This is a genomic window from Aliiglaciecola sp. SL4 (genome assembly GCF_041538045.1).
Taxonomy (GTDB): Bacteria; Pseudomonadota; Gammaproteobacteria; order Enterobacterales; family Alteromonadaceae; genus Aliiglaciecola.
Map to the genome: position 1 here is coordinate 57672 of NZ_JBGOSE010000007.1, position 115343 is coordinate 173014.

Sequence of the window (115343 nt, forward strand, 5' to 3'; positions counted from 1 at the left end):
TCTCGAAGATCTTATCCGCTGATGCGGCCACAAAACCTTGATATAGCTCACCATTGGGCAATTCGTATCTTTGCGCGAATTCATAGAAACAGCTAGGAATGACCTTACTGGTATCTGCAAACTTCACTGCAATATGATCCGCCATTGTCGAGGATTGCGCGAGGTAAACCTCGGGACCACCTTTAATTTCGCCACCAGAGGTGTTAAGTGTAAAACCAGTTTGTTTTAATAACTCGTTCACTTCACTTAATGTAGCTAAGTCTTGTAGGTGATTCACAGAGACAGTGAAATGGTTAGCTCGATAGCCCCATGCTGCCATCCAAGCAGCATATTCTGAAACTTCTAACAGTGTTTCATAGTCTGCGCTGGAAACTTGCCAATGGGGACCTGAATACAAAAAGTTGTCTTGTGTTACAGCATCTTCTGCAACCTGATTCACCATGTTACGAATGATGGTTTGTACCGGTTTGTCGAATTCGTTGACCAGTAGTTCACTGATGAATACTTTGGGTTGAGTACTTTCTGGGTGTTCAAAATGTTTTGCTTTGAGCTTTTTTTGCACAAAGTCATATTGGCCTTTTTCCACATAACCTAGGGCTAAAAAATGCGCTGCCAGCTTGTCTAAATTGACCCTGTCTATGTCGAAAGTACGAAATGCCACATGGTCATTTACTAACTCTGATTGTCCATTGTATTGGCCGAGCAATTCATGCACTTTTTGCGCAGAAGGTGTAATGTTTAAATAGTCTTGCCACAGATTTGCAAACAAAGTGTCAATGTCAGTATGCATAGTTGCCGCTTACCTCAATTAAGTAAAAGAGCCTGCAAAATTAACGTTTACAGGCGATGAATAATATTAAAGGGTTAAGCCGGGGCTTAAGGTTGCTGGCAAGGTAACTTGCTCTAATTCCACAGATGCAACTGGGAATGCACAATAATCGGCAGCGTAATAAGCACTGGCTCGATGGTTACCACTTTCACCAATACCGCCGAAGGGAGCGGCACTGCTTGCTCCGGTTATAGGTCGATTCCAATTGACTATTCCAGCACGAATGCGCTTGAAAAAGTGTTGGTAATCTTCTTCACTATCACCAATAAACCCGGCACTTAAACCAAACTTAGTGTTATTCGCAGCTTTAATTGCGTTGTCGAAATCGTCATATCGAATGACCTTCAACAGCGGTCCAAAATGCTCTTCATCGGGCATGTCGTTGTGAATTGTGGTTACATCGAGAATACCCGGTGTGACGAAACCTGTGGCAGTATCCGTGTGAGTTAGCCTAACCAACTCAGAGGCACCTAAATCAAGCAGTTGTTGCTGTGCATTCACCATAGCCGCTGCTGCATTAGCAGAGATCATCGCGCCCATGAAAGGTTGTACTTCAGCATCGTAATGGTCGACTTTGATGTTTTTCGTAACGGCTATGAGTTTTGCTAAAATAGCATCACCTTGTTCACCTGTTTGAATAAACAAACGACGAGCACAGGTGCAACGTTGCCCAGAGGTAACAAATGCCGATTGCACAATATCGTGGACAACCGCATCAATATCTTGGGCATCTTTTACGATAAGAGGGTTGTTACCACCCATTTCCAAAGCTAATATTTTGCCTGGATGCCCTGCAAATTGTTCATGTAAAATTTTGCCAGTTCGAGAACTACCGGTGAAAAACAGTCCATCAATTTCAGCGTGACTGGCAAGGGCTTTACCGGTTTCCACTTCACCTTGGACTAAATTCAACACCCCAGACGGTAACCCTGCTTGCTGCCAAAGTTTGACCATTTTCTGAGCCACTAATGGCGTCAAGTCACTGGGTTTGAATACGATGGTGTTACCGGCAATAAGTGCAGGAACAATATGACCATTGGGTAGGTGACCTGGGAAATTATAGGGGCCAAAAACAGCTACCACACCATGGGGTTTATGGCGAATAAAGGCTTTACCTACCGGCATTGAGTTTTCAACTGTACCGGTGCGGTCATGATAGGCTCGCTCCGATATTGCTATTTTGCCTACCATGGCGCCCACTTCTGTGGCCGTTTCCCATAAGGGTTTTCCGGTTTCTTGGGCGATGGTTAACGCTAAGTCTTGCTTGTTTTCAGTAAGAAGTTCTGCATAGCGTTTAACTATGTCTAAGCGCTTCTCAAGTGGTAAATCACTCCAACTTAAAAACGCCTTTCTAGCAGCTTTTATAGCTGTATCTATTTGTTTGGATGAAGCCGATTTGGCTTGCCAAATAATGGTGTTTTTAGCGGGATCAATTGATTGAATATCGTGACCTTCACCTAGGTGCCACTCACCTGCAATATAGTGGGCTTGTGTCGTCATACTTAATTCCTATGGCTGGGTTATTAAATTATTTTGGTTGGTGCAAAGCGAATTGGATCGTTCTCGCTGACCAAAAGTGCTGCCGCGCTTTGCGCAGAGATATAGGCAACGTTTTGCTCTTTATCCACATAGACTTCGGTGGATACGGCTCTGAAGTTTTTTACTTGGGTATTAATCACATAACACAACACACCTTCGGCCCCTTTTTGCTGATCAATCTTAATTGGCAGCTTACGACTGGCTTGGGCTGTTCGTATGTGTTGAAGATTCGCTTCTACAGTTGGGCCACCGTCAAAAATATCTACATATCCACGACTGATAAACCCTTCTTGTTGTAAAAGCTGTAGCGCTGGTCGCGTTTTTTCATGTACTTGACCAATAACAGCTTGGGCCGCTTTACTTAGTAAACTGACGTAAATGGGGTATTTAGGCATCAATTCTGCAATAAACACTTTATCGCCTATGCCGGTTAAATAGTCCGCTGTAGGAAAGTCCATTGAAAAGAAATGCTCTTCAAGCCACTGCCAAAAGGGAGAGGTCCCGTTTTCGTCACTCACGCCACGCATTTCAGCAATCACAGTTTCCGAAAATCGTGTCTGATGTTCCAACATAAACAAAAATCGAAACTTAGAAAGTAAACGACCATTGCTACCTTGTCGCGCATTTTCTTTAAGGAACAACGTACATATTTCAGACACGCCCGTGTAATCGTTACATAAGGTCAAAATGTCCACAGTATTATGAATTTTAAGCTCGCGAGAGGCATGTACCACTTTGCCACAATGGTAGTGATAGAAAGAGTCTTCTAACCCCACTGTTGCTGCAATACCACTAGTACCAACAACCTCATGACTGTCAGTATCTTCCATAACAAATAAATAGCTTTGATTGGCTGGCTTATCAACCTGCTCCTTAAAAGCAATTTCAGATTGTTCTATTTTACGTCGTAATAAAGCTTCGTTAACAGGCAATGATGTAAAACCAATGCCTGATTCAACTGCAATATTGTACAACTCATCATAATCACTTAACGCAATAGGACGGATCACTTTCATAATGGTGTACTCACTTTACTGTTTGCGTCTTAGCTTAGCTATTTACAACATGCTCAATGGCGCGCTCAAACCGAGCTAGACCCTCTGCAATATCTTCATCAGGTATCACCAAAGAAGGAGCAAAACGCACAACATTAGCACCGGCAACTAAACACATCATATTGTTTGCAGCAGAAGCAACTAGGAAGTCTCTTGCTTTGCCCTGATATTGTTCAGTCAAAGCGCAACCTATCAATAAGCCCTCGCCACGTATTTCGCTAAACACGTTGAATTTTTGATTAATTTTTTCTAGACCATTACGGAATAATTGTTCTTTACGCTTAACGTCCTGCAAAACCGCTGGCGTATTAACAATATCCAACACTTTTTCGGCAACGGCACATGCCAATGGGTTACCACCATAAGTACTACCGTGGGTTCCTACTTTTAAACTCGCAGCTATTTCGCTGGTTGTTAACATGGCTCCGATTGGGAAACCACCGCCTAGGGCTTTTGCTGTGGTAAGGATGTCAGGAATGACATTAAGACCCATATAAGCGTATAAATTGCCTGTGCGTCCTACTCCTGACTGTACTTCATCAAAAATAAGTAATGCATTGTGTTCAGAACATAATGCTCGTACACCTTTTGCAAACTCTTGGCTTGAGCTGATTACGCCACCTTCGCCTTGAAGAGGTTCCATAATTACTGCACAAGTTTTGTCTGAAATAATGTCTTTAAGGGCATCAAGATTATTGAAGTCTACGTGCTGAACGGCGCCAGGCTTCGGACCAAAACCATCGGAATAGGCTGATTGGCCACCCACAGTTACGGTGAAAAATGTCCGTCCGTGAAAACCTTGGTTAAATGCGATGATTTGATTTTTTTCTTCGCCGAAATGCTCTAGTGCATACCGTCGAGCTAATTTAAGTGCTGCTTCATTGGCTTCTGCGCCTGAGTTTGCAAAGTAAACTTTATCTGCGAAGGTCGCATGAGTTAACTTTTTACCTAAACGCAGAGCTGGCTCATTGGTAAATACGTTGCTTAGGTGCCACAACTTCTCACCTTGTTCTTTCAAGGTTGCTACCAAATCAGGATGGCAATGACCTAATACGTTCACAGCGATACCACCGGCAAAGTCTATGTACTCTTTTCCTTCCTGATCCCATACTCGTGATCCCTGGCCTTTAACAGGAACTATTGCTGCTGGGTTGTAATTAGGAACCATAACTTCGTCAAACGTTGCGCGTGTTACTTGCATTCTTTACCTCACTTAAAATTCTGGACGTATATTTTCACTCGTGATTTATACTGTATTGGCAATCAAATAATCTTGCCTAACGACCAATTTGGACTGCGCATTGTGTCAGATTTAAATCAATCTGTCTCTAGGTGAAACGCCGAAAACCCTTAAATTTAAAGGCGTGCGGCTAATTTTGCAGGAATAGTGAATAACTATTTATGCTAAGGAAACCTCTCTAGCTTGTTGAAAGTGTGCTACGCCTTGCAGGGCTGTTAATGTGGCAAAAAGTCTATGGATGGCTGCTTTTGAGGCTTAGCAATTTAATTAAATTATGCTAACAATGAAATTAGGTTTGCTTATCTTTACAGAGTGACACTATCAAGGACGTTTATTCTAGAAATAAAATCGTGTGCATGATTATGTAAAAAAAAATTTAACAATTTCGGGTAGAATTAAATTAGGAACCCAAAGTTGCTTATTTATCATCCAAAATGATGTCAAAATCTCGTAAGTTGGTCAGCTTCAATTCAGCCAATGCCCCTTTAGGAAGATAAAATTGGCGTAAATACACTTTTGCTTCCTCTAACGAAATCAATTTATTCGCTTTAAGTGTCCGGTATCGATTGTAAGCTTCACCCTGAACCAGTACTTTCCCCATAGGTGACATGTCAGCTATTTCTTTGTTACTCGCAAATTCTTGCATTGCTTCCACAAAAGCGAGTCGTTTGAAGGGCATTTGCGATAGCAGCTCAGTACTTAAAATGTACCCATACTTCTTTATCGCCTCTAACAGAAACGTTTCAGAAAGTACTACTTCTCCTAACGCAAAATGTTCATCAGGTTTACCTTCATTCTGGGCTTCGACTAGGGCTTCTCTGTGCACTTGATCAAAAAATTTGAAAAATAAACGCACTATTACAATCTTTCCAAAATCATGAAATAGCCCTAATAAAAAAGCATTATAACTATCTAATTTATTGACTTGAGCTAACTTTTTACATGACATCGCAGTGCCTATGGAGGCATCCATGAGTTGTACTTTGATTTTAGGGAATGGGTCGGTAATTTGCGGCAAACAACGTCTATATGCAATAGAGGGAATCAGCATTTTGATGTTTTCCACACCTAAATAACTTAATGCCGTTTTTAAACTTTCAACCACTACTACTTTACCATTTGAGTCGACTCTACGATATTTGGGGCTGTTGATGAGCCTTATCAGTTCATCATAAAGCCATGGCATACCTGCAGCTATAGGTTCAATTTTACTAATTGAGGTCGCTCTAGTGGCCAGAGCATCAAGTAAAGTCGGGAGGTTTTGGTCGAAGCCTAAAGCTTCGTTAAAAAGCTTTTGTGTGTCTTCAAGTTGAGCCTCTATGCGCTTAATCACCTCATTGTGGATCTTGTTTTGGATATGTTGTACATAGTTTGAATGAGTGAGTCTATTTAGTTCTTTGTCATACCTAGCCTGTTTTTCAACTTCTAACAAAGTGCGTTTAGTCTCTTTTTTAGCGACTAATTCAACAGCATTTGATTCACTAATTAACCCCATGTGCTGTTGAGCTAACTGTAGACTTATGGTTAAGTAATCAAAGCGTAAATTGATTTCGTTTTTCAGTGCTAAAAGTTCGCTCATTGATTTTTCTTAGTGCCTTTGAATATTATTTATGGGGAGTATTATTAGCTTGTGGCTCTCATTGAGCTAAAAAGCACCTTGGTTTTTGTTTAACCACCACTTATCGGCAATACTAACAAAATTCCATAGTAATTTATGCCCTACAATAGTTAAAAGTGATTCTGGATGGAATTGCACTCCCATCAACGGCCAGCTAGTATGTTCAATCGCCATGGGTTCAAAATTGCTAAACTCTTCACACCAAGCTGTTATGCGCAATTCTTTAGGTAAAGAATCAGAGTTAAGTATCAGCGAATGATAACGAGTTGCAATAAATGGGTCCTCGATACTCTCAAACAGTGGACTTTGATTATGGCGGATGCTTGAAGTTTTACCATGCATAATGTGTTCAGCCACTTCCACTTTTGCACCAAATACTTGCCCGATTGCTTGATGACCTAAACACACACCGAAGATAGGGATCTTGCCCGCAAACCTCTGGATTGCTGTTAAGGTCACGCCCGCTTCATTAGGGGTACAAGGACCAGGAGAAAAAACCAAATATTTTGGCGCTAGCTGTGCAATCTGCGCGCAGTTTATTTGGTCATTTCTCACTACCTGTACTTCTACGTTCAATTCTCGAAAGTAACGTGCAAGATTGTGAGTAAATGAGTCATAATTATCGATCAACAATAGCATGACAATTTACTTTCCTAAAACGGTTATCCGCCACTACATTACTTTCAACAAATGACTTTTTGAAAAGCTCTGTGCTTATGGTTTTGGAATAAACCCAACTGACTTATACACTTTTTCAATCATTACCGAGGCGCGAGAACTGGCTTTTTCAGCTCCCTCTTTCATGACGCTATTCAAATAAGTTTGGTCTGCACGAATTTCGTGAAACCTAGCTTGAATTGGGTCTAATAAAGCGACAACCGCATCAGCCACGTCACCTTTCAAATGACCATACATTTTGTCTTCGTATTCAGGCACTAAGCTATCGACACTTTTACCAGTAGCACAAGATAACAATGATAATAAATTCGAAACCCCAGGCTTTTCCTGTTTGTCAAAGTAAATACGAGCCTGCTCATCTGAATCAGTTACAGCACGCTTTATCTTCTTACTAATCTTTTTAGTGTCTTCTAGTAAACCAACGAAGTTGTTTGGATTCGAGTCTGATTTTGACATCTTGCTAGTCGGATCCTGAAGGCTCATTATGCGTGCACCAAATTCCGGAATAAAGGGTTCTGGAATAGTAAACACGTCGCCATATAAATTATTGAAGCGAGTGGCAACATCACGAGTTAATTCGAGGTGTTGTTTTTGATCATCGCCTACAGGCACTTTATTGGGTTGGTACAACAAGATATCGGCAGCCATGAGGGCAGGGTACGTTAATAGACCAGCATTCACGTTAGCGACATTTTTTGCTGATTTATCTTTGAATTGAGTCATTCGGTTCAATTCACCCATTTGTGTATAACAGTTAAGCACCCATGCTAACTGAGCATGCTCGGGAACATGAGACTGCATGAAAATAGTGCTTTGACTAGGATCAATACCACAAGCTAAATACAAGGATAAACCATCTAAGCATGCGTCGTAGAGGGCGGTAGGGTCTTGACGAACGGTAATAGCATGCATGTCTACGATCATGTAAAGACAATCATTGTCCTGTTGCATGCCCACCCATTGGCGCAATGCGCCCATATAATTACCTATAGTCAGCTGCCCTGATGGCTGACAGCCACTTAATACAATTGGTTTACTCATAGTATAAATTAATCTTCTTAAAAATTAGAAACAGGCTTAAGCCATGTTTACTTTACTTAATTCTGCACGCATTTGGTCTATAACCTGTTTGTAATCTGGCTGGTTAAATATAGCTGACCCAGCTACAAAGGTATCAGCCCCTGCTTCAGCAATGCTGCGAATATTATCGACTTTTACGCCACCGTCAATTTGAATTCTAATTTGTTTACCCGATGCCTGTACCCTCTGCTTAACAGCTCTGATTTTTTCTAAGGTTTGAGGGATAAATTTTTGTCCTCCAAATCCAGGGTTTACAGACATCATCAAGATAAAGTCGAGTTTATCGATAATGTGGTCGAGACAATTAAGTGGTGTGGCAGGGTTGAGCACTAAACCAACTTCACAGCCACTTTCTATGACTAACTGCACACTTCTATCTAAATGTTTGGTTGCCTCAGGATGGAAGCTGATGCGATGCGCCCCTGCTTTAGCAAAATCTTCAATCATTTGATCTACCGGCTCTACCATTAGATGCACATCAATGGGTTTGGTTACGCCGTGCTTTACCAATGACTCGCAAACTAACGGGCCTACCGTTAGGTTTGGAACGTAATGGTTATCCATTACGTCGAAATGCACTAAATCTGCACCTGCTTCTATCACTTTGTCCACTTCATTTCCTAAACAAGCAAAATTAGCGGAAAGGATAGATGGAGCAATTAAAAAAGGGCTCATGAACTTCTCCAAAATAATTTGCCGATAGTGTAAAGAAAAACGGTTAATGAAAAAAGCGCTAGCCACTTTTAAACCAAGCACCAGATTGGTGCTTGAGAACCAATCTGGTGCTTCATTATCCCTAAATAGAGGAGCTCTACATAAGATTTATTTATCCCTTATTAAATTTTATTAATAAGAAACAAAGAGTTACGTTCTTGTAGAGATAATGTAAATAAGCGGCATTAGAATTGCCTTATCTATGCCAGCAACAAAATAAAATAATAATAATAATACAAATTAAAACATTGAAAATAATATAAATTTCGGAGAACACATATGAAAACGTTGAAATTGACCGCATTGGCTGTCGCTGTACTTTCTGCAAGCAGTTTTAGTTCCATAGCCCAAGCTGAAATATCAGCTAATTTTGGCGCTACCAGTAACTATTTATGGCGTGGTGTAACACAAAGCGCTAATGACGTATCCGTTTCTGGTGGTATTGACTACTCAAACGATAGCGGTTTTTACGCAGGTACTTGGGTAGGGTCAATTGACTGGGGTGTAGATGGTACAGAAAACGATTTCTACCTAGGTTACGGCGGCGAGTCTGGTGATTTTGGTTATGATGTTGGTTACATATACTATATGTACCCAGCTACAGGTTATGAAGACTCAGATTTCGGCGAAATCTATTTCAACGGTACATTTAAAGCCTTTTCTTTTGGTGTCGCTTACACAATCAACAGCCAAGCTGATGATGATGCACCTTTTGGTACGGGCGATCTTTACTACAGCGTAGGTTACGGTGTGGACCTTCCTAATGAGTTTGGTCTTGGCCTAACTTACGGATATTATGACTTTGATAGTGATGATGCTGTTTATGGTGACGTTGACTACGGCCACTTCCAAATTGATCTGTCTAAAGGTGATTTCACCTTGAGCGTATCTAAAGCGGATGATGAATCAGGTGATGACGATACTAAATTCGTTGTTAGCTGGGGTACATCGTTCTAATAATACGATAATTTGAAACGCCTAAAAAGCCAACTTTTCAGTTGGCTTTTTTGCTTTCTTGGGGAGATAAAAGGGGGGCTAAAACCTAATCTTGTGTGGCTAAAACCTGCTTAATATTCGACAAATGACAGAATATTAAGATAAAAGTTAGTTGTTCATTTTATCAACACACGTATAATAGGCTAATTGGATTCAATACTGAGGTGGTCAGATGAACAGAAAGCTGAAAGTCTTTTCGTCAGTTGGGGCAGTTATGTTCAGCATGGTTTTTGTGCTGCAAACACAATCTTCTGGTGTCGATGATTTCTGTCAAAACATTGATGTTGTTGAATTTAATTCAAACTTACCAATTACACACCCAATTAATCGATGCGCTTCAAATCATCAGAACAGTGTTAGCTGGACTGATTGGTTTTCTGGGCGTTCTGGCTATAAATTTCATTATTTAGATTTGCTAGAATTACTATCTAGAGCCGCCGATAACCGCTCTAACGTTCAGTCGGACTCTCAGTAATTGTCAGATTCAAAGCAAAATAATAGTTTGTGGGGCGTCTTTAAAAGCGTTGCTGCTAGTGTGTTTGGTGTGCAATCTCATCAAAATTATGAGAGTGACTTTCAGCAGAAATCATTTGTGCCTTTTTTACTCGTTGGTATTGTCTTTGTTATTGCGTTAATACTTGGCTTGGTTGCTGTGGTCAATATTGCATTAAACTAGCAAAACTATCTCACTTCTCCCCCGTCTGAGCTTAGGTATATAAGGCCAGAAGTTCGCCCACTTTTACTCGTTTATCACCTTTTTGACTGATGGTCCGTTTTACCATCAAGCTGGTAATATCTGCCTGTGAATAAATATCACGGGTGAAAGGGGTATCGTGATTACTGATTAACACACTCACCGATTTTTTCGTTGCATTATGATTGGCTAATTTGGCGAGCATGAGTTGTTCGTCTAATGAAAAGCCATTCTTAGAATATTGAGTGAAATTAGCGGTTAAACTGATAGGTGCGTAAGGCGGATCACTATATATAACGTTACCTGCTCTAGCCCGCGCAAAACTATGTTGGAATGGTTCACAGGTAAAAGTCGCTTTCTGTGATTTTTCTGCAAAATAAAGCAGCTCTTTTTTAGGAAAGTAAGGGGCCTTATATCGACCAAAAGGCACATTAAACCCACCCGACAGGTTATATCGACAAAGTCCGTTGTAACCATGTCTATTCAAATACAAAAATAAAATAGATTTGAAGAAAAGGTCATCTGATTGATTAAATTCTTTGCGAAGCTCGTAGAATCTTTTCTCCTGATTATTCGAGGGACTAAAAAGCTTCTCTGATTCCTGAATAAAATAGTCTGCTTGGGTTTTAACAATAGAGTAAAGATTGATGAGATCTGGGTTGATATCATTCAATACATATTGAGGGTATTCGGTGTTCAAGAAAACAGAGCCGGCACCCACAAATGGTTCGATCAATTTGTTACCTTCAGGTAAGCGTTGGCAAATTTCTTCGATCAGTCCGTATTTACCGCCTGCCCATTTCAGAAATGCCCGATTTTTGTTTTTCTTCATGTCCGCATTTTGGCGTAACTACAACGAGGTTATTGCTGAGGTACTGCCAATTCTACCTTAATTTGTTTAACTGATTTAGCAAATGGAACTGTTTTGTCAATGCTATCGGGTAAGGAGGTCGTATACTGCCGCGCTTGTTGCACATTGGCAAAGGTTTTTTTGAAAATTACCACATGCCAATCTCCACCAAAACGTTGAGTAGTGTATACCCAACTTGTTTCTTGTAAACCATGTTCTTCTACGAATCTCGTTGCTACATCTAAGTAGCTCATGGAAGCCAGTTGTAAAACGTAAAGGTTGTCACTTAAATCAAGAATTGGATGGGTAAGCTGTTGCACATTGGGATCAATGACTTGGTCTATTAATGGTGTGTCTTGCTCAGGTGTCGATTCTAGGTCTGCGTTCTGACTTGTATCCTGAGTTTCTATACTTTGCTTTTCGATTTCTTGTTTTTCAATTTCCTGTTGCCAGCTAGTTACTAATGCTTGTGAGTCGTCTGGGAGCAAAACATTGTTTTGTTCCTCTGCTGATAGTAACTCGTTTGTTGATAACGGTTTATCCTGTTGTGTTTCGAGCTGGAGGTTTTCTTCAGACAACATATCTTGTTGTAATTCGCTTATTTCCTCTGATTCAGGCAGAGCGGTTAGTTGAGGTTCGTCAACTTGGTCGTCAATTTTGTCAACAACCGCTTGATCAACAGTAGCCTGGTCAGCAACTGTATAGTGAGGATTAACAAACTGTTTAATCTCATCAGGATACTGCCAAAATACCAACATAGAAAAAATACCTAGAAAGGCGATGCCAACTAAAATTTTAAACAGCGGTTTATTTATCGTGGAGTCGGTGTCAGCATTAGCCTTATTTGCAAACTGCTGTGCGATTGCCGCTCTTTTCTGAGTAATACTTTGGCTATAACTTTCAGTAAATTGATTTGTGGTGACAATCTCTGAACTCAACAAAATGGGTAAGTGTTGATTATCTTTTGCTAAGTTTGATTTAGCTGATTCGGTCCATTCTGGGCTTCCGAATAATAATACATTGAGATGATGACCCTTTTCTAAATCCTTGTTTTTGAGAACTAAGCTCCAAAGCTCATTGAGCAAATTTGCTGAAATGTGTTGGGCTGCACAAATACACAGTAAAATGGGACCTGTTTCTTTTGAAAGCTGTTGGATTAATTGTTTATCAAGCGGAACGTTAGGCGATAGAGGGTGGCTAACTAATTGGCGATATATTTCGTTTCTGTAATCTGAATCTCTAAGGGTGTTATCACCATTGATAAAAGCTACTTCGGTATTTTCATGCTGTTTGGCTATAAATTGCTGCAAAGAGGATTGTTGCTGAGACAAACTTTCGCAGCTAATAAATATGAGCTGAGACGAATATGAAACTAAATATTCCAGCCGACTATGCAACTCGTTAATGGCCACAATCCATTCTCTTAGCTATTCAATATATTTTGCAAAATATGATGTTCAACATCTTTGGTTACAACAGCTTCACCAATGGCAGTCGGTATAATGAACCTAATCGCACCAGATAACACTTTTTTGTCGTGTTGCATGTGTTGCATGAAAATGTCGTAATTCATGTGTTCAGGAGCGTCTACGGGCAAATCGAATAGCTTTATAAGGGCAATCATGCGGTCTAAGTCAGATTTTGAAATCCACTCTTTTTCATACGCCGCTTTTGCCGCTAACACCATGCCGCAGCCTACAGCCTCACCGTGCAACCAATTACCATAACCTTGCTCTGCTTCTATAGCGTGACCAAAAGTATGTCCAAGGTTAAGAAGGGCTCTAATTCCATGTTCTTTTTCATCTTTAGAGACAATTTCAGCTTTAATTTCGCAACAGCGTTGCACAACGTATTTCAGATGTTCAGGGGATAGGTCTTTTAACTCTTGGACGTTGTCTTCTAGCCATGCAAAAAATTCAGCGTCATAAATTATTCCGTATTTGATAACTTCAGCCATACCTGCTGCAAATTCGCGTGGGGGTAAGGTTTTCAAAGTATCAATATCGATGATAACGGATTGAGGTTGATAAAAAGCGCCAATCATATTTTTACCCAGTGGGTGATTAACGGCTGTTTTACCGCCAACTGATGAATCAACTTGGGAAAGTAAGGTTGTTGGCACCTGAATAAAGGGAATGCCTCGTTGGAAACAGGCTGCGACAAATCCGGTTAGGTCACCAATAACACCTCCACCTAAAGCTATTAGGGTTGTGTCTCGTGCTGCGTGCTGTTCAAGAAGTTGGGTTGTAACCGCATCGAATTGGGTGAGATTTTTATGCTGTTCACCGTCTGGTAAACATACGACGTTAACCTCAACACCGTCTAAAGCGGCTAATAACGTATCCAAATAAAGGGGTTTAACCACTTCATTTGTCACTACGATAGCTTTGCCACTTTTAATTTGAGCTTTGAAGGAATCTTGAGAAGAAAGTAAGCCTGTATCTATATTGATTGGGTAACTACGCTCACCCAACTCTACTCTAATTGTTGACATGAGCGTATACCTCTTATGTAGAACGACCTAATTAAAGTCCGATTTTGTTTATGATTTGACTCGCGACAGCTCTTGCACTCTGATCATCAGTATCTACGATGTAGTCAGCTACTTCCTCATAAAGAGGGTTTCGAGTGTCTGCAAGCTCACGTAAAACCATTTCCGGATCATCTTTTTGCAATAAAGGACGACGTTTGTCTCGTTGAGTACGCGCTACTTGCTTGTCTATGGTCGTTTGTAAATAAACGACAATGCCACGGGCGGACAAACGATTACGAACATTCTTGCTGACAATAGAACCGCCACCAGTCGCTAAAACAATACCTTGTTTATCAGTTAGGTCGTTAATGACGGTTTCTTCTCTAAGTCTAAAACCGTCTTCACCTTCTAAATCAAATATCCACGCGATATCCGCGCCAGTGCGACGTTCAATTTCCTGATCGGAATCAAAAAACTCAAGATGAAGTTCGTCGGCAAGATGCCTTCCTATCGTGCTTTTGCCAGCCCCCATAGGACCAACAAGAAAAATATTACGCTTTTCTGCCATTTTTGCTTTTATCACAACTTTAGTTAACTGGGGTTTTGCAGCCCAATTTGAATTATTCCAATCACCTAAAAGTCCCATCAAATCAAATAGATAATTAAATCCAGTTGACTCGATTCGTTTAAGTAATTGGTCTGAACATGACCTCGTCGAAATTTCGAGAGCGCGATTATCTCAGTTATATGCTGAAATTTGCAAGTTTTGTTGCTTTTAATTTGCCCCATCGCCAAATGTCGAGGTGTAAAGATCTTTTAATCAGCACCTTTATAACGGCTAGTTTAATTAAAATAGAGGCTATATGTAATAGATAAAAGAACCATAACGCCGACATCCATAAATGTAACATGAAAAAGCGTATGTGACTTAATTCGTTATAGGTGCAAATTTAAAGTTTAATCTGTTTGGAAACAACATAAGTCAAAATAAAGGGTAAACTAGGTTATTTAGACAACAAAAAAGGGCAATAAAATTGCCCTTCAGTGGATACCTGAAAATCTGTCTAAATCATTATAGCGAATCTACTAGAATTTTGGGGGTGACAAAAATTAATAGTTCACGTTTCTCATTTACTTTCTGAGTATTTCTGAAAAGTGTACCAACAACAGGTAAATCGCCTAATAAAGGAATTTTGGATACATCATCCGCGGATGTTTGTTGGAAAATTCCACCGAGTACTATAGTCTCGCCATTTTCCACCAGTACTTGAGTGCTAATTTCTTGAGTGTCGATAGCCACCGCTGGTCCAGTAGAGGTAGATACGGTTTCACCACGCGTGTCTTGGGTCACCACAAGATCCAAAATTACTCGATTGTCTGGCGTAATATGAGGAGTCACTTTTAAACTTAATACTGCTTTTTTAAATTCTACTGAAGTCGCACCACTTGAGGTCGCTTGCACGTATGGGATTTCTGTACCTTGCTCAATATACGCTTCTTGTTGATTGGCTACAGTAATACGCGGGCTAGCGATAATTTCACCTTTGTTTTCTGTCTCCAGAGCACTGAGTTCTAAGTCTATGATAGTGCCATCTACTAATCTCGCTATCTGAATACCAATACTTCCGGCTGGGTTTGATACAGGAAGATTCACGTTCAGCCTGTCCGCCAAATCTGGAAATACTCCGGCTGCAATGTCATTAGCGCCTTCTAATGAGCCTGAAATACCGCCATCGGAAGTACTATCACTTACGCCCCATCTTACGCCTAATTGCTCATCAACATTGTCGCGAACGGTAACCATTCTTGATTCAATTAATACTTGCTTAATGGGAATATCTAGCGCTTTTATCAATGCGCGCGCTTCTTCCACTGAGGCTTCAGTATCTCTCAACAGCACAGTATTAGTGCGCTCATCAATAGTGACTGAACCTCTTGGACTAAGAATACTGGCGTCAGTTGATTTTAGAATAGCAGCCATCTCTTGTGCTTTTGCATAGTTAATTTGAATATTGACTGCGCTTAGAGGAGCTAAATCGGCTACTTGTTGTTTAGATTGTAATTGCTGGGTTTCACGTGCCGTTAATTCTTCAGAAGGGGCTATCAACAGAATATTGCCCTCTAATCGTTTGTCTAAGCCTTTAATTTTTAGAATCATCTCAAGGGCTTGATCCCAAGGAACACCAGACAAACTAATGGTTACGTTACCACTTACCGTATCCGTGGTAACTAAATTGAAGCCGTTTACTTGAGCAATTATCTGTAATACTTGCCGCACGGGGACATCTTGAAAGTCTAATGAAATAGGTTCTCCAGTGAAAGCTGAGGCAGCTTTCGTTGCTTCAGGCGTATCGTCTTTTTCAATTTCTATGACTAATTGACCATCACTCTTCGTATGACTAAAGGTGGCTTTGTTCAATAACGAAAATTCGACTTTACTGCCTTTGGTTTCTTGAAAGGTTTCGATACTCGTTACTTCAGTGGCAAAGTCTGCAACGTCTAAGGTAAATAATTGATCTTCAGATAGTTTTACAGCGGGTAAGGTTAGAATTAATTTACTATTTCGCTGTGATAACTGCATTTGGAAGTCAGCATTATTGAAATCTATGGTGATACGAGCACCGCCAGTTGAATTCCGTTTAAAGTTTAAGTCCGTCAATTCAGAACGAAAAACACTCGCCACTGTATTTTCGGTATTGACTAAAACAGGCTGAGCTTGTTGGGCCATTGAATTGAAGGAAACAGATGATATTCCGGCAAAGACTAACGCTAGCCACATCCCAACATGGTTGGCTTTGTTTAGTTTATGATTAAAGATAAAACGATCAGACATTATTATTTTCTCCTGCCTGTGAAGACATGCTTAGTGTTGCTTTATTTTTTTGCCAGCAGCCGGCACCATCGGGCAGCATTTCTTCAATTGAAATATCGCCATTGTTGATAGACGTAATTTTTCCAAAAAACAAACCTAGGTAGTCTCCTGTAGTGACCTTATGTAAGGAACCATCATTCGCTGTTACTAGCGCCCATTTTCGCCCTTGACTGGTAAAAGTACCAGAAATAGTCAGTGCATCTAAACCAAACGCTTCCAGCGGACCTTTGACTCTGCTGAAGTCTGGTTGCAAACAGTTTTCTCTTTTTACCTCAACGGTTTGCACTGCAACGTTTCGAGGTCGTTTAAATGGGCTGCGTAGTCCGCTTGCTTTATATTCAAAAGCGGGTTGGGTTTTGAACTCCGGGTAGGGTTCAATACTTATAGAGGTACTTTGTTTCACTTCAACAACATAGGTAACTAAATCGTCAGTTTGCGCTTCACAGCCGGCTAATGTGACAATGGCTAACATAAAAAATATTATTTTCATTGTCCTTGCTCCGATACTGCAGTGCGATAGGTCTTGGCTTGGAGTTGTAAGCGCAATTCAGAACCTTGTTGAGTAATATCAAAATTATGTAACGTCACAATGCGTGGCAAGGCCGCGATATTAGACACAAATTGCCCAAACTCGTGATAGTTACCTGTAACTTCCATTTGAATCGGCAGCTCTGTATAAAACTCTTTGGGTATTTCTTGTTGCCAATTTATCAGTTTAAAATTTAAACCTGCAGTCGTACCTACGAAGGTAATGTCGTCTATCAGCCCCGGCGTTTCGTTACTGGTAGGCAATGATTTTAACATTGATGAAAAATCAGCTTCTATACGATCGAGTTGTTCTTCATAAGCTTTCAAATTGACTGCAATGTGATATTTAGCCGCAAAGGTTTGTTTTAATTCAACTTCTTCAGCTTGAACGCGATCTAAGACAGGTAATTTAGAGGATATTAATCCGTAGTATCCACCGACAGCGACTAATATTGCGACAAATAATGCGACTACTGTTTTCACTTCGAAAGGCCAATTGGCGACTTGTTCGAAATCCAGTTCGTTCATTTCTTTGAGTTTATTTACATCAAATTTCATTGTTGTTCCTCTGTGGGTGTTGCAGAGAAATCCGGCGCCACTGAAGAATTTATGGTAAAGGTTAATTTAAACTCACTGACTGCATCGGGCGCCGAGGTATCGGCCACAATGGATGATAATTCACCTTGACCAAATATTTTTGACTCTTCTATTTTACGCATAAACGATGATAAACGGTTGTTGGATTCGCTTACACCAGACAATTCGATAGTATTGGCTTGACGCGAGAAGGAACGAAACGAAACACCTGGAGGTACTAAGCGTGCAAGTTCATCGAATATGATTGGCGCTACATTACGGCTGGTTTGTAATTGTTCAATCAACGCCATTCGTTGTTCGATGGCCTTTTTACTGTCTTTAATATCTTTTATTTTTGCAATTTCGGCATCCAATACTGCTATTTGACCTTGTAGAAAGGCATTCCGTTGATTTTGCCCAGCAATTTTACTATCGATGAGCATACCCACTAAATAAACAATAATCATCACAAATAGGGCGACAGCAAAGAGTAAGGTTAAGAAGTCTTTTTTCTGTCTCTGTCGCAGCTCTTCTCGCCATGGTAATAGATTTACATGTGACATGGCTTGAAACTCCTAGATGCTAAACCGGCTGCAATCACCAGTTGTGGAGCAACGTCTTGAAAACCTTGTTGTTGGGCTTTATCAGAAATTTGCATTGCCTGAAATGGATTAAAAACCGTTACCTCTACGGCTAATTCTGCTTCTAAATCGGCTGCAATTTCTTGTATATTTGCACCACCACCGCAGACCATCATAGCTTCAGGTCGTTCGGAGCCTGTTGAGCTTATATACATTTGAACTGCTCGACTAATGTGTTGATTTAGGTTGGCTAAAAATATCGGGAAGGTATCTTTACGCCAAGTAGCAGGTAATTCTCCATTTACCAACTGTTGCTCGGTTTCCGATTTGTCTAGGGTGTGAATAATACTGAGGTCTTGGATTAAACTGTTCATACCGAAACTATGTTCTTTGCTGTAAACCACCCTGTCATTTTCGACAACACAAAGTTGTAATTGAGAGGCGCCAATATTGAAACACAGTACTGGTTTGTCTGCGGGGTATTCGGCAAACTCGATGATGGCATTACCTAATGCATAATTTTCAATATCAACAATTTTGGGTACAAATTCGAGCTCTCGTAGCAATGTGATACGACTATCGACGACATCTTTGTGAGCCGCACTTAACAATACATCTACTTTACCTACATGTGTTTTGCTTTCACCCAGTTCTTCAAAATCTAAATAAACTTCTTCTAACGGATAGGGGATAAGGCTGTCAGATTCGATTTCTATTTGTGTTTCTAGCTCAAAATCCTGCTGATCTGGATCCATATAAACAATTTTACTTAATACTGAACTACCGGAAATCGCTACCACAACATTTTTGTTTTTGCTTTTCAGGGACAGTTTCACTTTTTTGAGCACATTGCTAATAGCATCAAAATCTTTTATTTCTCTGTCAGCAAAGGCATTGCCGTTTATCTGCTCACATGCGAAACTCTGCACCTTAGTTTGCTTGCCATCTTGTTCAAACAAAACGGCTTTAACGTACCTAGTACCGATATCGAGACCTATCATTTGAGAGGCTTTTTTCTTGAAAAGTTCTTTCAACACAGTTAGTTCCGAACCATATTAATTGCTTTAGTTTTACCATTATTACTCATTTTTTTGCTTTTAATGGTTCTAATAACGGTACATAGGTATAAAATATAAGTCATTTAGTTAATTTTGCTCTGGTAGTTTTATTTTTGTGAAGTACATCAAACTGTTATTAATAATGAGTATAGCCGCATTTTTGCTTGGAACGATAGCGATTGTAGGTATGTACTATTATATCAAACCCGATCTTCCAAGTGTCGACGTGTTAAAAGACGTTCGCTTACAAACACCAATGAAGATTTATACACAGGACGGTAAACTGATTTCTCAGTTTGGCGTCAAGCGTCGCATACCATTAAAGTTAGATGAGGTTCCTCAATCTCTCATAAATGCCGTACTTGCAATAGAGGATAGTCGATTCTACGAACACCCTGGTATAGATCCTATCGGCCTCGCCCGGGCTTTTGTTAATTTAGTATTAACGGGGGAGCGTGGGCAAGGTGGTAGTACCCTTACAATGCAGCTTGCCAGAGGTTTTTTCTTAACCCGTGATAAAACTTATATACGTAAAATAAAAGAGATCTTTATTGCCTGGCATATGGAAGGTTTGCTCACGAAAGATGAAATTTTGGCACTGTATTTAAACAAAATTGAGTTGGGGCATCGTGCTTTCGGGTTTGGTGCTGCGGCACAAGTTTATTACGGTAAGGCCGTCAATGAGCTAAGTTTAGCTGAGGTTGCCACTATTGCCGGTTTGCCGAAAGCGCCTTCTACATTGAACCCCATTGCCAGCCCAGAAAGATCTAAAGCTCGTCGTCGAGTCGTGTTGTTGCGAATGCTGGATGAAGAATATATCACCCGGGCTGAGTTTGATCAGGCCAACAATGAACCTGTAATTTCAAAGCGTCATGGTGCTGAAATTCAGCTAGATGCCCCTTATTTAGCCGACCTAATTTACAATGAAATGGTTGAACTTTACGGTAAAGAAGAAGCAGAAACCGGTGGTTATCAGGTCTTCGCTACAGCACCTTCAGATCTGCAATTTGCTGCACAAACAGCGGTGATACGTAATTTACACGATTATGACGAGAGACATGGTTATCGTGGACCCATACGAGTGTTATGGGGCGAGCAAGAAGATGCTCAAGAGCAGAATAATAGCCAAGATATCAATACAGAATTGGTGCCGTTAGATTCAGAACCTTGGGATGAAACTCAAATGTTGGAGGTGCTAGCCGCTTACCCAAAAATTGGAGTGCTTAATCCTGTTGTTGTGACCAAAGTAAATGAAACCAGTTTTGATGTTTTTAATGCTCAAGGGGAATATCAAACCATCGAATGGCAAGGTATGCATTGGGCAAGATCTTATATTGATGATAATCGCCAAGGTAAAGATCCTAAAACGGCTGGCGATATTGTTGCACAAGGGCAACTAATATGGATTAGACAAAACGAAGAAGGGATTTGGAAGCTGTCGCAATTGCCAACTGTAAGTGGCGCATTTGTGGCCCTTGACCCTAACAATGGTGCTGTTCAGGCAGTTGTTGGTGGATATAGTTTTTATCAGAGTCAATTTAATCGTGCGACTCAAGCAAAAAGACAAGTGGGCTCAAACATCAAGCCTTTCATATATTCAGCAGCAATTGAACAAGGCTATACCTTAGCCAGTATTATTAATGATGCCCCCATTAATCAATGGGACGCAAGCACAGGTACTGCATGGCGGCCGCAAAACTCTCCCGCAGTATATGATGGTCCAATCCGTATGCGTGTCGCTTTAGGCAAATCGAAAAACGTTGTATCAGTGCGATTGTTGCGTGCTATCGGTATTAATGCCGCAGTAGATCACCTTAGCAAGTTTGGTTTTGACCGCAGTGAAATACCTAAGGACGAAACCTTATCTTTGGGGTCGGGGTCACAAACGCCTTTAGAGGTAGCGACTGCCATGTCAGTGATAGCCAATGGTGGTTATTATGTGCGTCCTCACTTTATTCAGCGAATAGAGGATGAACATGGCGAAATATTATGGCAAGCCAACCCACCACGTGTTTGTGAAGAGTGTGAGGCGCTGAATGCTGAGCAATCATTTACAGAAAATGGGTCAGAGCTAAATCCTGAAGAACTGACAGAGCAGCAGATAGAAGCTTTGTTGGCAGCAGAATTGAATGGCTTTTCTGATGAGGGTGCAGAGTCTGAACCTGAGCCGGAGATAAACCTCGCTGAACGAGTGGTGTCTGCACAAAATACATTTTTAGTGCGTGAAATGATGCGTACTGCTGTGCGCGGAAATGGGCGATGGAGTAATGATCCTAAGCGTAATACGTACTGGCTAGGAACAGGTTGGCGAGCTAGAAATATTCTTGGGCGTACTGATTTAGCCGGTAAAACGGGGACAACAAACGATTCTCGTGATACTTGGTTCAGTGGATTTGCGCCTGGATTAGTTGCCACTTCCTGGGTCGGTTTTGATGATATGAGCCGTATGCTAGGTCGCACATCGCGAAATCAGAATCTAATTAACGAAAATCCAGAGAAGTTTAATTGGATTGGTAACGCTATGATTGGCGCGGAAGATGGTGCTAAGGCTGCGCAACCTGCGTGGATCCGCTTTATGGAAAAAGCTCTAGACGGTGTACCACAGCAAACTAAACCTATGCCAGAAGATATCATTACTGTGAGAATAGATAGAGCGACAGGAAAGCTAACAACACGAACTGACAATACATCTATGTTTGAATATTTTATAAAAGGCACTGAGCCCAAGTCGTCTGTTCAGTCAGACAGTATTGTCGATCCTTTTGAAACGAGCTCTGATGAAACTGCGGAACCTGAGGATATATTTTAACCTCACACGAGCACGTTTAACCCGTTGAAAGCATACTTTAATAAAGTCGGCCATCATTCAAATTTAGCCTGTTTATAACTGTGCTAAATTTGGATGTAAATACCAACTCTTGAACAAAGCACAACGTTTAACAACAGATAAAATGTTCTTTTCTCATCTGACCAGATAAATTGATACTGTGTTTATGTCATTATTGTTTAGACTTGTGAACATAAAAACCTTACGCATTAAAATCCCTCTTAAAAACTAAGAGAAAATTGGAATAAGATTACCTCTAATGAGCAATATATCTAAATATTTGTACATTCCCCATTCCGGCCCGTCATTATTAGAAACTCCATTGTTAAATAAGGGAAGTGCGTTTACCGCCAAGGAACGTGAAAACTTTAATTTGACCGGTTTGTTACCGCCTCGCTATGAGAGTATTGAAGAGCAAGTTGAACGGGCTTACATGCAGTACTCAAGCTTTTCTTCGCCGATTAACAAACATATCTATTTGCGCGCGATACAAGATAATAATGAAACCTTATTTTATCGTTTAGTGCAGTCTCATATTGATGAAATGATGCCAATTATCTATACACCTACAGTAGGTGATGCTTGTGAGCAATTTTCTGATATTTATCGTAGCTCGCGGGGATTATTCATATCCTATTCCGAACGAACGCAAATTGACGATATTCTGCGTAATGCCACTAAGCGTAAGGTGAAGGTTATAGTGGTTACCGACGGTGAGCGTATTTTGGGTCTTGGTGATCAAGGTATTGGTGGTATGGGGATCCCCATTGGTAAGCTTTCCTTGTATACCGCATGTGGCGGAATTAGCCCTGCTTATACCTTACCTGTGATGTTAGATGTCGGTACTAACAATGAAAAATTACTTGATGACCCTATGTATATGGGAGCCCGTCATAAACGTATAACCGGTGATGAATACAATGATTTTGTGGATATGTTTATTCAAGCAGCCCATAAACGTTGGCCGGATGTGTTAATTCAGTTTGAAGATTTTGCACAACCTAATGCTATGCCATTGCTAGAGCGATATCGAGAACAGGTTTGCTGCTTTAACGATGACATTCAAGGTACCGCCGCAGTAACCCTCGGTTCTATTTTGGCCGCGTGCTTAAGCAAAGGGGTGAAATTAAAGGACCAAAAAGTCGTTTTTGTCGGCTCAGGTTCAGCCGGTTGTGGTATTGCCGAGATGATTATCAGCCGTATGTGTCATGAAGGTATCAGTGATGCTCAGGCTAGAAAGCAAGTGTTCATGATTGATCGCTTTGGTTTATTAACGGATGGTATGCAAGGCCTGCGTGATTTCCAGCAAAAGCTAGTACAAAATCCTGATGTGATTAAAGACTGGAATACTGAAAATGAATGGGCCAGCTTATTGGATGTAGTAACACATGCCAAACCAGATATTCTGATTGGAGTTTCCGGTCAAGCTGGTTTATTCACTGAAGACGTCATTCGTGGCATGAAAGCCAATTGCGATTTACCTATTATTTTCCCATTGAGTAATCCATCTCGTCAGGTTGAAGCAAGGCCAGAACAAGTGATTGAGTGGACAAATGGGCAAGTGATTATTGCAACGGGAAGTCCTTTTGACCCGGTTGAATATAACGGCAGTACTTTCCCCATTGCCCAATGTAATAACAGTTATATTTTTCCTGGCATTGGTTTAGGTGTCCTAGCAACAAAAGCGCGTTTGGTCAGCGAAGAAATGCTAATGGCAACGAGTGAAGCCTTGGCCTTGGCTTCACCTTTAGCAAGTGAAGGCGAAGGATCTTTATTGCCGCCTTTGACTGATATTGCTAGCTTAAGTAGAAAGATTGCTTTTGCCGTGGGTAAGGTGGCTCAGCAGCAAGGTTTAGCGTTGGAAACCAGTGATGAAGTGTTGCGGGCTAACATTGAAGCTAATTTCTGGAAACCTAAATATCGTCAATACAAACGTACTAGTATTTAAGCGGGTTAGCATTAAAGGTCGTTTAAAATAACTATTGGCGATTACTGAACCTGATGCCTCACAATGAAAACGGCCAGCTAGTGGTAAACTAGCTGGCCGTTTTTTATTCTACAATAATCTTAATAGCTGGCTTGATAGTCAATGAAATATTAAGACTACTGCTCAACCGCCATGACAAAGACTTTCGAGTTTCGTTGAAAGTTATATAACAACTTTTTCGACTCGGGTAGGGCATCAATATTTGCCATCACAAAGCCTTGCTCTTGGAACCAATGGGCTGTGACTGTGGTTAACACAAAAATGCTCTCTAAACCCTGCTCTCTAGCATCTTGTCTTATTGCTTCTAGTAATCGCTCAGCTCGGCTTTTTCCACGATAATCACGGTGGGTTGCCACACAAGCAAGCTCTCCGGTTCCATCTTGAGGGTAAGGATAAAAAGCCGCACAGGCGATAACCATACCGTCCCGCTCGATGACGGTAAACTGTTCAATTTCTGCTTCAAGCAGCTCGCGAGAACGTTTAACTAAGATACCTTTTTCTTCAAGAGGGTTGATCAATTGAAGGATCCCACCCACATCTTCAATTTTCGCTTGTCTTAGTTGTTCGTAATGACGTTTTGAAACAAGTGAGCCGGAACCGTCACGGGTGAATAACTCCTGTAACAAAGCCCCATCCTTTTTATAACTCACACAGTGACAACGGGGAATATCAGCGGCAATGGTTTGGTTTATTGCATCCAAAATACCGCGCTGATCTTCTCTAGCACCTTCTTCAAGCAAATCAGCTAGTTTTGATGAATCGATGTTACGTCGCAGCTTTCCAGTCTCATCTAAAATACCCTGATGTTCGGAAAACACGATGAGTTTGTCAGCGTTTAAACTGATCGCCGCTTGGGTGGCAACATCTTCATGAGATAAGTTGAAGACTTCACCAGTAGATGAGTACCCCATTGGCGAGAGCAATACGATTGAACCATCTTGCAGATGATCGTTAATGCCCACAACATCAATGCGTCTTACCACTCCGGTATGCTCGAAATCAACGCCATCTCTGACGCCCATGGGCATAGCCACTACCAAATTACCCGAACACACACGAATATGCGCTCCGTGCATTGGCGAGTTAGCAAGCCCCATGGTTAACAACGCTTCAATTTGTGAACGTACTGAACCTGCAGCATCTTTAACTGATTCCAAGGTGTCCTTATCAGTAAGACGAATATTATTATTGAAGCGTTTCTCAACGCCCCGCAGAGCAATACGTTGATCAATTTGAGGTCGCGCACCGTGCACTAGAACAAGCTTCACACCCAAACTGTTCAGCAAGGCTATGTCGTTGATAATATTAGGGAAGTTAATATCCTCAATAGCCTCGCCACCAAACATTAGAACAAAGGTTTTGCCCCTATGAGAGTTAATGTAGGGGGCTGAGTTACGAAACAACCTAACGCTATCAATGTCTGACATAACCATGTTTTGTTCCTCAGCTCTTTACACTTTTCAATTCAGCATCAAGGGCTGCAAATACTGGGTGGGCACCTGTTCCACCCAAAATATTGCGTTTGTCCACCAAATACTCAAGCTCTAAAACGGCATATACATCGTCTTCAATTTTAGAACTGAAGGCTTGTAGTTCCCCTAAAGTTAAGTTTTCAATGGCTTTGTTTTGCTCGATAGCGGCAAGTACGATTTGGCCTGAAATATCGTGTGCTGTTCTAAATGGAATACCTTTAGCAACAAGATAATCAGCCATTTCTGTAGCATTAGCATACCCTTGTTTGGCTGCTTGTGCTGTGCGCTGGGCATCTAACTCAATGGTGTCTACCACTTCTGCGGCAATACACAAACAAATATGCCACTGATTAACAGCATCGAAGGCACCTTCTTTGTCCTCTTGCATATCTTTGTTATAAGCGAGTGGAAGACCTTTCATTGTAACCAGTAACGCCTGCAAACTACCAAAGACTCTGCCGCATTTTCCGCGCATTAATTCTAATGCATCAGGGTTTTTCTTTTGTGGCATCAATGATGAGCCAGAAGTGACAGCATCACCAAGGGTAATAAACCCTGCTTCACCTGAATTAAAGAAGATAAGATCTTCTGCCATGCGTGATAAATGCATCATCGAAGTACTGGCACAGAACAATAATTCTAGCACGTAGTCTCGGTCAGAAACCGCATCTAAACTATTCACACAAGGAGAAGCAAAGCTAAGCTGTTCTGCAATTTCCTGACGGTCAATAGCATAAACTGTACCTGCTAGCGCACCACTGCCCAGTGGGCATTGGTTCATGCGTACCAGCAAATCTTCTAAACGGCTAATATCACGTTTGATCATCTCTACATAAGCTAAACACCAATGTGGATAACGCACAGGTTGAGCTCGTTGCAAGTGTGTATAGCCCGGTAAGATGACATTTCTATTGCGATCAGCAGATAATACAAGGGCATTTTTAATTGCTACTAAATCATCTTTCAGACTTTCTAAGTGCTCTTTACACCAGAGTCTAAAATCCGTTGCTACCTGGTCATTACGGCTGCGTCCTGTATGCAGCTTTCTGCCTAAATCACCTAGCTTTTCAATTAACGCAGACTCAACGAAGCTATGAATATCTTCTTCACCGCTAGCATCAAAATCCAATTCATCGGCATCAGCTTGTTTAAGCAATTCATTTAATGCGCCTTCAAGCTGTTGCTGTTCTTCGGTGGTTAACACGCCAGCTTTGGCAATGGCGCGCGACCAAACAATAGAACCACGAATATCTTGGCTAGCTAAAATACGGTCAAAGGGCAACGAATCGTTGACCTGTTTGAACATATTACTGCTACCCTCTTGAAAGCGGCCTCCCCATAAACCCATGATTAGTTTCCTTTATTAGCGTCTTGCGCTTTTTTATTTAACGTAGCAATGCGGCTAGACAAACTAAACAATCGAATGAAACCTTCGGCATGTTTTTGGTCATAAACATCATCTTCACCGAAAGTCGCAAAATCTTCCGAGTACAAGCTATTTGGCGAACGACGTTGAGTCACTGTTGCACGACCTTTATATAACTTAATTACGATGTCACCAGTAACTTGTTGGGCAAAAACCTCAGCACCAGCTAACAATGAGTCGGATAACGCGGTAAACCAACGACCGTCATACATTACATGGGAAAACTCTAGGCCTAGGTATTCACGGTGTTTTAACGCCGCTTTATCTAACACCATGCACTCTAGTGCTTTGTATGCAGCCATTATCACTGTGCCCCCAGGGGTTTCGTAACAACCACGAGACTTCATACCGACTAAGCGGTTTTCAACAATATCAATACGTCCAACACCATGTTTAGCAGCGATATTATTTAATTCAACTAGTGCTTGGTAAGGAGAAAGGGCCACACCGTTTACTGTAGTCAGTTGCCCTTTGTCAAAACTTAAAGAAACACTTTCAGGTTTGTCTGGCGCATCTTCTGGATCCACCGTCATGGTCCAAATGCCTTTAGTTGGTTCACACCAAGGATCTTCTAATTCGCCACCTTCATGGGAAATGTGCCATGCATTCGCATCTCGACTGTAAATTTTAGTGGCTGAAGCACTGGTCTTAATATCACGTTTGGCTAAATAATCTAGCAAGTCTTCACGTGAAACCATATCCCACTCACGCCATGGCGCAATAACTTGTAAATCAGGTGCAAGGGCAGAAAAAGTACTTTCGAAACGGACTTGGTCGTTTCCTTTACCAGTGCAACCGTGACATAAAGCATCTGCACCTACTTTACGGGCAATTTCAACTTGGGCTTTTGCAATAACCGGGCGGGCCATGGACGTACCCAATAAGTATTCACCTTCGTAAACCGCACCTGTTTTTATCGTTGGGTAAATGTAATCAGCTACAAACTCTTCTTTTAAGTCCACGATATAACATTCGCTGGCACCGGTTTTAATGGCTTTTTCGTGAAGGCCTTCTAACTCTTCATCACCTTGTCCGACATCTGCAGCAAACGCCACTACTTCGCAATCATAGTTTTCTTTCAACCATGGAATAATTGCTGAGGTATCTAAGCCACCTGAATAGGCAAGTACAACTTTTTTAACGTCGGGTTTTGACATAACTATTTCCTAAATAAACTTGAGCTGATTGCTAGTTTTAGCAAGTCAGCTAAACTGGGGTAATTTCTTAAATAAATTTTTAACAATTCTTTCTAAACATTGGCACTTGAGTTGTTATCTCGTTTACGTCAGCAAGGTGACCAGAATCGCATTTTGTCCATGCATTCTATTTTCAGCTTGCTGCATTAATAATGATTTATCGCTATCAATCAAGTCGCCGCTAATTTCCAAATCACGATGAGCCGGTTGGCAATGCATAACATACTCTGCACCGGTCAAGGCCATCATGGTTTCGTCTACTTTGTATGGGGCAAAAATACGTTTAATATCTTCTAGCGGCGTTTCGTCGCCCATTGATAACCAAGTATCAGCATAAAGCACATTTGCGCCTTTTGCGGCATTAATATCACTACTTTGGGTGATTTTAGCCCCAGTTTTTTGTGCAATTTTTTGGCTTAATTCAAAAATGCTTTGGTCAACCTCATAACCGTCAGGGGTAACACTAACCACATTTACACCGAGAATTGCGCCAACAATCAATAACGAGTGAGTGACATTATTGCCATCGCCCACATAGGCTAGGGTTAAGTTATCTAAGGAGCCATAGGTTTCTTGTAAGGTTAGGTAGTCAGCAACTGCTTGGCAAGGGTGATACAAATCACATAAAGCGTTGATAACCGGCACCTTAGCTGCTTGGCTAAACTGCACTAAGGTGTCGTGACTATATACTCTAGCAACAATGGCATCTGCCCAACAAGCTAGATTGGCAGCGGTGTCTTTTGCGTCTTCTCGTCCAGCTAATTTGCCCGCCTGAGAGTCAAGATACACCATGTGACCACCAAGTTTATTGATACCAATATCAAAACTCACGCGGGTCCGTAGGGATGGTTTCTCGAATAAAGCAGCAACGGATTTTCCAGCCAATACTTGATTATGTTGCTCAGGGGCTGCTTTGATTTTAGCTGCAAGGGCTAACAAATCAGTTAATGCCTCAGAGCTCCAATCTTTAAACGTTAGTAGATCGTGTTTCATATGTTTTCCTTAGACGATGGAAAAATGGTTGTTCCTGCAGAAGCATTATCTTTATTTGTCATATCTTGGGTCAAAACCTTAAGGTTTTTCCAACTTGCAATTGTTACAGACTGACCTATTTGGTTCGCTGCATCTAAAGCCGCTTCTACTTTTACTGTCATACCATCGCGAATAACACCATCTGATATTAAAGTTTCAATATCGTTAGACGTGAGTTTATTAATAAGTGACTTATTCTGATCCAGCACACCAGCTACATCTGATAATAAAACCAGTTGTGCGTTAAGCAGTTTAGCAATGGCTGTCGCTGCTTGATCGGCGTTGATATTTAGCAGTTCACCTTGATCATTTGCTCCAATAGAACTCACGATGGGTAAAAAGCCAGCTGCCAACAGCGTCGTCAATAATGTTTGGTCAACGGGCTCGGCTGAACCAACATTGCCTAGTTCTTCGCTAATCTGGTGGCAATTGGTAATGTTACCATCCAATAAACTTAATCCTACAGGGTTAAGTCCACTTTTTTTCGCTAAAGCGCATAAGTTTTTATTTGCAGTACCTGCTAACGCGCCGACTACATAATCAATTTGTGATTTAGGTGTGACTCTGAGGCCATCAACTTTATGGCTAGTAAGGGACAAATCTTTAAGCAACTTTTCAACACTACTGCCTCCACCATGAACCAATACAACGGGTTGTTGTTCTTGGGCTGCAAAAAGTGCGCTAAAAAAGTCTTTGGAGATACTTGGGTCATCTAAAAATGCCCCGCCAACTTTGACAACTTTTACTTTCATTGACTTACCTCTGCAATTAAGCCTGCTGAAGATGCAAAACCAAAGTTTAAATTAGCACATTGAATTGCTTGGGAAGCGGCTCCTTTCAACAAATTGTCGATGGCACTGCCAATTACTAAATAGCCTGACTTTTCATCCAGTTTCCAATGTAAATCACAATGTGCAGTGTTTACCACATCATCTAATTTGGGAAAATGATCTAACAATCGAATGATAGGTTTATCTTTGTAGGCTTGATGGAATGCTGCAGAAACCTGCTCTGCACTAGTACCTGCAACGGTTTTCACCGTAATGGTCGCTAAAATGCCTCGTTTAAAATTACCCAAATGCGGAGTGAAAATCACCTCGGTACCTAAGGATTGGCTAATTTCGGGCTGGTGGCGATGACCAAGCACGCCATATGCCTGCAAGCTCACTTCGCAGAAACTATTGCCTAGCGCAGCTTTTCTGCCTGCACCACTTACACCAGATACCGCATTAATAATAGGGCGGTGATCCTTATCTAAGAGGTTTTGATTGAACAAGGGTTTTAGTGCTGATAACGATGCCGTAGGATAACAACCAGGTACAGCAACCAAAGAGGCATCAGCAATCGCGTCCGCATTCCACTCTGCCAACCCATAAACCGCTTTTTCAAGTAGCAGACTATGCTGATGTGCAAAACCGTAATTGTCTGCAAATACGTCAACGTCTTTGATTCGAAAGGCACCGGATAAATCAAAGATTTTGGCTTTTCCTGCTACTAGAGTAGGCATCCAGTCATGACTGGCCTCATGAGGCGTTGCTAAGAATATTGCATCCAAGGTTTCAGCCAATTCAGCTAATAGCTCATCACTGATAGGTACTACCTTTTGATCGACCAGTCCTGTTAGTGTGGGGTGCAACTGACTTAAGGGTTTATTGGCATCTAGACTGTTCTGGGAAACAAACAATCCTGCTAATTCAAATTTGGAGTGCATGGTTAATATTCTGGCTACTTCTGCGCCAGTATATCCACTTGCTCCGATTACACATGCTTTCAACATAATGACGTTTACCGATAATTTTAAAAAATATTAACTTAGAATAATAAAAAAAACGCCCCAATCCTTCAAAAACAACTTTTATATCAAAGGAAAGGAGCGTGCTACGCAACCAAAATTAGAGCTGTCGAATAGACGTATAAGCGCAGCCAGGCAGGGAGTAGTATGTAGTCATGTTGTCCATTTATTCTCTATTCGTCAATTTTCAGGCATTATGCACTGAAATTGATCGCTAAGGTTTAATAATCAGTTTAATACTGGTTCTTCATTGCATAGACGTAGCATGCCATCAATGTTATAAATATGCAACAAAAGTGAATAATTATATTTTAAGGTTTTTATGCCAAATTTAACTTTCTTAGAAGTTTATGAAAAAATCATTTCCATACCTACTATAAGCGCAATAGATGAAAATCTAGATATGAGCAATCGTCAGTTAATTGATTACTTAGGGAATCTTTTTTCTGGTTTAGGCTTCAGCATTTCTATTCAAAAAGTACCAGAAGCGCGTAATAAATTTAATTTACTGGCTAAACTAGGGACAGGAGAGGGCGGCTTACTGTTAGCCGGCCATTCAGATACGGTGCCTTTTGATGAAGGAAAGTGGAATAGTGACCCCTTCACGTTAAAACAAAAAGACAATGTTTTGTATGGTCTAGGGACCTGCGATATGAAAGGATTTTTTGCATTTATTTTAGAAGCGCTTAAAGATATTCCTCTGAATAAACTGCAAAAACCATTGTATATTTTGGCTACCGCTGATGAGGAAACCTCTATGGCGGGAGCTAGGTTTTTTGCCCAGCAACAGTTAATTAAACCTGATATGGCTATCATTGGTGAGCCGACGGAACTGAAACCCATAGGCAAACATAAGGGACATATGGCTCAAAGCCTCAATATTACAGGTAAAGCCGGTCATTCAAGTGACCCTGATAAGGGGGTTAATGCCATCGAAATAATGCAAATGGCAATTCAGCAACTACTGACGCTGCGTGATCAACTTGCCAAAAACTATCGGGATGAAAGTTTTACGGTTCCTCAGGCAACGATGAACTTAGGACATATTCATGGCGGAGATGGTGAAAATAGAATTTGTGGCCATTGCAAACTGAATTTTGATGTTCGCTGTGTACCAGGTTTAAGTGATGAAGAAGCTATCGCGTTAATTGATGAAGCATTACTACCTGTAAAGCAAGCTTATCCTGAGCGGGTAGACATGCAGTTGATGTATCCAACGGCGCCAGCGTTTTCCTGCAAAAATGAACACGATATTATCGCCTTGGCTGAAAAGTTAACTGACTTTAAAGTGACTAATGCTAATTATGCAACCGAAGCGCCCTTTATCAATCAATTGGGCTGCGATACCTTAGTGTTAGGTCCTGGGAGTATCAATCAAGCCCATCAGCCCGATGAATTTATTTCCTTAGAATATGTAAATCCCACAGTAACCTTGTTGAAAAATATGATAAAACATGTGTGCTTTAACGCGCAGGCAAAATAAAACTAGGAAATATATATTATGACTAAGTTAAATAAAAAGACCATTGCTTTAGTTGCACATGATCATATGAAAGCTGAATTGGTAGATTGGAGTCGCGCTCACATTGAGCAACTAAAACAATTCAATTTAGTGGCAACTGGCACAACAGGTGGCTTGATATCAGAGAGTTTAAACTTAACGGTTCATCGTTTTAAAAGTGGTCCATTAGGCGGTGATCAACAAATTGGAGCGTTAATTGCTGAGCGTAAACTAGACTGCTTGATCTTTTTCTGGGATCCATTAAACCCAGCTCCACATGATCCAGATGTAAAAGCCTTACTAAGATTATGTTCGGTTTGGAATTTGCCAGTAGCTTGTAATCGCTGTACTGCGGATTTAATTATTAGTTCGCCGCTGTTTGACAGCGACGAATATTTGCGAAATGTACCTGATTATTAAGAGGGGTTTAATCCACTCAACAACCCTGTTTTAGGTAGACATGATAATTAGAGTTCGTTGTCTTGATGACGTCTCTTTCTATCATGTTTTTCACCACCTTTTCGATGTCCTCTTCTATCATCCATTTTTGCCATTTTAGCCTGTTGATCTTCATCCAGAATGTTCCAGATTTGATGGCGTACATTGGACATATCAGTTGACATTTGCAATTGTGCAGCTTGTAGTTTTTGACTAACAGCCGACCATGCAGCTTGATCAAATGACTCGCTTCTCACAATTTTCTGTGCCTGGTCGCGATAACCTTTAACGGTTTCACGCTGAGACTCCATGCTTGCTTTTTGAGTTTCAAACAAGGCTTTAATCTTGGCACTTTGTTCTTCCGTTAAATCCAGTCTCTTGAACATTTTCATTGGAGAGTGATGCTTTTCTCTTTTCCCTTCCTTGCCCTTCTTACCTTTGCCTTTGCGATCTTTGCCCTTTTCACTCATAGCACTCAACTTTTGTTGTTGCTCAGAGGTAAGCGTATTCCAGATAGCATTACGTTGTGTGGCTGTATCTAGTGCAAGTTGTGCCTTAATTTCTTGCTCTCTTTCTAATAAACTGACTACAGATTCCTGATCCCATTCAGCAGTTCTAATTAAGCTTTTTAGCTGATCTTTAATGTCTTTCAGATCTTGATGATAAATTTTTCCATCTTCTCTGGTTTGCTTCATGATGGTACGAACATCAACTTTCTGTTGGTCAGTTAAATCTAACTTTTGAAGTACTGCACGCATGGGAGGCTCTTGACGCTCATGTGCTTGAATGGCAAATGCAGAAATAGCTGTTATGGTAATAAGCGCTTGAGTTAAAAATAGTTTCCTTTTCATGTGTATCACCTTTTGGTTATTAGTTTAACAAAATAACGACTTAGACCTTGTCGTTAACGTGATAAACATTATAGTGACGTCAATGCAAAGATGTGTCTGGCCAATGTAAAGCTTGTGTAAATAGTGTTCTATTCGGCTGTCACTTGAATAGCCGGAGGCTTACAATCCTTATCATAATGTACCAAAGGCATAAAAGAATAAATGAGGTTACATGCAAACTAAATCGCTACTTGTTATTGATGATGACAAAGAACTATGCAACTTGTTGATAGAGTATTTGTCACCGCAGGGATATGAAATAGATCAGGCTAATGACGGAGAGTCTGGATTACAGAAAGCAATTAGTGCTAAGCATTACGATTTGATTTTGCTCGACGTTATGTTACCTAAAATGGACGGTTTTGAAGTACTAAAGCGGTTAAGAACAAGTCATTTAACCCCAGTACTCATGTTGACAGCTAAGGGTGATGACTTTGATAAAATTTTTGGTTTAGAGCTAGGGGCAGATGATTACCTGCCAAAACCCTTTAATCACCGAGAACTCTCTGCTCGGATCAAAGCAATTGTTAGACGCATGGACTATTTACCCGCTTCGAGTTCTCAACAGCGACTACAAATAGATGATGTGGCCCTCAACCCAAATACACAGAGCGTTGAGTGTGCCGGTAATGTATTAGAGTTTACTGCTACTGAGTTTTTAATTTTGCATTTATTAATGATCAACGCAGGGCAAATTGTGAGTAAAAATGATATCAGTGAAAAAGTCTTAGGGAGAAAACTAATGGCTTTCGATCGCAGTATAGATATGCATGTGAGCAATATCAGACGTAAATTGATGCAACACAGTGATGCAGAAAAAATTAAAACGGTACGAGGAACGGGCTACTTGTACGTGATTGAACAATGAGAATATTTAGAAAACTAAATCCGATAAATAGCCTATTTGGTAAGACTTTCTTATGGTTTTGGTTGGCGGCTATTTTGTTAGGGGTTGTTGGCGCATGGTTAGCTAAACAAACTCATTCTGATTATTCAATTAAGCCGCTAAACGACAATAATATTAACCGTATTGAGAAATTAGCTAGCCGTATTGAGCTAAATGCTGAGCGATTCCCCGATGCAGAATTAAATCGCTTATTAGGCCGAGCAGGTCAAAGAAACAAAGATGCTTTATTATTGGTTGAACAACAAAGCAAACGTTTCATTTATGGTTTTCCAAGAGAGATGATGCCTTTAGAGGAGCCTTTCTTGGAGCTGATGAATGAGTCGCAGCCATTTATGATCCGAACGACTTCAGGTAACTTCTTTGGTCCTTTTGAAATTACGCTAAACGAGCAAAATTATTTCTTGTTTGCAGGTAAACCCCGTCCCCCTAATCTCGTTAGACAATTGATTCGCACTAATCCTGTTGCACTGGCGGTTAGCGTGCTCTTAGTCAGCGGTAGCCTTTGTGCTTTATTTGTCTGGTCGTTACTTAGCCCCATCCGTCAATTGCAAAAAAGTGCGAGAAAAGTAGCAAGTGGAGACTTAACTCAGCATCTGGGATTTGCATCGAAAAGAGGTGACGAAATCGGTGAGTTGGGAAGAGATTTTAACTCCATGACCCAACGACTTTCAGATTTAATCGGAGGGCAAAAAAGGTTAGTCGCAGATATTTCCCATGAACTGCGCTCACCTTTAGCAAGATTACAACTTGCTATAGGTATTGCACAAAACCAAAAAGAGCAGCTTCCTGACGCCATTGAAAAACAGCTGTTGAGAATTGAAAAAGAAGCACAGCAAATTGATTCAATGATTGGCCAAGTGCTGCGCCTCTCCAGACTAGAAGCAGATGTTGCCGTTGAAGATAGACAGTTAGTTAGTTTGAAAAACTGTTTTACTGAACTGTTTAATGATGCCGCTTTTGAAGCTCAAAATAGTGGAAAAGAACTCATTTTGGGCGACATTCCTGAGCTTACGCTATATTGCTATCCAAACCTTTTAAAGAGTGCAGTAGGTAACGTAATTAGCAATGGCATAAAATATTGTTCTACTAAAGTTGAAGTGTCAATTTCTAATCTCACTACTAGACTCCAAGTGACAGTGAAAGATGATGGGCAGGGCGTACCAAATTCAGATTTGGAAGATATGTTTAAACCCTTTTACCGACTGTCCGCTTCTCGAAATCGAGATACGGGTGGAATAGGGTTAGGTTTAGCCATCGTCAAACAGGCTGTAAAAGTACATGGTGGCGAAGTGACGGCAGTTAATTCTGAAGATGGAGGGTTAACGGTTAATATCACGATACCTATTAACCAATATTAAAAGACATTTGAGGCAAGATTAATAATTAATTATATTTTTAGGTCGATACCAAAGAATATTGCAGTATAAATCATCTTGGTGAGTGAGTGAATTGTTAACACAAAACATAAGAGAAGAAGTTCAAGTTTCTGAATCGGAAAATTTGATAGAAAAGCGAAATCAACAATATATTGAACCGTTTTGGCAGAACCAAGTTACCAGCGGCTATTTTATGGGTCAAGATAAGGTGCGAATTGCTTACGCTTATGTGATTAACCCTGAACCGCTAGGTAGCATAGCCATTTCATCGGGACGAATCGAAACCTTATTAAAATATAAAGAACTGGTGTTCAATTTATATCATGCGGGCTTTAGCGTCTTCATTCATGACCATCGTGGGCAAGGGTTATCAGGAAGAATGTTAGATGATCCTGAAAAAGGTTACGTGGATGACTTTGCTGATTATGTGTCCGACTTTAAGCTTTTTTATGATCAAGTTATTCGTCCTAAAAGTGTACAAAAACCAATTTTACTTAGTCATTCAATGGGCGCTGCCATTTCGAGTTTGTACCTAATAGCTCACCCCGGAGACTTTGCAAAATGCATTATGTCGGCTCCGATGTTTGGTATTCGTCCTGTTTTACCTAAATGGTTGAGTTGCTTGTTAATTGAGAGCTACTTAGCCATTAATGCTTTTTTTGGAAAATCCCCTTGGTATTTTATGGGGCAATCTAAATATAACCCCAAGGCGTTTGAATTGAATGAATTAACCCATTGCCGACAAAGATATAAAATTTTTCGCGATATCTACCAAGCAACGCCTCAGGTTAAGCTTGGTGGGGTAACAACTAATTGGCTTAAACAAGCTTATAAAGCAATGAGCTATATCCACAAACACGCGGCAGCAATTACTATTCCTGTATTATTGATTCAGGCTGGACATGATCGTGTGGTTAATAATGCTAAACAGACCCAAGTAGCATTAAAAATGTTGAACTGCAAACTTATGCAAATTGAAAATGCCAAACATGAGATCTTTATGGAAAGCGAAGATATTCGTGACCAATCTCTTCGGGCAATCTTGAGATTTGTTAGCTAGGTCAGTGCCCAGGCCTATCTTCTAAAATAATTAAGTTGCTGCTTCTTGAGCACGTATTATTTGATACACTTACAGGACTATTTTTTCGACCTTAGATTACCTATGCTTAGTATTGTTTTATATCAACCTGAAATCCCTCCCAACACCGGAAATATCATTCGTTTGTGTGCCAACACCGGTTATGAACTGCATTTGATAGAGCCATTGGGTTTTGATTGGGATGATAAGAAAGTACGTCGAGCTGGATTAGATTACCATGAGTTTGCCCAGGTGAAACGCCATGCAGATTTGGAAACCTATATGCACTCAGAAAACCCCCAAAGAATATTTGCCTGCACGACCAAGGGTACTAAAAATTTTGCTGAAGCAGATTTTAAAAAAGGTGATGCGTTGTTATTTGGTCCCGAAACCCGAGGTTTACCGGACGAGGTTATTCAAGGGTTGCCTGCGGAACAACGTTTAAGAATCCCGATGTTAGCTAAGAGTAGAAGTATGAACTTATCTAATGCGGTTTCGGTATTTGTGTATGAGTCTTGGCGTCAATTGGGGTTTGAAGGGGCGGTTTAAACGAAGGTTAGGTTTACTAACCTTCTACTGTTGGCTCGCGACCTAATAAAGTGAGGGCCGCATGTTTAGCCGGTTTACCTTGATATAGCACTTGATAAATCTGCTCAGTAATGGGCATTTCAACCGCAAGTTTATCGGCTAAAATTTTAACTTCCTCAGCATTTCGATAACCTTCTACAACTTGACCAATACTATCAATCGCATCTTGTACCGATTTTCCCGTACCCAAAGCTAGGCCAAAACGTCTGTTTCGTGATTGGTTATCGGTACAGGTAAGTACAAGATCTCCCAACCCTGCCATGCCCATGAAGGTTTCAGGCTTGGCACCCATTTTTAGACCTAGGCGAGTCAGTTCAGCAAGACCTCGGGTAATGAGTGCAGTTCGTGCGTTAGCGCCAAACCCAAGACCATCAGACAAGCCTGCACCAATAGCAATGACGTTTTTAACTGCGCCACCTAATTGCACACCTATAAAATCGGGATTTTTATACACCCTAAAACTTTTGGAACAATGCAGCTTTGCACTAAATTCTTCAGTGAGTTGTTCATCTGTGGATGACAATGAAATTGCCGTAGGCAAGCCCGCCACCATTTCTTTGGCAAATGTGGGTCCAGAAAGCACCGCTAGGGGAATGTCATGACCTAAAATTTCCTCTGCTACCTCTTGAAGTAATCGGCCGGTTTTTGGTTCTAGGCCTTTAGTAGCCCAGATCAAACGATGTTGATTGCTTATAAAAGGTCTAATTGCATTAAGAGTTTGCGCAAAAGCGTGACTAGGCACAACGACTAGAATATCTTGGCTTTTGCCAATAGCCGAAGCAAGCTCTAAACTAATTTCCAACGCATCGGGAAATGTCGCATCAGGGAGATATCGTTGGTTGCATCGAGAGGATTGCATTTGTTGCATTTGAGCGGTGTCTCTACCCCACAAATACGTCTTTATGGCATTACGTGCAAGACAAAATGCGAGAGCGGTGCCATACGACCCCGCCCCCAATACTGTTACACTTTGCTTATTTAGCATTGTCATTACAATGATTAAGCGTCAAGTTTTTGTGCTTGACCTTGTTGTTCTTGAGCACGCTTTTGCATATATGCAGCAAAAATCGCGTCAAAATTAACCGGAGCAAGGTTCAATGGAGGGAAAGTACCTCGGTTAACCAAATTAGAAATGGTTTCTCTTGCATAAGGGAACAATGTATTCGGGCAGAATGAACCTAAAGTATGCGCTTTATTCGCTTCAGGCATTTCACCAATCATGAATATACCTGCTTGCTGCACTTCACAAAGGAAAGCAGTTTCTTCGCCTAAGCTAGCCGTAACGGTAACCGATAAAACAACTTCATAAAGATTGGTTTCTAGTTCAACTGTTTTAGTATCTAAATCCAGTTTGATTTCAGGTTTCCACTCTTTTTTGAAAATCGCTGGAGAATTCGGAGTTTCAAAAGAAATGTCTTTTGTATAAACACGTTGAATTGCAAATTGTGCATTTTGTTGAGGATCTTGCTCAGCAGCCGGGTTAGCTTGATTATCATCTGCCATGTTAAATTTTCCTTAGTTTACTGCGTTATACGCTAAGTAGATTGTCTAGTTTATTTTGTGACTCAAGTGCAAACATGTCGTCACAACCACCTATATGATGGTCATTAATAAAAATTTGTGGAACGGTATAACCGCCATTCGCGCGGGTAATCATGGTGTCACGAAGATCTGGGTTTTGATCAATTCGATATTCATCGAATGCAACGCCTTTTTCTGCTAGTAATGCCTTTGCTCGATGGCAATAAGGGCAATAACCTTTGGTATAAAGTTCAACTTTACTCATTGTTAGCCTTAAATCAGTTTATTTTGAAACCGGCAGATTTGCGCTCTGCCACGAGTTCATTCCACCTTTTAGCACTGTGGCATGACTAAAACCGGCTTTCAACAATGCTGATGCTGTCTTTTTGGCTGTCATACCCATGGCACATACTACAATAATGGGTTTGTCTTTATATTTTTCAAGGGCTCCGAAATCAGCGTTATTAAGTTGTTCTGATTTAATTTGTTTGGCCCCTAAAATATGGCCTTTATTGAACTCGGCAGCTGGGCGAGTATCTAACACTACAGCATCTTGTCGATTCATCAAAATTGTCGCTTCGTGGGTGCTAAGTTCTTTGACTGGAGATAAGGCTCCTGCCACATAGCTATATAAAATTAATACTACTAGTGCTACCCAACCAGCAGACAAAAAAGGATGGTTTCCAACAAACTCAATAATTTGATCCATTACTACTTCGGCCCCTTGGCGTAGAAAAAAGAGTGCAAAGTATATAGAAAATCTTTGCAGAAACCAGTCCTTGCTAGGTGGAATCTGCAATTCAGCTATAACTTAACTCATAAATACACTTTAAGTGATGATGTTCACAGGATAAACTGTCGCTAATCTATCCCTAAGAATGTGTTTAGAATCCATTAAAATTCGATAGATAACGTTATTCTTACTATTTATTTTGTCAAAAATTATACAGGAGCAACTTATGCCCAACGCGAAAAAGACGCTAGCACTGCTTATATTGGATGGATGGGGACATCGCGAAGATACTGATAAGAACGCCATTGCTAACGCCAATACGCCGGTAATAGATAAGTTGGTGCAGGAGTATCCCAATACATTTATCTCTGGATCTGGTCTAGACGTTGGTTTACCTCCTGGACAGATGGGAAATTCAGAAGTTGGCCATGTTAATTTAGGTGCAGGTCGCGTGGTGTATCAGGAGTTTACGCGAATTAGTAAAGCCATTGAAGACAATGAATTTGAGAGTAATCAGGTTTTGGCTTCTTGTGTTGATAATGCGGTAAATAATGACAAAGCTGTGCATATTATGGGGCTCTTATCACCAGGTGGCGTACATAGTCATGAAGACCATTTGTTTGCCATGGTAAAAATGGCAGTTCATAAAGGTGCTAAAAAAGTATATTTACATTGTTTTCTAGATGGCAGAGATACAGCGCCAAAGAGTGCAAAAGCGTCACTGGAAAGAGCTGATGAGCTATTTAAAACCCTTGGCGTGGGAAAAACGGCAAGCCTAGTTGGTCGTTATTATGCCATGGATAGAGACGAGCGCTGGGATCGCGTTCAAGCTGCTTATGAGCTTATTTCCCAGGGCAAAAATGAGTATCAGTATGATTCAGCAGTAGAAGCACTTGAAGCATCTTATGAGCGTGATGAAAAAGATGAATTTGTTAAGCCTACAAGTATTGGTGAGGCCGTTAAAGTTGAAGACGGCGATTCACTCGTTTTCATGAATTTTAGAGCAGATAGAGCAAGAGAGATCACCCGAGCATTTGTTGAGTCAGAATTTACTGGTTTTGAGCGTGATTATTGCCCTAAAAATTTAAATTTTGTGATGTTAACTCAGTATGCAGACTCCATTGATGCCCCTTCAGCTTACCCACCAGAGCCTTTAGTAAATGTAATGGGTGATTGGTTAGCGCAACATCATAAAACTCAGTTGCGTATTTCTGAAACAGAAAAATATGCACATGTTACGTTTTTCTATAGCGGTGGCCGTGAAGATGAATATGAAGGCGAAGAGCGCATTTTAATCCCTTCTCCTAAAGTGGCAACCTACGATTTGCAGCCAGAAATGAATTCAAAGTTGCTAACCGACAAGCTGGTTGAAGCTATTGAGTCCGGTAAATACGATGCCATCATTTGTAACTACCCAAATGGTGATATGGTGGGACACACAGGTGTCTATGAAGCCGCGGTAAAAGCTGTTGAAGCCGTTGATGCCTGTATTGGTCGAGTTACTGAAGCTCTCAAGAAGGTCGGTGGCGAGTGTCTGATTACCGCAGACCATGGCAACGCTGAACAAATGGTTAATGTAAAAACAGGACAAGCACATACGGCTCACACTAGCGAGTTGGTGCCCTTTATTTACGTAGGCCGAGACGCGGATGTTCGTACTGGCGGTACCTTGAGTGATGTAGCGCCTACCATGTTACATTTAATGGGCATGGAGCAGCCAAAAGAAATGACAGGTAAACCCATAGTGACTCTCAAAAATTGATATTTCAATTAACTCTGCGCTCAATTTAAGATGATTGCTTTTCGAAATTTATGCCAATCGCTGCGCTTAGCAGTGATTGGTATTTCGTTGACAGTGGGTATTTGCGCCCTTGCAATAGCTCAGCAATCTGAAGAGTTAAAAGATATACAGGCGCAAATAAAGCAAAAGCAGCAGCAAATCGAAAAGCAACTTGCTGAGGCAAAACAATTACAACAGCAACTAAAAGCCGCCGAGCTTAATATCGCTCAAACGGTTAAAAATATCGAAAGAACCCGCCAGGAATTAAACAGCAATCAGCGTCAACGCAAAGAACTAGTTGGTCAGCAAGCATCGTTAAAAACCCAAGTAAAGCAACAGCAACAAGCCTTAGCAAATCAACTGAAAAGTATGTATATGGTTGGCGAAAATGATTTCGCAAAGATGTTATTTAATCTCGAAGATGCGTCTAAAATGGAGCGATCTTTGAGTTACTATCGTTATTTAACCGAAGCGAGAAAAAAGCAAATTGATGCATTTCGGAATTTAGTGATTGAGCTGCGAGAAGTATCAGAACAGCTTTTAAACAAGCAGCACCAATTAGAAGTGTTAGAAAAAGAACAAACTCAGCAACATATCCAGCTAGAACAGCAGCAAGAATTGCGGCAAGTTACGTTAAGTAAGATTGAAAAACAAATTGATTCTGAAGCAGCGAAAATAGAACAACTACAAATTAACGAACAAGCTTTATTAAAAGCAATTGAAGAAGCTGAACGAAATGCCAAACAAGGTCCTGTCAAATTAACTGGATTAGCTAGCCTTAAAGGTAAGTTAAATTTACCCACTCAAGGTAAGATGCGGAATATGTTTGGTCGCATCAGACAAGGGCAAATACGATGGAAAGGGGTTTTGTTCAATGGTAACACGGGCGCACCAGTAAGAGCGGTGCATGCAGGAAGAGTGTTATATGCTGATTGGCTTCGCGGTTTTGGCCTAGTGACAGTATTAAACCATGGTGATGGTTATATGAGTTTATATGGTCATAACCAAGCGTTACTTAAAAAAGTTGGAGACACTGTACAAAGCGGTGAAACAATTGCCTTAGTCGGTCAAAGTGGTGGCCAAAGTAGTCCTAACTTATATTTTGAAATTCGTCACAAGGGCACGCCAATTAACCCTAGTCAATGGCTTAAGAAATAACATCCTTTAAAAAGCAGTAAATAAAGAATTATAAAAAGTGAATTATATTACCAAGCCCTTAGGTCAATTTATTTTATTCGTGTTGCTGAATATTGCCGCTGCGCCAGTGCTTGCAGGGGAAATAGCACTGATAATAGATGACATGGGGAATACTGAGCGTGATGCAGCAGCTTTCCTCTTACCTAAAGAAGTGGCATTTTCAATACTGCCACTAACCCATTTATCTGAAAAGTACTCTCATAAAGCCGCCATTCAAAACAGAGATGTTATGTTACACATCCCAATGGAATCCTTAGCAGGAAAGCGCCTTGGGCCTGGAGCTCTTACTGCCGAAATGTCGGCGGAGTCTATCCGTCAGACTCTTCAGCAGGCACTAGCAACAGTGCCCGATGCAATTGGTGTGAATAACCATATGGGAAGTAAATTGACACAATTAACAGTGCCCATGAAAGTCACTATGGAATTTTTAGCTCAGCATCAATTATTTTTTGTCGACAGTAGAACGACGCGATACAGTAAAGCTTTTAAAATAGCGCAACAAAATGGTGTGCTAAGTGCGCGTCGAAATGTTTTTTTAGATAACGATGAACAGCCGAAAGAAATTGATGTTCAGTTTCAACGATTAATTCAATTATCAAGAAAGTACGGTTATGCCGTTGGTATTGCTCACCCTTATCCACAAACCATCGCTTATTTAGAAAAAAAATTGCCATCACTTGATGAACAAGACGTACAACTTGTCACCATTAGTGAATTTTTGCACACTCAACAATTAGCGGTTAACCAACCGGTTAATGTTGCGCCACAACAAGTTTCAGTTGAACTTGGATAACCACAAAGCAGATAACAAGGAATAACTATGGCTGCTTCTAATTTACTTGCTTTAATCGACGACATTGCCACTATTCTTGATGACGTTGCTGTTCTTTCGAAAGTAGCAGCGAAAAAAACTGCAGGGGTGCTAGGAGATGATCTTGCCCTAAATGCTGAGCAAGTCTCCGGTGTCAAAGCTGAACGTGAACTGCCGGTCGTGTGGGCTGTCGCAAAAGGGTCGTTCCTCAACAAACTTATTTTAGTGCCAGCAGCTTTGGCAATTAGTGCTTTTTTCCCCGTGTTGATTACCGTTTTGATGGTTATCGGAGGCTTATATTTAAGTTTTGAGGGGTTTGAAAAGGTATTTCATAAATTTTTCCATTCAAAACAAGAATTAGACGCTGAGCATGCGCAAAAACTAAAAGCGCTAGCTGACCCCAATGTGGATCTTGTTGCTTTGGAAAAAGATAAAATTAAAGGCGCTATTCGAACTGACTTTATTCTTTCTGCAGAAATTATTGTGATTGTATTGGGCACTGTAAAAGATGAAATCTTCATGACTCAGTTTGCTGTAGTGTCTGGATTAGCGTTGCTTATTACTGTCGGTGTTTATGGATTAGTGGCTGGCATTGTAAAACTAGATGACTTAGGTCTGTATTTTCTTAGAAAATCGTTAAGTGGAAGTTTCGACACTGTTCAGCGTACATTAGGTAGATGGTTGTTAATGTTTGCCCCAATGCTGATGAAAACCCTTGCCATTGTAGGTACCGCTGCCATGTTTTTAGTTGGTGGTGGGATATTAGTACATAGTATCCCAGCTATACATCATGTTGTTCATGACATTGTAGCTTGGCTTGAAATTCTATTAGGCAGTATGAGCCAAAGCTTCACACCTATTCTTCTAGAAGGATTAACTGGCGTATTGGCTGGTGGAGTGGTGATGCTACTCGTTACATTTGCAACTAAGTTAAAAAAATCAGAATAGAAATACGTAATAGTCTATTCACTTGTTAATCCTGTAAATATTCGCGTATTTTTTGTTTTACCTATATGGATTGTGTAAACGGGGCGACTATACTGAGCTTTAGATTAAAGCTCATAACAGCACTGTTGTGAGCATAAATCCCTTAGTTACCAATGAGGTCTTTATTATGGAATTAGGACAGTTTTCAGTTAGCTTAACAGTAAAAGACATTGCCAAGTCACAGGCATTTTATCACATGCTTGGTTTCGAAACCCATGAAGGATGCGGAAGCATTAAAGACAAATGGTTGATTTTACAAAAAGACACTACGGTCATAGGTTTATTTGAAGGTATGTTCGAAGAGAATATTCTTACTTTCAACCCCACAGATGTGCGCGCAATTGAAGCTCATATTCGTAGAAGTGGTTATCCCATTGCAACCGACAGCCAAGGGGAGTCTGGTCCAACTCATTGCATCGTAAAAGACCCTGATGGCAATGTCATTATGTTCGATCAACACCAATGAGTACTAGCCAATTAACTTGTTGGAAATGTGGCCATAATCTTACAGATGTTATCTTCCCCATGTCTCGCCGAGAAGAGTGTGCTAACTGCGGTGCTGATCAGCATGTGTGCAAAATGTGTAAAGATTATGATGGCCGTGGGGGATGCAATGAACCTAGAGCCGAACAAGTCAGTGATACCGAAAAGGCCAACTTTTGTGACTACTTTTCAGCTTCCGGTGCAATCTTTAAAGTAGCGAATGACGATAAAGCACAAAGGGCGAAAGCGCAATTGGCAGCTTTATTTGGTGATGAACCAGAGGACGATGCCAATGCAAAACCAACCACAGAAAGTGCGGTTCAACCGTTAACGCCAGCCCAAATCGCAGAACAAAAATTACGAGATTTATTAGGCGATTAACGCATTCCCGGAAATAGATCCCATGGCCTAAAGGCCATGCTACAGCCCCGTGGTTAGTGCAGACATGCCACGGCCTAAAGGCCATGCTACAAGCCTCGTGGTTAGTGCAGACATACCACGGCCTAAAGGCCATGCTACAAGCCCCGTGGTTAGTGCAGGTATTCCATGGCCTAAAGGCCATGCTACAAGCCTCGTGGTTAGTGCAGACATTCCACGGCCTAAAGGCCATGCTACAAATAAAACCCATAAAAAAAATTAATAACGGTTGCATTTTTGGGGAAATGTTATACTATAACGTCCCGATTTTACTAGGGTAGAGATAGATATGGGATCTTTATACCTTAATTAAAGTTCGACACTGAACTGAATTTCCATATGAATAGAGGATTAATTAGCGTAATGGCAACATCTGAAAATAAATCAGTAATGGATAGAGTAGGGATCTGGACGTCCAGTATCTGTGCTTTGCATTGTTTGCTGTTGCCTATTCTAATCCCTCTAATACCATTTATTGGCGCGAGCTTTTTTGCGCAGGATTGGTTTGAAAAAACGATTCTTACCTTATCGATGATTATCGGTTTTTGGGCTCTTCTTTTTGGTTTTTATCGTTATCACAGACAATTGTATCCAATTTATAGCCTGCTTTTAGGTGGATTGATTTATTGGAATAAAGATATGTTTGGTGAAGCCTATGAGCCTTTCACTATTGGTTTAGGAGCATTGCTCATTGTTGCAGCTCATGTTGCCAATATTCGTCTATGTAAAAGTTGTCACACCTGTCACGATTGTGAATCTAGTCACTAGTCAAATCCGCAAGGGCTAACCGAGCATTGAGTGGATTATTGCAAAAAACAGCGTCCACTCCCCATGATTTTAATCGAAGTAAATCTTCTGGCTGGTCTACGGTGTAAACACCCATTTTAAGCCCTCTTTGTTTTGCATCGTAAACAAAGTTTTTATCCACAAAAGTCACATCTGCATTTATAAACTCAGCTTGCAAATCTTCAGCGAAGCGGGCGTAATCAAGGGGTTTATTGGCTGTTAAAGCACCTATTCTAGTGTTTTTAGAAATAGCTTTGATGGCTTTCAATAAGTGATGATCAAATGAAGAATATAAAATATGGGTACGTGGAATAGACAAGGTTTTGCAGGCATCCTGTACGTACCTCAACAGTAGTGGAACATCTCTCACACCTTTCAATTCAATGTTTATTTGACAAGATGGACCAATACATTGCAGGGCTTCAAACAGAGTGGGCACTGTTTCACCGGCTCCTGCGTCGAGCTTTCTAATTTGTTCGAGGAGTAATGAGTCTATGTTACCAATGCCATTGGTGGTGCGGTGCAGCCAACGGTCATGGATTAATATGAATTCATTTTGATGCTGAAAGACATCAAATTCAATGCCATCAGCTTGCTGAGATATTGCCGTTCTGAGGGCCAATAGGGTGTTTTCCGGTGCTAGTGCGCTGGCACCACGATGGGCATATATAAACACGTTAAATCCATTAATCGCCAGCCCTATAAAAAAGACTATTTGCGATGCAGTTTTTGGGCGTTTACAGTTTCGTAGATTGCTGCCGAAATTACCAGTGCACCACCAAGAAAAGTTTGCCAATTAGGTTTTTCATCGAGCACGATAATAGCTAGAATTACGCCATAAAATGGTTGCATACAAGCCACAAGTGCAAAGGTTTTTACACGTAGGTGTTTTAAGCTGGTGGCGATTAAAGCATGGGGAAGGGCAGTTAAAAAGATACCCAACACCACTAACCACATGTAAGTTTCATTGTTGGCTGTGAAAAAATCGTCTGATACAAAAAACAATAAGCTAACTAAAATCACTAACGTCTGATAAGCCATAGCGTGGGATCCAGAGTAGTGAGAAAAATATTTTCGATGGCATAGGTTTCTAAGTGCATAAAGTACAGCAGATAGCATGCCAATTAAAATTCCTAAAGTTACGTCATTCTGCAATGAAATTTCAGGAACAATCAGGAAAATCCCTATAAATACCACAATTGCACTGACAACATCCTGCCATACTAAGCGAATACCTTCAAAGAAGGGTTCTAATAACACCGCTATAACGGGGAAGGTAAAAAGCGCAATCATGCCGACCGATATCGAGGAATATTGCATTGCTGCAAAATAGGTAACCCAGTGTGCCGACATTAACAAACCTAGGGCCAAAGCAACCCCGTAATCTTTAAGGCTGTTCAGTCGTAAGCTGCTACCAGAGAGCTTAACTATTAGGCCTAATACGATACAAGCAACCACCGAGCGGCCAAATGTAATATCAGTGGCCGAAAGGGGAATTATTTTAGACATTAGTGCTGTAGCACCTAACAAGATTACGGTTAGGTGCAAAGACCATAGACTTCGTTTAACTGGGTGCATATATCTTAGTCTTTCAGGGTGGCGAAAATTTCACCCAATCGTGTTGTGTCACCGTTAGATTGACCATTGAATTCGACCATCTCAGGTTCAAAACAAGCAACGATAGTAGAGCCCAGTTTAAACAGGCCCATTTCTTCGCCTTTGGCTAAGGTAATGGTGTTTTCACTATCTTTGGGGTAACGCCAATGTTGCACGTTTTGGCCAGGAGGTGGAGTGACAGTGCCAGCCCAAACGGTTTCAATACTAGCAACGATAGTGGCACCCACTAGGACAATCGCAAACTTACCGTGATTAGACTCAAATATACAAACTACACGCTCGTTACGAGCAAACAACCCAGGGACGTTTTGAGTGGTAAGGGGGTTAACGGAGAACAGCTCTCCGGGTACGTAAATCATATCTGTTAATACGCCATCCATAGGCATATGAATACGATGGTAATCTTTGGGAGATAAATAAATAGTAGCGAACTTACCGCCTTGAAAAGGGGCTGCAATATCAGGGTTGCCGCCTAACAATGCCGTTAAGCTGTAATTGTGGCCTTTAGCTTGGAATATAGTATCAAAATCAATGTCGCCTAATTGACTTACGGTGCCGTCAACAGACATGGCTAATTGTTTAGGATCATCACAAATTGGTCGTAAACCTTCTTTTAATTCGCGGGTAAAGAACTCATTAAATGTGCGGTAATGATCGGGCTCAGGAAATTTCGCCTCAGACATATCAACGTTAAATTGTTTAATAAATAACTTAATCAATGCGGTGGTTAATCCACCGGCTTCGGCAGATGCCAACTTACCCACAAGTCTGGAAACTAAATGTTTAGGTAATATGTATTGTAACTTTATTTTGAACCAATTGATCAAGACCGGAGCCTCCGTAATTTCGACCAACTAATTGTATCGTATATTATTATTTTAGTCTGATAATGAGTCGGTCTAACTCATGCCATTTTGATGTGGAGTAGAAAAATCCCCATTTATAGGGGCTTTGCAGGCAATTGTGGAAACAAATGATTACATTTAATTTGGGATTGCGCGGTTTGGCCGATTGTCTTCCATTGAAGATAAAATTTTATGGTAGCTTTCATAGCGCTGCATTGCTATTTCACCGTTTAAGGCCGCCTGTTTAATGATGCATCCTGGATCATCTAGGTGTTTGCAGTCTCGAAATTTACACCCGCCAATGTAATCTCTGAATTCAATGAATCCAGAGGTGACCTTTTCTACAGGAAGATGCCAAAGTGCAAACTCTCGTACCCCAGGTGAATCGATGAGATCACCGCCGCCAGGGAAATGTAACATTTTTGCTGCAGTGGTCGTATGTTGGCCTAAGCCTGAGTTATCAGAAATGTCACCAATAGCTTCATCTGCATCTGGCAGTAATTGATTAACAATACTTGACTTGCCTACCCCTGATTGACCCACAAACACACTAATTTTTTCTGTCAGAATCCCTTTAAGTTGATCAATGCCTTCGCCAGTTTTGCAACTGGTTAACAGTACTTGATAACCAATGTCTCTGTATATTTGCAGTTCTTTATCTACTCTTTTACGCTCGTCTGCATCTAACATTTCAATTTTATTTAACAGCAAAATGGGCTGAATTTGCACATCTTCCGAAGCTACTAAATACCGATCAATAATATTTAACGATAGGGCAGGTAAAACCGAACTGACAATGATAATTTGATCTATGTTGGCAGCAATTGGTTTCACCCCATCATAAAAATCGGGTCGAGTGAGAACCGACATTCGGTCGTGGACCAATTCGATTATGCCATTCACGCCCTCATTGGCATCTTTGCCAGGACGAAATTCAACTTTGTCTCCGCATACTACGCTGCCCGCTGTGCGGCGCATGTGACATTTGGTTACCTCCCCCGAATCATCTTGCACGTCAGCGTGTTTTCCAAAACGTCCAATCACCCGTCCTTGACGGCTATCAGCTAATTGTTCATCGTTTTGATAAGACTCTTTGGTAGAGAGCCTTTTTTGGCGATTTGTAGAGACTTGACGTTTTTGCTTTTTAGTTAACTTTGGTTTTTTTGCCACGTTTACTTTACTTAATTTGGCTCGTTAGACTCATACATGTTAACGTCAGCGGATAAATTTTGATAATATTTTATTTGGTTTATGTGATCCATAAACCAATTTCTACCATCAAAGGTAGGTGAGCTTGATTGAATACAAGCGTCCTGCAGCTGAAATTGAAAATGAGTATACCCCTACATAAGGTTTGTATTATGCCCTCTAATAACGAAAATCTGGTTTGGATAGATTTAGAAATGACCGGTCTAGAACCTGACACCGACGTCATTCTAGAAATAGCCACTATTGTGACTGATAAAAACCTTAATATTTTGGCGGAAGGACCGGTATTGGCAATTCATCAATCCGATGGAATACTCGATAATATGAGTGAATGGTGTATTGATGTGCATGGTAAGTCAGGACTAACGGATCGCTGTAGAGCTAGTTCAATCGATGAACATGAAGCCGTAAAACAGACTATTGACTTTTTACAGCAATATGTCCCCAGTGGCGTGTCGCCACTATGCGGCAATACCATTGGACAAGATCGCCGCTTTCTTGTGAAATATATGCCTGACTTGGAAAATTACTTTCACTATCGCAGTATCGATGTGAGCACTTTAAAAGAACTGGTTAAACGCTGGAAACCTGAAGTTTTAGACGGATTGCAGAAAAAAGGTACCCATCAAGCCCTAGATGATATTAGGGAGTCTATTGAAGAGTTAGTTTACTACCGCAAACATGTGCTCAATATATAAGCGTTATGTTTGTTTTTCAGCTTAAAAACACAAATTAAGTAAATTTATTTAAAATAACACTTGATTCGTTAAATTATTTTTGTACAATGCGCTCCCGGTTTAGGATGAACCGAAAACAAAACGGCAACAATGGAAATGCCAAACACCACCAAAATGCGGGAATAGCTCAGTTGGTAGAGCACGACCTTGCCAAGGTCGGGGTCGCGAGTTCGAGTCTCGTTTCCCGCTCCATTTTCTAAATAAATCAAAACAACACGTCAACGACTACTTGTCGAATTACACCTGATTGCAATATTGACTTATCTCGATGTGACATAAATTCAAGCAAAAAGCACACAAAAATAGCGGTAATGGGTTTTAACCTTGATACTCGTTTAGAAATGCCTCACACTTCGTGGTCATACCAGTAAAGAGGGGCTAAATATGGCCGTTAAAAATCCATTACGTCAGTTTGTTGATAAAGTAAATCAATACCCTGGGTGGTTGAGTCGATTCCTAATGACTTCAGTGTTTCGTCATAAAGTGAAGTTGGCCGGCACTGCCAAAGTTGAAATCTTGCGTACTGACGGTAAGTCAGTGACGTTTTTGCAAAGGAATAGGCGTAAAGTTCAAAACCACATTGGCACTGTACATGCGGCGGCCATGGCGTTGTTAGCTGAGTCTGCAAGCGGGTTTATCGTTGGCATAAACTTACCAGGTGACAAACTTCCGCTAATTAAAACCATGAATCTGAATTACGTTAAACGTTGCCAAGACGACATAACCGTTGAAGCATCGTTAAGCGAAGAGCAGATTGCATTGATGCAACAAGAACCTAAAGGTGAAGTGAATGTGAAAGTGACTATCACTGACGGTGTGGGCATTGTTCCCTTGGAGGCTGAAATGATTTGGGCATGGGTGCCTAAAAACTAATTTTGAAGTTTGCCAATGATGGTAACAGCTTGCTGAACTTCTCTTATCGGTGCCGTCATTGTTATTACTCAATAGCGCTCAAATGGAGCGCTCTTTTAACAAATTAAAAATTAATTCAGTGCCGTAAATTGGCCTAATTTATGCTAGTTTTTTGTTACTAAATCCTTGGTCAAGGCCATGAACGTCGTGGATTAGCGACAATTTCCTCATATCACCAAATTGTCATAAAATATTTGTTGACACTACCCCATTTTGGTTTTATTTATCCACTTGTATAGACGTACTCAATTGGGTTTTTACTTCAACACAGTTACTCAATTGGAATCCACTTCTTTAAGTTAATTATTTTTGTTTTTTTGGGATGTCCATTATGGCAATTATTACAAGAGATTCTTTAGTAAAGCGTGTATTCAGTGATGTTAAAAATTATCCTTATGGTTTTTCACGTTCTGGAGACTTTTCGATTAATGAGAGCAAAGCGTTGAGTCAATATGGTGCTTTATACGCGGCGCTAGTCGATGGTGTTATCTCTCCCGAAACACTTGAAGATCAGCATTTTGTTGAATCTGCTTTCGGGAAAGTAGAGCCTAAAACTGTTGCTGAACGAGCTTGGCTAAAATACCAAAAACGAATTAATCGACCTAAATTGGGCAGTATCTACGGTAATAAGCCCTCTCATCTTAATGATGATGATGAAGAAGATGCCACAATTGACGATGATGAAACCTTAGAAGTAGATATAGATTCTTAGAAGAGTGTAAATTAAATGTAAAACCATCCTATTTTGGGGTGCTACACTCTCAATAATAGGATGTTTATCCTAAAAAAATGTTATATTGGGATATATATCTCACTTTATGCTGTTTTGCTGTTTTATCTTCCTAATCTGTCACGTATAGTCCGTATAAATCTAACAGTCAATTATTAATTACACAGGAGGATGTCTGGTGGAAATGATGTCAGGTGCAGCTATGGTAGTTCGCGCCCTTAAAGATTCTGGAGTTACGCATGTTTTCGGTTACCCTGGTGGTGCCGTTCTCGACATTTATGATGCATTATATGCACAAGATGATGTCAAGCATATACTCGTCCGCCACGAACAAGCTGCGGCCCATATGGCTGACGGTTATGCTCGATCTACAGGCAAAACAGGCACAGTCCTCGTAACTTCAGGTCCTGGAGCGACCAATACTATTACAGGTATTGCTACTGCTTATATGGATTCAATTCCTATGGTGGTATTGTCGGGTCAGGTGCCATTAATGCATATCGGTGAAGACGCATTCCAAGAGACAGACATGGTGGGTTGTTCTCGACCTATCGTTAAGCATAGTTTTTTAGTTAAACGTGCTGAGGATATTCCCAAGGCTATTGCTAAAGCGTATTACATCGCTAATACCGGCCGTCCCGGACCTGTCGTAGTTGATTTACCAAAAGATTTGGTGAACGTGCTTGAGTCTCATCCATACGAATATCCATCCGATGTGACTATGCGTTCTTATAATCCTACGTTGAAAGGCCACAGTAAGCAGATTAGAAAAACTGTTGATACCTTGGTAAATGCTAAAAGACCAGTGCTTTACTTGGGTGGCGGTGCAATTACTTCTGAAGCGTCAGAATTAATCACGGAGTTAGCTGAGAAACTAAATGCTCCTGTTACCACCACATTAATGGGCTTAGGCGCCTTCTCAAGCGTTCATGAGCAGTTTGTTGGTATGTTAGGTATGCATGGCACACTTGAAGCGAATAAAACCATGCACAACGCCGATTGTATTTTTGCCTTAGGGGCGAGATTCGATGATCGGGTGACAAATAATGTGGAAAAATTCTGTCCTCATGCAACCATTATCCATGTTGATATTGATCCTGCATCGATTTCGAAAACCGTTGCTGTGCACATACCTGTTGTGGGTTCCGTAGATAAAGTGGTTGAGCAAGTGTTAAGTCAAATAAATAAAAAGGACTTAGCCGAGCAAAAACAAAAGCTTGCAGATTGGTGGAGCCAAATTAATTCATGGCGTGACCGCAAGTGTTTAAGTTATCAAAAAAATGATGACGTGATTAAACCACAGCAAGTTATCGAAGCCTTGTATAAACATACAAACGGTGATGCTTATGTGAGTTCAGATGTTGGTCAACACCAGATGTTTGCAGCACTTTATTATCCCTTTGCAAAACCTAGAAGATGGATTAACTCCGGCGGTCTTGGCACTATGGGCTTCGGATTGCCAGCAGCCATGGGCGTTCAAATGGCGAATCCAGAAGCGGTATCCGTAGTTGTTACCGGTGATGCTAGTATTCAAATGAATATCCAAGAGTTATCTACTTGCTTGCAATATAACTTGCCAGTGAAGATTATCTCTTTGAATAACCGCGCGTTAGGTATGGTTAGACAATGGCAGGATATGATTTATAAGGGGCGTCACTCACACTCTTATATGGACTCAATGCCCGACTTCGTAAAATTGGCTGAAGCTTATGGTCATGTTGGCATTAAAGTTAATCACCCATCAGAGTTAGATGACGCTATGGCTAAGTGTTTTGCCTTAAAAGACAGATTAGTGTTTATGGATGTCGCTATAGATCAGAATGAACATGTTTATCCCATGCAAATTAAATACGGTGCAATGGACGATATGAGATTAAGTAAAACGGAGCGTACCTGATGAGAAGAATTATCTCTGTATTGATGGAAAACGAACCTGGTTCATTGTCACGCATTGTCGGTGTCTTTTCTCAACGTGGTTATAATGTTGACTCACTATGTGTGGCCCCCACAACCGACTCAAGCTTATCACGCTTAACCATAGTTACCCATGGTGATGACAAAGTGATTGAGCAAATTACCAAGCAGGTAAATAAGTTAATTGATGTACTTAAAGTGACTGATTTAACCGATGGCACCCACGTTGAACGAGAGCTAATGTTAATTAAAGTAGCTGCGAAAACCGATTTAGTACGTTCTGAAGTAAATAGAACCGTAGATATTTTTAGAGCGCAAATAGTCGATATTGATGCTAAAAATTATACGATTCAAGTGACAGGAACAAGCGATAAATTGGATGCGTTTGCTCAAGCCATGTGGGCTCAGACTGAAGTCATTGAGTCTTCAAGAACCGGTGTTTGTGGTTTGGCACGTGGTGAAAAGTCACTGAGAGTTTAGTTAAGAAATACATTGCAGTAGGGGGCATCGCCCCGCTGCTGTTTTACGTCATTCCTAGCCCCTTGGGCCAATTAAATCCTTTAATGCAAATAGCCAATTCCATGGATAGCATATATTTTATGTATTCCATGGCCTAAAGGCCATGCTACAGCTTCGGGCATAACCTGTAGGCGGGCGTTTTAACTCCGCAGGTAATTTATATATACAACTCTCTAGGAATTAAATGGCATCGTTTCCGGTTAATATTACCGGTGCACCACCACTTGAAATACGAACTGCATCATTGGCAACTTCTTGCATCTCGGCACTTGCTAAGGTTTGTTGCAACATTTGTTCTGAGGGGAAAGGCATTGAAAACATTTGATAAAATGCCGATGGTGTATCGGGATGAGAATCGAATTTTGTAATTGTATAAGGTTTTACATCTGTGGGAATATTCATTTTTTCGTGGAGTAGGGCAATGTGTTCCGAGTAATCGTTTTCGAATTGAGTCACATTTTTGGGTTGAGGATAAAGAACTACTAGTTTAACTTCTGACATTATGCATTTCCTTTACAAGAATTGATCTGCAACGAAAGTGTATATAGATTTTATATCGCTAACGACCTTTACAACTATGACATCAAGTGGGTGAACTACTCGATAAAGTAAGTGCCCCAGCCATCATAATGAATATTGTGTTTGTCGGCTATTTTTAACAGTATATCTGTATCTTTGTTGATCAATTCAACATCTAGCATTCTTTCCACAACGGCATCGAAGCAAAATACAGTGCCACCATCATCGAGCATTAGCTCTTCAGCGTCACCTACTTCAAAGCCAGCTTTGAACGCATCTACGGCGGCCTTTTCTAGAATATCAAAATCTGAATGAGCAAAATGATACTCGATTGTGTGAGGCGCCTCTGCATTACTACCGTCTTCAATCAAGGCTTCTATTGTTTCTTGATTAAATTCGTACCACTCTTCTTTTTGCTCTGCGTTGCTCATTGCCTATCCTTGTATTTCTTTACTATTGAAATAATCTATTTAAGTTCGTCGATTTGTGTAACTTGATTGTCTAGTTTAGCAATCTTGATTTTCATTGTGTCATGGATTTCTTTAGCCCATGCTTTTGCATCTAACTGTTTGTCAACTTTAACAGGTTCACTTAGATCTATCAGCAAGGTGCCGTTATTCCATCGGTTTAACTCTATTTTTTGATGTAAATTACTGGTACTCACCATGACGATAGGTTCGTTGACGGCTTGGGCGATTCTGAATGCACCAGTTTTAAAACTTAACAGCCCACGACCTCTACTGCGTGTTCCTTCGGGAAAGAAGAATACGGATAGTTTTCGCTGATTAATTTTATCTATCGTCTGTTGCAAGGTATCTTTTGCTTTTCCGCTATTTTTGCGGTCGATCAAGATATTACCCGATAACCAAAATAACCAACCAAAAACAGGAATAAAAACGAGGCTTTTTTTACCAACGCATACCACGCCTTTTTGCGCAGAAAGACAAACTGTTATTAGGTCGTAGCTATTTTGATGGTTTGCGACAAATACGAATGGACCACCATTGTTAACACTTTCAGGCACATTTACTTGTACCTTCAAGCCTATCATTGTAGCAATCGCACCATACACCTTGCCAATAACATACACATTATTTCGGTGGAAAGGACGGACTAAGCACATCAGTATCATTGCCAAGCTTGCAATAATAAAATAGCACAAAATAAATATTACTCGTCCAATAGCTAACACGTGTACTCTCAAATTAAAAATGGGCGGTGAGTATACAATGTTTCTGATTAATACCAAATTTAAACCTAATCTAAAGGGACATCATTTTTAAAATTAACCGTCCTCATAGCAGTGCTTAATCTAGAAAGTAGTGATATCTTGTGTAGATACTATCCAGATGGTCGATAACTAAACTTTATTAATGAAATTGCGACTTTAGTCGAGGTAAATCAAATTAATGCAGACCTTTACTCCTGAAGAGCTTGATAATGATATCTTGAATGATTTGCTCGATGAAATTAATGAGCTCTATGAAGCCAGCGAGCAAACATTAATTGAGTTGGAACTTCGACCCGAAGACAACGAACTTCAACGATCTTTATTTCGTTCGGTACATACGATTAAAGGAGATTTAGGGTTAGTTAGCTTTAAACCTATGTTGCCATTACTGCAACATGTTGAAGACTTACTCGATTATTTACGCAAAAAACAAATTCGATATACCAGCACCATGAGTGACCTTGTTCTACTGACCATGGATAGAGTGAAGATTTTTGTGGAAAGCTGTTTCGTAAACGGTTTTGCAGAGTATGATCCTGAGCTCTATCGTCTTTTGGTTAATCATGTAGCGAAAATCACACCAAACAATACTGATTCCCATGAACAACTACTTTCTGAAGCTGTTCTGCTGCTCAACCCTGAATTAGATCATAGGGTTGCTGAAGTTATCGAAGAGGTGGCAGGTGAAACTACGCCAACGCGTTCTGTTACCCTTGCTAACACAGGAATTCCCAAAGGACTAAGCAATGAAAAGCAAATGGATATTTTGTTTTTTAGGGAATTAATGAAACCAATTGAAAGGCGGTCAATGTTTTGGGAAGGACGTGGAGATAGAATAGCTAAACTCGCTTTTTATATTAACAATATCGCCGGTAACCCCATTGAAGAGGATCAACTCGCGGTGGCGTGTTATGTACATGATTTTGGCATGGCTTTTATGCCATTAAGTATTTTACACAAAGACGGTAAACTAACGGCCAATGAGTTTAATTTGGTGCGTTCTCATGTGTACAAAAGTTCCAGGTTGTTAGAACATCTCGAACAGTGGAATAGTGCTCGAAAAATTGTCATGCAACATCATGAGCGCATTGATGGGAGTGGCTATCCACTTGGCATAAAAGAAAAAGATATTTGCGACGGCGCAAGGTTATTAGCGATTTTAGACAGTTTTGATGCAATAACTCATAGTCGAGCTTACACTGGCCATAATCAACAGCCTAAAAAAAGGGCAGTAGTAGAAATTAATAGGGCCGCAGAAGGTCAATATTGTAAAACTTGGCTGGGGCATTTTAATCGTGGTATGTCAGCGTTGCTGACGAAAGGATAAAAGAGTTTAAAGAGGATTTAGCAAGCTGGATTAAAGTTTTCCAGCTTGCCTACTTACCGTCACTATTCAGCCTGTGCAGTGATGAATGAACCTACTTGCGTAGCGTTACGCTTTGCAGAAAATTCAACCAAAGATTGACCAGAACATGTAACGTTGTTGTCTGCTAAAATACGCTTAAGTACACGTTTTCTAGAAGAGCCCAGCTCACCAACAAAACGGTTTAAAGAAACTTTAAACAATTCAACGTCGTTATTTACTACGGCTTTACAAAATGATGCGTATTCTAAGTCACCAATAAATTTAACGCTTTCTGTAGAACCTGAGCCTGAAGCTGAAGCTGTGAATGGAACAGATAATGCAACTAATGTTGCTAATACTAACTTTTTCATGATTGACACCTATTTAATAATTGAACAATAAATTTTACGTCACTGATTACCTAACCAGTGATACTAATTGTAATTAAATTTCATTCTAATGTTGTTTTTTTACTGTATAGGTTTATTTAAAATTGTGTTACACACTTCCCAATATTGTCACATTTTATTTCAACTGTTTGTTTTATAGCATTTTTTGTATTTTGCGATATAGCTAAAAGATATGACTTTTAGTTTTTTTATATGAAAGCTGTATTGTAATTAAATTACATAACCCCTTGTAGCCCTTGTTTAACGGACACTTGTTAAAAGAATGCGCACTTTTTTACATAAAACGCTAGCTTTTAGGGAGGGAAGTAGCACTGCCACTGGTGGTAAATGAGTGTCTACTTTCAAATATTGGCAGTGAATCAGCACCGAAATGTGCTTTAAGCTTCTTTTCGTAAGTGATTTAACATCCGCAGTGCTCTTAATCTTATGTAGTGAAGAGCTAATATGGGGTAATTATCTGCAGTTAAGTATTGCTTCAGCTTTTATTCATCTTAATGACGTCACAATACTGCTTAAATAAACAGGAACGTTTTTTAGGAGTGGCTATGAGCCGATTTGTAATTAAGAGTATTTATTCACTAATGTTTTCACTGGCTTCGTTTTCAGCGTTGAGTGTGCAAAGTGTTGAAATGGAAGCCATCAGTGTCACTTCCACCGAGTCTCAGTATGGTTCAGTAATAGCTGAAGTGACTAAAAAGGGTGTGCCGGGAAGTGTAGATAAACAATCTATGGCGTCTGTCTCTTTAGATAAATCAGAAAGACATAAGGTACGCCAAGCAGCTTCGCCTTTAACTAAGCCACTGGATAGAGATCTACGTTTTGTTGAAGATGACCCAGATTTTTGGATATATGATGCAACAGTTTGGTTTGATATAGATCGCGACTCTGATGGTTATTACTCTGGCTTCACACTCGAATTTGATGCCGATACTATTTATACCGAAGCTCAAGTATACGCCCGTTTGTATTTGGCAAGAGGTGATGTGTTTGAAGAGTACCATACCACTTCATTATTTTTTATAAACGGTGATTCAAGCTCTGATAGCTATGTTATAGAGAGTGACTTGCAAACAGGTTTCCCCCCTGGAGACTACGAATTGTTGATTGAACTGTATGACACCTATGACAATCGTCTAGTCGCGTTTTCAGACGGTTACAGTGATGCCGATTTAAGTTTAATGCCATTAGAGAGTCGCAGTTACGAAGAACCACAAGTCATCATCGTGAATGAGCATGGCGGAAGTTTTGGATTTCTTACCTTGTTGTTAATACCTATACTAATGGGAAGAGTGTTTTTCGCAAAACGTTAGGTTCGGTAAGATTTCCAGGGAGGCTATGCCTCCCTTTTTTAGTTTGGAGTGTAGGGAAAAGACGGTAACTTTGTTTGCTGTTTAATGGGCTAAGTTACTTTTTAATACCCATTGTTGCACTTGCGGATTATCAGGCATTAACCACCTTAGTTCCGCCAGCGCGGTTTTCATGGCGTTTTGGTTATTGCTCTTATCCGAGTATAAGGCCAATGAGTAAAGTAAGTTTGTTTGCTTAGGCCAGCGTTTATTGGCTTGCAAGAGCAAGTTTACGGCGTCATTAGTACGCTGAATTGAGTCTAATGCTGTGGCGGCCACATAGGCGTAATAAGGTTGAGCATCACCTAACTCACTGGCTTTTACCAACCAATTCGTTGCTTTGTTATAATCTTTATTCCGTACCCAATACAAACCGTACTGGTGCAGTACATCTGCAAAATCACTGTGTATCTCGACGGCTCTTTGTAATAACGCCAATTCTTTTTGTGGTTCACCCATTATTCGCCAAAAATCAGCAAAAGCTAGCATCACCGACGGCATATTAGGGGCGATGATTTGTGCTTGTTCGAAGTGTTTTTGAGCAACTACAGTATCGCCTTGGGCTAATGCCAATTGAGCAAGGGTTAACTGTGAAGTGGGAAAGTCAGCTGTCAGCATTAATACAGATTTGTATTCATCCAAGGCTACCGCTAGCTCCGGTAACATAGACTTAGGTAGTTGAGATAACCAAGGCGTGAGAATTGAGGTCGCATGGAAGCGTACTGATTTGACCGGATCTTGCAATAGCGGAGATAGATATTGATAAGCTTGGTTCGGAGGTAGAAGTCGCAAAATGTCTAAGGCTGCGCGCCGCAACAAGGGGTCATCTGAATTAAGCTGTTGTAAGGCCAGATTGATTGATTCTTGACTGGGTTGTTGATTAATTATTTGCAATAACTTGCCACCAACCAGCGCTGAGGCGTTAGGCAGTTGTTGCTGGGCAAATTTGATTTGTTGTCGACCTGAAAGCAGGTGAATCTGCGACCAGTGGGGCGCAGTACGGGAGGTCTTGCTACTTTTGACCGCTCCCAACTCACTATCATTTCCATGCCAGCTTTTAAGCTGCTTATCCACCCAAGTTAAGTCTTGTTGTTGATGACAGCTTAAACACGCATTGGGAGAGTTAATCTGCGCCGATATTTCGGCATTTGGCAACACAAAACTATGATCTCGTCGATCATCCACCTGCATATAGGTGCGTTCTGGCATATGGCAGTTGACACACTGAGCACCTTGTTCTTCGCTTTTATGATGATGGTGTTCAGGTGTGTCGTAGGTATTTACACTGTGACACTGGGTACAAGTTTGATTACCATTAAATTTTAATTTACCCGTATGCGGGTTGTGGCAATTAGAGCAAGTTACGCCTGCTTCGGCCATTTTACTTTGTAAAAAGGAACCCACCACAAAAACCTCATCTAATATTTGGCCATCGTCAAAATACAAGTTAGGTGAGATTAAATTCAACGAATTAAGGTTGTGATAATCACTTGTGTTTTTGTCTACTTGGGTTATATCTTCTATGGGAAGACGCCGAGAGTGACAATCTGCACACTGCTGCATAAATTGTTTGTTACCACCGCTTATTAAGTTGGCAATAGGATCATTTTTGGCAAAACCAAAGACTGGTGGGCGCGCTAAAGTACTACTAAAGCCTTTATTGCTGTCAAACTTTCCATTCTCTGCTTGGGATTGATGTTTTGCTGCGGGGCCATGACAACTTTCGCACCCTACTGTTGCCTCAGCAAACTGTGTGGCAAAACTATTGCTCTCAATTTTGTAGTTTTTCTCAAAGCCAGTGGTGTGACACTCAGCACAGCGACTATTCCAATTTTGAAAATGCCGTTGCCAAAAAAATGGGTGCTCATTATTAATTGATTCATCTGGTTGCAAGTGATACCAACGCTGACCACCCGCTTCCTTAGGTCTTGTATCCCAAGCAATATTGAATGCTTGCATATGACCATTGCCTGTATCCAAAATATACTGTTGAAGTGGGTCAAAACCGAAAGTGTAAATGACTGGAAAAGTTTGACGCTCTCCCTGCTTATTGGTTGTTTCAACAAAGTAGCTGTCGTCTTTCGTGAAAAAACGCGTTTTTATATTATGAAATTCTACGGTTTTATTGGAAAAGTCACCTAAAACCGAAGTAGAGTTTGGTGCCTGCATGGCGTTATGGTGATCTGAGGTTTGCCATTGTTGATGCTCTTCCTGGTGGCAACTTTCACATGCATTTGAACCTATATATGTTTGAGCTAATGATTCTGCTGTGCAGTTTGCTGTGAATATACAGGAGATGACGAGAACAAAAAAAACGTTTTTAATTAAATACATATGCTCTTTACTGATAACTTAAAAGGTATGGAAATGTATTTCCAGGAGGTTTTAACGATTCATGCCAGAATTGTTATAGTTTATCGCAAAAGCCTGTAAAGTTGTTAACAATTTGCAAGTGGAAAGGTGTGTGATCATTGGGATGGCTAAGCTAAATAAAAAGCGCCCAAATTAACGGGCGCTGTTGTTTTAAAGGTATCGCTTACAAAGCTTGAATGGTTTCTTTTTGCTCATTCAATTTGTTGATTTGCATTTGGAAATCTTCCAATTTCGCTTTTTCTTTATTGATAACCGCTTCAGGGGCATTGCTCACAAACTTTTCGTTACTAAGTTTGCCTTGAGTGCGAGCAAAGTCTTTTTCGATTTTATCCAAAGCTTTGGCTATTCGTGATAGCTCAGCATCTTTATCGATTAAACCTGCCATGGGGATCAAAATTTCCATCTCACCCACAAGGGCGGTAGCTGAGGCAGGGCCTTTATCGCCAGCTTCTAACTGAGTGATGCTTTCAAGTTTTGCCATTTTGGCTAAGAAGCTTTGACTGAGGTCTAAGCGAGATTGGTCTTTATCACTGACATTTTTTAACAATACATCCAGTGGCTTATTAGGAGAGATATCCATTTCTCCACGAATGTTGCGGATGCCTACAATAAAGCTTTTTACCCATTCAATATCGGCTAGAACAGCATCATTCTGACGGCTAGCATCGACTTCAGGGAATGGTCTTTCCATAATGCTATCACCTTCAAGTCCACACAAAGGTGCCACTCTCAACCATATTTCGTCGGTAATAAATGGCATGATAGGATGCATTAAACGTAATAAGCTTTCCAGCACATTAATCAATGTATGACGGGTACCGCGTTTTTGGGCATCAGAGCTGGTTTCAGCATTAAGAACAGGTTTAGATAATTCCAAGTACCAATCACAGAATTGATTCCAAGTGAACTCATACACGGCTTGGGCAGCAATATCAAAGCGGTAATCTTTAATCGCCGACTCAAATTCACTCAAGGTTTGTTGGAAACGTGCCCAAATCCACTTATCGGCAAGGCTCAACTCCATCTCACCACCATTGATACCGGTATCTTGCTCTTCGGTGTTCATGAGTACAAAACGTGATGCATTCCACAATTTGTTGCAGAAGTTACGGTAGCCTTCCACTCTGCCCATATCAAAATTGATATCTCTACTGGTAGAAGCCATGGCGGCAAAGGTGAAACGCAACGCGTCGGTTCCATAAGCATTAATGCCATCAGGGAATTGTTTGCTGGTGCGTTTGGTTATGGCCTTGGCCTTTTGAGGCTGCATCATGCCGGCAGTGCGTTTTTCTAGCAATGCATCCAAAGTAATACCGTCAATCAAATCGATAGGGTCAAGTACGTTACCTTTCGATTTAGACATTTTGTCCCCTTGCTCATCGCGAATAAGCCCGGTGATATAGATTTCTTTAAAAGGAATTTTGCCAGTGAATTTTTTGGTCATCATAATCATTCTGGCTACCCAGAAAAATATAATGTCAAAACCTGTTACCAACACTGAACTTGGTACGAAGGTTTCTAATTCTGGCGTTTCTTTTGGCCAACCCATAGTGGCAAATGGCCAAAGAGCAGATGAGAACCAAGTATCCAATACGTCTTCATCTTGACGTAAGTTAACCTCAGCGTCCAAGTTATGTTTTTGGCGGACTTCCGCTTCGTTGCGGCCGACATAAATTCCACCTTTGTCGTCGTACCATGCAGGTATTCTATGTCCCCACCACAGTTGACGTGAAATACACCAATCTTGAATGTTATACATCCACTGGTAATAGGTTTTGTTCCAGTTTTCAGGAACAAATTTAATTTCACCACTTTCTACCGCTTCAATGGCTGGCTTCGCTAAAGATTCTACAGCCACGTACCATTGGTCGGTTAGGTAAGGTTCAATTACCGCACCTGTACGGTCGCCTCTGGGTACTTTAAGTTTGTGATTTTCTACTTTTACCAATAACTCTGAGGCTTCTAAGTCAGCAACAATTTGTTTGCGTGCATCGAAACGATCGAGTCCTTGATACTGCTCTGGCGCGACATCATTAACTTTCGCATCGGCAGTAAAAATATTAATCATTTCCAGGTTATGACGTTTACCCATGTCATAATCGTTAAAATCATGGGCTGGTGTGATTTTTACGCAACCAGTACCAAATTCCGGATCCACATAATCATCACTGATGATTGGGATCTCGCGACCTGTTAACGGTAGCGTGATGGTTTTACCGATAAAGCTTTGATAACGATCATCATCAGGATGCACGGCTACGGCGGTATCGCCAAGCATTGTTTCTGGTCTGGTTGTGGCGACAATAAGTTCACCACTGCCATCTGTTAGCGGATAACGCATGTGCCACATGAAGCCACCTTCTTCTTCATTTAACACTTCTAAGTCAGATACCGCAGTGTGTAATACTGGATCCCAGTTCACCAAGCGCTTGCCTCGATAGATAAGGCCTTCTTCGTGTAATTTAACGAACACTTCCTGCACTGCTTCAGACAGATCAGGGTTCATGGTAAAGGCTTCTCTCTCCCAGTCTGGAGAGGTGCCTAAACGACGCATTTGCTGGGTAATATTGCCACCGGACTCTTCTTTCCAATCCCAGATTTTTTCCACAAAGGCTTCGCGGCCTAAATCATGACGGGTTTTTCCTTGAGCGTTCAATTGACGCTCAACAACCATTTGTGTGGCTATTCCAGCGTGGTCTGTTCCACATTGCCAAAGTGTGTTGTCGCCTTTCATACGGTGATAACGGATTAATGAATCCATAATCGTATGTTGAAAAGCGTGGCCCATATGGAGGTTACCCGTGACGTTTGGGGGCGGTAACAAAATACAGTAAGGGTCACCTTTTCCGCTGGCCTTAAAATAGCCTTTTTCTTCCCATAATTGGTAACGGGCTTGTTCGATATTCTGTGGACTAAAAGTCTTATCCATGTTGATTCTCATTAATGCTACTAGCGGGCAGGTTATGCATAGTTAAGCCTGCCGCGCGGTATTGTTTATATCTTTCTCGAGCCTGTTGTTTAGCGGTTTCTTCGGTAGGCACAAAGTCAAAAATTTGTTTGCAGCGTTGAGTATCGCTGGGCACTTTGCTTCCTAGATTGATAACCACAGGCCTATTGGCGGAATTATTGACTTGCCAGCTGATTTCCACTGGCGCACCACCATTAGGGCCTTCTCCACTTAAATTATGGGGAACAAACGCATCTAGAGGTTGTTGCCAAAGAAGCTCGTCAAACGCTTCCGCTGCTTTTTTATCATCACAGATAATTAAGCAGCGGCGTTTATTACGATAGCTTTTTGCAGCTAATTCACAGGCGGTTAACCAGTGTGCTGGATGCTCTTCATCAGCTTTTTCTAGCATGTAAAAAGTAACATCAGTCATTACTCTTCAGTTTCCAATCCTGCGCGGTTCATTAAAAACTGAGTCATCATAGGTACAGGTCTGCCTGTGGCACCTTTATTTTTACCACTGCGCCAAGCCGTACCGGCAATATCCATATGCGCCCAATTATATTTTTTGGTGAAGCGAGATAAGAAGCAAGCAGCAGTAATAGTTCCAGCCGCACGTCCACCTAAGTTGGTCATATCGGCAAAGGGGCTATCTAATTGTGATTGGTATTCATCCCACAGCGGTAAACGCCATGCTTTGTCACCACTTTGCTCTGAGGCATTAATTAGCTCGTGAGCAAGAGGATTGTGATTACTTAGTACCGCAGATGCATGGGCACCTAAGGCGACGATACAGGCACCGGTTAACGTTGCCATATCAACTACTAATTCAGGATCGAATCTTTCAACATAGGTCAATGCATCACATAACACTAAACGACCTTCAGCATCGGTGTTAAGCACTTCTACCGTTTGACCTGACATAGTAGTTAAAATATCACCAGGTCGATAAGCATTGGCATCTGGCATGTTTTCACAGCCAGCTAAAACGCCAATCACATTCAGCGGAATATTCAGTTCAGCAATGGCATGCATAGTTCCTAACACGCCAGCAGCACCGCCCATATCATACTTCATTTCGTCCATGCCTTCGCCAGGCTTAATTGAAATACCACCTGAATCGAAGGTCAGTCCTTTACCTACTAACACAACAGGTGCTTGATCTTTAGGGCCACCGTTATGATGTATAATTGTCATAATGGATTCGTTTACTGAACCACGACCTACGGCAAGGTAAGAGTTCATTTCCAACTCCGCCATTTGCGCTTCGTTAACGGATTCTATTTTTACACTGTCGTATTGGTTTTCTAATATTTTTGCTTGTTCCAAAAGATAAGCTGGATTACAAATATTAGGGGGCATATTCGCCACATCTCTGGTGGTTTTCATACCCGCTGAAATAGCCAAACCGTGTTCTACTGCGCGTTCGCCTACGGGTAATTCACGTCGAGTTGGCACATTGAAAACCATTTTACGCAATGGACGACGAGGTTCACCTTTTTTGGTTTTAAGCTGCAAGAAAGTGTAAAGAGAATCTTGAGTCGTTTCTACGGCTTGTCGAACTTTCCAGTATACATCGCGCCCTTTTACATGGAGCTCACTTAAGAAACATACGGCTTCCATTGAGCCTGTTTCGTTCAGTGTTTTGATAGTTTTATCAATGATTTGTTTATATTGACGTTCGTCTAACTCACGCTCTTTTCCGCAACCAACTAATAAAACTCTTTCACTTAAAATATTGGGTACATGATGGAGAAGTAGCATTTGTCCTGCTTTACCTTCCAAATCACCCCGTCTTAACAGGTTACTAATATAACCTTCGCTAATTTCGTCTAATTGTTCTGCTACTGAGGTTAAACGTCGAGGTTCAAATACACCGACGACTATACAAGCGCTGCGTTGCTTTTCAGGGCTACCGCTTTTTACGCTAAATTCCATGCTAATTCCTCATCGTAATCGAAGTAACTGATACGCGGTTATCAAAATAACTAACGGCTATCAGTTAGCATTATATTTTCAGGATTTACTGCCTTTTTACTATTGCTTGGCAGAGTCGAAGAAATTCAAGTCCAAGTGTGGCTTTATTTAAAGTCATTCATACATTAAACTTGTCAAAACACTAAGTTTACTTAAAAATTCGCATCATGCCACTAAAAAAGCGACTTTTACCTTGGACAAGAAGTGCTGATATTCCGCTATTTACTTAAAGAAACTGTAAAGTCACAGCTGGCTGTGTTTCTTGTCATTATGGCCATTTTTCTCACACGTAATTTCGTGCGAGTCTTGGCAGACGCCTCTGACGGCGAAATTCCTGCTAGTTTAGTATTGGGCTTTCTCGCCTTAAGTACCCCTTATTTAGCCTCGTTGATACTTCCTTTAAGTTTGTTTTTAGGGGTGATGTTAGCCCATGGACGAATGTACGTAGACAGCGAAATGTCGGTGATGAGGGCCTGCGGTATCAGTGAATGGTACATTACTCGAGTGATGTTGGTGTTGTCGGTGTTTATGTTAGTCGTCACCGCAACCTTAACCTTGTGGTTGGCTCCATTATCTGTAGAAAGTGAATATCAGTTACAAGAAAAGGCTGGGGCTGAAAGTGGTTTAACAGCCCTAATCGCTGGGCGTTTTCAAGAAACCGCTAACCGAAAAGCGGTGATGTTTGTGCATAATATTGATTCTGATAATGCTTCACTAAATAAAGTATTTTTAGCCCAGCATGATAAAACCGACGAGCAGGGCGTGCATATTGTGTATTCACAAAAAGGACTGGTGAGTCTGGATGCCGAGGGTTCTCAGCAACTAATTTTGCAACAAGGGGTTCAGTACGAGGGTAAAAGAGGCCAGTTGGATTACCGTGTGGTTGAATTCGATCAGTATCAAATTGAGATTTCAGAGCGCGAAGCGGAACAAAAACGTCGCAAAATGACGGCTATTCCAACGTTAGATTTGTTGGATGATGACAGTATTGAGGCGATAGCCGAATTACAGTGGCGGATTGCTATCCCGTTATCACTGCCTTTTCTTATTCTAATTGCTGTGCCCTTAAGCTCGGTCGATCCGCGACAGGGACGTTTTGGTAAAATGTTCCCGGCATTATTGCTCTACCTTGGGTACTTTATGTTGTTGATGGCCGGTCGAAAAGTGTTAGAAGATGGTAAAATCCCGCCGGCCTTTGGGTTGTGGTGGGTACATGGCGTCGTGCTGGTAATTGGTGTAACCCTTGTGGTTAAAGGACGTCCCATTGGAGTGCGGCTAAGAGCCGCAATGGGAAGAGGCTAAACATGCTACGTATTCTTGATATTTATATTGCCAGAACGTTACTCGGTACAACGGCTATAAGTTTGTCGGTACTTGTAGGTTTGAGTGCCTTAATTAAATTTGTAGAACAAATGAAAAGTGTCGGTCGTGGCAGTTACGACATGACCGCTGCTGGGATATATGTCTTACTCAGTCTGCCTAGAGAATTAGAACAGTTTTTCCCTATGGCGACCTTATTAGGTGGTCTGATTGGGTTAGGTATTCTGGCGAGTAATTCGGAACTCGTCATTATGCAATCTGCTGGTTTATCACGCTGGAATATCACAGTTTCCGCCATGAAGACGGCGGTAGTTATGGTTGTGTTCGTTATGGCAATAGGTGAATGGGTAGCTCCGGTCACCGAGGCTAAGGCTAAAGAAATTCGAACTGAAGCTATATATGGCGGCAGTTTATACTCATCCGATAGTTTAGTGTGGGCCAAAGACGGTGATAACTTTGTCAGTATTGGCGAGGTGATTGACAGTAATAATCTCATCGATATTAACGTTTATGAGTTTGATGCGGATTTAAATCTTCGACAAATTACCAGTGCAGAAAAAGCGGAGTTTGTGGATGATGTTTGGCGTTTAACTAACGTCGACTATACCTTTATTGGTGATAAAAAAATCCGTGGCCAAAATGTAAAAGTTGGCAGTTGGCAATCTACCCTTACGCCAGATAAGTTGAGTGTAGTAAGTGTTAAACCTGAGGCTTTGTCGATTCAAGGTCTTAGTGGTTATGTTCAGTATTTACAAAATAATAGCCAAGACTCAGGTCGTTACAGCTTGGCATTTTGGCGTAAAATATTACAACCGGTTTCTATTGGTGTGATGTTGTTGCTAGCGTTGTCATTTGTATTTGGCCCGTTGCGCAGTGTGACAATGGGAGCAAGGGTTATCATGGGGGTCTTAGCTGGCTTTGCGTTTTTTATTAGCAATGAAACCTTTGGAACCTTTAGCTTAGTTTTTCAACTGCCGCCTTTCCTTGGAGCCATCACGCCGAGTCTGGTATTTGCTGCGATTGCAGGCTTTTTACTTAGACGTTAGGCTCCAAAAATAGGCTGATAGTAGAGAGTCTGTTATTTATTTTATGTTAAATATATAACGTAATAAAAAGATAGCCGCCATAATGTATGTAAGCATAGATATTTGTTTATATTTCCCCATGCCCAAGTTCACCCCAACATAAGTAATAAAGCCTAAAGCGATACCTTCACTAATACTAAAAGTTAGGGGCATCGCCAGCAGTGCCACTGTCGCTGTTGCTAATGACGGTAGGTCGTCAAAATCTACTTGTCGGATTGACTCCATCATAAATATGCCCACCATTACTAGTGCTGGAGTTGTAGCCATTACCGGTATGACGACCATTAGTGGGGTGAAAAATAGAGCTAAAACGAAACACACACCCACTACAACTGCAGTAAGGCCAGTTCGCCCGCCTGCAGACACTCCTGAGGCTGACTCAACGTATGACGTGACCGGTGATGTTCCCAATGTTGCCCCAACTACACTAGCAGCCGCATCGGCTGTCATGGCACTTCCCATTTTGGGTAACTCACCTTTGCTATCGAGTAAGTTGGCTTTACGTGACACCCCAATCAAAGTGCCTATGGTATCGAACATATTCACAAACAGCAGGGCGAATATTAAATCCCAGGTATGTGCGAAATTTTCTAAGGGATACATTATATCCATAGCAAAAAACGTTGAGGATATACTCTCAGGTAAGCCTATAATTCCCGTGGGCGTTGGGGTTAACATATCTTCTCCATAGGGAACGAAAGCACCAATAATCGCTAGACCAATCACAGAGATTAAAATAGCTCCTGTGACATTCTTTGCCACCAATATTATGGTTCCCACTATGCCGACTAATGCGAGTAGGGTCACGGGTTGAGAAAGATCCCCAAGTGATACTAAAGTGGCGGGGTTATCGATAATCAGGCCTGCATTTTTTAATCCAATAAATGCGATAAACAAGCCTATGCCGCATTGCACGCCTATTTTCAGGGCTGCGGGGATAGAGTCAGCGATTTTTTTGCGTATTCCTAATAACGACAGCAACACAAATAAAATACCGTTCCAGAAGACAATGCCAAGGGCCGCTTCCCATGGCACTTCGCGAGTAATGCATATGGTAAACGCGAAGAAAGCGTTTAACCCCATACCCGGTGCCATAGCAATGGGGTAATTGGTCATGAAAGCCATTAACAAAGTGCCAATACAGGCCGCTAATGCGGTGACTGTAATTAGGCCAGCAACGGGCATACCAGATGCAGATAAAATGCTCGGATTAACCACCAATACATATGACATGGCAGCGAATGTCGTTAGCCCAGCTATACATTCTGTCTTAAAGTTAGTGCCATGTTTAGATAGACTAAAAAAGCGCTCTAAAAGTGTATTCATTAAGTGATGTCTCTTTTTATTATATTTATTCTGATTTTTATTAGCATGTTTTTAGTATACTAAAATCAAGGGCTTGGTGGAGTTTGGCTATATATGTGCCAATCGTCAAGCAAGGCTTCTACAACGGTGCTACCAACGCTATACGCCGACTCCAATGCCGAGCGCATGCCAGCAAAACCTGCTTCACCACTTTCCATGGCTAAATTTTCCGCAGCGCTTAAACCTTCAGGTTGCATAGAATAGTTGCTGCCAGTGCGTAGCACCATCACTCTGTCTCTATCGGCTTTGCCAATTCGGTGTAAATATTCTATCGCTTGCATTGTACCGGTGTCTTCCATACCAGAGCTGACGAAGTTACCCTCACCGTTAGTCCAATATTTAGTCCAGTCATTTGCCCATTTATTCAGGCGCTTTCCATGCCAAAAAGTAGATGCAGCAAGCTGGTCGCCTTTGAGCACGAAAGGTTTTCGTTGAGCATTGGCAAAGCTGCTATATTTTTCACGTAACTCAGCCATTGCCGGGTAATCAGTTAATTGGATATCTTTAGTTAGGGAAAAGGCCCATTCAGTTAAACCAGGATTCAACTGATAAACTTCGCCATTGGGATTATGAGGTGTATCTGAAGCGTGTTTGCTGTCTGGGTAAGGAGCTGTTGCAAATAATGGGAAATAGCCAGTAGACCACTCTTCGGGTATTTCTCTAGCGTCAATTTGGTGAGCGAGATCACCATCTACTAACCAAGTGGCCCATGCTGCAGAACCTATGGACGCGTCTGCGGGGTCAAAACCGGCTATGCCAGCCACTAACCAGTAGGCTTTACTAAAATCAAAGCGAGGATCCAAGCCTAATGCCATAATAGCTGCAGTGGCTTTTGCTGTGCCCATGCCCGTAACAATTCCCATAACACCAGTGTCAGTGTTCATATAAATATCGTGATGGGAGTGGGGAAAATCGAATTTTGTAGATAACTTCTGACCCGCTTTCCAGAGTTGGAATTCACCGGGTTTATCACCTTCATCCTCACCAATTTCAAACATAGTGACAACCACTACTTTAACTTCAATTGGTAATGGGGTCGTTGTTGAATTAGATTCACTATTACCGACAGTGCAAGCTGTCAACCCTAACATAGTGAAACTAAGTAATGCACTGTTGACTAATTTTTGGAGATTAATGCTAATCATTTGTCGATTCCTGTGAAAAGGGTAAATATGTCATAAAAACATATTTACCCCTATACCAATAAAGCGTTAATTAACTTATTTTGAGGTTATTGCTAACATTAAAATTTATAGCTAAATTTCGCTTGATAGTGTCTTGGCAACTCAGGCAGTACAATTTGAGCACCAAATAGGTCTGGGAAGTTTGCACGGTAATATTTTTCATCCGTAAGGTTCTTAATGGATAAACTCGCTGTCCAGGTATCTGCATCGTAAACTACGCCCGCATTCACCAAGGTATAAGCAGGTAACTCAACTGATTTGGAGAAACTTGAGTAAGTTTCGTCAGCTCTAATTACACTTCCGTTTATTGCAAAACCGTTTTGGAAGTCGTAGGTCGCGGTTGCGGTGTAGATGTTTTCTGGAATCCCTTGTTTGCGAGCATCTTCTTTACTAGCTCCAGCATCTATTAATGTTAAACCGATAGGATTACCACCAAATACAAGTGACGGATCAGATAGGCTGGTAAGATCTTCAGCACCTAAGAAACCGAATAATGAACCACCATTTCCATTGTTGTACGCAGTTAAGTTGTACACTTTCATGTTGGTATAACCAGCAGTAACAACTAATTGCTCATTTACAACCCAACGTAATTCAAACTCCGTCCCTTTGTTCTCCGTCGTGGCATTGGTGACGATGGCTTGTGCATTGAAATCAGATCGTTCTTGCACATAAGAAGATAACGCAAAATACAAGGTATCATCTAAGAACGAGCCCTTTATACCAATCTCTTTTAATTCAGACGTATCAAATGCACCGTTATATGAATTACCATCATCATCAATTAATTGACCATAGCCAATCTCAGCACCCTGACCAGCAATTACCGTAGCTTGTTCAGCAACAGTAATGTAAGGAATCAAGCCAAAGCTCGTTTTATATGAAATACTCGTGTTCCAAGAGGTTCCACTGAAAGTATCTTCAGCAGTAACCACTGGGCCTTTCACTAATAGTTTATCACCGTGGCTAGTGGTTTCTACATCGATAGTGTCATAGCGAAGACCTAACACGATATTAAGACCGAAATCCCAAGTTAAATCGGTCATCGCCGCAATGCCATAATCGATGTAATGACCTTCGTCATAGTTATCGTAATTATCGTCAATACGGGTGGCCAACTCACGTCTATCTAATGCAGTTGATTCCATGGTTAGATCGCGACGGTTGAAGTACTCATAGGTAAAGTCATCACCATGCAAGAATTGAGTGCGTCGAACAGACGGTGAAATTTGAAACTGTGCAAGTAGAGAATCACTTTCGTATTCAGTTGAAAAAATCAATTTGTTTTCGAAAACAGAGCTTTCATGGAATTGTGAGAAACCATAGGCATTTTCATTGAGGTTTTCATATGCCTCATAAAACATTTGGTTTTTAATTTCCCAATCATTATCTGTGTAATAGATAATATCGAAATATAGAGTATCTACTGTGTTGGTTAATACATCGTCGGCGGCGACTAAAACTTGGTTACCGCTTAGAGTAGTAGTTCCTGGATTATCAAGCTGCATTAACTCAGTGGCGTCAGCATCGGTGAATGCTGGTGCAAAAGCATAGAAAAAGTTTTCTCCGGCCAGGTTTACAGCCGCATACTCTTCGTGAGAAATTGCACCTGAACCATCGGCATCAATGTTTTTAGCGGTACCGGTTATGTATGTCCCAGTATCAATTAAATTCTGGGTTAAGCGGTTCCAACCAGCAACTTGGTTTCCGTCATAATCATGATGCATTCCACCAAATTCAAAGCGCAAATTATCGGTAATATCTATATTAAAAGAGGCTTGTAACACGGTCTGATCTGTGGCTGAATTGTCATAGTAGCTCCCCGAGTTCTCTACTTCACCATAAAGGTAGAAGCCCATTTTTTTATCGCCGATAGAAGCTGGCCCGCCTAATTCAGCAGTTAACACACTTTTATCCCAACTTCCCAATGAATATGAGATTGCACCTTTGTTTTCATCTAAATATTGACCACCGCTAGCACGGGCAGATTTAGGGTTAAAGTTAAGATACCCGCCAATTTTTGCTGGTCCGTAAATAGGAGAAGCTGGTCCTCTAACAATATCAATGCTGCTTGAAGCACCAATTGGAGTGGGGTAGTTGCCAGGGTTATCTAGGCGTTTAACACCCCGAAAATAGGCTTCACCCGGAGTACCACGGACATCCAAAGAACCGGCAACACCAAAGAATGATTGGGTATAAGTTCCTGGTGCGAAAGCAACTAATTCATCTATGTCTGATACAGCAAAACGCTCGAGTTGTTCATCACTAATCGTGGAGGCTGATCGTGGGGTTTCCAATATAGATTTACCAAAACCGAATACTGATTCCACATCTTGACCAGGTAGGCTGCCTAAAGAACCTGTAACAGAGATGCGCTCTACGCTTTCCTCAGCTTCTTGTGCAAATAAATTTAATGGCTGCAAAGCTGCAAGACCAATAGCAATTCCCAATGCTAGAGGGTGTAACTTTTGTTTTTTATTCTTTTTCATTGTGTGTTTCCTGGCTGTGTGTAATTCTTTTTCAATTAATTGATAATTATTTTTGTATCAATTAGTTAAGAGAGTTAGCACAAAAGATGCCAGTAAGTTGACCGGATGGTCAGTTTTTTGTGGTGATTTTAACTTTATGAAATATATAGATAATTTTTAATTATGGCGTGTTTGGGTTTTTATAAGAAGTCGAATAAGATTAAGTTGTGCACCACAAAAAGCATAAAAAATAATCATTGCACCATACTGAACATTTTACGCGGTTGAGGTGAAGGTGGATTTCTTTACCGGCGGGGCTGTGTAAGGGCTAACGGCGGTAAATAAACTTCCATTTGTAGTGACTATTAGTCGTTTTACTGAGCTGGCTTAAAGTGATTTCCAAGCACGGTGGTGATTAGCATCTTTGGTTAGGACCAACATTTCAGTGCCTGCTAGTCTATCTTGCAAAGATTGTTTGTTTTTGACATCAAATAACACCAGCAACGTACCTAATCCACCCAGAGAAAATATAATCCGCATAAGTGCTCGGCCATAACCTAAGGGTTCATCAGTGGTGCTGAACAAACGCAAACGCCAAGCTCGCATGCCAATGGTTTGCCCACCGTTACGCCAAAACCACAGAAAAAATACTAAAATCCAAAAACCAACCCAAATTTGCTCGCTAATTTTGAACCATAAGGCATGATCGGTAAAATCCATGAAATGTTCAAAACCTTGATTAGCAATAATACCGTTTTCAAATAAGACTAAACCAATAACGGAATAAATTAGCCCTGCACACATACCAATAGCCACGGCCACTAGAATGTCGTATATCATGGCTGCTAAGCGTTTAAAAAAGCCAGCGCGGGGAAAGTGTTGGGTAGTATCAGACATTTCAACCTAAATTGTTGTATTTCAAAGCGTGCATAAATCATTCAGCATCAATTAGCCGGCAGTCATTTTGCTAACGCTTTAAATTAAAAATATATTCGACTCACGATTAGTGGAGCAGCGGTTAGCCTACCAAGTGAGTGAGTGAGTACCTATCACGGGTTTCATTCGATTTTTTTCGGACTGCTTCTAACGCTTCTGCTTCAGATATTTCAAATAATGAATTAATCAAACGATGGAAATGACCGTGCATAGCAGCTCTTGCTTCTTGCGAGTCATGATCTTTCAACGCTAGATAAATTCGTCTATGTTCTTCGAGACGATCTTGAACACTGCTACTGCAAACACTCTTATAAGCGGTGGCAATCTGAGGTTGAGATTCGCGTAACGTCCAATAATGCTGTATTGAATACAGTAAAGCGGTATTGCGTGTTGCTGTGGCAATAATTGAATGAAATTCACGGTCAGCAGTTTCTGGTTCATTACCATTTTCCATTGCTTCCAATGTCTTCTCGAGTGCTTCTAGCTCCTTTTCCGTAATTGATACGGCTGCCAGGGCTGCAGCTTCACCTTCAACCAGTGCTCTTGCTTGAGTAAGTTCAAAGGCACTGATTTTTGGTGTTGCCTGACCTTTCAATGCACTATCGATGACATATACACCTGAACTTACTTTAACTTCAACTCTACCTCTAACTTCTAATGCAATGATTGCTTCGCGTATAGTTGGGCGACTGACTTCAAAGTTCTCTGCTAATTCCCTTTCCGGAGGAAGGCGACTACCCACAGGGTAGCGGCCAGCATCAATTTGAGATTCGATCTTGCTTACAATCTGCCAAAACATACGACGATTTTTCATTTTCTAAATTTTTCCTGAAACAAAATTTTACAGTAAAGACCTAACTCGTTAAGTCTGCACCAAATAATCCGTGAATTATACTCGCACTTAACTTCAAAACCAATTTGTATACAAGGGTCTTGTAAAGACCCTAACTTTTTACTCTCGTCAGCGTTTAAATGCTCGTTGGTCAAACAAGTTTCGTTTTAGATTTAAATAGGCAAAACAACTGCTCCTATTAAATCTCGGTGGATAAAGGTTTTTTATTCGCTCTAGTCTACACCTTAATCTATTTACGAATCTTGTTAAGTGCTTAATTTTAAATGCATATATTAATTTTCATACCGCACTAATTCAACAAAGGGCTAAACCTTAATTGGCTCGTGAGAGATTTTCACCAGTAAGGTGGTGAAGTCCTTTGTTTGGTTATACCTTTTTTATATTTTGGTTGACAATTTGAGTTGTTCAGGTAACTTGATTGCGCCCGCGTACCCTGCGGTGGCCACCTCGGTGGCCTATTTTTCACCTACCTAATTTTGAAACTGTCATCCCATTTCGAAAATCTATTATATCTATAATTTACTATCGTGGTAAGATCAATTATTGTTATTGGTAATGTTACTATTTTATTTTGGTTAGTTTGTTGTTGGCGGTTTTTCCTCAATCTGGGAATCGCCAGAAGCTAGACATAAATGGCAGATCATCCTGATCTAGGTGTGGTTTTACAAACAAGAGAGCTAAATAAAGATGCAAAAAAGTACTGATTCGAACATATATTCTGCAAAACCTATTGTCATGATTGGAGAGTGTATGATGGAGCTAAGTCAATATGACCAAGACAAGTTTTATAAAAGCTTTGCTGGAGATACTTACAACAGTAGTGTTTATATGAAACGTGCTTTTGAGCATTTAGATGTCAACTTCATGAGCTGTATCGGTAGTGATGCCGTCAGCGCTCAGCTACTCGATACCTTACATCATGAAGGTTTAGATAATCGTTTTATTGAAGTTGATGCAAAACGAATCATGGGGACCTACATGGTGCAAACAGATGAGCAAGGTGAGCGTTCTTTTTTGTATTGGCGCAGTGATTCTGCAGCTAAACAGCTAATGAAAAATTTGTCAGTGGATGCAGAACAAGCATTAGAAAAGTCTCAACTTATCTTTTTTTCAGGAATTACCTTAGCGATTTTAGACGACATTGACCGTGCTAAGTTACTTCACATGCTTTGTCGTTTGCGCAACAAAGGAGTGAATATCGCCTTTGATCCAAACTATCGCCCGAGTTTATGGAAAACCCCCAAAGTCGCTAAAAGTGCCATTGGTCAAGGCTTCCAAGTCGCCAATATATTGTTACCGGGAATTGAAGATTTTGAATTGTTTGAGTTGCGTCAACCAGAACAAATAGTTAAGTTTTTACGTACTTGTGGTTTTGATGAGTTGATTATTAAAGATGGCTCAAAAAGTATTTTAGGTTATTCCAAAGATGTTTCGTATGAAGTGCAAGTGGCCCCAAATCCCAAGGTAGTCGATACCACTTCTGCTGGAGATGCGTTTGCGGGTGTGTACCTTGGCGCTAGAATTGCGGGATTCGATATTAAAAGGGCAATTGAACAAGCCGCCGCGGTAGCCAAAGAAGTGACTAATCACCGAGGTGCAATCATGCCTCATGAAAAGTTTAAATGCTTTTGGAATGAATACAAAGCTGCGTAATACTGGTTATCAGACGTAGGTTTACCTTGCATTTAACCAAATTGGAGTAGACTATTCATTTATATGGATTTGGTTAAATGCACTAGGAAAAATGCCTCCAACGTCTAACATCAAAAATGGTCAAGATTTAGTTTTACGTGACATTAATCGTCTTAAACAAAAAATCACCTTTAATAATGTCCCTCCGTTTTACCACGCAGTGTCTACTTCTTTGGGTCTTGCAGAGGGGATGTTTCGGTATGGCTTTGAAAACTCCCTTGATGGTTTATTAGATCAGTCTAATTGGAATGCCACAACTCTTGAGGCTAAGAAAGGGCCATTTGATTCCATTGAGTTTACTCATGGGCCCAGATTATCAATTTATAAGGTATTTACCCATAGAGGTTTCGAAGTTCATTGTATCCCTTGGATGAAAAATCAGGAAATTGACAGAGAAGTAATAAATCATCCTGATATGGAATTTAAGCGCTGGGTCCCCAGCTCCATGAAAGTTCTGTTTCGTATAGCGCAATTACATACTTTTATACAAAGCTATTTTGATATCGGTGATGAAGCAGACTTAGAGTTAATCAAATATGCTCATAATATTAGCGAGGATTTTATTGATGATCTTCATAAAAAGTTAAATGTAGTTAAGGTACACGGCATCTCAATCCGCTCTCTTTTTGATGTGATGGAGAAAAAGCATAAAGCGGGTGAAGACTTTTATCTGCCTAAAGTGTATGACTTCAGTGACCAATAAAATCCTTTTAGAGTAAATTGATCAACTTGAAATAGCTGTAGGGGACGAAGTCAGCCCCCAAGTAACCCCTTATGTTTAGTGTCTTAATGATCAAAGCAGTTCATTTAATATGGCGGATCTTAATACCGACAGTACGCAACAAAGACGTCCACCACCGCCGCCGCAAGGGGCAGTGCCTCCGGGTCTTGAGTCATCGGTTGCGTCTTTGTCATCAGATCAGCAAGAGCAAGTTAGTTCCATGCTAAGTTCGTTAACGAAAGATCAGCATGATGAACTAAAAGCATTTATGGATAGCAATAAGTCTCAAGCCAGCACACTAAGTGATGAAGAAAAAGGAAGTCAGTTTCTAAACGCTTTGTCTGAAATTAGTGGACAAAAGTCCACTACGGATAGTTTGCAAACGGTAGATACCTACGCTTAATGATTAAAAGTTGGCACCACGAACACATCAAATGGTAGATAATGCTTATTTTATCGACATTTGATGAGGTTCATTGCATAAAATACTTGCAAGCAGAAAATGCGAAGATATAATGCGTGCCACTCGTTTGCACAGCGAGTATACCAAACGCTTAGTCAAATTGATTAAACGTACGTTGCCAGAGTGGCGGAATTGGTAGACGCAGCGGATTCAAAATCCGCCGCCAGTAATGGTGTGCCGGTTCAAGTCCGGCCTCTGGTACCAAACTTAACCTGCTTATTAGCAGGTTTTGTCGTATCTGGACCATAGTAAATTTAGCTCGCCGGACTACGGGTGGTTTTGTTTCTTCGAGGTTGGATAATACAAAACCTAGGTTGAACCCGTCCATGGTGACGCACCCAGCCACGCCATCCATGGCGTGTCGTGCGGCTGGACGCAACTGCGTTGCTAAAGAAACCAGCCTTACCCTCTTGTACCAAACATTAAACCAACTTTTTAGTTGGTTTTTTTGTGCCTGAAATTTGATGTTGTAAGGTTAATGAAGAGCCCACTTTTGTAGGCGGGTGCTTTAACCCTGCGGTTGTTTTTGGTGCCATGGCCTGAAGGCCATGCTACAGGTGGGGTTGTTTTTTGGTATCCATGGCCTAAAGGCCATGCTATAGCTGAATACATATTTTCGAGGTTGGATAATACAAAACCTAAGTTTTCAGTCTATTAATATACTCACGTAAAACCCTTGCATGGGTGTATCTCGCATTTTTTGAAGCATACAAAAGAATTATTTCGGTGTTATCTACAACCTTCAACTTTTCTTTGATTAATGCTTTTTTTTCGCTTAGCTGATGTAAATATTTTTTTCTGAAATCGGACCATCTTTTTGAATCATGATTAAACCACTTTCTCAGATCATTATCAGGAGCAATATCTTTCCACCAGTCATCAAGGGCAGCTCCACTTTTTGAAATCCCTCTGGGCCATAGTTTGTCAATCAGAACTCGATACCCTTTCGGGCTATGACTATCGTAGATCCTGTGAATTTTAATATTCATAAATTACTGCTCACAAACGCATCAGGTTTGACGATCCCAAAATCCATTTTTCTTATAAACTTCAAATCTAGCCCAGCCTAGGAATTCATTTAAATAGCATTCCCCTTGCGTGCCTTGATCAGCGCCGGCAACAATCAGGTAGCGGACACTTTGCTTTGCACGCTTTGAATTGTAAATATCCTTGATGTACCTAATTTCCCATTCGTTTCCAAGCTGCCCATTACTATAATAGCTGGCACTTTTCACCGATTCAGGGTGTTCAGTGCCTTTCTCTGCATTAATTTTTGCCAGCTCAAATAATTCAATCCAGCTTTCGTCGGTTAAATCTATATATGAGTCATGCTGATTCACCGCTGCGATGAAATCCTCCAGAGTTATTTCTGATCCTCTCTGGCTAGGTGAAATACGTGACAGCGTGTTGCCTAAATGGAAAAAGTGAGCAGGATAGCGACGCCATTTGAATGGGAAATTGAGTGCGAATGCGAAAGCAACCATTACAATTGCACTGAATAGTACGGGAAAGAGAGCATAGTAGTAGCCGAGGGTTTGAACTGCGTCGCCTCCTAGTACGGCAGTTAATGCGGTCGCTCCACCTGGAGGGTGTATGCAGCGGAGAAAATGCATAAATAATATCGACCCACCTACTGCGATACTTGCTGAAACCAACGGAACACCAATATTTTGGCTGCAAAAAATGCCAAAAACAGCGCTGATAAAATTGCCACCAATGACCGGCCATGGCTGCGATAACGCACCGTGCGGTACGCAAAACAGAAGAACGGCTGTTGCTGCAATGGGTATGAGCATAAAGCTATCGGCGAAAATGGACGCGCTGTCGGTGATATCTGAACGGGTCAACTCAAAGCCAGCCATATATATCAAACCGATACCCAGCATACCGGTTGCACCTGAAACCATTTTTTCTTTGAGCGATGCTGCCCCGCGGCCTAATCCTAAGAAAAGCCGCAATTCGTTAAGGAAGGTGATCATTGTTTGCACAAGTCAGTGCCTTTGAGATTTATACTGTTTTAAATGTAAAGGATACCAAAGGTCAGATTTCATATATAATGAATATTAATACACTTTGATATTGAAATTATTGATATAAAACTATGGATATAGGCCTTGCACGCACTTTTATTACCGTTGCTCAAACAGGAAGCTTTGTTGCTGCTGCTAACCAATTACATGTTTCACAAACAACGATTACTGCGCGAATAAAAAACCTCGAGCGCCAGGTGCAATGCACGCTGTTAACGAGAAATAAAAGCGGGGCGCACCTGAGCGAAAGCGGGAGACGTTTATTACCCTATGCGCATCAATTGGTTCAGACATGGGAGTCTGCGGTCAGAGATTTACCGGTGCCTCAAGAATCAACGCAGACCATCACAATTGGCTGTGAACAAAGTCTGTGGAACCCGCTGCTTTCGGAATGGGTTGGGAGCATAAGGCAGGCAAATAAGCTTGTGGCAGTAAGAGTAGTAATCAGCGATTACACTATGCTGAACAGAGACACCAAAGCAGGTCTCATTGATATTGCAATAGTTCATCTACCTGTTTACTCTAACAGTCTCGGTATTGAGCATCTTGTTGACGAAAAGCTCATCTTGGTTGGCACGTCAACCGATGCAAATTATGTGTATGTCGACTGGGGAGATGATTTTAAAAGGCAGCACAATCTTGCATTTCCCGAGTTGATTGAAAATCACACTTATTTCAATTACGGTCCGGCTGCACTTCAATACATTATCAAAGAAGGCGGGCGTGGCTATTTCCGCACACGTGTAATCAATCGATACCTCAAAAGCGCGTTATTAAAAAAAATAGATAGCGCGCCAGAGTTTTCATATCCGGTTTACCTGATTTATCGTAAACCGGTCATTGAAAACATTGAAGATTACATTAACCCGCTAAAAGAACTTGCTGTACGAACAAATAATTGGTTCTGATGTTTTAACAAACGGCTAGATAGCGGAACACCGATTTAAAGATCGGCATGTGGGCCAAATACTTCGTAATATATGTGATCTTCAGCAACGCCAAGAGTTAAAAGTTGTTGTTTGATAAACCTCATAAAACCGCCTAGCCCGCAAATATAAAAATAGCCGGAATCAATAGGAAGCGTGTCCGATACGGCGTCAAGATTCATCGACCCCGGTGCCTTTGAAGAAATTTCTGATAAAACGCTGGAAATCTTAGCCGCACTTTCTGCGGCAACACTTAAAACAGGGCTTGAATTTGATTCGCTGACAAATGCCGCTCTACATGCTGAAAAAGTGGTGAGCGAGCTAATCATGGAGGCTTTCCTGCGAGATGGTGGGGAGCTTATAGGGCAAAGCGATGCAATGCGAAGTCTTAAATCGGATATCCAGCTTGTCGCAATATCCGATTATACCGCGTTGGTTTTAGGTGAAACCGGGGTGGGTAAAGAGTTGGTTGCAAGAACAATTCATCAGCATTCGAAGCGTAAACGGATGCCGCTGGTACATGTTAATTGTGCTGCATTGCCTGAATCTTTGGCTGAATCTGAGCTTTTTGGGCATGTTAAAGGAGCGTTCACCGGTGCTGAGAAAGAGAGGCCAGGAAAGTTTATGCTCGCCAACGGCGGTACACTATTTCTCGATGAAATAGGCGAACTTCCGTTAAATGTGCAAAGCAAGCTACTGAGAGTATTACAAAATGGCGAAGTTCAGGCTCTTGGAAGCGACCAAATCAATCGTGTGAATGTAAGGATTATTGCGGCGACCAATCGAAATCTAGCTAGCGAAATAGAAAACGGTAATTTTCGATCGGATTTGTATCATCGTCTGTCTATTTATCCGATCATAGTTCCACCTTTGCGGGATCGAAAGGGTGATGTTGCTTTGTTAGCAAACTTTTTCCTTGAACGAACATGTATTAGGTTAGGTCTCAGGCAACTTGTGCTTTCCCGGATGGCACTAAACGTTCTGCAAAACTATCATTGGCCGGGAAATGTGCGTGAACTAGAGCATGTCATTAACAGAGCTGGCTTGCTGGCAAAGCGGGAGTATAGAAGCTCAGAGGTAGTAACAATAGATTTAGAATATTTCGATTTACCAAGCATGCCTAAACAAAGTGCATTAGATGCGTGTAACAAGCGAGAAAAAAAATTAACTCACCACAGCAATGTTAATTTGCGTCAAGCAACAGATGATTTTCAAAGGGATATTATCACTGATGTGTTGATACATAGCGATCTCAACTGGAGCGCCGCTGCAAAAAAATTGGGAGTGGACCGTGCAAATCTGGTAAGACTATCGAAACGATTGCATTTGAAAGTAGAGAAAAAAGTCGTCAGATAATTGTTTGAGAATAAAATTTTTCAGTTTCATCCTACGAAGTCTTGGACTTGTTCTAAACGTGGGTTATATCTTCGGGGTTGGATAACATAACTTAGGTTGACCCCGTCCCTGGTGGCTCACCCAGTCCGAATGTCCGTGTCTGGCCGTTCAACTGGCTGGAGCTGAGCTCCAGAGGGCCTCAGCTTCACCCTCAGGTACCAAACATTAAACCAACTTTTTAGTTGGTTTTTTTGTGTCTGAAATTTGATGTTGTAAGGTTAATGAAGAGCCCACTTTTGTAGGCGGGTGCTTTAGCCCTGCGGTTGTTTTCTGGTACCCATGGCCTAAAGGCCATGCTACGGAGGGATTGTAGGTGGTGGCTTTAGTCCCGCGGTTGTTTGTTGGTGCCATGGCCTAAAGGCCATGCTACGGAGGGGATTGTAGGTGGTGGCTTTAGCCCCGCGGTTGTTTTTTGGTGCCCATACGGGTAAGTTGATTTTAGTAATTGATGTTTTATGCTTTAGGTAACTTAATTACGGTTGTCTACATACTGTTGGCTGGCCGAGCCTAACAACAGCATTGCAGCTTTGATTACTTGTGCTATTACAAAGCTGGGATCGTGATGCATAAAAATACCAGCAACTTCACAACCGAGTATTTGCCTACCTTCAAATTCTTGAGTTACGAAGCGTCCAATTGGAGCCCATAACTGCAGTTGCTGAATAAGGGATTCTGGGAGCCTTTTTATTTCGAACTCTTCTTTTTCAAGCAAATGACCACTGACTTTAATCCAGCCCGTTGCCAAATGATAAACACTAAAGCGAGATTTTAAATCAAGCCCAGGTAGACGTAGATCAATGACAAACGCCCCTTGGTGCTGTATTGGCTGTAGCCCAAGTTTTACCAATATGTCAGCAAGAGACAATTCCGAAGGCATGGCAGGTAATGTAGGGGCCTGTCGAGAAGAAACCTTGAATGTACCAAGCAACTCATCTGCATTGTTGGTTAAATGTATCATTAAGGATTTGAGCAACTTAATATCAGGCTTTATATTTTCAATGGGTATTGCGATACAAAGTTCGAGCTTGTTATCGTCGTCACTATTTGTTTGTAGTCGACTTACTGGAAAGTCCTGTTGGTATTTAAGGCATTCGGCAATTTTCAGGCGAACATTTACTCCCATAGGTTCGTGCAAACTAATGCGCAATGTATCTTCATCGTAAAAAATTGTAAAAGCCCGTAGCATGCCGGAGTGTTGAGGAAATTCCCAGCGAAAACCCGCATAGGGAATTCCCTTTTTTGTGTATTTTACTTCATAGACAAAACCGTCACTGTCTAGCGTTGCGAATAGTGAGCTGCTACTTAGCTTCATAGTAGTTAATACCTTAATTTGTTTCTCTTTCTCCACGTTTCCCATTAATGACCCCAAACGGACCAATAATAGTTCCAGGAGCCCGCATTTGTCCTGCTTCAGTAAACATAACGCTTGGAATTTGTGACTCGGGAATACTATATTGCGGTAACTGACTCATTCGTCGTGTTGTAATAGCAGGGTCGTTAGGTATGCGCCACGCCGCTCTTACTTGACCCGTTGGCGAAGTCTCAACAAATATAAACTCACTCGGAATCGGTGTTTCGTTTACAGTCAATGAAGGTGTCGATTCATAAATTGGCATTTCTCGGTAACCGCCGCCTCGTGAGCTAATCCCCCTGACTAAATGGTTTCGTAAAAAACTGTTCCAATAGCGAGCTTGCGGAGTGAAGTTAGCAATATCTGCGTTTGAGCTGCGCACCCCAGGCCCCTCTATACGATGAACATAATCAATACCGTGCCCTTTTTCAAATAAAACTCCAGTACCTTCTTGAATAAATGGGTTGTTTTGCCCCGTGCCACGTATTTCTGGCGCTAAGCGGTTTTCACCTCCTTGGTAATTATCGCCGGACGGACGCGACATCGCTTCACTTTGCAGAACTCTGTCTCCACTACGAATATTGTAATTAATTTTGCCTTGGCCATCAGAATAAATGCTGATTTCCAAAGGGATTTCGGGAGCACTAGGTTCGCGGGATATTACCCATTCGGGGCCTTGACGTGACCATCCGTGTCCCTCTGGAAGCACGGGTAAACGTTCTCGTGGCAGCATATGGAAATCTTGCATAGGCCCGCGCACTTCAGGTGTTACGGTTTGACTTCGTGGACCACTACCTCTGAGCCCACGAGCCATGAAGAAGATACCAACCAATTGCAGTACACCTGTAGTACCTGCTTCCCATTGTTCTTCTTCAGTTCGATTGAGTGATTCGCCTGTTAATATGGATTCATTCGTCGCTCCCTCAATAACACCCGAGATACCGAGGGTATCGAGTACTGCAATTATTGGAACCAGCAACAGGCGCCAGCGGTTATCAGAGTTCCAAGCTTCAGATAAGCGCGCGGCGTAGCTCATAACGAAACCTGCTGCCAGTGCTAAAGCCCCCAGTACCAACATAACCGTGCCAAACGCAACAGCCCCTTTTAAAGCAACGACAATCAAACCTGCAACCACAGCCATACCACCCATTAACGCTGCGAATTTACCGACAGCAGTTAAAATTCCTCGCGTCCATGGTGGTAACTCATTCCATAAACTTTCGATGGCTGACGCAATTTCATCTAAGCCGCTAAATAGCGATGACAGTGCTCCTCCAATTATCTGACCCAAAGCGTTGGTTAGATCATCAAACCAGCTACTATCTTGGGCTTCTAATTCAGCCAGTTGCCGTGCAAGTTCTGCAGCATCTGCGGAATAAAGGTAAGCACGCAAGCTGCCATATTGCTCTCCTGCTGTTAATTGTGGATCTATAAAATCTGCCGTGCGTGAAACATTAATTAATGATAAACCACCCCAGTGACCAAGGCCTGAAGCCGCTGTATCAGATAGTATGCGGAGACTATTTCCCGTCCCTGCATATGTCGCGTAATAAGCATTAAATGAACTACTACCGCTTATAGACACACTCATGTAACCTGTGTCGCCTTGTAAAGAAAGTAAAGACTCATAGGAAGGAGTCACTCCGGCCAACACTGAAGCCGCAGTAGCATCACTAATGTGCACCTGGCTATCGATTTCAACCGTTGCGTTACGTCCATTGCTATCGGTGTAGGTGATTGTGCGTGAATAACTTAGAATATATGGATAGGCGGGTCTTTGATCAGATGGCCCAAGTCCCATTTCCGGATTGTTTCGAACAATTGCAGGGCCAACTACTGATACCCTTCGGTTTGGTTCATAGTCTAAAACGACAGTGGTGTTACTCTGAATCGTACCACCGCTGCCAGAAGCTGAGACAGAAACATCGTAGCGGGCTCTACTTTCATTATTTAAATTAGTGTCAGAACTGGTTTGTAACTCCAAATTAGTCTGGTTGTCTGGGTTGGTTAACCCTTGAGTGTTGAGTGCACTTTGTTCTTCTTGCCCTTGTTGCTCTAAATTAGGAAACCAATCTTCAGTACCGTAAGCTAATAACATACCTCGGGGGGCAGAATATTGGGGTGTATAACTTTGTCCAGTAAGAATAGTCTCTGCACCAAGCCTTGCATCAGCTTCAAGTTGGTTTCGAGAACCTAATGGCGCGCCACTTCTAAATTGCAAGCGGTGAACGTTTTCATGGGCTAGAACCCGCTCACGGTTTGGGTGGGACTGAATCAACTGTGAAAAAAAAGATTGGCCATCTTTTGTTACTGCAACAGGAAATGGAGTGGGGATTTTCTTATCTGAGTCTTTGCCTCGTGAGCAATTAGATCTTTGAGCTAAGGCTTTACTTTTATGGCTATCAGTTGAATCGGTTTTTGCTGTACGTGGTGAATGTGTTTTTGATGAAGTCGCTGCAATGTTACTGGCAGGATGAGTCGCAAGGCCATGCCAAAGAGGGTTATAGTGACGATTTACCGATGTTCCTGCATTTTTCTCTTTTTTAATTTCATGCTTGGATGCTGTGCTCGGTTTTTCTTTACTACTACTCTTAGCGGCTAGCATTTAGGCGACCCTATCCTTTGAGTTACTGCTTATTATTTAAACACATTTGGGTTAAAAAGTAACCAGTTTATTTGGGGTAAACGTATCAGCTAAGGTTGATTTTACTAAATCGACTTTGTCCGAAGGATGTGTTTTTGCATTGTTGCAAACCACATAGGGTTTTCATTAAGGTTAATCTTTTTATTGTCGGTGGAAGCTTTAGTCCCGCGGTTGTTTGTTGGTGTCCATGGCCTGAAGGCCATGCTACGGAGGGGGTTGTAGGCGGTGGCTTTAGCCCCGCGGTTGTTTTTTGGTGCCATGGCCTAAAGGCCATGCTACGGAGGGGATTGTAGGTGGTGGCTTTAGCCCCGCGGTTGTTTGTTGGTGCCCATGGCCTGAAGGCCATGCTACAGAGGGTGTTTTTTTGTAGGTGGTGGCTTTAGCCCCGCGGTTGTTTGTTGGTGCCATGGCCTGAAGGCCATGCTACAGAGGGTGTTTTTTTGTAGGCGGGTGCTTTAGTCCCGCGGTTGTTTGTTGGTGTCCATGGCCTGAAGGCCATGCTACAGGTGTTTTATTGTAGGTGGTGGCTTTAGCCCCGCGGTTGTTTGTTGGTGTCCATGGCCTGAAGGCCATGCTACAGGTGTTTTATTGTAGGTGGTGGCTTTAGCCCCGCGGTTGTTTGTTGGTGTCCATGGCCTAAAGGCCATGCTACAGAGGGTGTTTTATTGTAGGTGGGTGCTTTAGCCCCGCGTGCGTATTGGAGCACGGAGGGATATTTTATTGTATTGTGCCTATCTGCTCATAATACTCGGCCACGTCTTGCATTTGCTGCTCGTCTAATTCACTGGCAATCACATTCATAATAATTGAATGTCTTTTGTTGCTAGTAAAATCTTTTAATTGTTGAAGCAGGTATTCTTTGTTTTGGCCGGCTAGGTTTGGCCAAGTATCGTTAATTGTTTGGCCTGTCATACCGTGGCATGAGATACAATTTGCTCGTACATTTTCACCAGCTTTATTGATAGATGCAGAACGGGCTTTTTCGAAAGGTAAACTCGCATAATAATCGGCAATTTTGAGTAAATCTTGTTCGCTGAAATTGGTAAGTAAGCCGCTCATCAACACATTTTCTCGACTGCCATTTTTAAAGGCTTTTAATTGAGCGAGTAAATAACCTGGTTTTTGTCCTGCTAAACTTGGCCACTCTTTGACGACCGCTACGCCGTTTTCACCATGACATGCCGTACAACTCGAGGTGAGATGTTCGATATCATCGGCAGCTAAGCTTTGTGCCGTCAGCAAACTGAAACTGGTTAACAGCAAGATATTTACACACACATTCTTTAACGGAGTTTTCATAATTATTAATTCTCAAAAGGTGTTTAATTTGTAGTGTTGTCTGAAGTGTCGTGAGCTAAAATTTGCTTTAACAATTTAGCTCTATGTTCAACCACTTCCATCAATGGCTCTTGTCGTAATCTTGCGACTTCTTGTTCGGTATAGGGTACAAAGTTATTTGGAACACTGTTTTTTCCCATAACTGGGATCATCCAATTCATCAATTCAGCAAGTTCTTTACTGTCCAATGCACTGTTAGCAGCACCAGGGACTTTGATTAGGTACTCACGTCCTGCGACGCTATTTAAGAATATTCCAACCGCACCATTTAAGTTGGGGACATCCTTTCCTCCACTGCCGTCTCCCACGTGACAACCCTGACATAACATTTGATAGTTAAATAAGGCCCTTGCTTCATTGATGGCTTCAGCCGCACTCGCATTTGCACCAATGACAAAGCATGACAAGAGCAGGTTGATAAGGCGTTTTTTCATAGGTAATTACTTATCAAAGGCGATGCCAACGACTATGGCGGTTGAACAGTGATACACTGAACTACTTGCACCTAGGCACCAGTTCACGTCGTTAGATTTGTCTGAACGATATAATGGACGGTCGCCCTCATCTCTTTGACATAGGCAAGTGTTGCATTGGGTTTTGCCACAGCAGTCGTTATATGAGATCACATAATTGCGTCCATCTACGGGGTTGGTGCAGGTACCAATCCAAGTAATAGGTGACATCTCGGTCCCAGGAGGACATGAATTAGTTGAGCCTCCACAACATTCACATAAAAAACCATCTACCGCACAATAACGCCAATAATCACAGCTACCTGGGTCGCCAACTTCTTGGGGGAGTTTTTGCGGTTCGGCTGCGCGAGCTACAGGAAGTAGTGGTATGGCGCTGGCTCCAACTAAGCTAGCCCCCAGTTTTTTAAGTAAGCCTCGTCTGCCGTTCGTTTGTGCAAGTTCACGAGCCTTTTTTTCAAATATTCTGTCTAAAAACTTCATATTATTTAACCTCCACGAACTGTTCATCGCTTTGTTGGCCTTGCATGAACTCTTGGATTGAAGCTGTTTTGCGCTCTTTGGCTTCAAATAAGCTATCTAAGTGCTCTCGTGAGTTAATAATCCCCATAGATGCAACATTGCCCTGCTCATCAATGACGACCCCATAAGGTAGTTTTGCCACCCCATAGGATTTTCCTAACACTTCTGAAACTATATAAGGGTAATCAGATAAACCGTACTGCTTCACAAAGCCCGCGTGATCTTGGGTTTTGCCATCACTAGCTAAAATAAGATCTATCCATGAATTTTCTGATTTTGCGGCGGATTTTAGTGCTGGTAATAAGCTTTTACACACGGGGCAGTCGGGGGAGACAAAAAACACTAATTGTGACTTGTTGTTTTTTGATTTGCCGCCAACATCAACTAGCGTTGAAGACAATGTTTGCAGGCTTAAATTAGGCGCTGGCGCTCCCACTTCCAAAGTCTGATTCATGGCTAGGGCACCGGCAGGGGCAACTCGTTCAAACAGCACACCCACTTGTCGGGTTAATGCAAATATAACGATGGATTGTAAGATAACAACTATCCATAAAACACTATTCGATACGGTAATAAAATCCATTAGTGGGTCCTCAAAATAGAAATTTTTTGCGCGTTAGCGATTAAGTTCTCAACGCAAGAATAAGTTAAAATTAAAAAAGCTCCTGTCATGAGCACGGCGAACCATAAAGAAGAAGTAAACCCTGCCGTTTGTAGGGTGCAGGTTAATACCAAAGGCACTAACAGCCCATTTCTGACAATTAACGGCCAGCTTACTTTGATGTGAGCGTTTGGACCGCTGCAACCACAGCTGATATCCCGTTTGCCTTTCATTAATTGAATGGCCATAGCAATTAAATACATACTTAGAAGCAGTGCCGCAGCCAATGCCGCCGGTGTTCGAGTTGCTTCAAAAATAAGTGTCACTGCAATAACCAGTTCAAATGCACCCAAAATATAATTTAGTGCTAATGCTAATTGTCCATGGGAAATTCCATATTCAGCAAAAAGTTGTTGGTAGTATTCAGCGTTGCTTGTATGCAATTTATGCAATGCAGCGCGCATAAATAACCATAAAAAGAATAAGGCAATCGCATCGGATAAAAAGTTAAACACATTCATTAGTAGGCCTTATGAATAACGATAGGGGTAATGTTCCCAAAATCACTTATGGTTTTTTCCAGCTCACCCGTTTTTGGGTTGATGATATCTAGATTCATTTCCTCATTTGTGACAACTAACTTTGGTTCTTTACCTCGGGTTACTGCTACCGATACTGCCCAATTTGGCGCATCGATTGTGGCTATTCGAGTTTGCGTTTTTACATCAATTACCCAAACTTGATCACCGCCATGGGTTTGCGAACCATCAAAGCCGTTTGCATTCATTATCAAATACATTAGGCCTTGTTCATCTGTATCGGCAAGGGCGAGGCCGCCAGGTCGCCACCCTGCTGCTTTTTGTTCTTCGTTAAGTAAACTCCATTTTCCTTTATATTCGGCAACCTCACCAGATAAATCGATTGCATGTATTTCGCCTTCAAAGCTAGGGAAGTAGGCGATATTATCGATGTATGCAGGGCGTTCAAATATCGGTGTTTTATCGGTATCAAAAAACGGCGCGACCCGCTGTTGAGATGCTTTGACACCATTTTCATCTAGGATTGTTGTTAATAAACTGCCGTTACTACACAGTGAGGTAACACTGCGTTTGCCTGTGGGAAAGGGCAATACGCAACCAGGTGTTCCTACGGTACCTACCACTTCATGGGTATCTAGATTAACAACAGTGAACGAAGAGGCAGGACTAAAGTTGGCAATATAAAGAAACTTCTCATCAGCTGAGAATGTTATTGCGTCCCGTCTTGGCAACGACTGCAGGCGCGTATGTTCTAGGGTGATTTCTTTAATCGGTGTCAGAGTAACTTTGTCGTAGATGGCCAGAACATCAATTTTAGGGCCACGGCTACCGCGACTGTGGAAAGATTCGACGATATAGAATTCAGGACGTGTTTTTGCGGCGGCAAAATTACCCAACAAGTTCTTATCTGCCGTACCTTTTATGCGCTTAGATTGTTTCGGCTCGTTGATATCTAAAATGATCACTTTGCCACCAAACATGCTGGTAAAGCTTGATTCGTCGACAAATATCCAACTTTCAGGATATTTAGCAGGTAAAACGTCCACATTACCCGTTTTTTCAATAGGTAAGGGCGGCAAAGTGGGATCAACCTTTGTAGTAACAGCGGCATGTTCTGGGGTAGTACTTGAGAGCGCAGCGTCTGCCTCTAGGGGAACTTCTGGATGAGTTGTGCAGCCAGTCATGAATACTGAAATGATGAGACTACTGAGTAGTGTTCGAGGGAGCTTGATTTTCATAAACATATTGTTTTAATCCTAACCGCAGCTATGTTTGTTTATTTAAAAATTAACGGATGTGCCAATCGTGCTTTTACGCTTTCAAGGAACAGCCGTTAATCTAGGGTTGTTAAAATCTACTTTTAGTGTTCGTTACTAGTAGTAATTGTATTGAACGTTAACGCCAATCCATCTTGGTCTGGCGTAAAACTCTTGGATAAAACCGGCGCTTTGTGTGAAGTCAAAGTTATAGACTCGATATTCTTCGTCTGTAATGTTTTTCACAAAAGCAGAGACTTTCCAATAGTCATTTATCTCATAGCCGAGGCGAGCATTAAATACCGTGTATGATTTCTCTTTGGATATTTCGCTGTTAGTTATATCAAAGTATTGTTCGCCTTGGTGATTAAAATCTATTTGTGCAGAAATGGCATCTGTGGCTTGATAACGAACAATACCGTTAATGGTATATTTGGGTGCCAGAACCATTTCTCTGTCTTCAACTGTACCCACGCCGCGAACAACCACTCTGTCAATTTCAGTATCTAACAGGCTAGCCCCAAGTTTAATATCCCAATCGTCACCTGGTACCCAAGTCACTTCCGCATCTAAACCTTGTAAGGTTGCATCAGAGTTATTGATGAATTGGCTTAATCCTGCGAATGTCAAAGCTTGATAGTTTTTGTAATCGTAATAGAAAACACTACTGTTAACTCTTACATCGCCACTGGCCAAGGTGGTTTTTATACCAACTTCATAACTGGTCAGTTCTTCAGAATCAAACGCCACATCTTCTTCTGTTACACCGTCGGTAAAGTCGAGAAACCCACCATTGAAGCCGCCACTTTTAAAGCCATTGGCAATATTGAAAAAGACTAGAGTATCTTTGTTTACCTTGTAATCAAGTCCAATTTGACCTGAAATATTGTCATCATCAATGGTTGTTAAACCAGCCGCTGCAGGATTTTGTTCAGTAAAATCAAAATAGTAGTCGGTACCAGGGTAACTAGCATCACCGACTAAACCGCACACATCACCAGCGGGGATAAGACAAGAATTCACTACAGCGTCAGCGTTTGTTGTCGCTAGATTTTGATAATCCATACTGCGCTCTTCAGAGGTGTAACGCAACCCAAGGGTTAGGGTTAACTTATCGGTAAGGGGCTTTTCCACTTGACCGAATAAGCCATAGGATTCGGTATCTTGATCATAGTCGATATCGTAATTTACAAAAGGTACTAATTCAGAACCAAATGTACCTTCAGGAGCGCCAGTGATGGCATCAATTAGGGGGCCTGGGTAGTTAATATCTAAATCAAGCGCGCCATTAACTTCATTTTCAAAATAGTAAGCGCCGACTATCCAATCAAACGACTCTGCTGAACCGCTTAATCTAAACTCTTGGCTGAACTGTTCGTTTTTAGAAGCAAATTGGGGGATCAAACCACTGTAAGGACCTACATCCGTATCTTCTTGGTGAAGTTTTTCTACATTCTCAATGGCAGTAATTGATGTAAAAGTATAATCAGAATTTTCCCAATTCAGTTTTAACGAAAGACCATCTGAGTCTATATCTAAAATACCTTGTCGGTTATATTCGCCAGCAAAGTTATCGCCGTCGGTATCGGCATAACCGTAAAAATCCGAGGTGGAATTTCCTGCACCGTCATCAGATGCTAAATGCTGGTATTGGGGGGCGTTAGTACTGGATTTACCACCGTGAACATTGAGCAGGGCGGTAAAGTCTTCGGTAATGTCGAAGTTGACTTGTAAGCGGTAGGCTCTGCTATCCGCTTCATTCGCATCCTTACCAATTCTATTTTCAACATAACCATCGTGGTTGTTCGTGGCAATGGCAAGCCGGGCTTGAATGGTGTCGGTTAAACTGCCACCTACAGCAGCTTCGGCTTTTATTTGGTTGTATTCAGCAAGGGTTAAATCGAACAGCACTTCAGTGTCTTTTGTGGGCTCATTGGAAATGAAATGCACCAAACCACCGGTAGCATTTCTTCCGTATAAGGTACCTTGCGGACCCCGCAAAACTTCAACTCGTTCTAGGTCAAACAACTGAAAGGTTAGGCCAGGCATAGCAGATTGGTATACATCATCACGATATACTGCAATGGGTCCTTCGTTGTTATCATTAAAATCATTGAGACCTACACCACGCAGCGAAATTGAAGGGTTGTTGCCTTCTCCAACAGGTGTACCAATATTCAGCCCAGGTGTTTGGGCAGAAATATCGACACTGTCGGTCATATTCAGCTCTCGTAAAGCATCACCGGAAAAGGCAGTAACAGAGACACTAACATCCTGTAAATCTTGCGATCTTTTCTTAGCCGTCACTTGAATGGTTTCAAACACACTATTATCTTGAGCATGTACAGTGGATATCATTCCTAGGCTTAGAGTTGTGGCTACAGCGAGGGCTATTTTGTGATGTCTCATGTTTTAATACCTTCTTTATTGTTAGAGTTCTTATATACGAACGGTAAAACGTCATCGAATTGCAAGTTGTGAATTTATATGTGTTTTTAGTAAATTATTATCGTTATTTATTACTTGAATAATCAACTATATGGTTAATATATACATATGAATAAGCCCTTGTCAAAAGTTATACAAACTGGAAGGACCTGTAAAAGCCTTAATTTCAGGTGCCGATATTTCCGTAGACGGTATTTTTATTATCGAGGCTGGTTGTTAGTGCCATGGCCTAAAGGCCATGCTACAGGTGGGGTTGTTTTTTGGTGCCCATGGCCTGAAGGCCATGCTACAGAGGGGATTGTAGGTGGTCATGAGATTTTTTAGGTTTGTGCCCATTGTCGTAATAGGTTGTGGTAAACGCCTGTGAGTTGGACTATTTCTGGACTGTCATCAAGTTTGCTGCGTAGGGCTTGGATTGCCATATCCATATCAAACAAAATACTGCGCTTTTCATCGCTGGATACCATGCTTTGTAACCAGAAAAATGACGCTAAACGCCGTCCTTTAGTAACGGGTGTGACACGATGTAAGCTGGTGGATGGGTATAACACCATATCGCCAGCTTCGAGCTTTATTCGTTGTGAACCAAAAGTATCTTCCATTACCAGCTCGCCACCTTCGTACTCATCTGGCTCAGAGAAGAATAAGGTCATGGATAAATCTGTTCTAACTTTAACTGGCGTTCCTGGAACCTGGCGGATAGCATTATCGACGTGGGTACCAAAGGATTGTCCGCCTTGATAACAATTAAATAAAGGGGGAAATATTTTACTTGGTAAGGCCGCTGACATAAATAGGTTGTTTTGTGATAGTGCCGTTAAAATTACTTCACCCAATTCGTGAGCTACCTGCGAATCACTTGGTAATTGCAGGTTGTTTTTGGTTTTAGCACTTTGATAGCCAGCGGTAATATTACCGTCAGACCACTGAGCAGCTAAGAGTGCATTTTTAGCGTCTGCAACCTGTTGTTTGCTTAGTACTGCGGGTATTTTTAATAACATCTAGGCTTTCCTAACATTGCAAAACCGACTCGTAAGAGTCGGTTTTAGTTTTAAACATTGGGTTATTTTAAAACAAACTACATTAGACGTTTAAAATTGGTAGTTTGCCGTCACACTTAAATATCGACCTTCGCCAGGAATGTAGTGACCACCACCTATTTGATCAACGTAATCTTCATCAGTAAGGTTGCTGCCATTAACCTGAAGGCTTAGCTGCTCAGTAGCCTGATACGATATCATCATATCCCAAATCATGTAACTGTCTGCAACTTCGCGACTTGCAGGTGTGCTGCTGTTGTAACGTTTACCCATATATTGAGCACCAAGGCCAAAAGCGAGTGCATCTGAATAATCATAACGACCCCAAACGCTGTAAGAGTGTTCTGGTGTGCGTGGCAGTTCAGCCCCAATTTGAGATGCATCAGCGCCTTCAGCATTAACAACTTCACTATCTTGAAAGGTGTAAGCTGCGATGATGGATAATTTGTCGCTTAGGTTACCGGCCAATCCAAGTTCAATACCATCAACCCGTTGTTTACCGTTCAATGTATCGTAGTTGCGTTGTTCGTCGTCAAAGAATGGGTCATCCGTTAATGCATTAGTTTTTTCGCTGCGGAAAATAGCAGCGTTAGCAAATAATTTACCGTCGTAAATTTCCCATTTATAACCTAATTCATAACTAAGGGTTTCTTCTGGATCTAGGTTATTTTGGTTACTATTACTGTTCGACGAAGCTGTTAAATCTTCCGCTGTTGGGCTAAAAGAGTTACCCGCACCAAAATATATGCTGCTGCTTGCATCCGGCTTATATACAATGCCGGCATTCCAACTCAACTCGTCATTTTTAGCATTCAATTTAACGCTTGGATCATCGCCATCTAAGTCATAAAAGTACTCTGTTTCAAAGCTATCCCAACGTAAACCGAGGGATAATTGCCACTGAGGATCTAAAGTGATGGTATCAAAAACATAAATTGCTTTCGTGTCACCAGTGGCCTCGTTACTTTTATCAGTGCGAGCATATTGTCCTGTGAACGCTACTTCTGCATCCGGATTGTATAAATCGACTAACTCAGGAGTATCATTTAGGTTATCTGGGACTATGGCTTCGAAGTTCCAGCGCTCAAATTTTTCGCGACTTAACTCTACTCCAGCGGCAATGTCATGTTTAATATTGCCTTGTTGATAACTGCCGATTAAGTCCCCTTGAAAGACGGTCATAGAATCTTTGGTGTCACGAGTTTTTTCATCGCTCAAACGAACATCTGTGCTGGTGGTTACGCTTATAAAACGCGGTGCTGTTACTACAGATTGACGTTCAATAGAGCCTGTTCTAACTAACGCGCGCAGCATGGTCGAATTATTTAGGTCGTACTCATATTTTGCGGTTAGTGATTGGCCTTTGATATCTTCAAAGTCACGATAAATATTACCGTAAAAATTATCGAAATCAGCATTTGAAGGGCCGCCTTCGTATGCCGCTAACTCAGCAACGGGATCTGAGGTACTGCTATTAGACACCCACGGCATGCCGTAGTCAGGTAGGTTGTCTTGCTTTTGATAATCCGCATTAACGCTAATTCTAGATTCTGTACCTAGTCCAGTGGCGAAAGAAAGTGCCACTGCATTGTTGCTGTTGTTAACATAATTACGCCCAGCAACATCGCCATCGTCTAACAAGGCGTTAATACGCAACGCTGAGGTATCACCTAATGTTAAGTTGGTGTCAACTTGTGCACGATAATCGTTTTCAGTACCTAGTCTGAGACTAACGTCAGTAAATTCATCTAATGTTGCCGTTTTTATTTGTAAGTTTACGGCTCCACCTGCCGCGCCACGACCGTATATGGCAGCGCCTGGACCTTTTGCAACTTCTACCGCTTCAACATTATAAATGTCACGAGAATAACCAGCTATGTCGCGAACGCCATCGATTAATATATTGTTAGCTGCACTGAATCCGCGAATTGACATGCTATCACCGGTTGGTGTGCCTCCTTCGCCGGCAGCCATGGAAATTCCAGGTACATTTCGCAAAGCTGAGCGCAAACTATCAACGTTACGATCTTTCATTACAGACTGGGGAATAACTGTAATCGACTTTGCCGTGTTCAACAGCGGTTGAGTATATTTTACGGAAGTAGAGTTCTCTACTTTATAGTCTTCTTCAGTCTGTGATGTTGCCTGTGAAACTGCAAGCTCCTGCACATCTTGAGCATGGGCAGCTCCCATTGGTAACAAAGCGCTCAAAGCCAAAGTAATCGCATTGCGGGTAAACTTTTCTTTTACCGCTGCGTGTTGTACTGCAGTCATTTCTATTCTCCGTAGTGTGTGTGTTTTGATTTTCGTGGGTTAATTAACGCTAGGTGGGGAAGCATATTTTATCATTAATCTAAATGCAAGTAATTATCATTCGCATGGTTATTTACACTCGTCTTTGTTTCTGGCAGAATAGAAATATCGGTGATAAATCAATCTTTTATTTTGATGTCAGTACGATGGTGCATAGGCTTCGGTGAAAAATAAATGTGAAGAGCGACAGTAATAATGAAAGATAAATTAAATAAACTGGTAGGCCGGAAGGTGCTGCTGGTAGTCGGCTGTTTATTGTCTAGTAATCTCTATGGACAAGAAATAAGTAAAGTCGAAACTATGGTGAATCAATGGTTGGGTCTTGAACGCCAAATTAACGCTTTGGAATCTGAGTGGCAACAACAACAACCTTTGTTAACCCAGAGAATGCGTTTACTTGAGTTAGAGAAAGAGCAACTGTTGAATATGTTATCGGAAAAAAAAGGTGACTCTTCTCAAGTTGAAATGCAAAGGTTAGCCTTAGCTGAAGAACAGACCACATTAGAAAAGCAGCAAGTTGTGTTAGAACAACAAGTTGCTTTGCTGTCGAATCAATTAAACGCCCTTGAGCAAACGTTGCCGCCGCCAATTAAACAAGCTTGGCAGCAAGATGTTAGTGATACCGATAGTTCTTCAGATCCATCTATTCAATTGCAAGCGAACCTAGCAAGGTTATCTAAACTAGCTGAATTTGATCAGCGAATTGCGGTTGTGCAGATGCCCATAAACAACAACCAAAACGAGAAAATACTCGTGAAGCAACTCTATCTCGGGGCTTCTAGTGCTTGGTTTGTCAGTTTAGATGGCAGTTATAGCGGAACAGGTCAGATTACAGATAACGGTTGGCAGTGGCAGTTCGATGATAATTCAGATAGTAGTGCTATCAGCAAGGCAATCGCCATATTCGAGAAACAGAGTGAAGCTGATTTTGTCAGCTTACCCTTTTCTATTTCCAGTTTAAAAGAGCAATAGCGATGTCATTCTTTCACTACCTTCGACCATTAATTGTCACCCTGACAGTATTTATCTGGTTAGGACAGCAGCCAAGTGTCCATGCAAATGAAACTGTCGATAAGGGATTATTAACTAAGCTTAATGATGCACAAAAACGCTTAGGCTCCAGTCAAAAAAATATTGCTTCCCAGAAACGTAGTTTACTCGAGAAGTTAAATAAACTCGAAAGAGAAGTTCAAGCTCTACAACAGAAAACCGCGGCTGCTCGCCGACTTAGCGACGAAAAAACCTTAAGCCTAAGTCAGCTTGAAACTCGCATTAATGATTGGCGTGAACAACAAAATTATCAGCAAAACCTAATAAACCGTTTTTTACATCAGCAACAATTGAATAGCCAGCCGGCGGGATTGACAACAGCTGAAAAAATGCAGCTGATACAGGGTTTTAGTCAAGAATTACAAGGTAAATTGTCACCCATGTGGCAACCCCAACCTATCGTTATGGGTAACGGAAAGCTGGAACAGTTGCCTACTTTATCATTAGGCCCGATTAACTGGTTTTGGTACGAGGATTTACAGCAAGCAGGCTTAGCAACCCGTGAAGATGGACAGTTACACTCAGCCTTGTTACTCGATGGTAGTGCCAGTGCGGGGCTAAAGGCAATTCTAAGTGAAGGTCGCGGCGAGCTGTTCTTTGATCCAACCATGAATCGTGCGGTTGCCCGTCAACAGCACCAACAAACGGCTTGGCAACATGTGGTTAAAGGCGGTGTTTGGGTGATCCCTATTTTAACCTTTGCGGTTTTGGCGTTGGTGATTGCCATATACAAATCTGTGCAATTGGCCCGTTTGCCTAAATTACAGCGATTTACCCCAACTTATTTACACAGCCAGTTAGCAAAGCCGAGTGAAACAGTGCTTGCCAGTATTAAGGGGCAGCAAAAAGTACTCTTCGATATTGCGCTGCAAGCTAACAATGACAGAGCGCGGGATGACCAGTTATTTGTGCAATTGCAGCAAGATAAATATTGGTTAGAGCGTTGGTTATTAGTGATTGGTATTACCGCATCAGTTGCACCTTTGTTGGGGCTGTTAGGTACGGTGAGTGGCATGATAGAAACCTTTAAAATGATGACCTTATTTGGTAGCGGCGACCCTGAAGTGGTTTCTGGCGGTATTGCTCAAGCCTTGATTACCACCGAACTTGGTTTGGTAGTGGCTATTCCCGCTTTAATTCTAAATGCCATTTTATCGAAGCGAGCTAAATCTTATTATCATGAGCTTGAAAACTTAGCGATATTGCTCAGTCAACCAATAGAAGAGCAGCCAAATGAAATGAAGCAGGAGGCCGCATGATCTCGCAAATAAGTCATAGTTCGGTGTGTTGGGCGATACTCATGCTGGCCGTATATTGTTATCAAGAATTGTGGCAACAATATTTGTTAAGCAGAAACCCTAGATTAGCATCATCTAGTTCAAATAGTCACACTGAAAATAACGACAATACAACTAAGCAAAATCACGTGAATAGCGAATTTACTGCGGTTTTGATTGGCGCGTTACCATTGATGGGGTTGTTAGGCACTATTATCGGTTTACTGGAGTGTTTTGCGGGAATAGCGCAGCAAGGAGCAAGCAATGCGCTGTTAAGTGATGGCATTGGCGATGCGTTATTAACAACTCAGTTAGGCTTAGTTTGCGCTATTCCTGCGTGGATATTACAAGGTAATATTCGTAATCGATTATCTAGACAACAAGCTTATGTTGCAGTTGGGAACGAATAACAATGGCTTCTCGTTTACAACAACGGATAGAACAACAAAATGACCACAGCATTGATATGTCGCCTTTATTGGATGTGGTTTTTATTTTGCTCATATTCTTTATTGTCACCACGGTTTTTGTGCGAGAAACAGGGGTTGAGGTGGATAAACCCCAGGCTATTTCTGCCTCACAATTAGATAAAACTGTGATTCTATTAGCCATCACCGATGCTGGAGAAGTGTTCTATGATGGCAGTCAAATTGGTGTTGTTGGTGTGCGCAGTACATTAGAACAATTGCAGCAATTTGATCCTAAACCTGTGGTGATCCAGGCAGATAAAAATGTGCCCACCCAACTATTGCTCGAAGTGATTGATGAGGCTAAGTTGGCAGGCTCAGCAACCGTAAATATCGCGGCGTTGAAATCATGAAAATGATACATAACTACCTTCGTGGTCGCGGTTTATCGTTATTCATTAGTATTGTTATGCTCAGCATTGCTTTGTTGATCATGTGGATGAGTGACTGGTTAAAAGCTCAAACCGACGAAACCTTAGTTGTTAGAACCGTCTCAACGGTTAATTTACCGCCACCACCTCCGCCGCCACCTCCCCAGCAAACTCAAGAGATCAGCCAAGCCAATGTCGAATTACAAGTTCAGGGCGAGGGTGCCTCTATGCCAGTGATTGAGTTTGACGTAAAGTCTATCGACTCACTAAAACCCCAAGAAGTACATATTGATCCTCTTAACACTCAATGGCAGTCATTAGAAGTGGATTGGAATGCTGTGGGGATAGAGTCATTGGACTCTGTACCTACTTTGTTGACCCCATTAGTTGTTGATTTTCCGAAAAGTCTACAACGTCGAGGGATCACTAAAACCTTGGTAAAACTCGATGTCATGATTGACGAAGAAGGACAGGTCACCTTAATTAATGTGGCGAGTAATTCATATCCTGAGCTCAATCCTGAAATACGTAAGTTAGTTAGAAAAAGCCGATTTAGCCCGCCGCAAAAAGACAATGAACCTGCTCGGGCTAGATTTATTTGGCCGATAGAAATAAGTGTTTAAGTATCATATGAAAACAAAATTATTCCCCCGCAAACCGATTCAATTTGGCGTGAGCAAAACCAGACTAAATTCTGTGTTGGCCAGCCTATTATTGTTGCTCTCAAGTACACAGGTATCTGCGGATGTGCAGGTTGAGTTAACCGAACCAAACTGGCAGTTTTTATTAGAAAGTGCCCCGGTGAGCCCCGTCAGTGCCCAATTGCCTCCGGCGGAAAAAGGATTTGCCCGAGATATTCAACCTTTATTAACCCAACAAGACTTTAATGCTGTAGCTAAAGCGTTTGAACCGCGCTCGTTAGAAAACGACAGCGCCGCTTTGCAGCAGTTGCGCGGTCAAGTGATGTTAAGCTTAAAACGTTATGACGAAGCTGAAGAGGCCTTGAAAGCCGCCTTACAACAGATGCCAAACTTGGCCCTAGCTCATCGCAGTCTAAGTATGTTGTATATGCTAAATAAAAATTACTCAGAGGCTAGAAAACACTTAAGCCGCAGTATTGAGTTAGGGGTGGCAGATGCGCAACTATATGGTCAACTTGCCTTTATTAACCTAAACAGCCAACAGCCAGCGGCTGCTATTGCTGGTTATCAACAAGCTCTTTATTTGCAGCCTGATAATTTACAATGGCAACAAGGTTTGCTTTACGCTTGGCTTAACAGTCACAACTTTAATGCCGCACAACGCCTAGTTGAAGATATGATTGAACAAGGCCAACATCAGAACCCCCACGAACTCTGGTTGCTGCGCAGCCAAATTGCTTTGCAGCGAAATCATCCTGAACAAGCATTGAGTAGCTTAGAGGTTGCCTTGCAGTTAACCCCTAAAGACTTGAGCAATAGTTTGTTGGCCGCCAAGTTACACGTTCAGCATGGCAGTATTCCCCGTGCTATCGAGTTATTGAAGCTCAGCTTAGGGAACGATGATGTGGTGGAATCCGCAGAATATTGGGCAACATTAAGACAAGTTTTACCATGGCTATTGAACCAACAGCGTTATACATCTGTTGATTCATTACTCGTCGCTACAACTGGTGTTGAGATTCCAACAGACTTTCAAGCAGAGCTTAATTTATATCGAGGACAAATTGCGGTTGCTCGTAATGCAAATGACCGCGCACTTAAGTATTTTTCTCGGGCGATTAAACAAGACCCCCTGTTACCTGAAGCCGTGTTAGCTATTGCAAAGCTCTATCAAAGTCAAAATCAGTATCAACAAGCGGAAAATTATTTTGTCCGTGCCAGTACCTTACCTCAAGTTCAACAACAAGCTTTAGTGGCCCACGCGCAAATGCAAATTGAACAGCGTCAATTTCAACAAGCGGTAAACTTACTTCAACAGGTCGTGAAACTGGATCCAAATCGAAGAGATATTAAACATAATATCAGTGAGTTACAGAAAATAATTCGTCAGGAACAATATGGTGCTTAAGTACGTAACGGCAAATAAAGGTACCTTGTTCGCAACGATTTCTATTTAAACTTAACTAAGTATATAGATGTTTGTGCGTGTTGGTTGTTTTGAGTAATCTAAATAAGGCTAGTTTTGTAAAGACAATCTTTACACTTCAAATCAAGTAATTTCCAATTATAACTGGTAAAATTCTGCGCGAAAAATCCCCCAATCAATAAAGTACATTCGAACTCACAGTACGTAAATCTCGTCTAAAGTTGAGATCCTGCTAATACATAGCACTTAAAACGTGAGTCTTATTTAAAGGAATATTAAATGAAAATATTATCAGTTCTACTTATCTCTGCACTTGCTTTGTCTGGCAATGCAATAGCAGCCGACGATACACTTAATAAGTTACAAGGATTACTTGGAAGCTCTTCGACATCACAACTAAGCGAAGCTGAAGGTTCAGACACAAATGAAGATAAACAATCTTTTGACGTTGCAAGTTTAGTGAGTATGGTTTCAGATAATCTAGGTGTCTCAGAAGCGCAATCTGAAGGTGGATTAGCGTCAATTTTTGATTATGCTAAAGACAACCTTTCAGATACAAACTACAGTGAACTTGCGCAAAGTGTTCCAGGTTTAGACTCTTTATTAGAAAACGTACCTGCAATCAGTTCAGATTCATCTTCCGACAGTTCGTCTATGTCAGGCTTACTTAGCAAAGCGTCTGAATACAGTTCATCTTTAAGTGCAATGAATGAATTAAAACAGCAGTTCGAAGCCCTTGGCTTGGATACGGATATGATCACCAGTTTCATAACTCAAATTAATAGCTACTTTAGTGATGATGAAGATACGCTTTCTTTGTTGCAATCTGGCTTAGGTAACTTAGTTACAGCCCTTTAATTCATTAATATAAATAACACTATTTCCAAAGGTGTTACTCAGTATACTTTACGCCCTGTTTGCTCATTGCATACAGGGCGTTTATTCCCTTCTGACAACGTTGTAAAACCAATATTATGTCCCTTAGAAATTTATTTTCAGCATTTCGTAAACAGCCTAAATGGTTGCGAATAAGCACTTATCTATTAAGCGTATATTTCATTTATGCATTAATTTTAGGCTTGTTAACCCCTCTGATTTTGCAATCTCAATTACCGCAAATATTGAGTGATAAATTTCAACGAGTTGTCAGTATTGAGAAAGTAAGAATAAATCCATTTTTACTGCGGGTTCGTGTCTCAAACTTCGTGATTGAAGAGGATAAAAGTGACGAACTTTTTGTTAAAGTTTCTTTATTGGAAGTTGATGCTGGTTTTTGGCAGACCCTGATACACCTCACACCAACTTTAGAAAGCCTGTCTATAAAAGAGCCGTATGTACATTTAGCAAGATTGACTGGTGGTGAACAAACCCAGTTTAACTTTTCTGACATCCTTGAGAATTTAAGTAACGATAATAGCCAGGATGAAACTACCAAAAAAGACTCTGAAATTCCTCACTTAAGAGTAAGTAACATGGTGCTGGCAGGGGGACAAATATTATTCTCTGATGATGTATCCGCAACTAATATTGCATTTCCTAACCTAGCTTTTGACGTTACCGATTTTGATACCCTTGCGGCATTATCTACAGTAACTCAACAACAAGATAAAGTGACTGCTGATAATCATTATGACGTGCAGATCGAAACTGCTGAGGGTGGAACTATTGGTTTTGCTGGTCAAGTCCAATTAGCACCCTTTGAAATTAAGGGAAATATAGCCCTTTCTGCCATTGCTCTCGCTCCTATATGGCCCTTATCGGATGATCTAATTGAAGCCCAATTAACTGATGGTTTATTGGCGTTTTATGCCAACTATCATCTGTCGGAAGGGAGTGAAGGAATTCGCTTTCGCGCCAATGACACGCAATTATCATTATCTAATTTGGCAATATCTGATAGCACTAAGCCGCGAATTACAGTGGCACAAGTGAGCATAAACAATCTTAACTTGGACACCGACTCTGAACAAATTGATGTGGCTGAAATTATTATTAATCAGCCTTGGATTGACACTAACTTTGATAAGCAAGGTTTAGATTTACAAGCTATGTTTATGCCGTCTACCTCTGCTACATCAACGCAAGCCAATGCTTTACCTCCGCAGGAAAAAGGGTCTTCACAAAATCAAGGTGAGGAGTCCAACTGGCGGGTGATCTTGCAGTCTTTCGCCCTAAACGGGGGAGATATTCAAGTTAAGGAAACGCTTGTGTCCGAAGGGATGTTTTGGCGAGTATTTGATTTCAATATCGCTACCGGTATGGTTGATACTAAGTTTGAAGTACCCATCGAATTTAACCTAGGGTTAGCTGTAGGGGGAGATGTTACCTCGTATCCGGAAATGGCGTCTGGTTATTTTAATAGTGAAGGGGAAGTTAATGTCTCCGCTGAGCAGATCTCTGCTGGGTTTGAAATGAAACAATTTGCTTTAAACCAACTTCAATCCTATTTACTTCCATATGTAAATGCGACCGTACAAGATGGGATCGCAGCGCTTTCGGGATCATTTGAAGCCGGTAGCAGTAGTCCAATAACGTTTAGCGGCGAAGCCAATATTGCTAATTTAAAGGTAATTGATGGGTTACAACAACAGCCCTTACTTAAATGGCAGGATCTGAATATTCAAGGTATTCAATATCAGTCAATGGAAAATCAACTTTCAATACAAACTGTTGTGTTTGATCAACCCTTTAGCAAGTTCATTATTTACCAAGACAAACAAACCAATATCGGCGACATTTTGGTTGAAAGTGCTTCAAACGATGCTGATTCGACAGCAGAGACAGAAGATAGCCCGTCTTCCATTCCAGCTCCGCAAATAGAAGCTGATGAGCAGCAAAATGCTGAAAATGTGCAGTCTAATCTTATGGCCATTCAAATTGGCGATATTACAATAAATGATGGCAGTGCTTATTTCGAAGACAACTCTTTAAAAGCGCCTTTTGCCGCCGGTATTGAAACCTTAAATGGCAACATAACTTCACTTTCCTCTACACCAGGTACCGCAGCGAATGTTGATTTAATGGGGAAAATAGATGGCTACGCACCAGTGTTACTTAAAGGTGAAGTTAATCCCCTGATTGAGCAAATGTATCTAGATTTGAATTTTTCCGTTGATGGCGCTGAACTGACGTTTGTTAACCCCTATTCTGGTACTTATATGGGGCACTTTATTGACAAAGGTTTACTGTCACTAAATGTGAATTATCAGCTCGAAAATAACCAGTTAGTGGGGGACAATCAGCTTGTTATTGACCAACTTACCTTGGGTCGTAAAACCAATTCGGATCAGGCGGTTAGTTTACCCTTATCACTAGCAATTGCTTTGTTACAAGACTCCAACGGCGTAATTGATCTGGGAATGGAAGTCTCCGGAGACTTAAATAATCCGAGTTTTGGTTTCGGCTCAATTATATTCAAAGCCTTAGGCAACATTATCACCAAAGCGGTAACCGCACCTTTTTCTTTATTGGCCAATTTAGTAGGCAGTGAGGATGAACTCAATAAAGTTCTCTTTACTGACGGTTCAGCCGAGCTAGACGAAAGCGCTACCAAAACATTGACTACTTTGGCTGAAGCCTTGGCAAAACGTCCAGGTCTAAGTGTTGATATTGAAGGTACGGTGAACGAAGTGAGCGATGCCTATGAACTGGCGGAGCAGAAGTTACAAAAACAATTATTGGAGCTTTCCAATCAAACAGTCTTGCCTGAGAATTTTGGCCCCTCCACAGTGCCAATTTCAGGTCCAATTGCCGAGGCTTTAAAAACCTTGTTTACTACAAGCACAAAACAAGATGTTGAAGAACAAAGACAGCTAGTAAAAGCTAAGCTGCAAACTCAGGATAGTGAAAAAGTCATTCCAGCGGAGGAATTAGAACAAGGGTTGATGATTGCAATGTACAATCAAGTTCGAAGTACAATCGAAATTCCTCGCCATGAATTAGCTAAGCTTGCCGAAGATAGGGCCAAATCAGTTAAACTCTTTTTAACTAGTAATGGAATGAACCCAACAGGTTATTTTTGCTCAATAGTCGTCAACACTTAGCCAGTGACCAGAGTGGCGTAACCCTGACGCTGAAAGCGAACTAAGGAAATCAGTTTACACCTAGCAGTGAATCAAGCTTGCTACTCACCTGAGTGAGCAAGCTTGAATTGATTAAACCTAACTCGCCGCGCTAACCTACTTAGCATCGAACCCAGTAAGCACAAACTTCTGAACCCGTCTGCCAGAGCTGACTTCTGAGGTATATAGATTGCCGTCGCCGTCTACTACGACGCTGTGAAGCCAAGTAAATTGTCCTGGATAGCGCCCTGGGCGACCAAAACTGCCGAGTACTTCATAATTATCATGCCATAGGATCCATATACGCCCGTTCATCATATCTGCCACGTACATATATTTATTGTCGGGGGAAAAATCGATATCTGAAGCTGTTCCTAAACCGCCAGTATCGCCAGCAATAATCACATCTTGGAGGAATTCAATTTTACCGTCGGCATTAGCTTTAAACACTTGAATACGGTTATTGCGTCGATCGCAGACATATATACGACCGTCTTTCGATTGTGTTACACAATGCACTATATCGCCAAAACTCTGTGCCTCTGTACTGGTATTTTCACTGTTGCTGGTGGCTTGAGACACGTCAAAAGCACCTTGTCTTGTGCCACCGCCGGGTTCACCACCATACGCGCCCCATAATTGGTCAAAACTGTTGTCGTCAGTAGTAAAAGAGGTAATACGCTTGTTGATGTATCCGTCGGCGATAAATACCTGATTGTTAACATGGTTATGGAAAATATCCGCTGGATTCCCTAGAGCATCTTGGCTTAAATTGCCATCGGTTTTACCCCGCTGGCCAAACTGACGAATGAACTCTCCTTTACTGGTAAAGTTCAATACAACATGGTCACCCTTACCATTCCCCCCAAGCCAAATCGTGTTATTGTCGTCAACATAAAGGCCGTGCACTTTAGCCGGCCATTGATTGGTTCCTTCAATACTCGGCGCTAATTCTGGACCACCCCAAGCATCAAGCAATTCGCCGTTTGGAGAAAACTGCAACACATGAGGTGCAGCTTCACAACACAAACCTGTGTTGTTACTCAATCCAAGATCTAATCTACCAAGTGAATTAGGCCGGTGTAACACCCACACATTATTTTGTTTATCCACGGCTAGGCCAGGTACTTGCCCCATGATCCAGGTAGCAGGCATTGTAGGCCAACTTGCATCGACACTGAACTGTGGGACTTTGTGATTTGGCTTAGTTGCAGGATAACGTTCAACCGACACCAAGCTACTGTGAGAGATTTTCTGATCTTTTGTTGGTAACGCCTCACAGACTCCACAAACAAGTGAAAACAGACTTAACCCCAAAGCCTTCAACCCAAGGGACTTTAATCCCAGATTAGTCGTTGGTAAATATGATTGAATCATCTTAGCTGCCTATAAATTAAAGGTTAATTTGAGTGACGCTTGACGATAGCACCGTGCTTAAAGTCGAAGGGTCAACAAGCAATACACTTCATCCTAGATAAGTACGCATTAGGTTAAAATTAGTTTTCGTTGAAATGTAGATAAAAGGAGACTTAAATGGAAGGGGGGGCGAAATTGTTTCATTTGGACAATGACTATTGGGTCATATCATACATTTTTAGGCAATTTAGAAAACTTGAATCATGCTTTAACAGGAAGCGAAAGATGAGCATTAAATAGTATATTTCAACAAAAGAAGTGTGCCAGCAGGTCTGCGACTAACATGATTATTCAGTGACCTGCTGCTCAATGTTTACCGTTTAACCAGAGACTAATTGCCAAACACCTTTAATCCCCACAGCTGATGTAAAAATAGAGAACAACAATATTGCGCCGAGGATAACATTGGCAAAGGCTGTATTTGTATGCTCTTTCATTAAATCTTTGCGATTCCCTAAATAGAAAATACAGGCAACGGTCACTGGCAGGATAACCGCATTAAATGCTTGTGAGATTATCATCACAAATACTGGGCGGGCTTCGAAAATCGGTACAACCAAACCTAATAATGAAATCGCAAATACCATGATACGGAACTTGGGTAGGGTCATGTCTCGTTTTGCACCAGTATAATCGCACAATAGCCAAGGTAGCATAAGGATGTTTGGAAACTGCGAAGATACGCCAGCGGCAATCAAACCAAATGCAAATATTGAAGTAGCCAACGAACCTGCTAGCGGTTCTAAAATGCTGATCATTTGTGAAGCTTTTGATAAACCAATACCTTCCACAAACAAGGTTCCCGCTGCTGCAGCCATAATGGAAGCACTAATAATAAACATTAGAAATACCGAAAAAATGGCGTCATTTCGTTGTTTACTGTAGTCAGCCAAGGTCCAGCCAGCTTCTTTCACTAAGGTTGTACGGATGATAAACAGACCGGAAAATACCGTGGTACCAATCATTGATGCGATAACTAAAAATGGCCCCTTGTCAGAGCTCGATGTTACCTCTGGGATACTGGGGACTAAGCCTTTTAAAATCTCCATGGGAGGCGGCATCATGATAAAAAAGTTAATCAAAAAGCAGGCCGACATAATGGCAACCACCACCGCTAGGCTGCGCTCGAAAAACTGGGTTTTACCATTCCAAAAAATGAAGTACACCAAGCTGAGAAAAAATCCAGCAAAGTAGATGGGGGAGATACCGCCATCGACTGCCGACTTTGACCATTCGTAACAGATATCGGCCACTATTCCCATAACACCCATGACACTGCCGCATACTCCAAAAGTGAGCGCCACTAAGAAGAATATGCCAACTCCAGGGTGTATGTGTTTTCTAAAGGCTTGAAGAGCTGTTTCTCCAGTGATCAACGTATAACGACCGTACAAGTTGATCATGAAAAAGTACACAAACATGAGGCAATGATTGTCCATAATAGCGACATGCCATAGTCTGCCCCAGCCTTAGCCATGGCGGTAACACTGCCTGTACCAATATTGAAACCGAGCAGGAAAATACCTGGTAGAAACAGAGCTAAGCCTTGGGCGAACTTTTGTTTCAGCGATTTTTACGAGGAATTTTGCATTTTAACTACCTAAGTTATCGTTACGACTTCATCAATTACCAAGCAAAAGATGAAGCCGTTTTTAATGGTGCTATCCGCCCGGATAACATTCCAAAACCGTCATTCCCGATTCTGATTCATAGTCGAAATCATCCACTTTTGCAGGGCAAAAGAAGCGGTCCCACTGATTTAACTGGGTAACGTCATTTCCAACCCGCAAAACACCGCTTCCTTGGGTAACGACACCGATGAAAAACGCATCTTGCTGGCGTGGGAAATTGCCTTTAACTGTAGCTCGTCTGACGGTAAAACACGGGGTTTTATCTGGCCCAATTAGCTGTTCAAGGGTATTTCCTGAGTTATCATCAATAAGCACGTCTGGAATACAACGAAACTCGTCGTCAATTTTTTCTGGTGGTATAGGTGAGAAGTTAAATGCATCTAATGCGTTTTCGATGCCACGATCCATGAATCGCGCCTTTTCGGGGATTACATATCCACATCTTTCAAACTCAAATCTTACCGCTAAATCAGAAGGTTCCATAATTTCTAACATCAATATGCCTTCACCCAACGCGTGGGGACGGCCGCCAGGTAGCAAGAATACGTCTCCTGGTTTAACCGGTATACGGTCGAAACACTTTTCAATGGAAGCAATATCTTGTTCTTCTATCCATTTTTTGAGTTGCTCACGACTTGGAGAGCGTTGAAAACCAGCGTAAATATAGGGATCGGTTACATCTTCGCGGATCTCAAGAATCACATAGGCTTCAGTTTTTCCACGAGGATACCCCAACCTTTGTTGGGCAAATTCACGGGTAGGGTGCGCTTGGAAATGCAATCGAGTTGCACTGTCTAAGTACTTAACGAGAGGAATATCATCTAATGAGCGAGGAGCATCGTCCACCGAGCCTAAAAACTGTTGTTGCTTTTGGTTGAGTAGATCACGAAATGGCACTGAAGAGCCATCTTCAAGCTGGACTGTTGCCAAGCCTTCAGATATGTCTTCGCGGCCAATATTGCTTGCTTCTACCGTTGAACCAATCCAATCTTCTGGGAAACTTGAGTCTTGCGGGTTTTCTTTACCTTCGATTAAATCGAGTAACTTTCCGCCTTGATAGGTGCGCCAAACACGATTGGCTGAGAACTTGATTATATCTTTCATGAGGAAGGCGCTTCCAACTGTGCAGAAAGGGCTCTCATAACACCTCTTACTTCAGCTAGACCTTTTAAACGACCAATGCCGGAGTAGCCTGGATTGACGGTTTTATCGATGTCATCCATCATTTGATGACCATGGTCGGGACGGATGAAAATATCTTGATCCTTAACTTCAGCTTGTCGACGTCGACTTTCTTCGAGTAACAACTCTTTAACCACATGGATCATATCGATATCACTATCGAGGTGGCTGGCTTCGTAAAAAGTTCGTTGCTCTTCTGGGTCACGACTGACACCGCGAAGGTGTGAAAAGTGAATACGAGGTCCAAACTGCTTAGCCATTGCCGGTAGGTTGTTGTCTGGACGACTACTGTAGGTACCAACACATAGGGTAATACCATTGGATGGACTAGGTAGCGCATTAAACAGAATGTCGAGATCGTCTGCGGTACATATAATACGTGGCAGTCCTAACATATCACGGGGTGGATCGTCCGGATGTATGGCGAGTTTTACGCCCAAGGCTTCGGCTCGTGGAAGCACTTGTGATAGAAAAGCAAATAGACTTTCACGTAAGCTATCACTGGTGACATCTTTGTAGTTGGCTAACATGGCACGGAAGTCATCCAAGCCATATGCATCAGTCATTTTACCCGGTAGGCCGGCAATAATATTGTTGGTCAGCTGCTCTTTTTCGGCTGCCGACATAGCTTCAAAGACCTGTTTCGCTTCTGCTATTTCAGCTTCGCTGTATTCTGCCTCGGCATTTTCTCTTTGCAGAATAAACAGATCGAATGCTGCGAATTTTTTCTGGTCAAAGCGCAGGGCATAGGCACCATTAGGAAGTTTGTATTTAAGATCTGTTCGAGTCCAATCGATTACTGGCATGAAGTTGTAGCAAATCGTCTTTATCCCACACTTGGCAAGATTCTCCATGGATTCAATCCAATTATCGATATACTTTTGATGGCCAGGTCGTTTTAGTTTTATATCTTCATGCACAGGAATACTCTCAACTACGCTCCACTTGAGAGGCGTAAGACCATCTTCACAGTCTTCTATAAGAGCTTGATATTGGCGAATTGCGTCAATCGACCAAACGTCACCGGTTGGGATATTGTGTAATGCACTGACCACATCAGTTGCACCTGTTTGTCTTATGTCATTTATGGTTACGGGGTCATTGGGTCCGAACCATCTCCAAGATTCACGCATGTTAAGATTCTCTAATTTAAGATAAAAAAGTCAGCTTTTCACCCTCACTGCACCACCAATACCATGTGTATTTGATTATTCCCTTGGCCAATTAAAGTAAGGTTTCTACTTTTGAAAGTTTCTTAGAGTAACCTTCCTGTGCGTGCTTTACACATTAAAATTAGTGTCAACTTCCATCTTGGAAAGGTGCATGATTGTGAAAATGGAAAGATTAAAGTATCCAATAATTGAAAATTGGTCAACCAATACATTTCTCATTTCATGGTGTCACATTTATATTTCGGTTCTTTTTCGAACAAATCATTACAAATCATTACAAATCAATGATAATCATGGATACATAATCTTAACTTTCTCTCGGATTGATAGATATTTGTAACTCGCTGTAATATATGTAGTATTTTTTGTTTTTGTGGTTTTTATTTAAATTTGGTTATTGGGGTTGGATATTTGGTTAGACCAAAGTATTAATTAATTGTTAAAATATTTATTACCAAAAGGTTGACCTTTACGAAATTACTTGTAAGTATTACGTAAATTATTTGTAAGTTTGAGCTGGTTTCTTGTACTGAATAAATTTGTTTATATTTTTTCTAAACTATATTCCTTAAGAAGACGCTCAATCAGCAAAAGTAAGCTTAAAACACACATAAAACTCACAGGAACAATATATGCAACACAGATTATCGAAAATTACTTTAGCGATGCTTTCAGCAACCGCGCTAAATATGTACGCATCTGCTCTTGCACAAGATGCTCTAGCAAGCGCAGAAGACGACTACGAAGTTATTCAAGTAACTGGTATCCGTAGCTCACTTACTAGTGCCCTAGCAGAAAAACGTGAATCAAATAATCTCGTTGAAGTTATTGAAGCGGTAGACATTGGTAAGTTACCCGACCAAAACTTAGCGGAAGTTTTAGAGAATGTTACCGGAATCCAGATTACTAGGACCGCAGGTGTTGGTACAGGTGTTCAAATCCGTGGTACAAACTCTAACCGTACAGAAATTAACGGTGTATCAACCGTAGGTTCTGGTGCTGGCCGCAGTGGTATTAGTTTCGAAGATGTCTCTGCTGGTATTATAGCGGGAGTTGAGGTGACCAAGTCTCCTGAAGCTAAAACAATCGAAGGATCTGTGGGTGGTACTGTAAACCTTAAAACAATACGTCCACTGCAATTAAATGACACATCAATTTCTTTCCGTGTTCAAGGTGAGAATAGTAGCTTGTCAACAGACAGTACTTTTACTCCTCGTCTATCAGGTACCTTTGGTGACAACTGGGATACAGATAACGGCGAATTTGGTGTAGTAGTAAGTGTTAACTACACAGAGCAAGATGTAACTGCATTTCGCCCTCGTGCCGACAGAGATAACTCTGTTGCAGCAGATAGCGGAGCAGCAAGTGCTCAAGAATTTGACTACCTACCAATTCAATTCTTTGTACAAGATTACGATAACTACGAATATGAATCGACAAACATCGCAGCTACATTTGAGTGGGCGCCTAGAGAAGAGTTAAAGTTATTCTTTGACGCGATTATTAACGATCAAGAACGTAGACAAGAAAGCTCAAGAATTCAAGCATCAGGTATCAGCGGTCTTAAAGACCTTGCGGCACCTAGTGAATTTGAAACTGTTAACTTTGGTTCTTTAGGTGGACAAGACCTAGGTAGTATCCAAGCTGCAGTTCGTGGGGTTATTCCTATTGACGAAGATGGTTCAGATGGTAACCTGCGTTTCTCTGGTGATACTAACTCTCGTTTAACTAAGAGTGAAATCTATAGAATTGGTGGTGAGTGGACAGGTGATAACTTCAAAGTAAGTGCCGAGCTATCTTCTTCAAGCTCTGACACTACTACACCTAGCTTCAACACTACATTGAACTTCATTAACCCTAACTCTCCATTAGATGCAGAAGCGCTTTTAGCAAACCACTATGCTAATGAAGAAAACGGCAATGAAGATTTATATGATTCAAACGAAAATGGTACGCCATTTATTTATGATTTAACCGGTGGTGCCCTAACGTTTGGTGTTGCAACTGGTGAAGCAAATGGCCCTACTACAGAGCAATTACTAAACCCAGCTAACGTTGTTCTACGTGACGTGGCCATTGGTAACAATGTTGCAGAAAACAGTGAAGATGCATTCCGTACAGATTTCACTTATTACCTAGACGGTGTAGTGACTTCAGTGGATGTTGGTTTCCGTTACAGTAAAGTAAATAGTCTTCGTGATGAGATTACCACGAGTGTTGGTTTAAGAGAATTTGCTGATAGCCCTACTGGTGACTTATTCGCAGAGTTGTTAGTACCAGGACCAACTAACTTTAATGATGCCGATGGTAGAGAGTTATATGTTCGTGACTTCTTACTTATCGACGCAGAAAGAGTTGCTTCAGACCCAGACGGTGTTTTGGATATCTTAAATGATGCGATTTTAGCTAACAATGCTATTACCGGTTCAACTCGAGGTCCAATTAGCTCGCC

At 41.4% G+C, this 115343-nt stretch carries 104 protein-coding genes and 2 tRNA genes (2 of these 106 cut by a window edge); 43 read left to right on the plus strand and 63 right to left on the minus strand.

Annotated elements, in window-relative coordinates; genetic code table 11:
- The 8 genes from AB6T38_RS11800 to rpe form a co-directional block, all read right to left on the minus strand.
- On the minus strand, positions 1–790 hold the 5' portion of the coding sequence (locus AB6T38_RS11800; RefSeq protein WP_372547507.1) for a DUF1338 domain-containing protein. It extends 23 nt beyond the left edge of the window; the window shows 790 of its 813 coding nt (coding positions 1–790); the start codon lies at positions 788–790; its stop codon lies off the left edge, out of view.
- Between the two features lie 66 nt (positions 791–856).
- Positions 857–2329: a succinylglutamate-semialdehyde dehydrogenase gene (gene astD, locus AB6T38_RS11805; RefSeq protein WP_372547508.1), complete on the minus strand. Its 1473-nt coding sequence runs from the start codon at positions 2327–2329 to the stop codon at positions 857–859.
- A 23-nt stretch (positions 2330–2352) separates the two neighbouring features.
- Positions 2353–3384, minus strand: coding sequence for an arginine N-succinyltransferase (gene astA / locus AB6T38_RS11810; RefSeq protein ID WP_372547509.1), 1032 nt, complete (start codon positions 3382–3384; stop codon positions 2353–2355).
- A 34-nt stretch (positions 3385–3418) separates the two neighbouring features.
- Positions 3419–4624: an aspartate aminotransferase family protein gene (locus AB6T38_RS11815; RefSeq protein WP_372547510.1), complete on the minus strand. Its 1206-nt coding sequence runs from the start codon at positions 4622–4624 to the stop codon at positions 3419–3421.
- A 457-nt stretch (positions 4625–5081) separates the two neighbouring features.
- Positions 5082–6242 carry an HDOD domain-containing protein gene (locus tag AB6T38_RS11820; RefSeq protein WP_372547511.1) on the minus strand — a complete coding sequence of 387 codons (1161 nt, stop codon included), beginning with the start codon at positions 6240–6242 and terminating at the stop codon, positions 5082–5084.
- A 66-nt stretch (positions 6243–6308) separates the two neighbouring features.
- Positions 6309–6920, minus strand: coding sequence for an aminodeoxychorismate/anthranilate synthase component II (locus tag AB6T38_RS11825; protein ID WP_372547513.1), 612 nt, complete (start codon positions 6918–6920; stop codon positions 6309–6311).
- A gap of 75 nt (positions 6921–6995) precedes the next feature.
- Positions 6996–8000, minus strand: a complete 1005-nt coding sequence (gene trpS, locus AB6T38_RS11830; RefSeq protein WP_372547514.1) for a tryptophan--tRNA ligase — start codon at positions 7998–8000, stop codon at positions 6996–6998.
- A gap of 36 nt (positions 8001–8036) precedes the next feature.
- Complete coding sequence (rpe, locus tag AB6T38_RS11835; protein WP_348491499.1) at positions 8037–8714, minus strand: ribulose-phosphate 3-epimerase; 678 nt, start codon at positions 8712–8714, stop codon at positions 8037–8039.
- 318 nt (positions 8715–9032) lie between these two features.
- Between rpe and AB6T38_RS11840 the strand changes: the two genes are divergently transcribed.
- From AB6T38_RS11840 to AB6T38_RS11850, 3 genes are all read left to right on the plus strand, one after another.
- On the plus strand, positions 9033–9710 hold the full coding sequence (locus AB6T38_RS11840; RefSeq protein WP_372547515.1) for a TorF family putative porin: 678 nt from the start codon (positions 9033–9035) through the stop codon (positions 9708–9710).
- Between the two features lie 211 nt (positions 9711–9921).
- A complete protein-coding gene (locus AB6T38_RS11845) occupies positions 9922–10224 on the plus strand; it encodes a hypothetical protein (protein WP_372547516.1) in 303 nt (100 codons plus the stop codon).
- On the plus strand, positions 10225–10425 hold the full coding sequence (locus AB6T38_RS11850) for a DUF2970 domain-containing protein (protein ID WP_372547517.1): 201 nt from the start codon (positions 10225–10227) through the stop codon (positions 10423–10425).
- 31 nt (positions 10426–10456) lie between these two features.
- Here AB6T38_RS11850 and AB6T38_RS11855 read toward each other — a convergent pair whose 3' ends face one another.
- The 9 genes from AB6T38_RS11855 to pilM all read right to left on the minus strand — a co-directional run bounded on the left by AB6T38_RS11855 (position 10457) and on the right by pilM (position 19357).
- A complete protein-coding gene (locus tag AB6T38_RS11855) occupies positions 10457–11275 on the minus strand; it encodes a Dam family site-specific DNA-(adenine-N6)-methyltransferase (RefSeq protein ID WP_372547519.1) in 819 nt (272 codons plus the stop codon).
- Between the two features lie 29 nt (positions 11276–11304).
- Complete coding sequence (locus tag AB6T38_RS11860) at positions 11305–12624, minus strand: hypothetical protein (RefSeq protein WP_372547520.1); 1320 nt, start codon at positions 12622–12624, stop codon at positions 11305–11307.
- A gap of 92 nt (positions 12625–12716) precedes the next feature.
- On the minus strand, positions 12717–13787 hold the full coding sequence (gene aroB, locus AB6T38_RS11865) for a 3-dehydroquinate synthase (RefSeq protein WP_372547521.1): 1071 nt from the start codon (positions 13785–13787) through the stop codon (positions 12717–12719).
- A gap of 31 nt (positions 13788–13818) precedes the next feature.
- Complete coding sequence (gene aroK, locus AB6T38_RS11870) at positions 13819–14334, minus strand: shikimate kinase AroK (protein ID WP_372547522.1); 516 nt, start codon at positions 14332–14334, stop codon at positions 13819–13821.
- Positions 14335–14838: 504 nt separating this feature from the next.
- Positions 14839–16599 (minus strand): type IV pilus secretin PilQ, encoded by a 1761-nt coding sequence (locus AB6T38_RS11875; protein ID WP_372547523.1) that lies wholly within the window; start codon positions 16597–16599, stop codon positions 14839–14841.
- Positions 16592–17128 (minus strand): pilus assembly protein PilP, encoded by a 537-nt coding sequence (locus AB6T38_RS11880; protein WP_348491507.1) that lies wholly within the window; start codon positions 17126–17128, stop codon positions 16592–16594. Before AB6T38_RS11880 ends, AB6T38_RS11875 begins: the two co-directional genes overlap by 8 nt.
- On the minus strand, positions 17125–17724 hold the full coding sequence (locus tag AB6T38_RS11885; RefSeq protein WP_372547524.1) for a type 4a pilus biogenesis protein PilO: 600 nt from the start codon (positions 17722–17724) through the stop codon (positions 17125–17127). The genes AB6T38_RS11880 and AB6T38_RS11885 overlap by 4 nt, the downstream gene beginning before the upstream one ends.
- The gene (locus AB6T38_RS11890) at positions 17721–18305 is read right to left on the minus strand and encodes a PilN domain-containing protein (protein ID WP_348491509.1); all 585 of its coding nucleotides are present in this window, start codon (positions 18303–18305) and stop codon (positions 17721–17723) included. The genes AB6T38_RS11885 and AB6T38_RS11890 overlap by 4 nt, the downstream gene beginning before the upstream one ends.
- Positions 18293–19357, minus strand: a complete 1065-nt coding sequence (gene pilM, locus AB6T38_RS11895) for a type IV pilus assembly protein PilM (protein ID WP_372547667.1) — start codon at positions 19355–19357, stop codon at positions 18293–18295. The genes AB6T38_RS11890 and pilM overlap by 13 nt, the downstream gene beginning before the upstream one ends.
- A gap of 139 nt (positions 19358–19496) precedes the next feature.
- On the opposite strand from pilM, the gene AB6T38_RS11900 reads away from it, so the two are divergent.
- On the plus strand, positions 19497–22190 hold the full coding sequence (locus AB6T38_RS11900) for a penicillin-binding protein 1A (RefSeq protein WP_372547525.1): 2694 nt from the start codon (positions 19497–19499) through the stop codon (positions 22188–22190).
- 277 nt (positions 22191–22467) lie between these two features.
- Positions 22468–24156: an NAD-dependent malic enzyme gene (locus AB6T38_RS11905; RefSeq protein WP_372547526.1), complete on the plus strand. Its 1689-nt coding sequence runs from the start codon at positions 22468–22470 to the stop codon at positions 24154–24156.
- Between the two features lie 155 nt (positions 24157–24311).
- Here AB6T38_RS11905 and argA read toward each other — a convergent pair whose 3' ends face one another.
- The 6 genes from argA to argC all read right to left on the minus strand — a co-directional run bounded on the left by argA (position 24312) and on the right by argC (position 31098).
- A complete protein-coding gene (gene argA, locus AB6T38_RS11910; protein WP_372547527.1) occupies positions 24312–25628 on the minus strand; it encodes an amino-acid N-acetyltransferase in 1317 nt (438 codons plus the stop codon).
- A 10-nt stretch (positions 25629–25638) separates the two neighbouring features.
- Positions 25639–27015, minus strand: a complete 1377-nt coding sequence (gene argH / locus AB6T38_RS11915) for an argininosuccinate lyase (RefSeq protein ID WP_372547528.1) — start codon at positions 27013–27015, stop codon at positions 25639–25641.
- Positions 27016–27017: 2 nt separating this feature from the next.
- Positions 27018–28250 carry an argininosuccinate synthase gene (locus tag AB6T38_RS11920; protein ID WP_372547529.1) on the minus strand — a complete coding sequence of 411 codons (1233 nt, stop codon included), beginning with the start codon at positions 28248–28250 and terminating at the stop codon, positions 27018–27020.
- 123 nt (positions 28251–28373) lie between these two features.
- Entirely contained in the window at positions 28374–29282 is a 909-nt protein-coding gene (locus AB6T38_RS11925; RefSeq protein ID WP_372547530.1) for an ornithine carbamoyltransferase, read from the minus strand.
- Positions 29279–30073 carry an acetylglutamate kinase gene (argB, locus tag AB6T38_RS11930; protein WP_372547531.1) on the minus strand — a complete coding sequence of 265 codons (795 nt, stop codon included), beginning with the start codon at positions 30071–30073 and terminating at the stop codon, positions 29279–29281. The genes AB6T38_RS11925 and argB overlap by 4 nt, the downstream gene beginning before the upstream one ends.
- Positions 30070–31098 carry an N-acetyl-gamma-glutamyl-phosphate reductase gene (argC, locus tag AB6T38_RS11935; protein WP_372547532.1) on the minus strand — a complete coding sequence of 343 codons (1029 nt, stop codon included), beginning with the start codon at positions 31096–31098 and terminating at the stop codon, positions 30070–30072. The genes argB and argC overlap by 4 nt, the downstream gene beginning before the upstream one ends.
- A gap of 337 nt (positions 31099–31435) precedes the next feature.
- Here argC and argE point away from each other — a divergent pair, with 337 nt between their 5' ends.
- Positions 31436–32596 carry an acetylornithine deacetylase gene (gene argE / locus AB6T38_RS11940; protein ID WP_372547534.1) on the plus strand — a complete coding sequence of 387 codons (1161 nt, stop codon included), beginning with the start codon at positions 31436–31438 and terminating at the stop codon, positions 32594–32596.
- Between the two features lie 18 nt (positions 32597–32614).
- On the plus strand, positions 32615–33034 hold the full coding sequence (locus AB6T38_RS11945; RefSeq protein WP_372547536.1) for a methylglyoxal synthase: 420 nt from the start codon (positions 32615–32617) through the stop codon (positions 33032–33034).
- A gap of 47 nt (positions 33035–33081) precedes the next feature.
- Here AB6T38_RS11945 and AB6T38_RS11950 read toward each other — a convergent pair whose 3' ends face one another.
- Entirely contained in the window at positions 33082–33903 is an 822-nt protein-coding gene (locus AB6T38_RS11950) for a Spy/CpxP family protein refolding chaperone (protein ID WP_372547537.1), read from the minus strand.
- Positions 33904–34114: 211 nt separating this feature from the next.
- Between AB6T38_RS11950 and AB6T38_RS11955 the strand changes: the two genes are divergently transcribed.
- The 4 genes from AB6T38_RS11955 to trmL all read left to right on the plus strand — a co-directional run bounded on the left by AB6T38_RS11955 (position 34115) and on the right by trmL (position 37852).
- On the plus strand, positions 34115–34810 hold the full coding sequence (locus AB6T38_RS11955; RefSeq protein WP_372547538.1) for a response regulator: 696 nt from the start codon (positions 34115–34117) through the stop codon (positions 34808–34810).
- Entirely contained in the window at positions 34807–36207 is a 1401-nt protein-coding gene (locus tag AB6T38_RS11960; RefSeq protein ID WP_372547539.1) for an ATP-binding protein, read from the plus strand. The genes AB6T38_RS11955 and AB6T38_RS11960 overlap by 4 nt, the downstream gene beginning before the upstream one ends.
- A 91-nt stretch (positions 36208–36298) precedes the next feature.
- Positions 36299–37285 carry an alpha/beta fold hydrolase gene (locus AB6T38_RS11965; RefSeq protein ID WP_372547540.1) on the plus strand — a complete coding sequence of 329 codons (987 nt, stop codon included), beginning with the start codon at positions 36299–36301 and terminating at the stop codon, positions 37283–37285.
- Positions 37286–37387: 102 nt separating this feature from the next.
- Complete coding sequence (gene trmL, locus AB6T38_RS11970; RefSeq protein WP_372547541.1) at positions 37388–37852, plus strand: tRNA (uridine(34)/cytosine(34)/5-carboxymethylaminomethyluridine(34)-2'-O)-methyltransferase TrmL; 465 nt, start codon at positions 37388–37390, stop codon at positions 37850–37852.
- A gap of 16 nt (positions 37853–37868) precedes the next feature.
- On the opposite strand, the gene gpsA is transcribed toward trmL, so the two are convergent.
- From gpsA to AB6T38_RS11990, 4 genes are read right to left on the minus strand one after another with little or no spacing between them, the layout of a single operon-like run.
- Positions 37869–38882 (minus strand): NAD(P)H-dependent glycerol-3-phosphate dehydrogenase, encoded by a 1014-nt coding sequence (gene gpsA / locus AB6T38_RS11975; protein ID WP_372547542.1) that lies wholly within the window; start codon positions 38880–38882, stop codon positions 37869–37871.
- An 8-nt stretch (positions 38883–38890) separates the two neighbouring features.
- Positions 38891–39394 carry a protein-export chaperone SecB gene (gene secB / locus AB6T38_RS11980; protein WP_372547543.1) on the minus strand — a complete coding sequence of 168 codons (504 nt, stop codon included), beginning with the start codon at positions 39392–39394 and terminating at the stop codon, positions 38891–38893.
- Between the two features lie 25 nt (positions 39395–39419).
- Positions 39420–39677 (minus strand): glutaredoxin 3, encoded by a 258-nt coding sequence (grxC, locus tag AB6T38_RS11985; RefSeq protein WP_372547544.1) that lies wholly within the window; start codon positions 39675–39677, stop codon positions 39420–39422.
- Positions 39678–39695: 18 nt separating this feature from the next.
- Positions 39696–40121 carry a rhodanese-like domain-containing protein gene (locus AB6T38_RS11990; RefSeq protein ID WP_348491528.1) on the minus strand — a complete coding sequence of 142 codons (426 nt, stop codon included), beginning with the start codon at positions 40119–40121 and terminating at the stop codon, positions 39696–39698.
- A 250-nt stretch (positions 40122–40371) separates the two neighbouring features.
- On the opposite strand from AB6T38_RS11990, the gene gpmM reads away from it, so the two are divergent.
- The 6 genes from gpmM to AB6T38_RS12020 all read left to right on the plus strand — a co-directional run bounded on the left by gpmM (position 40372) and on the right by AB6T38_RS12020 (position 45784).
- Positions 40372–41907 (plus strand): 2,3-bisphosphoglycerate-independent phosphoglycerate mutase, encoded by a 1536-nt coding sequence (gene gpmM, locus AB6T38_RS11995; RefSeq protein WP_372547545.1) that lies wholly within the window; start codon positions 40372–40374, stop codon positions 41905–41907.
- Positions 41908–42000: 93 nt separating this feature from the next.
- Positions 42001–43083, plus strand: a complete 1083-nt coding sequence (locus AB6T38_RS12000; protein WP_372547668.1) for a murein hydrolase activator EnvC — start codon at positions 42001–42003, stop codon at positions 43081–43083.
- A gap of 37 nt (positions 43084–43120) precedes the next feature.
- Positions 43121–43915 (plus strand): divergent polysaccharide deacetylase family protein, encoded by a 795-nt coding sequence (locus AB6T38_RS12005; RefSeq protein WP_372547546.1) that lies wholly within the window; start codon positions 43121–43123, stop codon positions 43913–43915.
- 27 nt (positions 43916–43942) lie between these two features.
- A complete protein-coding gene (locus AB6T38_RS12010; protein ID WP_372547547.1) occupies positions 43943–44881 on the plus strand; it encodes a DUF808 domain-containing protein in 939 nt (312 codons plus the stop codon).
- A 166-nt stretch (positions 44882–45047) separates the two neighbouring features.
- The gene (locus AB6T38_RS12015) at positions 45048–45386 is read left to right on the plus strand and encodes a VOC family protein (RefSeq protein WP_372547548.1); all 339 of its coding nucleotides are present in this window, start codon (positions 45048–45050) and stop codon (positions 45384–45386) included.
- Positions 45383–45784, plus strand: a complete 402-nt coding sequence (locus AB6T38_RS12020; RefSeq protein WP_372547549.1) for a hypothetical protein — start codon at positions 45383–45385, stop codon at positions 45782–45784. The genes AB6T38_RS12015 and AB6T38_RS12020 overlap by 4 nt, the downstream gene beginning before the upstream one ends.
- Before the next feature lie 39 nt (positions 45785–45823).
- Here AB6T38_RS12020 and AB6T38_RS12025 read toward each other — a convergent pair whose 3' ends face one another.
- A complete protein-coding gene (locus tag AB6T38_RS12025) occupies positions 45824–45994 on the minus strand; it encodes a hypothetical protein (protein WP_372547550.1) in 171 nt (56 codons plus the stop codon).
- A 189-nt stretch (positions 45995–46183) separates the two neighbouring features.
- Between AB6T38_RS12025 and AB6T38_RS12030 the strand changes: the two genes are divergently transcribed.
- Entirely contained in the window at positions 46184–46588 is a 405-nt protein-coding gene (locus tag AB6T38_RS12030; protein WP_348491535.1) for a MerC domain-containing protein, read from the plus strand.
- Here the strand turns inward: AB6T38_RS12030 and AB6T38_RS12035 are convergent.
- From AB6T38_RS12035 to rsgA, 4 genes are all read right to left on the minus strand, one after another.
- Positions 46578–47282, minus strand: coding sequence for a glycerophosphodiester phosphodiesterase (locus tag AB6T38_RS12035; RefSeq protein WP_372547552.1), 705 nt, complete (start codon positions 47280–47282; stop codon positions 46578–46580). The genes AB6T38_RS12030 and AB6T38_RS12035 overlap by 11 nt on opposite strands.
- Positions 47283–47317: 35 nt before the next feature.
- The gene (locus AB6T38_RS12040; protein ID WP_372547553.1) at positions 47318–48184 is read right to left on the minus strand and encodes a DMT family transporter; all 867 of its coding nucleotides are present in this window, start codon (positions 48182–48184) and stop codon (positions 47318–47320) included.
- A 5-nt stretch (positions 48185–48189) separates the two neighbouring features.
- Complete coding sequence (gene asd / locus AB6T38_RS12045; RefSeq protein WP_372547554.1) at positions 48190–49050, minus strand: archaetidylserine decarboxylase; 861 nt, start codon at positions 49048–49050, stop codon at positions 48190–48192.
- Between the two features lie 156 nt (positions 49051–49206).
- Entirely contained in the window at positions 49207–50238 is a 1032-nt protein-coding gene (gene rsgA, locus AB6T38_RS12050) for a small ribosomal subunit biogenesis GTPase RsgA (protein ID WP_372547555.1), read from the minus strand.
- A gap of 191 nt (positions 50239–50429) precedes the next feature.
- Between rsgA and orn the strand changes: the two genes are divergently transcribed.
- The 6 genes from orn (at position 50430) to ilvN (ending at position 55050) form a co-directional block, all read left to right on the plus strand.
- On the plus strand, positions 50430–50975 hold the full coding sequence (orn, locus tag AB6T38_RS12055; protein WP_372547556.1) for an oligoribonuclease: 546 nt from the start codon (positions 50430–50432) through the stop codon (positions 50973–50975).
- Positions 50976–51130: 155 nt separating this feature from the next.
- Positions 51131–51206, plus strand: a tRNA-Gly gene (locus AB6T38_RS12060).
- 192 nt (positions 51207–51398) lie between these two features.
- Positions 51399–51887 carry a DUF4442 domain-containing protein gene (locus AB6T38_RS12065; RefSeq protein WP_372547557.1) on the plus strand — a complete coding sequence of 163 codons (489 nt, stop codon included), beginning with the start codon at positions 51399–51401 and terminating at the stop codon, positions 51885–51887.
- 370 nt (positions 51888–52257) lie between these two features.
- Positions 52258–52638, plus strand: a complete 381-nt coding sequence (maoP, locus tag AB6T38_RS12070) for a DUF413 domain-containing protein (protein ID WP_372547558.1) — start codon at positions 52258–52260, stop codon at positions 52636–52638.
- 196 nt (positions 52639–52834) lie between these two features.
- Positions 52835–54553 (plus strand): acetolactate synthase 3 large subunit, encoded by a 1719-nt coding sequence (locus tag AB6T38_RS12075; RefSeq protein ID WP_372547559.1) that lies wholly within the window; start codon positions 52835–52837, stop codon positions 54551–54553.
- A complete protein-coding gene (ilvN, locus tag AB6T38_RS12080; protein WP_348491544.1) occupies positions 54553–55050 on the plus strand; it encodes an acetolactate synthase small subunit in 498 nt (165 codons plus the stop codon). Before AB6T38_RS12075 ends, ilvN begins: the two co-directional genes overlap by 1 nt.
- A 219-nt stretch (positions 55051–55269) precedes the next feature.
- Here ilvN and AB6T38_RS12085 read toward each other — a convergent pair whose 3' ends face one another.
- From AB6T38_RS12085 to AB6T38_RS12095, 3 genes are all read right to left on the minus strand, one after another.
- On the minus strand, positions 55270–55590 hold the full coding sequence (locus tag AB6T38_RS12085; protein WP_372547560.1) for an EthD family reductase: 321 nt from the start codon (positions 55588–55590) through the stop codon (positions 55270–55272).
- 95 nt (positions 55591–55685) lie between these two features.
- Positions 55686–56039 (minus strand): ribonuclease E inhibitor RraB, encoded by a 354-nt coding sequence (gene rraB, locus AB6T38_RS12090; RefSeq protein ID WP_372547561.1) that lies wholly within the window; start codon positions 56037–56039, stop codon positions 55686–55688.
- 35 nt (positions 56040–56074) lie between these two features.
- Positions 56075–56740, minus strand: coding sequence for a 1-acylglycerol-3-phosphate O-acyltransferase (locus tag AB6T38_RS12095; RefSeq protein ID WP_372547562.1), 666 nt, complete (start codon positions 56738–56740; stop codon positions 56075–56077).
- Positions 56741–57017: 277 nt separating this feature from the next.
- Here AB6T38_RS12095 and AB6T38_RS12100 point away from each other — a divergent pair, with 277 nt between their 5' ends.
- Positions 57018–58166 carry an HD domain-containing phosphohydrolase gene (locus tag AB6T38_RS12100; RefSeq protein ID WP_372547563.1) on the plus strand — a complete coding sequence of 383 codons (1149 nt, stop codon included), beginning with the start codon at positions 57018–57020 and terminating at the stop codon, positions 58164–58166.
- Between the two features lie 62 nt (positions 58167–58228).
- Here AB6T38_RS12100 and AB6T38_RS12105 read toward each other — a convergent pair whose 3' ends face one another.
- Positions 58229–58555 carry a DUF3718 domain-containing protein gene (locus tag AB6T38_RS12105; protein ID WP_372547564.1) on the minus strand — a complete coding sequence of 109 codons (327 nt, stop codon included), beginning with the start codon at positions 58553–58555 and terminating at the stop codon, positions 58229–58231.
- A gap of 584 nt (positions 58556–59139) precedes the next feature.
- Between AB6T38_RS12105 and AB6T38_RS12110 the strand changes: the two genes are divergently transcribed.
- Positions 59140–59904: a choice-of-anchor H family protein gene (locus tag AB6T38_RS12110; protein ID WP_372547565.1), complete on the plus strand. Its 765-nt coding sequence runs from the start codon at positions 59140–59142 to the stop codon at positions 59902–59904.
- Between the two features lie 81 nt (positions 59905–59985).
- Here AB6T38_RS12110 and AB6T38_RS12115 read toward each other — a convergent pair whose 3' ends face one another.
- From AB6T38_RS12115 to pepA, 4 genes are all read right to left on the minus strand, one after another.
- Complete coding sequence (locus tag AB6T38_RS12115) at positions 59986–62274, minus strand: multiheme c-type cytochrome (protein WP_372547566.1); 2289 nt, start codon at positions 62272–62274, stop codon at positions 59986–59988.
- 202 nt (positions 62275–62476) lie between these two features.
- A complete protein-coding gene (locus AB6T38_RS12120; protein WP_372547567.1) occupies positions 62477–65242 on the minus strand; it encodes a valine--tRNA ligase in 2766 nt (921 codons plus the stop codon).
- Entirely contained in the window at positions 65235–65693 is a 459-nt protein-coding gene (locus AB6T38_RS12125; protein WP_372547568.1) for a DNA polymerase III subunit chi, read from the minus strand. The genes AB6T38_RS12120 and AB6T38_RS12125 overlap by 8 nt, the downstream gene beginning before the upstream one ends.
- On the minus strand, positions 65693–67198 hold the full coding sequence (gene pepA / locus AB6T38_RS12130) for a leucyl aminopeptidase (protein WP_372547569.1): 1506 nt from the start codon (positions 67196–67198) through the stop codon (positions 65693–65695). The genes AB6T38_RS12125 and pepA overlap by 1 nt, the downstream gene beginning before the upstream one ends.
- Positions 67199–67441: 243 nt before the next feature.
- On the opposite strand from pepA, the gene lptF reads away from it, so the two are divergent.
- Positions 67442–68539: an LPS export ABC transporter permease LptF gene (gene lptF / locus AB6T38_RS12135; protein WP_372547570.1), complete on the plus strand. Its 1098-nt coding sequence runs from the start codon at positions 67442–67444 to the stop codon at positions 68537–68539.
- Positions 68540–68541: 2 nt separating this feature from the next.
- A complete protein-coding gene (lptG, locus tag AB6T38_RS12140; RefSeq protein ID WP_372547571.1) occupies positions 68542–69603 on the plus strand; it encodes an LPS export ABC transporter permease LptG in 1062 nt (353 codons plus the stop codon).
- 36 nt (positions 69604–69639) lie between these two features.
- Here the strand turns inward: lptG and AB6T38_RS12145 are convergent, their stop codons facing one another.
- The 5 genes from AB6T38_RS12145 to AB6T38_RS12165 form a co-directional block, all read right to left on the minus strand.
- On the minus strand, positions 69640–70968 hold the full coding sequence (locus AB6T38_RS12145; RefSeq protein ID WP_372547572.1) for an NCS2 family permease: 1329 nt from the start codon (positions 70966–70968) through the stop codon (positions 69640–69642).
- A gap of 65 nt (positions 70969–71033) precedes the next feature.
- On the minus strand, positions 71034–72152 hold the full coding sequence (locus AB6T38_RS12150; RefSeq protein WP_372547573.1) for a purine nucleoside permease: 1119 nt from the start codon (positions 72150–72152) through the stop codon (positions 71034–71036).
- Positions 72153–72250: 98 nt separating this feature from the next.
- A complete protein-coding gene (locus AB6T38_RS12155) occupies positions 72251–74680 on the minus strand; it encodes a TonB-dependent siderophore receptor (RefSeq protein WP_372547574.1) in 2430 nt (809 codons plus the stop codon).
- A 366-nt stretch (positions 74681–75046) separates the two neighbouring features.
- Positions 75047–75556: an RDD family protein gene (locus tag AB6T38_RS12160; RefSeq protein WP_372547575.1), complete on the minus strand. Its 510-nt coding sequence runs from the start codon at positions 75554–75556 to the stop codon at positions 75047–75049.
- Positions 75557–75677: 121 nt separating this feature from the next.
- Positions 75678–76409, minus strand: a complete 732-nt coding sequence (locus AB6T38_RS12165; RefSeq protein ID WP_372547576.1) for a FadR/GntR family transcriptional regulator — start codon at positions 76407–76409, stop codon at positions 75678–75680.
- Positions 76410–77183: 774 nt separating this feature from the next.
- Between AB6T38_RS12165 and AB6T38_RS12170 the strand changes: the two genes are divergently transcribed.
- From AB6T38_RS12170 to AB6T38_RS12185, 4 genes are all read left to right on the plus strand, one after another.
- Complete coding sequence (locus AB6T38_RS12170) at positions 77184–78101, plus strand: sugar kinase (protein WP_372547669.1); 918 nt, start codon at positions 77184–77186, stop codon at positions 78099–78101.
- A gap of 91 nt (positions 78102–78192) precedes the next feature.
- Entirely contained in the window at positions 78193–78843 is a 651-nt protein-coding gene (locus tag AB6T38_RS12175; RefSeq protein ID WP_372547577.1) for a hypothetical protein, read from the plus strand.
- 109 nt (positions 78844–78952) lie between these two features.
- On the plus strand, positions 78953–79264 hold the full coding sequence (locus AB6T38_RS12180; protein WP_372547578.1) for a hypothetical protein: 312 nt from the start codon (positions 78953–78955) through the stop codon (positions 79262–79264).
- A gap of 177 nt (positions 79265–79441) precedes the next feature.
- Positions 79442–79528, plus strand: a tRNA-Leu gene (locus tag AB6T38_RS12185).
- 434 nt (positions 79529–79962) lie between these two features.
- Here the strand turns inward: AB6T38_RS12185 and AB6T38_RS12190 are convergent.
- The gene (locus AB6T38_RS12190; RefSeq protein ID WP_372547579.1) at positions 79963–80313 is read right to left on the minus strand and encodes a DUF488 domain-containing protein; all 351 of its coding nucleotides are present in this window, start codon (positions 80311–80313) and stop codon (positions 79963–79965) included.
- A gap of 21 nt (positions 80314–80334) precedes the next feature.
- Positions 80335–81303, minus strand: a complete 969-nt coding sequence (locus AB6T38_RS12195; RefSeq protein WP_372547670.1) for an HPP family protein — start codon at positions 81301–81303, stop codon at positions 80335–80337.
- Positions 81304–81425: 122 nt separating this feature from the next.
- On the opposite strand from AB6T38_RS12195, the gene AB6T38_RS12200 reads away from it, so the two are divergent.
- Positions 81426–82262: a LysR family transcriptional regulator gene (locus AB6T38_RS12200; protein WP_372547580.1), complete on the plus strand. Its 837-nt coding sequence runs from the start codon at positions 81426–81428 to the stop codon at positions 82260–82262.
- 174 nt (positions 82263–82436) lie between these two features.
- Positions 82437–83636 carry a nitric oxide reductase transcriptional regulator NorR gene (gene norR, locus AB6T38_RS12205; protein ID WP_372547581.1) on the plus strand — a complete coding sequence of 400 codons (1200 nt, stop codon included), beginning with the start codon at positions 82437–82439 and terminating at the stop codon, positions 83634–83636.
- Positions 83637–84144: 508 nt separating this feature from the next.
- Here the strand turns inward: norR and AB6T38_RS12210 are convergent.
- The 11 genes from AB6T38_RS12210 to AB6T38_RS12260 form a co-directional block, all read right to left on the minus strand.
- Positions 84145–84987, minus strand: a complete 843-nt coding sequence (locus tag AB6T38_RS12210) for a hypothetical protein (RefSeq protein WP_372547582.1) — start codon at positions 84985–84987, stop codon at positions 84145–84147.
- Positions 84988–85000: 13 nt separating this feature from the next.
- On the minus strand, positions 85001–87631 hold the full coding sequence (locus tag AB6T38_RS12215) for a hypothetical protein (RefSeq protein WP_372547583.1): 2631 nt from the start codon (positions 87629–87631) through the stop codon (positions 85001–85003).
- A 756-nt stretch (positions 87632–88387) separates the two neighbouring features.
- Complete coding sequence (locus tag AB6T38_RS12220) at positions 88388–88969, minus strand: cytochrome c (RefSeq protein ID WP_372547584.1); 582 nt, start codon at positions 88967–88969, stop codon at positions 88388–88390.
- Positions 88970–88992: 23 nt separating this feature from the next.
- Positions 88993–89442 carry a cytochrome c gene (locus AB6T38_RS12225; RefSeq protein WP_372547585.1) on the minus strand — a complete coding sequence of 150 codons (450 nt, stop codon included), beginning with the start codon at positions 89440–89442 and terminating at the stop codon, positions 88993–88995.
- A gap of 6 nt (positions 89443–89448) precedes the next feature.
- Positions 89449–89961 carry a methylamine dehydrogenase light chain gene (locus tag AB6T38_RS12230; RefSeq protein WP_348491571.1) on the minus strand — a complete coding sequence of 171 codons (513 nt, stop codon included), beginning with the start codon at positions 89959–89961 and terminating at the stop codon, positions 89449–89451.
- A 1-nt stretch (position 89962) separates the two neighbouring features.
- Positions 89963–90583 carry a redoxin family protein gene (locus tag AB6T38_RS12235; RefSeq protein WP_372547586.1) on the minus strand — a complete coding sequence of 207 codons (621 nt, stop codon included), beginning with the start codon at positions 90581–90583 and terminating at the stop codon, positions 89963–89965.
- Positions 90583–91122: a MauE/DoxX family redox-associated membrane protein gene (locus AB6T38_RS12240; protein WP_372547587.1), complete on the minus strand. Its 540-nt coding sequence runs from the start codon at positions 91120–91122 to the stop codon at positions 90583–90585. The genes AB6T38_RS12235 and AB6T38_RS12240 overlap by 1 nt, the downstream gene beginning before the upstream one ends.
- Positions 91122–92384, minus strand: a complete 1263-nt coding sequence (locus AB6T38_RS12245) for an amine dehydrogenase large subunit (protein ID WP_372547588.1) — start codon at positions 92382–92384, stop codon at positions 91122–91124. The genes AB6T38_RS12240 and AB6T38_RS12245 overlap by 1 nt, the downstream gene beginning before the upstream one ends.
- A 129-nt stretch (positions 92385–92513) precedes the next feature.
- Positions 92514–94805: a TonB-dependent receptor gene (locus AB6T38_RS12250; protein ID WP_372547589.1), complete on the minus strand. Its 2292-nt coding sequence runs from the start codon at positions 94803–94805 to the stop codon at positions 92514–92516.
- Between the two features lie 359 nt (positions 94806–95164).
- Complete coding sequence (locus AB6T38_RS12255; RefSeq protein ID WP_372547590.1) at positions 95165–95845, minus strand: Fe2+-dependent dioxygenase; 681 nt, start codon at positions 95843–95845, stop codon at positions 95165–95167.
- Positions 95846–95935: 90 nt separating this feature from the next.
- A complete protein-coding gene (locus AB6T38_RS12260) occupies positions 95936–98158 on the minus strand; it encodes a TonB-dependent receptor (RefSeq protein WP_372547591.1) in 2223 nt (740 codons plus the stop codon).
- A 234-nt stretch (positions 98159–98392) separates the two neighbouring features.
- On the opposite strand from AB6T38_RS12260, the gene AB6T38_RS12265 reads away from it, so the two are divergent.
- From AB6T38_RS12265 to AB6T38_RS12300, 8 genes are all read left to right on the plus strand, one after another.
- Positions 98393–99169 (plus strand): DUF3450 family protein, encoded by a 777-nt coding sequence (locus AB6T38_RS12265; RefSeq protein ID WP_372547592.1) that lies wholly within the window; start codon positions 98393–98395, stop codon positions 99167–99169.
- Between the two features lie 2 nt (positions 99170–99171).
- On the plus strand, positions 99172–100506 hold the full coding sequence (locus AB6T38_RS12270; protein ID WP_372547593.1) for a MotA/TolQ/ExbB proton channel family protein: 1335 nt from the start codon (positions 99172–99174) through the stop codon (positions 100504–100506).
- A complete protein-coding gene (locus tag AB6T38_RS12275) occupies positions 100503–100934 on the plus strand; it encodes a MotA/TolQ/ExbB proton channel family protein (RefSeq protein ID WP_372547594.1) in 432 nt (143 codons plus the stop codon). Before AB6T38_RS12270 ends, AB6T38_RS12275 begins: the two co-directional genes overlap by 4 nt.
- Positions 100935–100936: 2 nt before the next feature.
- On the plus strand, positions 100937–101344 hold the full coding sequence (locus AB6T38_RS12280) for an ExbD/TolR family protein (RefSeq protein WP_372547595.1): 408 nt from the start codon (positions 100937–100939) through the stop codon (positions 101342–101344).
- On the plus strand, positions 101341–101985 hold the full coding sequence (locus AB6T38_RS12285; protein WP_372547596.1) for an energy transducer TonB: 645 nt from the start codon (positions 101341–101343) through the stop codon (positions 101983–101985). Before AB6T38_RS12280 ends, AB6T38_RS12285 begins: the two co-directional genes overlap by 4 nt.
- Positions 101986–101992: 7 nt before the next feature.
- Complete coding sequence (locus tag AB6T38_RS12290) at positions 101993–103411, plus strand: tetratricopeptide repeat protein (RefSeq protein WP_372547597.1); 1419 nt, start codon at positions 101993–101995, stop codon at positions 103409–103411.
- A 297-nt stretch (positions 103412–103708) separates the two neighbouring features.
- The gene (locus AB6T38_RS12295; RefSeq protein WP_372547598.1) at positions 103709–104287 is read left to right on the plus strand and encodes a DUF2780 domain-containing protein; all 579 of its coding nucleotides are present in this window, start codon (positions 103709–103711) and stop codon (positions 104285–104287) included.
- A gap of 116 nt (positions 104288–104403) precedes the next feature.
- Positions 104404–107472 carry a DUF748 domain-containing protein gene (locus tag AB6T38_RS12300; protein ID WP_372547599.1) on the plus strand — a complete coding sequence of 1023 codons (3069 nt, stop codon included), beginning with the start codon at positions 104404–104406 and terminating at the stop codon, positions 107470–107472.
- A 135-nt stretch (positions 107473–107607) separates the two neighbouring features.
- Here the strand turns inward: AB6T38_RS12300 and AB6T38_RS12305 are convergent, their stop codons facing one another.
- From AB6T38_RS12305 to uxuA, 4 genes are all read right to left on the minus strand, one after another.
- Positions 107608–108867, minus strand: a complete 1260-nt coding sequence (locus AB6T38_RS12305; protein WP_372547600.1) for a beta-propeller fold lactonase family protein — start codon at positions 108865–108867, stop codon at positions 107608–107610.
- A 359-nt stretch (positions 108868–109226) separates the two neighbouring features.
- Positions 109227–110345: an NRAMP family divalent metal transporter gene (locus tag AB6T38_RS12310; RefSeq protein WP_372547601.1), complete on the minus strand. Its 1119-nt coding sequence runs from the start codon at positions 110343–110345 to the stop codon at positions 109227–109229.
- A 222-nt stretch (positions 110346–110567) separates the two neighbouring features.
- A complete protein-coding gene (locus AB6T38_RS12315; RefSeq protein ID WP_372547602.1) occupies positions 110568–111641 on the minus strand; it encodes a class I mannose-6-phosphate isomerase in 1074 nt (357 codons plus the stop codon).
- On the minus strand, positions 111638–112852 hold the full coding sequence (uxuA, locus tag AB6T38_RS12320; RefSeq protein WP_372547603.1) for a mannonate dehydratase: 1215 nt from the start codon (positions 112850–112852) through the stop codon (positions 111638–111640). Before uxuA ends, AB6T38_RS12315 begins: the two co-directional genes overlap by 4 nt.
- Before the next feature lie 671 nt (positions 112853–113523).
- On the opposite strand from uxuA, the gene AB6T38_RS12325 reads away from it, so the two are divergent.
- On the plus strand, positions 113524–115343 hold the 5' portion of the coding sequence (locus AB6T38_RS12325; protein WP_372547604.1) for a TonB-dependent receptor plug domain-containing protein. It continues 55 nt past the right edge of the window; the window shows 1820 of its 1875 coding nt (coding positions 1–1820); its start codon is at positions 113524–113526; its stop codon lies off the right edge, out of view.

Excerpts from the sequence above, each read along its gene's own strand:
- maoP (WP_372547558.1), top strand. The coding sequence starts at position 52,258 with ATGGCAATTATTACAAGAGATTCTTTAGTAAAGCGTGTATTCAGTGAT.
- AB6T38_RS12235 (WP_372547586.1), bottom strand. The coding sequence starts at position 90,583 with ATGGATTTTATTACCGTATCGAATAGTGTTTTATGGATAGTTGTTATC.
- lptG (WP_372547571.1), top strand. The coding sequence starts at position 68,542 with ATGCTACGTATTCTTGATATTTATATTGCCAGAACGTTACTCGGTACA.
- AB6T38_RS12270 (WP_372547593.1), top strand. The coding sequence starts at position 99,172 with ATGTCATTCTTTCACTACCTTCGACCATTAATTGTCACCCTGACAGTA.
- argB (WP_372547531.1), bottom strand. The coding sequence starts at position 30,073 with ATGAAAGTAAAAGTTGTCAAAGTTGGCGGGGCATTTTTAGATGACCCA.
- argA (WP_372547527.1), bottom strand. The coding sequence starts at position 25,628 with ATGGTTATGTCAGACATTGATAGCGTTAGGTTGTTTCGTAACTCAGCC.
- gpsA (WP_372547542.1), bottom strand. The coding sequence starts at position 38,882 with ATGACAATGCTAAATAAGCAAAGTGTAACAGTATTGGGGGCGGGGTCG.
- AB6T38_RS12010 (WP_372547547.1), top strand. The coding sequence starts at position 43,943 with ATGGCTGCTTCTAATTTACTTGCTTTAATCGACGACATTGCCACTATT.
- gpmM (WP_372547545.1), top strand. The coding sequence starts at position 40,372 with ATGCCCAACGCGAAAAAGACGCTAGCACTGCTTATATTGGATGGATGG.
- AB6T38_RS12245 (WP_372547588.1), bottom strand. The coding sequence starts at position 92,384 with ATGTTTATGAAAATCAAGCTCCCTCGAACACTACTCAGTAGTCTCATC.
- AB6T38_RS12310 (WP_372547601.1), bottom strand. The coding sequence starts at position 110,345 with ATGGACAATCATTGCCTCATGTTTGTGTACTTTTTCATGATCAACTTG.
- trpS (WP_372547514.1), bottom strand. The coding sequence starts at position 8,000 with ATGAGTAAACCAATTGTATTAAGTGGCTGTCAGCCATCAGGGCAGCTG.
- AB6T38_RS11950 (WP_372547537.1), bottom strand. The coding sequence starts at position 33,903 with ATGAAAAGGAAACTATTTTTAACTCAAGCGCTTATTACCATAACAGCT.
- AB6T38_RS12305 (WP_372547600.1), bottom strand. The coding sequence starts at position 108,867 with ATGATTCAATCATATTTACCAACGACTAATCTGGGATTAAAGTCCCTT.
- AB6T38_RS12040 (WP_372547553.1), bottom strand. The coding sequence starts at position 48,184 with ATGCACCCAGTTAAACGAAGTCTATGGTCTTTGCACCTAACCGTAATC.
- AB6T38_RS11820 (WP_372547511.1), bottom strand. The coding sequence starts at position 6,242 with ATGAGCGAACTTTTAGCACTGAAAAACGAAATCAATTTACGCTTTGAT.
- AB6T38_RS12195 (WP_372547670.1), bottom strand. The coding sequence starts at position 81,303 with ATGATCACCTTCCTTAACGAATTGCGGCTTTTCTTAGGATTAGGCCGC.
- AB6T38_RS11840 (WP_372547515.1), top strand. The coding sequence starts at position 9,033 with ATGAAAACGTTGAAATTGACCGCATTGGCTGTCGCTGTACTTTCTGCA.
- AB6T38_RS11945 (WP_372547536.1), top strand. The coding sequence starts at position 32,615 with ATGACTAAGTTAAATAAAAAGACCATTGCTTTAGTTGCACATGATCAT.
- rpe (WP_348491499.1), bottom strand. The coding sequence starts at position 8,714 with ATGAGCCCTTTTTTAATTGCTCCATCTATCCTTTCCGCTAATTTTGCT.
- AB6T38_RS11880 (WP_348491507.1), bottom strand. The coding sequence starts at position 17,128 with ATGAAAATAATATTTTTTATGTTAGCCATTGTCACATTAGCCGGCTGT.
- AB6T38_RS12150 (WP_372547573.1), bottom strand. The coding sequence starts at position 72,152 with ATGATTAGCATTAATCTCCAAAAATTAGTCAACAGTGCATTACTTAGT.
- secB (WP_372547543.1), bottom strand. The coding sequence starts at position 39,394 with ATGGCAGATGATAATCAAGCTAACCCGGCTGCTGAGCAAGATCCTCAA.
- AB6T38_RS12210 (WP_372547582.1), bottom strand. The coding sequence starts at position 84,987 with ATGAAGCTAAGTAGCAGCTCACTATTCGCAACGCTAGACAGTGACGGT.
- pepA (WP_372547569.1), bottom strand. The coding sequence starts at position 67,198 with ATGGAATTTAGCGTAAAAAGCGGTAGCCCTGAAAAGCAACGCAGCGCT.
- AB6T38_RS12255 (WP_372547590.1), bottom strand. The coding sequence starts at position 95,845 with ATGTTATTAAAAATACCCGCAGTACTAAGCAAACAACAGGTTGCAGAC.
- aroK (WP_372547522.1), bottom strand. The coding sequence starts at position 14,334 with ATGGCAGAAAAGCGTAATATTTTTCTTGTTGGTCCTATGGGGGCTGGC.
- AB6T38_RS12240 (WP_372547587.1), bottom strand. The coding sequence starts at position 91,122 with ATGAATGTGTTTAACTTTTTATCCGATGCGATTGCCTTATTCTTTTTA.
- AB6T38_RS12190 (WP_372547579.1), bottom strand. The coding sequence starts at position 80,313 with ATGAATATTAAAATTCACAGGATCTACGATAGTCATAGCCCGAAAGGG.
- ilvN (WP_348491544.1), top strand. The coding sequence starts at position 54,553 with ATGAGAAGAATTATCTCTGTATTGATGGAAAACGAACCTGGTTCATTG.
- AB6T38_RS12125 (WP_372547568.1), bottom strand. The coding sequence starts at position 65,693 with ATGACTGATGTTACTTTTTACATGCTAGAAAAAGCTGATGAAGAGCAT.
- AB6T38_RS12065 (WP_372547557.1), top strand. The coding sequence starts at position 51,399 with ATGGCCGTTAAAAATCCATTACGTCAGTTTGTTGATAAAGTAAATCAA.
- AB6T38_RS12230 (WP_348491571.1), bottom strand. The coding sequence starts at position 89,961 with ATGAAGTTTTTAGACAGAATATTTGAAAAAAAGGCTCGTGAACTTGCA.
- argH (WP_372547528.1), bottom strand. The coding sequence starts at position 27,015 with ATGGGTTTATGGGGAGGCCGCTTTCAAGAGGGTAGCAGTAATATGTTC.
- AB6T38_RS12160 (WP_372547575.1), bottom strand. The coding sequence starts at position 75,556 with ATGTCTGATACTACCCAACACTTTCCCCGCGCTGGCTTTTTTAAACGC.
- AB6T38_RS12095 (WP_372547562.1), bottom strand. The coding sequence starts at position 56,740 with ATGATACTGATGTGCTTAGTCCGTCCTTTCCACCGAAATAATGTGTAT.
- AB6T38_RS11815 (WP_372547510.1), bottom strand. The coding sequence starts at position 4,624 with ATGCAAGTAACACGCGCAACGTTTGACGAAGTTATGGTTCCTAATTAC.
- argE (WP_372547534.1), top strand. The coding sequence starts at position 31,436 with ATGCCAAATTTAACTTTCTTAGAAGTTTATGAAAAAATCATTTCCATA.
- AB6T38_RS12200 (WP_372547580.1), top strand. The coding sequence starts at position 81,426 with ATGGATATAGGCCTTGCACGCACTTTTATTACCGTTGCTCAAACAGGA.
- AB6T38_RS12295 (WP_372547598.1), top strand. The coding sequence starts at position 103,709 with ATGAAAATATTATCAGTTCTACTTATCTCTGCACTTGCTTTGTCTGGC.
- AB6T38_RS12265 (WP_372547592.1), top strand. The coding sequence starts at position 98,393 with ATGAAAGATAAATTAAATAAACTGGTAGGCCGGAAGGTGCTGCTGGTA.
- uxuA (WP_372547603.1), bottom strand. The coding sequence starts at position 112,852 with ATGCGTGAATCTTGGAGATGGTTCGGACCCAATGACCCCGTAACCATA.
- AB6T38_RS12030 (WP_348491535.1), top strand. The coding sequence starts at position 46,184 with ATGGCAACATCTGAAAATAAATCAGTAATGGATAGAGTAGGGATCTGG.
- AB6T38_RS12280 (WP_372547595.1), top strand. The coding sequence starts at position 100,937 with ATGGCTTCTCGTTTACAACAACGGATAGAACAACAAAATGACCACAGC.
- AB6T38_RS12300 (WP_372547599.1), top strand. The coding sequence starts at position 104,404 with ATGTCCCTTAGAAATTTATTTTCAGCATTTCGTAAACAGCCTAAATGG.
- AB6T38_RS12290 (WP_372547597.1), top strand. The coding sequence starts at position 101,993 with ATGAAAACAAAATTATTCCCCCGCAAACCGATTCAATTTGGCGTGAGC.
- astD (WP_372547508.1), bottom strand. The coding sequence starts at position 2,329 with ATGACGACACAAGCCCACTATATTGCAGGTGAGTGGCACCTAGGTGAA.
- argC (WP_372547532.1), bottom strand. The coding sequence starts at position 31,098 with ATGTTGAAAGCATGTGTAATCGGAGCAAGTGGATATACTGGCGCAGAA.
- grxC (WP_372547544.1), bottom strand. The coding sequence starts at position 39,677 with ATGAGTAAAGTTGAACTTTATACCAAAGGTTATTGCCCTTATTGCCAT.
- AB6T38_RS11890 (WP_348491509.1), bottom strand. The coding sequence starts at position 18,305 with ATGTCACATGTAAATCTATTACCATGGCGAGAAGAGCTGCGACAGAGA.
- AB6T38_RS12020 (WP_372547549.1), top strand. The coding sequence starts at position 45,383 with ATGAGTACTAGCCAATTAACTTGTTGGAAATGTGGCCATAATCTTACA.
- AB6T38_RS12085 (WP_372547560.1), bottom strand. The coding sequence starts at position 55,590 with ATGTCAGAAGTTAAACTAGTAGTTCTTTATCCTCAACCCAAAAATGTG.
- AB6T38_RS11960 (WP_372547539.1), top strand. The coding sequence starts at position 34,807 with ATGAGAATATTTAGAAAACTAAATCCGATAAATAGCCTATTTGGTAAG.
- AB6T38_RS12110 (WP_372547565.1), top strand. The coding sequence starts at position 59,140 with ATGAGCCGATTTGTAATTAAGAGTATTTATTCACTAATGTTTTCACTG.
- AB6T38_RS12215 (WP_372547583.1), bottom strand. The coding sequence starts at position 87,631 with ATGCTAGCCGCTAAGAGTAGTAGTAAAGAAAAACCGAGCACAGCATCC.
- AB6T38_RS11845 (WP_372547516.1), top strand. The coding sequence starts at position 9,922 with ATGAACAGAAAGCTGAAAGTCTTTTCGTCAGTTGGGGCAGTTATGTTC.
- AB6T38_RS12155 (WP_372547574.1), bottom strand. The coding sequence starts at position 74,680 with ATGAAAAAGAATAAAAAACAAAAGTTACACCCTCTAGCATTGGGAATT.
- AB6T38_RS11955 (WP_372547538.1), top strand. The coding sequence starts at position 34,115 with ATGCAAACTAAATCGCTACTTGTTATTGATGATGACAAAGAACTATGC.
- AB6T38_RS12115 (WP_372547566.1), bottom strand. The coding sequence starts at position 62,274 with ATGTATTTAATTAAAAACGTTTTTTTTGTTCTCGTCATCTCCTGTATA.
- AB6T38_RS11885 (WP_372547524.1), bottom strand. The coding sequence starts at position 17,724 with ATGAAATTTGATGTAAATAAACTCAAAGAAATGAACGAACTGGATTTC.
- AB6T38_RS11920 (WP_372547529.1), bottom strand. The coding sequence starts at position 28,250 with ATGTCAAAACCCGACGTTAAAAAAGTTGTACTTGCCTATTCAGGTGGC.
- AB6T38_RS12220 (WP_372547584.1), bottom strand. The coding sequence starts at position 88,969 with ATGAAAACTCCGTTAAAGAATGTGTGTGTAAATATCTTGCTGTTAACC.
- AB6T38_RS12025 (WP_372547550.1), bottom strand. The coding sequence starts at position 45,994 with ATGTCTGCACTAACCACGAGGCTTGTAGCATGGCCTTTAGGCCATGGA.
- AB6T38_RS11925 (WP_372547530.1), bottom strand. The coding sequence starts at position 29,282 with ATGAAACACGATCTACTAACGTTTAAAGATTGGAGCTCTGAGGCATTA.
- AB6T38_RS11825 (WP_372547513.1), bottom strand. The coding sequence starts at position 6,920 with ATGCTATTGTTGATCGATAATTATGACTCATTTACTCACAATCTTGCA.
- AB6T38_RS12015 (WP_372547548.1), top strand. The coding sequence starts at position 45,048 with ATGGAATTAGGACAGTTTTCAGTTAGCTTAACAGTAAAAGACATTGCC.
- AB6T38_RS12165 (WP_372547576.1), bottom strand. The coding sequence starts at position 76,409 with ATGAAAAATCGTCGTATGTTTTGGCAGATTGTAAGCAAGATCGAATCT.
- astA (WP_372547509.1), bottom strand. The coding sequence starts at position 3,384 with ATGAAAGTGATCCGTCCTATTGCGTTAAGTGATTATGATGAGTTGTAC.
- AB6T38_RS12285 (WP_372547596.1), top strand. The coding sequence starts at position 101,341 with ATGAAAATGATACATAACTACCTTCGTGGTCGCGGTTTATCGTTATTC.
- AB6T38_RS11905 (WP_372547526.1), top strand. The coding sequence starts at position 22,468 with ATGAGCAATATATCTAAATATTTGTACATTCCCCATTCCGGCCCGTCA.
- trmL (WP_372547541.1), top strand. The coding sequence starts at position 37,388 with ATGCTTAGTATTGTTTTATATCAACCTGAAATCCCTCCCAACACCGGA.
- AB6T38_RS12175 (WP_372547577.1), top strand. The coding sequence starts at position 78,193 with ATGCCTCCAACGTCTAACATCAAAAATGGTCAAGATTTAGTTTTACGT.
- AB6T38_RS12170 (WP_372547669.1), top strand. The coding sequence starts at position 77,184 with ATGATTGGAGAGTGTATGATGGAGCTAAGTCAATATGACCAAGACAAG.
- AB6T38_RS12315 (WP_372547602.1), bottom strand. The coding sequence starts at position 111,641 with ATGAAAGATATAATCAAGTTCTCAGCCAATCGTGTTTGGCGCACCTAT.
- aroB (WP_372547521.1), bottom strand. The coding sequence starts at position 13,787 with ATGTCAACAATTAGAGTAGAGTTGGGTGAGCGTAGTTACCCAATCAAT.
- AB6T38_RS12180 (WP_372547578.1), top strand. The coding sequence starts at position 78,953 with ATGGCGGATCTTAATACCGACAGTACGCAACAAAGACGTCCACCACCG.
- AB6T38_RS12145 (WP_372547572.1), bottom strand. The coding sequence starts at position 70,968 with ATGAATACACTTTTAGAGCGCTTTTTTAGTCTATCTAAACATGGCACT.
- rraB (WP_372547561.1), bottom strand. The coding sequence starts at position 56,039 with ATGAGCAACGCAGAGCAAAAAGAAGAGTGGTACGAATTTAATCAAGAA.
- AB6T38_RS12250 (WP_372547589.1), bottom strand. The coding sequence starts at position 94,805 with ATGAGACATCACAAAATAGCCCTCGCTGTAGCCACAACTCTAAGCCTA.
- AB6T38_RS12275 (WP_372547594.1), top strand. The coding sequence starts at position 100,503 with ATGATCTCGCAAATAAGTCATAGTTCGGTGTGTTGGGCGATACTCATG.
- AB6T38_RS12120 (WP_372547567.1), bottom strand. The coding sequence starts at position 65,242 with ATGGATAAGACTTTTAGTCCACAGAATATCGAACAAGCCCGTTACCAA.
- AB6T38_RS11875 (WP_372547523.1), bottom strand. The coding sequence starts at position 16,599 with ATGTCTGATCGTTTTATCTTTAATCATAAACTAAACAAAGCCAACCAT.
- AB6T38_RS12105 (WP_372547564.1), bottom strand. The coding sequence starts at position 58,555 with ATGAAAAAGTTAGTATTAGCAACATTAGTTGCATTATCTGTTCCATTC.
- AB6T38_RS11855 (WP_372547519.1), bottom strand. The coding sequence starts at position 11,275 with ATGAAGAAAAACAAAAATCGGGCATTTCTGAAATGGGCAGGCGGTAAA.
- AB6T38_RS12100 (WP_372547563.1), top strand. The coding sequence starts at position 57,018 with ATGCAGACCTTTACTCCTGAAGAGCTTGATAATGATATCTTGAATGAT.
- AB6T38_RS12260 (WP_372547591.1), bottom strand. The coding sequence starts at position 98,158 with ATGACTGCAGTACAACACGCAGCGGTAAAAGAAAAGTTTACCCGCAAT.
- AB6T38_RS11990 (WP_348491528.1), bottom strand. The coding sequence starts at position 40,121 with ATGGATCAAATTATTGAGTTTGTTGGAAACCATCCTTTTTTGTCTGCT.
- orn (WP_372547556.1), top strand. The coding sequence starts at position 50,430 with ATGCCCTCTAATAACGAAAATCTGGTTTGGATAGATTTAGAAATGACC.
- AB6T38_RS12225 (WP_372547585.1), bottom strand. The coding sequence starts at position 89,442 with ATGAAAAAACGCCTTATCAACCTGCTCTTGTCATGCTTTGTCATTGGT.